This is a genomic window from Flammeovirga sp. SubArs3, from assembly GCF_947387565.1.
GTDB lineage: Bacteria > Bacteroidota > Bacteroidia > Cytophagales > Flammeovirgaceae > Flammeovirga > Flammeovirga agarivorans.
This window is the reverse complement of sequence record NZ_CANDOA010000016.1, coordinates 1-112,718: the sequence shown is the minus strand read 5'-3', so window position 1 is coordinate 112,718 and position 112,718 is coordinate 1. Positions and strand designations below refer to the sequence as shown.

At 33.0% G+C, this 112,718-nt stretch carries 84 protein-coding genes; 35 read left to right on the top strand and 49 right to left on the bottom strand.

What is annotated here, in order from left to right; all coding sequences use genetic code 11:
* Positions 1 to 201 (top strand): UDP binding domain-containing protein (locus QL232_RS26320; RefSeq protein WP_281616401.1); only part of this gene is annotated, 201 nt, incomplete at its 5' end.
* Between the two features lie 144 nt (positions 202 to 345).
* Here the strand turns inward: QL232_RS26320 and QL232_RS26315 are convergent.
* From QL232_RS26315 to QL232_RS26300, 4 genes are all read right to left on the bottom strand, one after another.
* Positions 346 to 768: a DUF4625 domain-containing protein gene (locus QL232_RS26315; protein ID WP_281616400.1), complete on the bottom strand. Its 423-nt coding sequence runs from the start codon at positions 766 to 768 to the stop codon at positions 346 to 348.
* Between the two features lie 13 nt (positions 769 to 781).
* Positions 782 to 1,183, bottom strand: coding sequence for a hypothetical protein (locus QL232_RS26310; protein WP_281616399.1), 402 nt, complete (start codon positions 1,181 to 1,183; stop codon positions 782 to 784).
* A 28-nt stretch (positions 1,184 to 1,211) separates the two neighbouring features.
* Entirely contained in the window at positions 1,212 to 2,780 is a 1,569-nt protein-coding gene (gntH, locus tag QL232_RS26305; protein ID WP_281616398.1) for a guanitoxin biosynthesis MBL fold metallo-hydrolase GntH, read from the bottom strand.
* Positions 2,781 to 3,104: 324 nt separating this feature from the next.
* Positions 3,105 to 6,899 (bottom strand): caspase family protein, encoded by a 3,795-nt coding sequence (locus QL232_RS26300; protein WP_281616397.1) that lies wholly within the window; start codon positions 6,897 to 6,899, stop codon positions 3,105 to 3,107.
* Between the two features lie 152 nt (positions 6,900 to 7,051).
* Between QL232_RS26300 and QL232_RS26295 the strand changes: the two genes are divergently transcribed.
* Positions 7,052 to 7,828 (top strand): hypothetical protein, encoded by a 777-nt coding sequence (locus QL232_RS26295; RefSeq protein ID WP_281616396.1) that lies wholly within the window; start codon positions 7,052 to 7,054, stop codon positions 7,826 to 7,828.
* 45 nt (positions 7,829 to 7,873) lie between these two features.
* On the opposite strand, the gene QL232_RS26290 is transcribed toward QL232_RS26295, so the two are convergent.
* From QL232_RS26290 to QL232_RS26270, 5 genes are all read right to left on the bottom strand, one after another.
* Entirely contained in the window at positions 7,874 to 8,266 is a 393-nt protein-coding gene (locus tag QL232_RS26290; protein ID WP_281616395.1) for a hypothetical protein, read from the bottom strand.
* Between the two features lie 430 nt (positions 8,267 to 8,696).
* Positions 8,697 to 9,077 carry a hypothetical protein gene (locus QL232_RS26285; RefSeq protein ID WP_281616394.1) on the bottom strand — a complete coding sequence of 127 codons (381 nt, stop codon included), beginning with the start codon at positions 9,075 to 9,077 and terminating at the stop codon, positions 8,697 to 8,699.
* A 141-nt stretch (positions 9,078 to 9,218) separates the two neighbouring features.
* Positions 9,219 to 10,202, bottom strand: coding sequence for a TQO small subunit DoxD (locus QL232_RS26280; protein ID WP_281616393.1), 984 nt, complete (start codon positions 10,200 to 10,202; stop codon positions 9,219 to 9,221).
* A gap of 94 nt (positions 10,203 to 10,296) precedes the next feature.
* Entirely contained in the window at positions 10,297 to 11,127 is an 831-nt protein-coding gene (locus QL232_RS26275) for an AraC family transcriptional regulator (RefSeq protein WP_168882842.1), read from the bottom strand.
* Between the two features lie 120 nt (positions 11,128 to 11,247).
* The gene (locus QL232_RS26270; protein WP_281616392.1) at positions 11,248 to 11,622 is read right to left on the bottom strand and encodes a hypothetical protein; all 375 of its coding nucleotides are present in this window, start codon (positions 11,620 to 11,622) and stop codon (positions 11,248 to 11,250) included.
* A 210-nt stretch (positions 11,623 to 11,832) separates the two neighbouring features.
* Here QL232_RS26270 and QL232_RS26265 point away from each other — a divergent pair, with 210 nt between their 5' ends.
* On the top strand, positions 11,833 to 12,351 hold the full coding sequence (locus QL232_RS26265) for a GNAT family N-acetyltransferase (protein ID WP_168882840.1): 519 nt from the start codon (positions 11,833 to 11,835) through the stop codon (positions 12,349 to 12,351).
* Positions 12,352 to 12,737: 386 nt separating this feature from the next.
* On the opposite strand, the gene QL232_RS26260 is transcribed toward QL232_RS26265, so the two are convergent.
* The 5 genes from QL232_RS26260 to QL232_RS26240 form a co-directional block, all read right to left on the bottom strand.
* A complete protein-coding gene (locus QL232_RS26260) occupies positions 12,738 to 14,465 on the bottom strand; it encodes a hypothetical protein (protein ID WP_281616391.1) in 1,728 nt (575 codons plus the stop codon).
* 129 nt (positions 14,466 to 14,594) lie between these two features.
* A complete protein-coding gene (locus tag QL232_RS26255) occupies positions 14,595 to 22,163 on the bottom strand; it encodes a S8 family serine peptidase (protein ID WP_281616390.1) in 7,569 nt (2,522 codons plus the stop codon).
* A gap of 11 nt (positions 22,164 to 22,174) precedes the next feature.
* Positions 22,175 to 23,605, bottom strand: coding sequence for an FISUMP domain-containing protein (locus QL232_RS26250; RefSeq protein WP_281616389.1), 1,431 nt, complete (start codon positions 23,603 to 23,605; stop codon positions 22,175 to 22,177).
* Positions 23,605 to 25,017 (bottom strand): RagB/SusD family nutrient uptake outer membrane protein, encoded by a 1,413-nt coding sequence (locus tag QL232_RS26245; RefSeq protein WP_281616388.1) that lies wholly within the window; start codon positions 25,015 to 25,017, stop codon positions 23,605 to 23,607. Before QL232_RS26245 ends, QL232_RS26250 begins: the two co-directional genes overlap by 1 nt.
* 10 nt (positions 25,018 to 25,027) lie before the next feature.
* Positions 25,028 to 28,117: a TonB-dependent receptor gene (locus QL232_RS26240; RefSeq protein ID WP_281616387.1), complete on the bottom strand. Its 3,090-nt coding sequence runs from the start codon at positions 28,115 to 28,117 to the stop codon at positions 25,028 to 25,030.
* A gap of 464 nt (positions 28,118 to 28,581) precedes the next feature.
* Here QL232_RS26240 and QL232_RS26235 point away from each other — a divergent pair, with 464 nt between their 5' ends.
* Positions 28,582 to 29,337: a DUF4262 domain-containing protein gene (locus QL232_RS26235; RefSeq protein WP_281616386.1), complete on the top strand. Its 756-nt coding sequence runs from the start codon at positions 28,582 to 28,584 to the stop codon at positions 29,335 to 29,337.
* Positions 29,338 to 29,414: 77 nt separating this feature from the next.
* Here the strand turns inward: QL232_RS26235 and QL232_RS26230 are convergent, their stop codons facing one another.
* Together QL232_RS26230 and QL232_RS26225 are read right to left on the bottom strand one after the other, a co-directional pair.
* Positions 29,415 to 29,639: a DUF2158 domain-containing protein gene (locus QL232_RS26230; RefSeq protein ID WP_168882833.1), complete on the bottom strand. Its 225-nt coding sequence runs from the start codon at positions 29,637 to 29,639 to the stop codon at positions 29,415 to 29,417.
* 87 nt (positions 29,640 to 29,726) lie between these two features.
* Positions 29,727 to 30,815 carry a LuxR C-terminal-related transcriptional regulator gene (locus QL232_RS26225; protein ID WP_281616385.1) on the bottom strand — a complete coding sequence of 363 codons (1,089 nt, stop codon included), beginning with the start codon at positions 30,813 to 30,815 and terminating at the stop codon, positions 29,727 to 29,729.
* A 277-nt stretch (positions 30,816 to 31,092) separates the two neighbouring features.
* Here QL232_RS26225 and QL232_RS26220 point away from each other — a divergent pair, with 277 nt between their 5' ends.
* Positions 31,093 to 31,515, top strand: a complete 423-nt coding sequence (locus QL232_RS26220; RefSeq protein WP_168882831.1) for a hypothetical protein — start codon at positions 31,093 to 31,095, stop codon at positions 31,513 to 31,515.
* Between the two features lie 83 nt (positions 31,516 to 31,598).
* Here the strand turns inward: QL232_RS26220 and QL232_RS26215 are convergent, their stop codons facing one another.
* Positions 31,599 to 32,468, bottom strand: a complete 870-nt coding sequence (locus tag QL232_RS26215) for a DUF302 domain-containing protein (protein WP_281616384.1) — start codon at positions 32,466 to 32,468, stop codon at positions 31,599 to 31,601.
* A 212-nt stretch (positions 32,469 to 32,680) separates the two neighbouring features.
* Here QL232_RS26215 and QL232_RS26210 point away from each other — a divergent pair, with 212 nt between their 5' ends.
* The 4 genes from QL232_RS26210 (at position 32,681) to QL232_RS26195 (ending at position 39,574) form a co-directional block, all read left to right on the top strand.
* Positions 32,681 to 34,966, top strand: a complete 2,286-nt coding sequence (locus QL232_RS26210) for a GH92 family glycosyl hydrolase (protein WP_281616383.1) — start codon at positions 32,681 to 32,683, stop codon at positions 34,964 to 34,966.
* A 322-nt stretch (positions 34,967 to 35,288) separates the two neighbouring features.
* Positions 35,289 to 37,388, top strand: a complete 2,100-nt coding sequence (locus QL232_RS26205; RefSeq protein ID WP_281616382.1) for a hypothetical protein — start codon at positions 35,289 to 35,291, stop codon at positions 37,386 to 37,388.
* A gap of 97 nt (positions 37,389 to 37,485) precedes the next feature.
* A complete protein-coding gene (locus QL232_RS26200; protein ID WP_281616381.1) occupies positions 37,486 to 39,039 on the top strand; it encodes a M43 family zinc metalloprotease in 1,554 nt (517 codons plus the stop codon).
* Between the two features lie 307 nt (positions 39,040 to 39,346).
* Complete coding sequence (locus QL232_RS26195) at positions 39,347 to 39,574, top strand: hypothetical protein (protein ID WP_168882826.1); 228 nt, start codon at positions 39,347 to 39,349, stop codon at positions 39,572 to 39,574.
* A gap of 38 nt (positions 39,575 to 39,612) precedes the next feature.
* Here QL232_RS26195 and QL232_RS26190 read toward each other — a convergent pair whose 3' ends face one another.
* Positions 39,613 to 40,200, bottom strand: coding sequence for a hypothetical protein (locus tag QL232_RS26190; protein WP_168882825.1), 588 nt, complete (start codon positions 40,198 to 40,200; stop codon positions 39,613 to 39,615).
* A gap of 324 nt (positions 40,201 to 40,524) precedes the next feature.
* Here QL232_RS26190 and QL232_RS26185 point away from each other — a divergent pair, with 324 nt between their 5' ends.
* The 5 genes from QL232_RS26185 to QL232_RS26165 all read left to right on the top strand — a co-directional run bounded on the left by QL232_RS26185 (position 40,525) and on the right by QL232_RS26165 (position 44,049).
* A complete protein-coding gene (locus QL232_RS26185) occupies positions 40,525 to 41,052 on the top strand; it encodes a hypothetical protein (RefSeq protein ID WP_281616380.1) in 528 nt (175 codons plus the stop codon).
* A gap of 428 nt (positions 41,053 to 41,480) precedes the next feature.
* Positions 41,481 to 42,146 (top strand): TerD family protein, encoded by a 666-nt coding sequence (locus QL232_RS26180; protein WP_281616379.1) that lies wholly within the window; start codon positions 41,481 to 41,483, stop codon positions 42,144 to 42,146.
* Positions 42,147 to 42,262: 116 nt separating this feature from the next.
* Positions 42,263 to 42,634 (top strand): TerB family tellurite resistance protein, encoded by a 372-nt coding sequence (locus QL232_RS26175; protein ID WP_168882822.1) that lies wholly within the window; start codon positions 42,263 to 42,265, stop codon positions 42,632 to 42,634.
* A 111-nt stretch (positions 42,635 to 42,745) separates the two neighbouring features.
* Entirely contained in the window at positions 42,746 to 43,078 is a 333-nt protein-coding gene (locus tag QL232_RS26170) for a hypothetical protein (protein ID WP_281616378.1), read from the top strand.
* Between the two features lie 122 nt (positions 43,079 to 43,200).
* Positions 43,201 to 44,049: an SDR family oxidoreductase gene (locus tag QL232_RS26165; protein ID WP_281616377.1), complete on the top strand. Its 849-nt coding sequence runs from the start codon at positions 43,201 to 43,203 to the stop codon at positions 44,047 to 44,049.
* A gap of 45 nt (positions 44,050 to 44,094) precedes the next feature.
* On the opposite strand, the gene QL232_RS26160 is transcribed toward QL232_RS26165, so the two are convergent.
* The 6 genes from QL232_RS26160 to QL232_RS26135 all read right to left on the bottom strand — a co-directional run bounded on the left by QL232_RS26160 (position 44,095) and on the right by QL232_RS26135 (position 50,880).
* On the bottom strand, positions 44,095 to 45,213 hold the full coding sequence (locus QL232_RS26160; RefSeq protein WP_281616376.1) for an AraC family transcriptional regulator: 1,119 nt from the start codon (positions 45,211 to 45,213) through the stop codon (positions 44,095 to 44,097).
* A 227-nt stretch (positions 45,214 to 45,440) separates the two neighbouring features.
* The gene (locus QL232_RS26155; RefSeq protein WP_168882818.1) at positions 45,441 to 45,587 is read right to left on the bottom strand and encodes a hypothetical protein; all 147 of its coding nucleotides are present in this window, start codon (positions 45,585 to 45,587) and stop codon (positions 45,441 to 45,443) included.
* A 197-nt stretch (positions 45,588 to 45,784) separates the two neighbouring features.
* On the bottom strand, positions 45,785 to 46,468 hold the full coding sequence (locus QL232_RS26150; protein ID WP_281616375.1) for an ATP-binding cassette domain-containing protein: 684 nt from the start codon (positions 46,466 to 46,468) through the stop codon (positions 45,785 to 45,787).
* Complete coding sequence (locus tag QL232_RS26145; protein ID WP_281616374.1) at positions 46,446 to 47,069, bottom strand: hypothetical protein; 624 nt, start codon at positions 47,067 to 47,069, stop codon at positions 46,446 to 46,448. The genes QL232_RS26150 and QL232_RS26145 overlap by 23 nt, the downstream gene beginning before the upstream one ends.
* Positions 47,070 to 47,494: 425 nt before the next feature.
* The gene (locus QL232_RS26140; protein WP_281616373.1) at positions 47,495 to 47,917 is read right to left on the bottom strand and encodes a hypothetical protein; all 423 of its coding nucleotides are present in this window, start codon (positions 47,915 to 47,917) and stop codon (positions 47,495 to 47,497) included.
* Positions 47,918 to 48,045: 128 nt separating this feature from the next.
* Positions 48,046 to 50,880, bottom strand: coding sequence for a starch-binding protein (locus tag QL232_RS26135; protein ID WP_281616372.1), 2,835 nt, complete (start codon positions 50,878 to 50,880; stop codon positions 48,046 to 48,048).
* Between the two features lie 357 nt (positions 50,881 to 51,237).
* Between QL232_RS26135 and QL232_RS26130 the strand changes: the two genes are divergently transcribed.
* The 7 genes from QL232_RS26130 to QL232_RS26100 all read left to right on the top strand — a co-directional run bounded on the left by QL232_RS26130 (position 51,238) and on the right by QL232_RS26100 (position 63,983).
* Entirely contained in the window at positions 51,238 to 52,113 is an 876-nt protein-coding gene (locus tag QL232_RS26130; protein ID WP_281616371.1) for a carbohydrate kinase, read from the top strand.
* Positions 52,114 to 52,312: 199 nt separating this feature from the next.
* Complete coding sequence (locus QL232_RS26125) at positions 52,313 to 54,211, top strand: T9SS type A sorting domain-containing protein (protein ID WP_281616370.1); 1,899 nt, start codon at positions 52,313 to 52,315, stop codon at positions 54,209 to 54,211.
* 903 nt (positions 54,212 to 55,114) lie between these two features.
* Complete coding sequence (locus QL232_RS26120; protein WP_281616369.1) at positions 55,115 to 56,914, top strand: mucoidy inhibitor MuiA family protein; 1,800 nt, start codon at positions 55,115 to 55,117, stop codon at positions 56,912 to 56,914.
* A 158-nt stretch (positions 56,915 to 57,072) separates the two neighbouring features.
* On the top strand, positions 57,073 to 58,008 hold the full coding sequence (locus tag QL232_RS26115) for a response regulator (protein ID WP_281616368.1): 936 nt from the start codon (positions 57,073 to 57,075) through the stop codon (positions 58,006 to 58,008).
* A 14-nt stretch (positions 58,009 to 58,022) separates the two neighbouring features.
* The gene (locus tag QL232_RS26110) at positions 58,023 to 61,376 is read left to right on the top strand and encodes a response regulator (RefSeq protein ID WP_281616367.1); all 3,354 of its coding nucleotides are present in this window, start codon (positions 58,023 to 58,025) and stop codon (positions 61,374 to 61,376) included.
* A gap of 210 nt (positions 61,377 to 61,586) precedes the next feature.
* Positions 61,587 to 62,522, top strand: coding sequence for a T9SS type A sorting domain-containing protein (locus tag QL232_RS26105; protein WP_281616366.1), 936 nt, complete (start codon positions 61,587 to 61,589; stop codon positions 62,520 to 62,522).
* A gap of 459 nt (positions 62,523 to 62,981) precedes the next feature.
* Positions 62,982 to 63,983: a hypothetical protein gene (locus QL232_RS26100; protein ID WP_281616365.1), complete on the top strand. Its 1,002-nt coding sequence runs from the start codon at positions 62,982 to 62,984 to the stop codon at positions 63,981 to 63,983.
* A gap of 67 nt (positions 63,984 to 64,050) precedes the next feature.
* Here the strand turns inward: QL232_RS26100 and QL232_RS26095 are convergent, their stop codons facing one another.
* From QL232_RS26095 to QL232_RS26085, 3 genes are all read right to left on the bottom strand, one after another.
* Positions 64,051 to 67,284, bottom strand: coding sequence for a S41 family peptidase (locus tag QL232_RS26095; protein ID WP_281616364.1), 3,234 nt, complete (start codon positions 67,282 to 67,284; stop codon positions 64,051 to 64,053).
* A gap of 113 nt (positions 67,285 to 67,397) precedes the next feature.
* Entirely contained in the window at positions 67,398 to 68,219 is an 822-nt protein-coding gene (locus QL232_RS26090; protein ID WP_281616363.1) for an alpha/beta fold hydrolase, read from the bottom strand.
* A gap of 427 nt (positions 68,220 to 68,646) precedes the next feature.
* Positions 68,647 to 69,153 (bottom strand): hypothetical protein, encoded by a 507-nt coding sequence (locus tag QL232_RS26085; RefSeq protein ID WP_281616362.1) that lies wholly within the window; start codon positions 69,151 to 69,153, stop codon positions 68,647 to 68,649.
* Between the two features lie 176 nt (positions 69,154 to 69,329).
* Between QL232_RS26085 and QL232_RS26080 the strand changes: the two genes are divergently transcribed.
* Genes QL232_RS26080 through QL232_RS26070 form a run of 3 tightly spaced genes read left to right on the top strand, consistent with a single transcriptional unit; the run spans position 69,330 to position 72,351 of the window.
* Complete coding sequence (locus QL232_RS26080; RefSeq protein ID WP_281616361.1) at positions 69,330 to 69,863, top strand: hypothetical protein; 534 nt, start codon at positions 69,330 to 69,332, stop codon at positions 69,861 to 69,863.
* A 6-nt stretch (positions 69,864 to 69,869) separates the two neighbouring features.
* Positions 69,870 to 71,615 (top strand): histidine kinase dimerization/phosphoacceptor domain -containing protein, encoded by a 1,746-nt coding sequence (locus tag QL232_RS26075; protein WP_281616360.1) that lies wholly within the window; start codon positions 69,870 to 69,872, stop codon positions 71,613 to 71,615.
* Positions 71,616 to 71,619: 4 nt separating this feature from the next.
* On the top strand, positions 71,620 to 72,351 hold the full coding sequence (locus QL232_RS26070; RefSeq protein WP_281616359.1) for a LytTR family transcriptional regulator DNA-binding domain-containing protein: 732 nt from the start codon (positions 71,620 to 71,622) through the stop codon (positions 72,349 to 72,351).
* A gap of 68 nt (positions 72,352 to 72,419) precedes the next feature.
* Here the strand turns inward: QL232_RS26070 and QL232_RS26065 are convergent, their stop codons facing one another.
* The 5 genes from QL232_RS26065 to QL232_RS26045 form a co-directional block, all read right to left on the bottom strand.
* Complete coding sequence (locus tag QL232_RS26065; RefSeq protein ID WP_281616358.1) at positions 72,420 to 74,075, bottom strand: AarF/UbiB family protein; 1,656 nt, start codon at positions 74,073 to 74,075, stop codon at positions 72,420 to 72,422.
* 108 nt (positions 74,076 to 74,183) lie between these two features.
* Positions 74,184 to 74,942 carry a LytTR family DNA-binding domain-containing protein gene (locus QL232_RS26060; RefSeq protein WP_281616357.1) on the bottom strand — a complete coding sequence of 253 codons (759 nt, stop codon included), beginning with the start codon at positions 74,940 to 74,942 and terminating at the stop codon, positions 74,184 to 74,186.
* 3 nt (positions 74,943 to 74,945) lie between these two features.
* Positions 74,946 to 76,064 carry a histidine kinase gene (locus QL232_RS26055; RefSeq protein ID WP_281616356.1) on the bottom strand — a complete coding sequence of 373 codons (1,119 nt, stop codon included), beginning with the start codon at positions 76,062 to 76,064 and terminating at the stop codon, positions 74,946 to 74,948.
* A gap of 3 nt (positions 76,065 to 76,067) precedes the next feature.
* On the bottom strand, positions 76,068 to 77,066 hold the full coding sequence (locus QL232_RS26050; RefSeq protein WP_281616355.1) for a histidine kinase: 999 nt from the start codon (positions 77,064 to 77,066) through the stop codon (positions 76,068 to 76,070).
* Positions 77,066 to 78,970, bottom strand: a complete 1,905-nt coding sequence (locus tag QL232_RS26045; RefSeq protein ID WP_281616354.1) for a hypothetical protein — start codon at positions 78,968 to 78,970, stop codon at positions 77,066 to 77,068. The genes QL232_RS26050 and QL232_RS26045 overlap by 1 nt, the downstream gene beginning before the upstream one ends.
* 303 nt (positions 78,971 to 79,273) lie before the next feature.
* On the opposite strand from QL232_RS26045, the gene aqpZ reads away from it, so the two are divergent.
* The 3 genes from aqpZ to QL232_RS26030 all read left to right on the top strand — a co-directional run bounded on the left by aqpZ (position 79,274) and on the right by QL232_RS26030 (position 81,127).
* Positions 79,274 to 79,960, top strand: coding sequence for an aquaporin Z (gene aqpZ, locus QL232_RS26040; protein ID WP_281616353.1), 687 nt, complete (start codon positions 79,274 to 79,276; stop codon positions 79,958 to 79,960).
* Between the two features lie 264 nt (positions 79,961 to 80,224).
* Positions 80,225 to 80,608: a hypothetical protein gene (locus tag QL232_RS26035; protein ID WP_281616352.1), complete on the top strand. Its 384-nt coding sequence runs from the start codon at positions 80,225 to 80,227 to the stop codon at positions 80,606 to 80,608.
* A 78-nt stretch (positions 80,609 to 80,686) separates the two neighbouring features.
* Entirely contained in the window at positions 80,687 to 81,127 is a 441-nt protein-coding gene (locus QL232_RS26030) for a hypothetical protein (RefSeq protein ID WP_168882793.1), read from the top strand.
* A 134-nt stretch (positions 81,128 to 81,261) separates the two neighbouring features.
* On the opposite strand, the gene QL232_RS26025 is transcribed toward QL232_RS26030, so the two are convergent.
* On the bottom strand, positions 81,262 to 81,909 hold the full coding sequence (locus QL232_RS26025) for a peroxiredoxin-like family protein (RefSeq protein WP_281616351.1): 648 nt from the start codon (positions 81,907 to 81,909) through the stop codon (positions 81,262 to 81,264).
* 239 nt (positions 81,910 to 82,148) lie between these two features.
* On the opposite strand from QL232_RS26025, the gene QL232_RS26020 reads away from it, so the two are divergent.
* Positions 82,149 to 83,243 carry an AI-2E family transporter gene (locus tag QL232_RS26020; protein ID WP_168882791.1) on the top strand — a complete coding sequence of 365 codons (1,095 nt, stop codon included), beginning with the start codon at positions 82,149 to 82,151 and terminating at the stop codon, positions 83,241 to 83,243.
* 328 nt (positions 83,244 to 83,571) lie between these two features.
* Here the strand turns inward: QL232_RS26020 and QL232_RS26015 are convergent, their stop codons facing one another.
* Together QL232_RS26015 and QL232_RS26010 are read right to left on the bottom strand one after the other, a co-directional pair.
* Entirely contained in the window at positions 83,572 to 84,432 is an 861-nt protein-coding gene (locus QL232_RS26015) for a helix-turn-helix domain-containing protein (protein ID WP_281616350.1), read from the bottom strand.
* 11 nt (positions 84,433 to 84,443) lie between these two features.
* Entirely contained in the window at positions 84,444 to 84,962 is a 519-nt protein-coding gene (locus tag QL232_RS26010; RefSeq protein ID WP_281616349.1) for an SRPBCC family protein, read from the bottom strand.
* A 183-nt stretch (positions 84,963 to 85,145) separates the two neighbouring features.
* Here QL232_RS26010 and QL232_RS26005 point away from each other — a divergent pair, with 183 nt between their 5' ends.
* Complete coding sequence (locus QL232_RS26005; protein WP_281616348.1) at positions 85,146 to 86,207, top strand: arginine deiminase family protein; 1,062 nt, start codon at positions 85,146 to 85,148, stop codon at positions 86,205 to 86,207.
* 45 nt (positions 86,208 to 86,252) lie between these two features.
* Here the strand turns inward: QL232_RS26005 and QL232_RS26000 are convergent, their stop codons facing one another.
* The 3 genes from QL232_RS26000 to QL232_RS25990 form a co-directional block, all read right to left on the bottom strand.
* On the bottom strand, positions 86,253 to 86,810 hold the full coding sequence (locus QL232_RS26000) for a mechanosensitive ion channel domain-containing protein (protein WP_281616347.1): 558 nt from the start codon (positions 86,808 to 86,810) through the stop codon (positions 86,253 to 86,255).
* An 84-nt stretch (positions 86,811 to 86,894) separates the two neighbouring features.
* Positions 86,895 to 88,520, bottom strand: a complete 1,626-nt coding sequence (locus QL232_RS25995; RefSeq protein WP_281616346.1) for a sulfatase — start codon at positions 88,518 to 88,520, stop codon at positions 86,895 to 86,897.
* A gap of 44 nt (positions 88,521 to 88,564) precedes the next feature.
* A complete protein-coding gene (locus QL232_RS25990; protein ID WP_281616345.1) occupies positions 88,565 to 90,505 on the bottom strand; it encodes a beta-L-arabinofuranosidase domain-containing protein in 1,941 nt (646 codons plus the stop codon).
* Positions 90,506 to 90,640: 135 nt separating this feature from the next.
* Between QL232_RS25990 and QL232_RS25985 the strand changes: the two genes are divergently transcribed.
* Both QL232_RS25985 and QL232_RS25980 read left to right on the top strand, forming a co-directional pair.
* Positions 90,641 to 91,468 carry an AraC family transcriptional regulator gene (locus tag QL232_RS25985; protein ID WP_281616344.1) on the top strand — a complete coding sequence of 276 codons (828 nt, stop codon included), beginning with the start codon at positions 90,641 to 90,643 and terminating at the stop codon, positions 91,466 to 91,468.
* Between the two features lie 118 nt (positions 91,469 to 91,586).
* Positions 91,587 to 92,504 carry a cation transporter gene (locus tag QL232_RS25980; protein WP_281616343.1) on the top strand — a complete coding sequence of 306 codons (918 nt, stop codon included), beginning with the start codon at positions 91,587 to 91,589 and terminating at the stop codon, positions 92,502 to 92,504.
* On the opposite strand, the gene QL232_RS25975 is transcribed toward QL232_RS25980, so the two are convergent.
* From QL232_RS25975 to QL232_RS25965, 3 genes are read right to left on the bottom strand one after another with little or no spacing between them, the layout of a single operon-like run.
* Positions 92,505 to 93,140 carry a class I SAM-dependent methyltransferase gene (locus QL232_RS25975; protein ID WP_281616342.1) on the bottom strand — a complete coding sequence of 212 codons (636 nt, stop codon included), beginning with the start codon at positions 93,138 to 93,140 and terminating at the stop codon, positions 92,505 to 92,507.
* A gap of 25 nt (positions 93,141 to 93,165) precedes the next feature.
* The gene (locus QL232_RS25970; RefSeq protein WP_281616341.1) at positions 93,166 to 95,466 is read right to left on the bottom strand and encodes a serine/threonine-protein kinase; all 2,301 of its coding nucleotides are present in this window, start codon (positions 95,464 to 95,466) and stop codon (positions 93,166 to 93,168) included.
* A gap of 15 nt (positions 95,467 to 95,481) precedes the next feature.
* Positions 95,482 to 96,039, bottom strand: coding sequence for a sigma-70 family RNA polymerase sigma factor (locus QL232_RS25965; protein ID WP_281616340.1), 558 nt, complete (start codon positions 96,037 to 96,039; stop codon positions 95,482 to 95,484).
* 115 nt (positions 96,040 to 96,154) lie between these two features.
* On the opposite strand from QL232_RS25965, the gene QL232_RS25960 reads away from it, so the two are divergent.
* Together QL232_RS25960 and QL232_RS25955 are read left to right on the top strand one after the other, a co-directional pair.
* Positions 96,155 to 96,832, top strand: coding sequence for a protein phosphatase 2C domain-containing protein (locus QL232_RS25960; protein WP_281616339.1), 678 nt, complete (start codon positions 96,155 to 96,157; stop codon positions 96,830 to 96,832).
* A gap of 264 nt (positions 96,833 to 97,096) precedes the next feature.
* Positions 97,097 to 97,273, top strand: coding sequence for a hypothetical protein (locus QL232_RS25955; protein WP_281616338.1), 177 nt, complete (start codon positions 97,097 to 97,099; stop codon positions 97,271 to 97,273).
* A gap of 123 nt (positions 97,274 to 97,396) precedes the next feature.
* Here QL232_RS25955 and QL232_RS25950 read toward each other — a convergent pair whose 3' ends face one another.
* From QL232_RS25950 to QL232_RS25930, 5 genes are all read right to left on the bottom strand, one after another.
* Complete coding sequence (locus QL232_RS25950; protein ID WP_281616337.1) at positions 97,397 to 98,359, bottom strand: hypothetical protein; 963 nt, start codon at positions 98,357 to 98,359, stop codon at positions 97,397 to 97,399.
* A gap of 300 nt (positions 98,360 to 98,659) precedes the next feature.
* On the bottom strand, positions 98,660 to 99,622 hold the full coding sequence (locus tag QL232_RS25945; RefSeq protein WP_168882776.1) for a hypothetical protein: 963 nt from the start codon (positions 99,620 to 99,622) through the stop codon (positions 98,660 to 98,662).
* A 285-nt stretch (positions 99,623 to 99,907) separates the two neighbouring features.
* Positions 99,908 to 100,870, bottom strand: a complete 963-nt coding sequence (locus QL232_RS25940) for a hypothetical protein (protein WP_281616336.1) — start codon at positions 100,868 to 100,870, stop codon at positions 99,908 to 99,910.
* Between the two features lie 267 nt (positions 100,871 to 101,137).
* Complete coding sequence (locus tag QL232_RS25935; protein WP_281616335.1) at positions 101,138 to 102,106, bottom strand: hypothetical protein; 969 nt, start codon at positions 102,104 to 102,106, stop codon at positions 101,138 to 101,140.
* A 248-nt stretch (positions 102,107 to 102,354) separates the two neighbouring features.
* Positions 102,355 to 102,675, bottom strand: a complete 321-nt coding sequence (locus QL232_RS25930; RefSeq protein WP_281616334.1) for a hypothetical protein — start codon at positions 102,673 to 102,675, stop codon at positions 102,355 to 102,357.
* Between the two features lie 517 nt (positions 102,676 to 103,192).
* On the opposite strand from QL232_RS25930, the gene QL232_RS25925 reads away from it, so the two are divergent.
* Positions 103,193 to 107,893, top strand: a complete 4,701-nt coding sequence (locus QL232_RS25925; protein WP_281616333.1) for an FG-GAP-like repeat-containing protein — start codon at positions 103,193 to 103,195, stop codon at positions 107,891 to 107,893.
* 73 nt (positions 107,894 to 107,966) lie between these two features.
* Entirely contained in the window at positions 107,967 to 109,013 is a 1,047-nt protein-coding gene (locus tag QL232_RS25920; protein ID WP_281616332.1) for a TIGR03032 family protein, read from the top strand.
* 21 nt (positions 109,014 to 109,034) lie between these two features.
* On the opposite strand, the gene QL232_RS25915 is transcribed toward QL232_RS25920, so the two are convergent.
* From QL232_RS25915 to QL232_RS25905, 3 genes are all read right to left on the bottom strand, one after another.
* A complete protein-coding gene (locus tag QL232_RS25915; protein ID WP_168882770.1) occupies positions 109,035 to 109,706 on the bottom strand; it encodes a D-alanyl-D-alanine carboxypeptidase family protein in 672 nt (223 codons plus the stop codon).
* 106 nt (positions 109,707 to 109,812) lie between these two features.
* Positions 109,813 to 110,814 (bottom strand): type I glyceraldehyde-3-phosphate dehydrogenase, encoded by a 1,002-nt coding sequence (gap, locus tag QL232_RS25910; RefSeq protein ID WP_281616402.1) that lies wholly within the window; start codon positions 110,812 to 110,814, stop codon positions 109,813 to 109,815.
* Between the two features lie 355 nt (positions 110,815 to 111,169).
* The gene (locus QL232_RS25905) at positions 111,170 to 111,802 is read right to left on the bottom strand and encodes a sigma-70 family RNA polymerase sigma factor (protein ID WP_168882768.1); all 633 of its coding nucleotides are present in this window, start codon (positions 111,800 to 111,802) and stop codon (positions 111,170 to 111,172) included.
* Between the last annotated feature and the right edge of the window lie 916 nt (positions 111,803 to 112,718).

The following is a 112,718-nucleotide window of genomic DNA, read 5'->3' as shown; positions in this document are numbered from 1 at the left end:
GTAGTCAATGATCCATACGAAGCAGCTCAAGATGCACATGCTATTGCTATCTTAACAGAATGGGATGAATTTAAAACTTATGATTGGGAAAAAATCCATTCTACAGTATTAAAGCCAGGAAATATTTTTGATGGTAGAAATATCTTAGATAAAGAAGCATTAAAAGAGATTGGATTCAATGTTTATAACATTGGAAAATAATCTTTGTGAAAATATATATTAGATACATTTAATTTGTATCAAAAAAAAGCTAGGACATTATTTCTTTTGATTAAAGAAAATGTCCTAGTTTTTTCATTTAAGATTAGCGATTCTGATCTTTTATACTACCTAACTAAACTAATTTTATATCTCAATTTCTTCATTTTCGAAGATTTCAAATCCGTTTAAATCTACCGCACTTATTGTGATATGATATTCACCATTAACATAATCGGGTACCTCAATTGAATCTTCAATTTTAACCTTCAGTCCTGAGTTCATATCATTAGTATTAATAAACTCATCGTATATAATAATTTCACTCCATACTTCATCGTGAAAACTATGTTCGTGTCCGTATGCAGGGTGTATATCTACTTTTATAAATGACAAACCTACTTCTGCATCAACATTGAAATTATAATTTATTTGCTTCATACTAGAAGTTTCACTAGCAGTTGTACTTATATCATAAATTTGCATACTAGGGTTGATCACCTCATCATTGGTGCATGATGTTACTAAGAATAAGACAATTGTTACGAATGATATTAATTGATATTTCATGATTTCTATAATTTTATAATGAGAATGATTCTTTTGCTAATTCAATGTTATTGGCATCTGTTATGGATACTACTATTTCTGTTGGACTGGCGTTTAAAATCAATTCAAGTCCTCCTTTACATTCAATGATATTTCTATAGCTATAACCTTCAGAAAATATTGCATTGAAGTAAGGGTTATAGACATGGTCAGACATTTGTAAATACAATGCTTCCGCAAGTTCTAAGGCTAAATATTCAAAATTTTGTATGTTGTTGATTTCTCCGGTATGGTCTCTAAATGTCACCATATGTTCATCAATCTCTACTTTTGTATGTTCTTCAGCCCTAAGAGCGATCATTGCTTGTTCTTTAGTCTGAGCAAATGAGATACTTGAAAGTATGGTCAACAGGAAAAAGCTTATATAGTATTTCATCTTTATTTTCTTTAGATAGTTTCAGTATTTATTTTGAAGATTCAACGTTGTCGAGTTTATAATCTCTACTTTTAATAAAGTTTCCATTTTCATCAAAATCTGTTCTTCTTCTTTTCATTGAACTTGGAATCTTTTCATTTGGGACGAAAATAGGCTTATCAGATGGCCACTTATAAGATAATTGAGGTTGGTATCCTTCAGGATAATACTCTTCCGGTTGATATTGCATGTCTCTGATATATTGGTTCTGCATGTCTTCTCTCTTTTTTCTTGGAACTGGAACGATAAGTCCACCATTTTCTGCAACTTGAGAGCCTGCTTGCGGAGGTGTTGCATTTGGATAATCAGGCAATTGCCCGTCTCTTACCCAGATTTTATCTTTTGTGACATTCACAACTACACCATCAAAACCAAAGTGGAACGGTCCGTCATAATGCTCTCTTACTTCTGCTACCATTTCATTGTTTGCATATAGATCATCAAAGGTGTGAGTCGCCATTGCTAAACGAGGATTAGCATCTTTGTATAACTTTCCTGCTGCATAAGCAGGGTTATGGTGAGTATCAATTGTATATCTAGAAAGCACTGCTGGAACACCATAGACTTGTGATGAAATGGAAACAACTTCTACTTGCATTTCAGTGATTAGAACATCAGCATCTTTGCCATATTTTGCGGTTAATTTATTAGGTCTACCGTCGCCTGAAAAGACAACTGACATTCCTTTATACTCAACTCTATAAGCCGAAGCTCCATCTTTACAATGTGCTTGTTGCCAGTGAATGACTTTTATATCATCCTGATTGTAAACAACACCACCATCATCTGTAAAGTCAAATTCATTTACTTCAATTTCCCATCCTCTGCCTATTGGAAAGACATCAAATGCATCTCTATGCCATTCGGTCATTGATTTCATTCCTTCAACCATATGTGCAGTGCCGTATTTTTCTTCAGATCCCGATGGACCAGTAATTCTTAATGGCTCATTCCATCTACCATTCCAAGCACCGAACATATATACATAAGGCAATGCTCCATAGTGATCCACATGTAGGTGGGTTAGGAAAATATCGTTGATCTCATTCAACGCGATACCCGCACCAACAAAATTGGCTACTGATCCTTCACCAATATCAAAAATTAAGTTTTTTCCGTTCCCAAACTGTATTAGAATTGAGGTGTTCGCTTGTCCAGGTCGAATCATAGGAGAGGATCCCATAAATATGATTCGTATTTCTTCTTCTAATAAATCTTCAGTATTTGGATACCAATTTGCCGCAGAAACCATATGATCCATTGGGGCTATACCTTCAAACATTAACCCTTCATTCCATCTTCCCATAGGAATACCTGCAGTCAATGTGGTTTTTAATTGTGTTGTATCTGTCTGAAAGATACCTTCCATATTTTTAAACTCGTTAATATCAGTAGTTGATATATTGCTTTGATCGTTAACATAACCTGCAGCATTTTTATTTGTTCCTTGATAATTTCCAGTGTAATTGTTTGGACCTTGATCGTCCTGAGCCTTGCTAACATTTATCGTTAGGCAGTAGGTTAATATTAATGTTAGAGATAGAATAACTTTTTTCATGATAGATGTTTTTATTGATATTTTATTTAACCAAATGGTTAATTAAGTAGTAAAATTTTTTGATCACAAGGATCAAGTTTTTATAAGGCTTGAGTTTTAAATGATTAATATCAAACTTTATAATTAACCAAACGGTTAAATTGATTTATGGTTACGTTATAAATCAATTATTAGCATTTGTTTACTGTAATCAATGATTTAAAGTTATTTTGATAGTTATATCTCAAGATTAAGAAAAGAAGTGACTCTTATATTTTAAAAAGAGTAAAGTATAATCTAATACAAATAAAAAAGAGCCGATTGTTTAAAATCGACTCTTTTCTATTAATCACAAGAAACGCATTGTCCACTACCGTCATAAAAATCAGCAGATCGATCACTGTCACTTAATGAATACCTACAACATGCAGTTGGTTTTCCTGACCAACGGCCATTAGTGATCTTTTCATATTTAATAGGGACCCTTAATTGTCCGGTTTTTCTATCTAAGCAACCAAATAGGTTTCCTTCTTGTACCTTAATTAAACCACACTCCATAAACTCAATAGAATCGAATTTCTTACCACCGATGATTTTACCATCAGGAGAATTCAATTGCATTTGTCCATCAGAGAAAGTTAATAAGGAATATCCATTTTGTTTTAATTGGATATTGGAATATTCTATAGGAACAACAAGTCTACCAGCATAATCTATAACGCCTTCATTTCCATTTTTAGATACTAAATAAAAACCATTTTTAGGTTGAATTTTATCATAACCATATAGTTTCTTGATACCATTTGTAGGACTTCTCATGACGTATGCATAATTGTATTGTGGAGCAATTCTTAATGCTGTGGCTATATATGAAGAAGCTTTACCATTTTGTTTTTTTCCTTTAAAGAATAATCCATATTTATAATCGAACCAAGGAGTATCTGGCAACATATCTTTTCCCATTAGGTATAACTCATGCAGTTTATCTTCTTTACCTAGTTCAACATAAGTGTTCCATAATAATTTGTAATTTTCTAAACGGTATGGATTCTTTAATAATGAAACTTTACTATGTCTTTCTATTGCTTTTAAGTCTTGTCTAGAATAAGCAACATATGCCAGAAATATATCAAGATCTGAAAATTGACCTCTTTTACTTGTGTATTTATCAGTACTTTCTTTAGCTTTTGGATAGTTGTTTTCTACTTGAACGGCAAATTGTGCTTTATACCTTAGAGCAACAGCATTGTAAGGATCTAGAATTAATGCTTGATCTATAAGGTCATAAACCTTTTTCGGTGATTTTTTATAGAATGAGGCATAAGAAGTATAAAGTTTTCCTAAAATAGCTTTTAAATCAGCTGATGTTGGAAATTCTTCAATACCTGAAAGAAGTACTTTTTCTGCATCAAGAAGATATTTTGAATTGCTGTCTTGTCTATCATATATCTTCCTCATAATATTAGCATAAGTGATATAAGAATCTTCTACTTTTTGTGATTGATTCATCATACCTTGAGCAACATCATAAGCCTGTTTTAATTGTCCAAGTTCTAAAAGAACAGCAGCTTTTATATCTGTAAATGCTGGATTTGAAGGATCAATAGTCTCCATTTTTTTAACTAGTGACCAAGCTTTCTGATAATACCCCATCTCTAAATAAATAGTTGCTTTACCTAGATATCCTTTTACATTATTCGGGATGATGGCAATGATCTCTTCATTTTTCTTTAATGCTTCCTCATAGTTTTCTTCTACCACATATGTCTTCACCATAGTATTTTTAGGCGCAGTCCATTTTGGTTTTAATTCTTCAGCAATTTTTACACTCTCTTTTGTTTTATCTAGCTTCATCAACTTTTTATTGATAATAGCGATGCCATTATGAGGGTAAGCTGCAGTTGGTGTAACTTCTAATATCTTTTCGAAGTAGGATATTGCTTTTGGGAAATCCTTCACATTATTTTCAATGATGATAAGATAGCCTTGTAAAAACCAGCGTCTGATATTAATCATTTCCAATATTTCAGGCTCATTTTTATATAACCTAGTCGCATAGTTTAATTCATGAATTCCTTCTTTCACCTCAACAATTGATGGAGTAACACTTTTGCCTAAGATAAAAGGAGTAATTATTTTTTGAGCTTTGTCTTGTAGAGCAACAGCTAGCAAACTCTTTAAATCTTCCTTCTGTGTTTCATCATAGAGTGGGGAATTGTATATTTTTTCAAACCATTCCGTAGCATAAGGAGTAGGAACAGTTACAGAAGCAAGCTTTAGTGTTGTTGTACTAATAGAAGCCATTAATTCGCTATCACTATCCCATTTGAAGTTTTGTCCCAAAGGGTGGGTACTTACTTTCTGTGCTTTACCTGACTTTGCATTGACAATAAACAAGTTGGAGTTTTCTCCTAGTACTAAGAAAAATTTATCATTAAGGGGTGAAATTTTACGAGGCTTTTCTCTAGCTGGTAAACCTATATCCCTAATTGTTTTCCCACTTTTTGTATCAGTAAATTTGATTGTCGCATAATTAATAGTGACGATGATGTCTCCATTTCTAGCAAAGAACATCTCTCTTTCAGATTTTGGAGAGATTTTTTCTTCTGCAATAGGGTTGAGTGTTTTTCCATCTAGAATAACTAAACTACCTTTTGCATCAGAAACGGCTATAAATTTTTCATCATCTGATACAGCGATAGAAGAGACTTGGTTTTTTACTTTATGTACTTTTTTAGGAGGGGTGTCTTCTTTATCCATAAGAAAGACATTTCCTTTTTCATCTCCAGAATATACTGTGCCATTTTTTGAAATAGTTAATGCAGTAACCGGACTTTTATGATAGCTCGCTGTTTTAAATTGAAATGTTTTATGGTATAAATAAGTCGTTTGATCTTTGGCATAATACGCCCAATAATCTCCATTTGCAGCTATTTTTGAAGGGTAACTCATAGCTTGTACAATCTCTTTTTCGTTGGTTTCGAAGTTGAAAATCTCAATTGTTTTTGCTTTTGAAAACACCCAAGCTTTATTCCCTGATACTTTTACAGATTTTATATTACCTATTTGAATATCATTAGTAAATTCAATATCAAGGACTTCATTTTCATGTAGATATTTGGGTTCAATAATGCGTTGTGATGCAATGGCATCGTAGAATGATCTAGTTTCAAAAGTATCTTTATACTTTAAAAGACCATTATTAGGAGATACGCCTCGACTAGCTACAGAAGTTTTATTAAAATTGTTCTGATTCTGTAATGCAAGATCTTTTAGCTTATCATCAACAACCATAACAATTTCTTTTGCAATTCCTTTATATTGTGGATTTTGATCATAATCAGTTTCTGCAGGAACTTTAGATGTTATGTAACTATTAAGTTCTCCATGGTATATTTTATTATCTCCATTTGAATCAGCAAGACCCATTAAGCCTTGTAGTAGGTGGAATGTAAATGCTCCATGACCATTTCCCCATTGTAATCCCTCTTTTGATAATTCATTGGGTCCACAAGACACATATTTATGAGTATTATTCCAGTCATTGTAGAATTGTGAAAATTCAGAATCCGTTCCATCCGAACTTAATAACTCTCCTGACCTACAAGCATCGGTAACCATAAGAACTTTAAACCCTTTTTTGCTAGATAGACTGTTGACGTATTTTTTCAATTGACTTAATTGAAGTGAACCACCAATACCCATCATATAACCTTCTTCGTCCTTTGCTAATGCATCGTTAGCTAATAGGTAGGCATCACCGACCATATCTACATCACCATGACCAGCAAAGTAGATAATAATTTCTTCGCCTTCCTGCCCTTGCATTAAGGTTTTAATGATCTGAGTCTGTACATTTGCTTGTGTCGCCTCTTTATTAACGAGTAATTTAATGTCTTCTGGAGCAACAGCTTTGTGTTCTATTAAAAAGTTGGCAAAAGCGGTAGCATCATCATCTGCAAATTGTAATTGTGCTTCTTGTGGAAAATTAGAATATTCCGAAACACCAACAATAACAGCTTTAATCTTTTTTTGTGATGTTGATTGAGGCTCATTCAATACCAACCCTCTATCATTTTGGCTAAATATCGAAAGGGTACTAAGAGTAAATACAAATAGGGTAATTAGAAGTCTTTTCACAGCTTAAAAAAATGAATGTATTGAAGCTTTAAAATTTCTTAAAGATATCTAATCTTACTATAAAAACTAAAACAATAGAAAACATTATCTGATACGAATTAATATTTAATACTTTTTCAGTACATTAGATAACCAAACAATACACTCTTCCAATGAAAAACATTACTTACATCACCTTTCTAATCATCACATTATTTTCTTGTGATAATCAAAATAAGAATTCAGATCAAACATCGAGTCAATACACACAAACGGCTAACTTAAAGAAGCAAGGCCTTATTAAAAGCTATTATGATGTCGATCAGAAAAAAATCAAAGCAGAGGTAAATTATAGTTCAAAAGGTGTAAAAGATGGTTGGGCCAAAACGTATTACGATAATGGTCAGTTGTGGAAATCAATTTTTTATATTAATGGTAAGAAAGATGGTATAGTCAAAGAGTTCTATAAAAATGGAACCCTGTATAAGGAAGTATTATATGAAAATGATATTCTAACGGAAAGGAAGTTTTTTTATAGCGATGGAAAAGTGAAAGCTATTATTCCTTACATGGGAGGGAAGTTAACTTTTGGAACGGAAGAGTATTCTAAATCAGGGAAAAAGTTATCTAAATATCCGAAGGTCTTCGTAAAGAAAACTTATCCTTCATCTTCCCATGATGAGGTAGTACTAAAGTTGACGTTATCTGAAAAAAGGAAAAACCTGAAATTTTATGTCTGTTACCAAAAGGAAGATGTACAGTGTTTAGACTTTAAAAAGCATCAACTGATAAAAGCAGAGATGAAGGATCGTGAAGGTAGGGTGTTATTGAAATTACCAAAAGGAGCGAACATTCAACATAACGTACAAGTGATTGCTGAATACGTCACTTACTCTGGGAACAAGAAACTTGAAAAAATCAATTACAATCTAAATGTAAGTAGTACATAAAAAGAAAGTCTCAAACCTTGTTAGATGGTTTGAGACTTTTTGATTTTAGAGTATTTCACCCCTAGTAAAAGCAATGGATTTTCTGTTCCCTTGAATATCTCTATAGAAGACTTTTACTAGTTTTTCCGTTAGTTCTAATTCTGCGGGAAATTGTTGCCTCTGTTCTTTAAATGAAAGTATTTTATTGTTGTTACCTTCATCAACATTGATAGTAAAGATCAATTGTTTTTTTCGATTATAGGCGGAAAGTTTATACTCATCGGATTTTACATGAGTTTTGAAAATCGTTACACCTTCATGTACATTTCGAACCAATACATTGCCTGGTTCAGAGAGTTCATCAACGGTAACGGGGACATTAAATTTACTTGTTTTTTTGTTTTGTGCAGTACAGATTATACTAGTTAGAATAATCATTAAGGTCAAAATAGACTTCATAAAAAGTTGTTGTTAATTATTATTCATTTATGATGGAAAATACCTTACCAATTTTCATAATTACAATGCTGTATTGAATAAAAAATTAGTAAGTCTTTCTCTAAGAGAGTATTTATTTTATTAGTAATTAATATTTATCAAGCATTTATTAGACCCTATAAATTTATATAATTATTCAATGTCAAAAAAGGATTGATGATAGTATAATAAGTGTATCGGTTACAGTATTATATCCCTTACTTTTACATATATGTTAGTATGAACAGTGTAAATGAAATACATTACTCTTATTCGTTAATCAGAAGTGATGTATTCACAAGCTGAAATCTAAATAAACTTTAGAGCAATTTAATAAGTAGAAATCGACAAACATCCTTCTTCAGAATTGAGGAAGGATGTTTTTATATATTCTTTTGAGATTGTGTTTCAATTAATCACAATGAATAGTAAACCCTTCATATTTTACAGGATTTAAAATCATTGAACGGGTATATTCTCCCTCTAATGAATCAGTACAGTTGAACATCATTCCACTAAAAGTATAATTAATAATGCCATTGTCTTCCACTTGACTTAAACTATCTCCAGAGATGATTTCTGTAGAAATGATATTTGAATTGAAATCTATGATTTGAGAACGATACTCGTACCCACCGCCACTGTAAAAGGCTAATTCTTTTGTCAGAATTTCTTGACGGTTATTGTCTTGATTTACCGTTTGATAAAAAACATCTAGAGGGGTAGGCTCATTACCACCTGATCCACATGAAAAGAGGAGTAAACTAACGATATATATTAATATTTTTTTCATTATATCACAATCTTTAATTGGTATCGCAAAGTTCTGAAAATTAATACTCATTCGTTAGATACATGGTAATTATTCACCAACATTCACAAAGCTTTTCATAGGCAGGTGATCCTTCAAATAGATAATGAATAAATATCAAATTTAGTGAATTGTAAATTCTCGACCACTGATATCGACAAGCATGACTCCATGTGTATCTTTGGTGGCAAATATTGAAACATTGGCTTTTGCTCCTAATGGGAATACTATACTTTGGGAATTAAAGTTGGCTTTATTGATATAATAGTTGTGTAGACTTATATCCTCTTTATTTTTACTCGATAAGTCAATTTCCTTGATTTTGTTTTCTTCAGAATCTAATAAAATCACTTTTGTGATAAAAGCTCCATAGGTTTCAGGGCCTTTGTCCCTTAAAGCATCAAACGAGACAATATTTCCTTCTTTATGAAAATTGTCAAGAACAAAATCTGGTTTCGTTGAGTAGTTATGTAAATTTCCCAAAACACCTCCATGTAATAACTGATTCGTACCCATTACATACAATACAGCTACGGTTGAAAAAGATAAGATAATGGTCTTATAATATTTACTATTTAGTAATAGATTGGGGGCAGTTGTATAGAACCAATACTTGTTTTTTGGGAGTGAGGGATACTTGGTATTGAAATAATTATCTAGAGAATAACTTCCACTTCCAAAGAGTAGCATAACACCGCCTACAGTAGTTAATAAAGAGGCAATTTGCCATTCATCTAAACAAGTGGGGCCCAACCAACCCGCAGTATGCATTAGTCCAATTCCTAAAGATGCTAATAATAACCCTGTAAATCTAGATGCAAAACCCACAAGAAGTAGAATACCAACAATTAATTCCGAATAGGTAAATACATATGTAAACCAATTCATTTGTATTGGATTCTCTACCAAATAACCAAGCATAGCTTTAAAAGGGCCATTAGCATGTGGGAAAAAGGTGTTGATTTTATGACCAATCCACATTGGACTGTCGAAATCATGTTTTGCAGGGGCAAGGATAAGTCTTCTTAGTACAGCGGATAGAAATAGCCATGAGGTAACTAGTCTTAAGGGTAGGATTATACCGCCTACTATTGATTTGGATTTCATAAATTAATAAAGTTTGAGTTTTTAAAATTAGGTGATACAAAACTCAAACTTTTAAACTTATAAATTGGTGACAGGATTTCCTTTCTGATGCACACTATTTCCCATATTTCTGTTTAAAGGCAGAAGGAGTCATTTCTTTATGTCTTTTAAAGAACCTATTAAAGGTTTGAATATCAGAGAACCCTAAATCGAAAGCAACTTCTGAAATTGTACAACTTGAGTATTGTAATAATCGTCTGGCTTCTAGTATGCGTCTTTCTTGAATAATTTGAAGTGGTGCTTTGTATCCATTCTTAGAAAATACATTCGATAATGTTTTCGGACTTTTGTGTAATAAATCAGCATAATCTGCTACTGTGAAAAGTTCTTTGAAGTTCTTCTCAACCAGGAAAGTAAACTGTCTAATAATATCCATATGCCCTTTTTCTATTTCATGGATATTGTTTTGACTTTTATAATTTCGCGTACAAACAATAAGTACTTGTTTCATTAATGATTGAAGCATTGGCATATGCAAGTACTTTTTTGAAGACATTTCGACAAGCATCATTTCCCATATATATTTTAATGCATTTTTGTCATCGTCATCTAACGAAAATTCGGGTAAGTGTTTAGCACCAAAGAAAAGTATTCCTTTACAATCCACATCACTATCATGTTCAACAATACAGTAGAATGATCTATTGAATTGAAACATTTTTGCTTCACCCATTTCCACTACTTCTATTTTATATAATTCTGTAAAAGTAATGACCTGATCTTTCTTAAAGTGATAAGGAACACTATCAATATTTAGCCTTGTGTTATCGTCTTGGAACCAAAGAACCGTTTTTTCTGTATCAAATTTTTCTTGTAGTATATGATGATTGTCTTTTGTGATCAGTTCAATTCTTAAGAACTCATCTAATCTTCCTTCAACTTGCATTGTATTATTCTAGGATAGGTTTTGATTGATGAATTTAGTATAAAATTTAGAAACAAAAAAAGCCTGGCATTGAACTGTCAGGCTTTTTTAATACAAGTGTCACACTGTTTGATAGTAATATTATTTTGACTCGATATGCTTCCAGAATTCTTGGTTAATCTTATTGATTTGTTTCCAATCTTTTCCCGTAAGCTCAGAGATTTCTTTATTAATTTTCTTTGAGTGATTTTGAATTTTAGCTTTTGATTCTTGTTGTGTTAGATCACCATCTTTTGCTAACTTTTTGTAGTGTGCAACATGTGTCATTACATCCAACCTTAAATCATACAACTCAGTTTTTTGACTCTCAGACAGACCCCACTTTTCACCAACAAAGGCAATATACTCTGAAGTGTTCTCTCTCTGCCAATCTGTAGGGGCAGGGACATCTTGTGCAAAAGTGCTGAAAGAAAGTACTGTTAATAATAAGCCTAGTAAAGTTGTTTTCAAATTCATTTCAATGAGTATTTTAAATTATACTTTAATAAAAATCTATGATTGTTTCTTGAGTGTAAATATGACTATTAAAAATTTTTTAAGCTATTTATTTCTATTTAGTGGTAAAATATAGCTTAGTTTAAGTCAAAATATGGCTAGTGTGGATTTTTGTGGTGAACAATTTATCAATTTGATTACTTTTGCAGCAAACTAAATTAATAAACAGAAATGACTTCCAAGGTAATCATTGCACTAGCGAATAAATCAGAATTTAAGGAGCTCGGAGAATTAGTAATTAATGTCTATTCAAAATTAGAGGGCTTCCCTCAGCCCGATGTCTATCCTGATTATTACTCTACTTTGGCCAATTTCGGAGAATTAGTAATTGATCCATCAGTAAAAGTTTTTAAAGCGGTATATAACCAAGAAATTCTAGGTATGGTAATCTATTTTGATAATATGGAATTTTATGGTTCAGGTGGAACTGCACCAGAAGAAAAAAATGCTGGCGGTTTTAGGTTATTAGCTGTAAAAGAATCTGCTAAAGGTAAGGGAGTAGGTCGTTTATTAATAGAACATTGTATATCCCTAGCCAAGGATAGTCAACATCAAAATTTAATTATACATTCTACTGAAGCCATGAAAACAGCAAGGAAAATTTACGATAAATACGGTTTCCAACGGGCAGTAGATTTAGATTTTTTACATGATGGGTTAGATGTTTTTGGTTATCGACTTTCTTTGTAGTACATAATTGTTTACATCTATTTGCATTAACTTTATTTGTACAACTTTTAACGATATTTTAAAGAGATTTTACGTACTACATAATACACATTAGCTTATTATCTCATCAAAAACATCATTAGAAGTGGAAATTCTTATCTCAATAATATTATTTCTGTTTGTTGCATTAATAGGTGTTTTCTCTATTGCAACTCAATCGAAACATACCATTAGTGCTTTAGGCATAGTAGGGGGTATCATTGTTGTATCAATGGTTATTACTAAAATTTGTATGTGGTGCATATAAAAAAGGAACGATAACCAATGGTTATCGCCCCTCTGTTTGCAAGTAAATTAGCAATTAAGATAAAATTGCTAGCTTAATCCTATTTATTTTTCGACTATAATTATTCACATGAAGTGATGGTAGAGTTATCTACAGTTGTGAAGTCAGATACACCTTCAACTCTTTCGTTGAAAATGATATCTCCATACATCTGTAAACCTTCTTCCTTATTGGTGATTACATCATTAAACGAACACCAGTTTGTATAAGCTTCTGCTGGAGTTTCGATGTATACTTTTAATCCACCCCAACCTAGGTAGTCGATCATATGAAGACCAACAAACTCATCTTGGATTCTTAATGGTGAATATTGACCACCAAATTCACCTGTACCAGATAGCTGTGTAAGCATACCAAATACTTCAAACTTATCTAGTTTTACTGTAATATAATCTATAGCTACATTCACTACGCTTTCAACATTATTAAATGCATCCATACTCAGTGTTGCATCCGCATCATCAAAGTTTTCAACAGCAAAGAAATTGATGTTATATGCCTCAGTTAATGCATTGAAGGCTGTGAAAGTTGTCAATTTTGGATGAGATTCGATATAGATAGTACTATAACTTCCAACACTTTCTAATTTATTGAAAGCATCAATTGCAGTTAAAGATTGGTTGCTAGCGATAGTTACACCGCCGCCAACTTCAACAAGTTCTTCGAAAGTAGTTAAGTATTCAATACCAGTAGATTCACCACCAAAACCAATACCAACACCGCCTCCGCCACTGTTGTTGTTAAACTGTAACTCATTACCAATAGTCATTAACTTTGGAACTTCAAAAGTTGCAAGCTTTGCATTGTTGTTTACATAGAAATTACCATCTACAGATAATAATTCTGGGCAAGCAAGAGTTGCTGTTTCAGAAAGACCTGTTAATTCTAAATCACCATGTACCTCAGTTAATGCATCCAAAGTAATTGTAGCATCACCAACAGCGTTTAATACCATATCATTATTTACGGCAACTAATCCAGTTAAATCGAAAGATGTGATATAGGCTTTTTCAAAATATCCACCTTCATCTTCTCCAGAAATAAAGCTGTCCACATGTAATTTATCATTTACATATGCTAAAGCAGGAACTTCTAATGTAGCTAGCTTACTGTTGTTTACTACTGTAAATTCTCCACCAATAGACTTTAGCTTGTCCATAGTAATACTAGAAAGTTCTACTTGGTCAACTACCAATAACGAACCACCGATATTCTCAACATTCCAGTCTAAAGTTTCAATATTTGATACTTCAACATTACCACCAACAAATACAACATCACTTAGAGTTGATAATACATTGGTACTGTTTAAATACACATCACCAGAGATGATTTTATAGTTACCTTCAGCAAACATAGATACATCATCAGCTGTAGCGATATTACCCCACCATACTTGAGCTTCACCACTTACTAAGTCTTCAACGGCATCAATCATATCGCTGTTACCATCTACTTTATCTTGTAAGGCTTCAAGTTGAGCTAAAACATCTGCGATATCTTCTTCGTCAGCGTTAGTTTCTTGAAGTGTTTCTAACAATAATTCAAGTGCTTCAATATCTGCGATTAAACCTGATAAGTCAGAGTTGGCATCGGAAAGTGTCGTTAGTTGTAGGTAGATGTCTGCAAGTGTCTCTTCTAAAGAAGCTGCTTGTTCTTCGCCAATACCATCTAATCTGTTTTCAATGCTTTCAACTCTTTCAGTTAAACTATCTAAATCTGCAGTTTCAGAAGTACAAGCAGTGAACATAGAAGCCGCTAGAACGGACATAAGAATTTGCTTTCTCATAGTAATAAAAAATTTTCGATAAAATGTAAAGTAGTATACACCTTTGTGGTAGGCGGTGTTGATACCTATATATTTAAAAAGTTAAAGAGGTGAGGAGTGGGGTAGAAAACCCCATCTCCTGAGTACTCCTTATTTTTTCAAGACTTTCAAGATCTCTTGATCTTCTCCGTTCATCAACATCTTATAGAGGTACATACCACTATTTTGATCTTGTAAATTAGAAGGGATAAGATGAGGACCTGCTGGAAGTCGTTTATTCAAGATTTGTTTGATTCTCTGACCTTGAATATTGAATAGTTGAATATCCACCTGTGTAGATTCTTCAAGTTGTAATTCAATATTTGTGATATCTGAAGTAGGGTTAGGATATACTTTAACAGAGAACTCTGTTTCACCATCTATATTAGTGATAGAACCTTCAACTATCACATAGATAAATTGGTAACTAAATCCTCCATTAAAGTCATCTGCACCATAAGCCAATACTGCGACACCTTCTTCTTTCGGGATAATGATCACTTCATCATCACCGTAGGCTACTTCAACAAATTCTGGATGGAAGTTTTGAACGAAGTATCCTAATTGGTCGTTATCTGGATCCGTAACATTGGTTGGTAGAGAAATCATTTCCAAGTCACCAAATGTTGCATTCATAAATAACTCTGGAATTACTGCAACAACAGGAGGTCTGTTTGTATTCTCTACTAGAAGCTTCAATTGATGTACCTGTTTAGCTCCTAAATCATCCATGACAGATACTTCAAATTCATATTCTCCGGCATCTTCAAAGCCAGGAGTAAGCACAATCTGAGCAATACTATCATTGATCATTTCCATCTTACCAAAATGTAAGGCTGTATCAATATCGAAAGTAAGTACTCCACCTTCAGGGTCAGAAGCCATAAGGTTAAATGTGGCTTTCTCATTTTCTTTAGCATATAAGTACTCTTCAATTTGATCTGGAGTGTACTTAAAGATGGGCTTCTTATTGCCATCAATAAAGAAGTTTACATCTTCATTTCCACTAAATGGATCGTTAGATGAGATTCTTGTTACTGCTAAATAGTTACCATCTGAAATTTTAGATAAGTCAATAGTACTTTCTAATACTTGTTTAGAGTTTGGTGCTACAGTGCCAGATACTTCATCAATACTAAACCAACCATCAGGGGCAGTTAAAGTCAATGCTCTAGTTTTCCAGATTCTCTGTTGGTAAGTATCATAACCCCATGAATCACCGCCATCGAAACTTACAAGGTGATCGTTAAAGTCATAATCATCTGTATAGTCTAAATCAAAACCAGCGTTAAAGTATCCTGGAGGATGGTGAACTACTACCCAATACTCATCGTTCGATTCAAGGAAAATAGGTTCTTCTAATGCCAGTAACATCCATTTCGCACCTGAAGTAATGTCAAGAGTAAAGTTTTCTAAACCAACCACTTCACCTTCTTCTGGAGAATCGCCACCTTTTATTACCTCTACTCTTACGGTGTAAACTCCATTGTTGATATAATCAACATTAGAACGAATATGAGTAATTAAGAATCCACTTTCTGAGGCAGTATATCTTGTTGCTACCGATGTAGGTTGACCACCCAATGACGCCCAATATCCTTGTGCATTTTGATCATTATTATGTTCGTATGTTAATGAATCTGCAAAAACAGGAGATTCATCATTTCTATCATAATCCTGACCTTGAGTAAGTTTATAGATAATTTCAGCATTAAATTCTAATGAAGAATTACCCCTATTTTCAACTACTATCTGATGAGTTTCACTTTCTTGTCCTTCAGCTTTGATTCTTACATCTTCAGTATCAACTACTAAAACTGGAGGGTCAACTAATTGGCCCGAAATCTTCGTGTTGAATGTTTCTCCATTGGCTACCCAAGTGATATTATCTGATAGAGTTGTCAATTCATTAGGAGAATAAACTAAGACTAATGTATCAGTAGACATTGGAGCAACATCAATAGGTGTATACAAGCTTCCTGAACTACTTGTAACCAATCGGCTACCATTCATCAAAACAAACTCGTAGTCTAAACCTTTGTTGTAGTGCAATTCAGTTACTTCAAAAGGTTTTGTGCCATTGTTTTTGATCATCATCGTATCGTAATACGTAATATCTTCTTGGTAATAACGATTACCCATTGCAATAGCATTATCTACTTCTGGAGAAGCTTCACCAATAACGTTGATTTCTACAGGAATCTCTACTAATGAGTCAGCAAAGCTACTGTTAGAAAGTAATTTTAAGGTATCAAAATACTGTCCATCAAATAAGCCTGATGCACTGAAACTAACATCAAAAGTTTGTGAATCTCTATTGTCTAATCTTCCTTTTGCTGGAGGTGTGAATGTAATGATTCTGTGATCGTCAAATGGTACCTCATAAATAGATTCCCATTCAACTCCGTCTCGGCCTAAATCGATAACATATTTTTCATCGCCACTCTCTAAGCCAAAGTTGAATTCACCATCGTAAGTATCAACATCTTCGTATACAAATTGGATACGACCGTCTTCATGTAAGATCGCTTGGAAGTTGGCAGAACCACCAACACTTTCTCCCCATGAGTGGATCATCATGTGCCATTCGAAGACTACTTTATCATCATATTTCTTGATATAAAGACCACTGTTTTCTACTACTTTGTTGACTGTAAATAGAGCCCAATGTGGAGCAATTAATCCACTTTGAGAGTCTTCATTTGTGAAAATAGGATGGGTGTTGTTAGTTCCTACTTGTGGTTCTTCAATAGCAACAAAACCATTTTCATTCATCCATGCTTTCAAGTATTCTTTACCGAAGTAAGAGAACTCAAATGGAAGATCAATTTCATAGTAAGCATCTGCTTGTACGGTTACATGGTTTTCTTCAGCCACAATACTAGTGTACTGATATTGCACATATCCGTATTCATCTTCTTGTGTATCTACAATACCATATTCAAAAGCATTGGTATCTGCTGCAGCCACTGTAGAATAATCTAATTCTTCAAAGCTAAAGCCTCCTCTTGCTAATAATGTATACCATAGGTCCTGATCATCCGACTCATTCGAAATCTCAAAAGATTCTGTTGTCATTTCACCAGATTTTATATTGATTTCAATGCTAGCTACATCAGCAGTAAGGTTAGGGCTTTCTAAAGAAATACCTTCTAAAGTAATTTCAGTTTCCTCACCGTTAGAGAATACCATCTTAGTGGTCTCGCTATCATTTCCTTTTGATAAAGGATTGTAATTTACCAGAATCTTATTCTCTGATTGAGGAGCTACCCAATAAGGTAGTTCCAAATCATGACTAAATGGATCATTAAGATTAAATGAAGTGATCTCAACACCTTTACTACCATCATTTGTGATGATAATTTCTTCTTGGTAGCTAGCATTTTCAGTCACAGAACCAAAATCTACATCCTCATTATCAAAGTTGATATCTTCTTCTCCATTCACTGTTAAGTCTATATCTAACTCAGTGTAAGGATCGATACCATTATTGAAAACAAATAATTTATTTCTGTGGACACCATCAAAAAGGTTGAACTCTTTGTGATTTATGATTACCTCTAACTCGACTTCTTCACCAGATAATAAAGTACCTTCCGAAGGTGTGACAGATTTAACAAATGGTTTATTCTCATGTCTGTTAAAACGGATCACTAAGTTATCCTTAATCGGAGATACATAGTCATGTTCTTTCTTGTTCTGCGTACGATCTTGAATTGTAATACCATAGTCTTCTTCCATATTTTGGAAACCAACTAAACCTTGTTTGTAGGTTTCAAGACCTTCAACATCTTTGTAGCGGTATTCAAAATCACCATTATCAAATAATACAATTTGTAAGGTCATTTCACCATCATCAGCACCATGGTCTCTTACTTTATGGTATTGAACAATAAAGCGATCACCTTTACTTTCATAATAGATTTCTCCACCACTAATGCCAGTTTTAAAATCTACCATCGGATCAAAGTTGAACCACATAATTGCCATACCACCTTGAGCAGAATTGGTATATGGGAAGCTGAAATCACGGGTTAAACTAGTCCATAGTTTACCGAAACCTACTACACCATCTGCATTGATATTGATATGATTATAAGTACCATCAAAATATGGGAAATCCATATCCATAGGGATATCTAATGCATTATTATAACCTTGTGTGATATGTGAAATAGGAGTACCTGTACGAGAGATATCTTCGAAAGCACCTTCCATAGGGCCATCAGCTTCGTCAGAGGTAATGTAAGTATACATTGAAGAAACTCTTCTAGGATCATCTACATCACTAGCAGGATAATTACCATCATTGAACATTTCTCTGATATCATATTCATTACCAGAATACTTTTCATACAAGTCAGCAGGAATATGGTAAGTCAAAGGATAATCTCCAGTATTAGATAATTTTACTGTTACAGTCGTTTCATCCTCTTCTTCATAATCAACTGTTTCCGTTAAGTTGGTAGATGATAAAGTTGCAATAGAAGGAGATGCACAGTTTGCAGTAACTAATAGCTCTACGTCACCAATGTTTGTTTCAAGCGTGATTGTTCCTTGTTGCATACCCACAGACTGAGGCGTATAGCTAAACGCTAATTTTCCTTCGTTTTGTGCTGTGATAAATGTAGTATCATCCAAGATCAATTCTACACCGCTAATTGTTGATGTACCATCATAGATTTCGAGATTACCATAACCAGAGTTTTCAATCTCAATTTCATGATACTTCTTAACACCAACAAAGCAGTTTTCAAGTGCATTAATTTTTTCAAATTCTAAATCTGCCGTTTGACCTTTTACCATTAAATCCACATAAATACTTGCCGCAGGATAGTTAGGATCATTAGTGTAAAAACCAATTGCACTTTTGTGTAAACCATTCACAAGTGTACTAGGATCTAACTTCAACAAAGGATTACTTGTCGAATTCGGTTTTACAACTCCTTCATGAGGATCTAGATATACCCATGCACCATCATTACCAGTACTTAATGCTCGAACTTTTAAGTAGTAATATACCCAAACAGCTGTATTTTGTGCATTTTCAAAAGTTCTACCTGAATTTCTAGATACCCAGAATGTTTCTCCTGGCCAAGTTCCAGATAAGTTACAAGTGATAGGATATTGATCACCGATAGGGTGATGCATCACAATCCAGAACATTTCACCATCTTCGAATCTGAAATTTCTTGTTAGAGGGACTTCAATCCAACCTAAAGTTGAATCTTGAACCATGTATTCTTGCGTATGAATAGTTTCCGCCTCTGTTGGTTTTGTTCCTCCTTTTCTAATCTCGATGATAATTGGATCATCAGTATTAGTAGCATAAACAAAGGCCGCAACATGAGTTAAGTTGAATGTATATCCTCTTGTTACTTCAAAAACAGTAGCATGAGAAAAACCAACTGTAGTAGGAGATTCAACACCTAATACATTATCAGGCCATTGATCCCAATCATAATGTAATCCAGATCGGTAAATACCAATTTGTTTTAAAGTATCAAACTGTTGATCTCTTGTTAAAGCTTTACTAACGATATTGGTAGTGATACCTTCATTGTTAGGGGAAGCATAACCTATTTGAGACTTTTCTTCTGCTTTGTATAAAGTAATATGAGGTAACCCTTTCTCATCAAAAGAAATTTTATTCTTTGTATCGACAACGAAGTTCACCTTTGCCAGATACTCATCTAAGCTTTCTTCAGGGATATAACCATAGTTCTTAGCATAAGAAGTCCATTCTAAAGTACCATTCTTAATATTTTTGATGATCACTGGCTCTTCTAAATAAGCCTCTTTAGTTACATCTATTTCTAGAATGATAGAATCTTGCTCTAATACTAGGCGAGGAGCATCTGCAGTTGTAACTTTTAGAATATTTGAACGCTCTGATAGATTTCCCCATTTATCCATTGCTTTAACAATGAAGTAAAAATCTTTCTTCTCTCTAGTGTTTCCGATACTTAAAGTAAATTCTTCTCCCGCATTTAAAGCGTTTTCAAATACGTAAGGAGTGATATTTTCATAAGTATCTTCAGTTAGTTCAACATCACTAAACCAAACTTGGAAGTGTGATGGTTTCTCATCATCCTCATCAGTTGGTACTTTCCATGAAACATCAAATGAATCATGAGAAATGTTTTCTGCATATAATTGAGGAGCATTTGGACGTTTATCAGCATTAACTGATAATGAGTTAACAGCATTGAGTACACCTCTACCCACTAAGCCGTTCCAATACTCATGCATATCACTTTCAAACGGATCTGAGAAGTCTACAATTCTCTGTTTTAAATCCTCTGGAGTGAAGTCATCACCACCAAATTGAGAAAGAACTAATGCTGCGACACCCGAAACATGTGGACAAGCCATTGATGTACCTTGCATAAAAGCATACTTGTTACCTGGTACAGTACTTAATACACCTTCAATTTGTGTTTCGAATAATGAACCACCTGGAGCCATAATATCTACCCAAGTACCATGTGTTGTATATCCTGTAGGATGATTTGATGCTTGAGAAGCTGCTACAGCAACAACATTATCATATCTAGAAGGCCAAATCTCATGATTTTCTCCAGTATTACCTGCAGAGAAGAAAACGATACCGCCTTTCATTGGAGAACCTTCATATTGTCCGGCCTCTGCAATAAAGTAATCAATTGCATCCAAAACTTCTTGCTCATAATATCCAGTTGATGTATAAGACCATGAGTTTTGAGCAATCACAGCACCATTATCTGCTGCATAAACAAATGCATTAGGAACACCAGTAGAAGAACCTGTTTGAAGGAAAATTTGACAAGACATCAAGCGAGCACCCGACTCTTTTGAACCATCACCACCTGCTACACCACCGACACCAATGCCGTTATTGTTTCTTGCAGCTACTGTACCTCCAACGTGAGTACCATGATCTGTTGCTGAAGCATTACCTCCAGAAACGAAATTATAACCATTGATATCATCTACATAACCGTTTTGGTCATCGTCAACACCTGGTTCACCGTTTGCCTCTGCTTCATTAACCCACATCGCATCAACTAGGTCGTCGTGAGTAACGTCAATACCACCATCAATAATGGCAACAATAACATCATTTGTACCCGTAGTTGTTTCCCATGCTTTGAACAAATCGATATCGCTATCTGCTGTACCGATAATATCACCATAGTTTTCATAATGCCATTGCTCATGAAGAAAGGGATCATCAAAAGGCATGGTATTTTGTACTCTTTGGCTAGAAGAAGCGGTATGAGGTACTAAATTGTTAGGCTCAACATAATCTTTCGAATAAACTGGTTTTACAATTTCTGCAACTCCAAGAGCCTCATATTGATTAATCATTGCATCAGTAGAGATGTTTTGATCAAAACGGACTTCATACCATTGATGAAGCTCATATTCTCTATGTTTTGCTTCATGCTTTGGAGAAAATGGGAATAAACGTTTGAATGTTTTTATTCCTAAATTACTATTGAAATTGTCAATTTGAGTAACACCAGTCTGATCAATCTGTTGATTCATTCCTGACGTTTCTATCGTCTTAAATTGACGTATTGTTTCTTGCGTAAACTTAATTCTAATTTTTCCTTTTTCAACAGCAGGTTGCTGTGAGAAAGAGGGGTGTATTAAACACATTAGAGTACCCAGAAGTAATAAAAATCTATTTAACATAGTGATTAGGTTTAGCGTTGGATGTCTCTAATATATCTTACTGATAATGCGTAGTAAGGGATAAAAATCGCGATACCTACTAATGGACCATCATTGATTTGGAATGCCTGAGGGTATTCATCATCTATAGTGGCACCGTCACTTAGTCTTACCCAGTAACGTCCCATTTGTTCTAACTGACCAAATTCTGGGCTGTTTCTGTATTCCGGCATTTCGAAGTAACCTGCTAACTCTAAGTCAACACCACTTTCGCCACCTTTTCTTAATGCATCGCCAGCATAACTTTGTCCGTTAAAACGTTCTACTAATGACCACCATTCATCGTAAGATGGGATTCTCCATCCTTCAGGAGCAGACAATGCTGCGGCATTATAACTATAAAGTTTACCGTATTTCCTTCTGTCTTCATCCGATGAAACTATATGACCTGTTTCGTTGATAGCTTCCGCTGCCTGGCCATAATACCAAGCAGCTTCACCTACATAAGCATCGAAGTCATAGTTTTCAGCCATCCATTCAACATTACCAATTTTGATGGTTTTGTATGTTTTATTATCTCGTGCATCTGTCCAAGAACTGTGGATACCGCCAAATGCGATGATCACAGTATCTTTGTCAGAATAATCACCATGTGATACGCTCCATTCTAAGTGATATTCTTCATTTTGATTACCAGTGAATAAAGAATTAGGAAGTTCTGGTGTGATGACATTTCCTCCTTCACCTTCGATAATTCTCCACATTCCTGCTGCACCTTCTTGGTGATTGGCTTGCAAAGTGAAAAAATAAGGAGCTTCTTTTGTGATGATACTTAAATTATCTTCACCAGCATCCGCCTGTAAACTATCGAATGTAACAGTTACTTCATCACTTACTTCTTTAGACCCATAAGTATGAGTATAAGCTATTGTATAGGTATGGTTGGGAAGACCTACAAATTCGGCATTTGGGTCATTGACATCACTAAATGAACCTGTAGAATCTTCTCCAATCATATGCCAAGTTCCAATAGCACCATACTTTGCGGAATCCGCTTCTAAACGAAGAGTAAAAGAATTAGATATTGTATCTGGTAGGATAGTATAAATTTCGTTTTTCATGGGTAGGAACCCGATATCAACCCAATCAGTTGCGTAAACACTTCCTTCTCTAAGTTCCCACTCTAAAGTATACAATTCACCAGGCTCTCCTCGGAAAATAGTGCTAGGAGAGGCGGCAGAATCCAAACTGCCACCTACACCTCTGACTACTTTCCAAGAACCAGTTTGTCCTTCAAACAACTCGGTTGTTGCGATTTGAGCCTGATAGCCTTCATTTACCAATTCAAGTTGATCACTCCCAGCATTAGGAAAAAGCGAAGGCAAAGCCTCTTCCTTACTGCAGTGCGTCATCAGTAGGATGGCAAGCAAACCACTGACAGTATATTTATTTAGTAATTTCATTAATAACCTTGGTTTTGGTTTTCCTCATTGATTTCAGTATTCGAATCGATTTCGCCTTGTGGAATTGGGAAAGTTAATCTGTAGTAATCATTGTCTTCAGGTCCAAAGTTCCATTTTGCCCAATGTTGACCTTCTCTAACAAATGCTTGATTACGTCTCTTGATATCAAACCATCTGAACCCTTCACCGAAGAGTTCTCTACGTCTTTCCTCAAGGATTACATTAACCAATTCTTCTCCAGAGGCAGTAGGTTTAACGGCGCCTCCGTTGGCTCTTTTCATTACTTCATAAACTGCTTCGATAGCGGCTTCATCGTTACCTAATTCAGCTTCTGCTTCAGCTTTAATTAAGTACATTTCAGAAGCTCTAATTTTAATCATGTGTGCATTTCCCAATGCTTCATTATGACCAAATTTTAATATGAGGTAGTTATCAGCATCAATCGGTTCATAGAAGGTGAAGAACCCTTTTCTGATATCCGCATCATCGAACTTGTCTAAGAATACTTCATCTGCTCTAATTGAAGAATAACCATATTCAGGCCAGTAGAAAGAAGGTAATGAAAGGTAGATATTGTTATCTGTTCTTGTGTAATCCAGATAAAAAATGGCTTCTGGATTATTGTCAAATAACATAAATCCACCCCACATTTCTTCTACTGTCATCAATGATAGTCCTGTATAGGCTTGTTCTGCATACTCACTGGCTTTTTCCCAGTTTTCTGTAAGGAGGTATGTTCTTGCTAATAAAGCTTGAGCACCTCTTTGATCTAAGAATCCTTTATAATCAGATTCTGTCATATTTTCTACTGCATAAGATAAATCTTCGATGATTTGATCGTAAACTTCTTGTGTAGAAGCTCTACCAAAATCTTCATCTTCAGCAGCCGCTGGAATTGTTCTTAAAATAACACCATCACCTTCCGGAGCTTTATGGTAACTGTCTGCATACATTTGAATTAAATGAAGGTAACAGTAAGCTCTTAAAGCTTTTGCTTGTGCAATTAATTCTGCTTTCTCAGACTCAGTTGCTTTTGGAATATTTGGTGTATTATGGATGATCATATTGGCGTCATAAATCACTTTATAGCCTACAGCCCAAGGGTTGGTTACCCATTGGTAGTTAGCCAACATTTCCATTTGATATACTGAAACGAACCACCCCCAGTTGTTATCAGAGTTTATCATCAAGTCTTCACCCATCACATCATTCATGATTGGTACATAAAGACCATCAAAATAAGGAGAACTCAATTGATCGTATGCTCCAACTAAAGTAGCTTTTGCATTATCTAATGATTCAAAAGCGACATCTGGAGAAACTTCTGTAGAGGGTTGGTATTCTAAAAATTCGGAACATGATGTAGCACCTAACATCATAACCGCTATGAAAATTTGTTTGATATATTTCATGATATGATGATTAAATGCCAAAGTTGAATCCTATAGAATAAGTAGCAACACCTGGTACATTATCGTTCGTAGTACCGGATAATGCTTGTTCTGGATCGAATCCATTGAATTTAGATAATGTCCATAAGTTCTCACCAGAGAAGTACACTCTTAAGCTTGAAATATGAATCTTTTCGCAGGCATGTTGAGGTAAATTGTAACCGAAATTCACATTCTTAAGACGCAAGTAATTACCATTTTCAAGGAATCTTGTAGATGATAAATGTCCATTGTCTTCATTGTTTACAATATATCTTGGTACATCTGTATACTTATTATCAGGCGTCCATGCATTGGCTGCATCTTGTGCTAAGTTATAGCCAGGGTTTGCACCATCATGCATATTTTTAGCATAATCAGAATTGTAAATTTGACCACCAACACTGAAATATAATAAGAATGAGAAGTCAAAGTTTTTATACTTGAAAGTGTTGGTTAAACCGCCATACATAGTTGGTAAGGCAGAACCATTGACTACTCTATAAGCATCCTCATACTCACTTGTTACCTGTCTTCCTGAACCATTCGGGTCTTCAAATGCTGACTCTGGAGCTTCGGCATTTTCATCATGAGTATTTTCCACGTTTACATACCACATTGGCTGACCTGTTTCAGGGTTTACACCGGCCCACTCTCTTAAGTAGAAACTATACCAGCTAATTCCTTCTTTTAATAAGTAATTACCACTTACTAATTGATCTGCGCCTATGTTCTTAATTTCTGACTTGATATTCGTAAGGTTGAAATCAGTTGTCCATGCAAAATCACGTTTTAAGATATTTTCTGTATGAAGTGTGAATTCAAAACCTTTGTTTTCCATATGACCGATATTGGTTAATACCGATCCAAAACCTTTAGAGTAGGAGATAGGTTGAGCATATAATAATCCATCAGAATCTTTGATGAAATATTCTCCTGAAACACTTATTCTTGAGAAGATAGAGAAGTCTAGACCGATGTTCGTTAATGTCATTTTCTCCCATTGTAAGTTAGGGTTTTCTAACTGTACTGGAGTCATACCTGGTGCATCACCGTAGTTACTACCTAAAGTATATAGTGCTAGATAGTTGCCATCGCCAATCTTATCATTACCAGTTAAACCATAACTACCTCTTAGTTTCAATTCATCTAGCCAATCAACAGTATTTAAAAACTCTTCTTGACCAAGTCTCCATGATGCACCAACCGAAGGGAAAACACCAAACTTATTATTTTCACCGAAACGAGAACTACCATCTGTACGAACGGAAGCATTAAGGTAATACTTAGAGCCAAAATCGTAAGATGTCTGTGCAAAGAATGATAACAAACTTCTGTTACTAGTATATGAAACCGCTGCTTCTGGTTTGGCACCAATACCTAAATGTGGATTACCACCAATACCAAAGTCTGTAGATTCTGCATAAAGACCATCACTATTTACAGAGTAAGTTTCTTGACCACCCATTACTGTAAAGTGATGTCTTCCATAACGATTTTCCCATGTTAAAACATTAGACCAGTTTAAGGCCATACTTTGATCATGAGATTTAGAACCACGGCCATTCACACCCGATCCATTACCATGTTCTGGATTGTAATAAACTACACCATTTGAAGAGTTGTAGTTAATTGAACCTGTAGTTTTGAAGTTTAAGTTTTTAGTAAAATCAAATTGTAAATAAAGACTCGACGATATGTTGTTTCCTTTTGTGTTATAGATATCTTTTTCAATTAAACCAATAGGGTTAAAATCTAATACCGCTGTGTTGTACCAATTGTATTCCCCATTTGGTAAATAAATAGGAGTGGTAGCATTAATAATTTCTACTGCTCTTACAGGGTTTGCACCTGCTGTGCCATTTGGCTGTGAATTTTGAGTATAAAAACTAATTGTATTGTTCGTTCCTACTTTAATAAAAGGAGTGATCTGATGATCTAAATTGATACGTCCTGATACTCTATTAAAATCCGTTCCTTTTACATGACCTAACTGATCAAAGTATCCTAAAGAAAGGAAGTAATTCGATTTTTCCGTAGAGTGACTAAATCCAATATTATAGTTTTGAATTTGTCCTGTTTGATACAATGCATCTCTCCAGTCAGTGTCTTGTACAATCTTAGCCCCAGACAAAAGGTTACCATTATAATCAAATGGGTTTTCCATATCATATGGATTCCATCCTGATATAGCTTCTACATTCTCTTGAGCATATTGTGCTGACTCTTGTTGTGTTTTACCATTCAAATAGAATTGGTTATTAAATAAACCATTCCATGTTTGTTGGTAATAATCCGCTGAGTTCATTAGTGGAGTTCCTTCCGACATTAATTGAGTAACACCTACTTGTGCATCAACAGTTAGTCTAGAGTGATCTTCTTTCTTACCAGCTTTAGTTGTAACGATAATTACACCATTTGCAGCTCTAGAACCATATAATGAAGCTGAAACAGCATCTTTTAATACAGTCATAGATTCAATGTCATTGGGGTTTAATGTACCAATACCATCGTAAGGTACACCATCAATTACATATAAAGGTGATGAGCTTGCACTCATTGAACCTACACCTCTAATACGTACTGTTGGACTTGAACCAGGTTGACCTGAACCTGAATTCACTTGTACGCCTGAAGTAGATCCTTGCAGTGAACTTGCAGCTGAAGCTACGGGTCTAGCTTGTAAAGACTCTCCAGAGATTGTTTCTGCGGCACCTGTAAAGGCCTTTTTGTCAGATGTACCGTAAGCAACTACTAACACTTCTTCAAGTTGTTTAGAGTCACCTTCGAGAGTTACTTCGAAATAAGATTTTGTTCCTACTTCGATAATTTTGTCTTGCATTCCAATAAATGAAAAATGAAGCTTATCAGTTGCTTTATTTACCATTAATGAAAATTCCCCATCAATATTGGATGTAGTTCCGTTGGTTGTACCTTCTATCCAAATACTCACCCCTGGAAGAGGTTCGTTGGTTGCTGCTTCCATAACAACCCCTTTAATTTGGGCTTGCTGTGCATGCACATCAACATAAAGACAGACGATAAATAACAGGAACATCCAAAATAGTTTTCGTTTGTTCATGTGTCAGATTGATCGATTAAAACTTAAAATTGAATTGGTGTCTGATCTCAATACTTCAATAGTGATTGATGCTTGCAATTAATGTATTGATTCTGGATTATTTGTAAATGATTGAAAAGATTAGCAAGTCATATGTAGAATTTGATGTCTCATATGATTTGAGACGCGTATCAAATCGTACAATACATTGATCTATAAACTCTTATGATGTTTTATAGCGCTTTGGGAAATACGGATATTTAAATGGATTCTAACGATTTGATGAGTTGTTATTTATGAAAAAATCACTTTTTGAGCGTCAAGTTTATGTTATTTTTGAATGAGGATATATGATTTCAATGTGATCAATTTTACAAAAAGAAAGGTATTGAAATATTAAAGAGGAGATAACTTGGATATACTAAAACAAGTTACTTCTTTTGTGGCCCTAAATTAATAAAGTTATAAATTAAGAAGAAGTAAAAATGGATCTTAATAATCAATTTGATGCAGAGCTTGGTGATGATATTTTAGAGAATATAAAAGAGAATGGTTATCATATCGGAGTGATTGAGGGAGATGATTATTTACCAGCTTTTGCTTTTTCGATAGGACTGTATAAATCATATCAGCATCCTGAAATTATAGTATTTGGTTTACCGATGGAAATGATGAAGGTAACCATTAATACTTTATGTGATGCAGTAAAAAAGGGAACTAAATACAAGTCTAATACAGAGTATAATGATATACTCAATAAATTTCCTGTAAAATTTTTAGAAGTCAATAAAGCTTATTATTCTGATTACTTAAGATACAATTCTTGGGTTTATGATCACTCTAATAATTTTCCTGCAATTCAGTTAGTATGGACGGATAATAAAGGAAACTTCCCTTGGGATACTGGATTTAGTAGTAAATGGAAATTCAATCAACCTTTATTAGATAGAAATATAGATTTTAAATTCTATGAAGATAAAGATTTAGAAGTTTACACTACGAAATATACCTTCAAAGGTAATCCGATTCGATGGGTATATCATACAAAAGATGGAGGTTGGGAGTTTCATAGTGAAGAACACCCTGATTTTGAAGACGCTCAATCAATTCATCTCTCTGAGTTGGTAAAAATGGATCCTACTTTAAATCAACTTTTCGAATTAAACTATGGAAAGTTTGCTACTAGAAAGGATTTAAACTCACCTTGGGAAATTTATGACCATAATGAGGAAGACGAGTAGAGAATCAACTGATAATATTTATATAAATAAAGAGACTGCCTTATTCAATAAAGCAGTCTCTTTATGATTAAGAAAGTCTAGACTTTCTTCAATGTCTTTTCTTTAAAACGCTTGGTTTGTTGAGTACCCGCATCATCAAAGTAAGTCAATTCTACTTCTTGATCTCCTTCGATAATTCCCGTTTCAACTTCTTGAGGAGTTTCGATATAGCTGTTTACAGTCATTGATGGTCCTCCAGAATTTAGCTGTACAACATCTCCGGTAGAAAATGATCTACCCTTTTTCTTTTCTAATTTAGCCATAGTTTGCTTTATTTAATTTAAATGAAAAATTTTAGTTTCTATGGGGATGTTCAGCAAAGTTTATACCATATAATCAGATTCTTAGTATTAAAGTCCTTGGATATATTGATCAAGTTCTAACTCATCTTCAATTTCCATTTTCTTTCTAATTCTATGTTTCGTTACTCGAATTGAGTTCGGTGTCGTATTTCTAATTTCAGATATTTCTTTATTTGAAAGGTTAAGTTTGATATAAGAACAAATTTCCCTTTCTGTTTTACTTAAATTAGGACAAAGCTGCTCAAGACGGTCACTAAACTGACTATTTACACTTTCAATTTTTCCTTGGAGTAGCTCAATCTTTTCCTGTGACTTTACTTGCCTTTTCAGTTCATTTATTAAGCTATTAAGGTCTTTCTTTAAGTCCTTTGATTTTGCGATCTGACTTAAATCTTTGATGAGTTTATTCTGTAATTGCAGCTTCATAATGTTGTTTGCATTGAGCAACTCTATATCCTTTTTCTTAAATTCTAATTCAAGATCATGTTGCATTTTTTGTTGCTGTAGAATTTCTTCCGTTTGTTCTTCAATCTGTAAGTTTTTAAATCCTAACTCTGAATTGATATGTTTTAACTCTTTGACATAGCTTTTCATATTTAGATCAAAATGAAGAACAATTAAAAAGGATACAAAGAAGACAGTGGATACATTATGTAAGTATAACGCTTTATGAAAAGAGTCTTCGTAAGTGAAATATGGGGTCCAGTAATCATTATTCACCTCGATATAGGTATAAAGTGAGATGAGGGTTATAAAACAGATTACAGCATGGATTCTTTTCTCAAAAATAGTATTCAGAACAGCAGCAATTGGTATTAATAAAAGTTCTGTACCCACATCGGGAGTAACAACAGCACCCAACGTAATTGTAGTTGTTAAGAATCCAACTAACATGTATCCTGAAGCGATGTAATGCTTGTGTTTTATAAAAAAGAAAATGGCACCAACTAAAAGTGCTGTGACAAACTGTATTGTACCAAAAATATAATTGCCAGCAATAAAATAGAAGGGAATATAAATTAGAGTTGTAGCCAGTGCGAGATGAGTTAACCTTCTTAAGATTAATTCATTTCTTGGTAAATCAATTCCATCATCTAAAAGTAGTAGCTTTCTTACAATAGGGTGTTGTAATAACATATGAACAAGTAGAATTCCTTAAAAATTATAGACGTAAAAAAATAGCATCATTGAAGTAATGATAAAGATAAACCTTATTTATCAATGAAAAAAGAAAGGTCGAAAGTTAAATTTCTACTATCATTTATTAAATGATGATGAAGGATTTATAATATCTGGTCTTATGTACGATGTTATGTGAATATTCTTTAATGTATTGATTTTCCATGTTTTACTACCATTAATCTTCTTAATTTTGTTCTACTAATTTTTAACAATCATTTTCGAACTTACCCATATGAAAAAGTTAACTTTAACCCTGTTTTCATTTTTTAGCTTTGTTGTTTTACAGTCTTTTGTTATCAAACCAACTAATATCTCTGACCAGTCATTAGCTGCTATAGTTGGCCTTAATTTTAAAGGTGATGCAGCGAAAGATTTAATTAATGACTATCTACAAGTAATTAATGAAGATAACGTTGATTACATCTTTAATCCTCAGAACAAAGAGTTGGTTCTTTATTTAAAGAATGGATTGAACAATGTTGAAGTAAAAGATTTTACGATTACTTCACATATCACCAACATCAATTTCGAAGTCAATAATTCGATTCTTCTACATGTTAGTTATTATAACAACAGTGATGAAATATTATTGATTAGAGCAAAACAGTACGATGAATTCTTTGGAGAGGAAGTAAGAGTAATCACAGAGATTTAATAAAGAAACACCCCGAACTTAAAAAACTCGGGGTGTTTGTACAATACTAAACTAATCTATATTATTATTCTATCAATCCATATTTACTCAGCAATAGCTTTAGTAAAAGTATTCACCAATCGACCATTGATTACTTTATGAGGTAATGCACTTTTACCGTAATGTAGTAATGAAAAAGCCTCTATATCATTGAAGGCAATATTTGTATTTCCTTGGTCATCAACATAAACCAAGACCTTCTGACAAAATGCATCCAAGCCTAGTTTTGGGAACTGCCCCATCGCTTTCCCTCCAGGAGCAGGACCACCAAAAAGAAGCAGTTTACTTTCCGTTAATGAAATTCCTCGTTCTTGAGCGTCCTTCTGAAAATCGATTTCAGAAAACCATTGAGTATCACCTTGGGCTAATACCGCTTCTTTTAGTTTATTGATGGTCTCTTCATAGCTGTATTTTGAGTTAATTTTTATGATTCCATAATGCTTATTGACAGCATCTGTATTTACTTTCGATATTATATCCTTTGAAATATGTTTTGTTACTTTTTCAAGGTCTTTATCATATTCTTTCAGCGATTTACTTTCTATTTCATATCTTTTTTTAATGAATTCGGCATCTGCATAAGCTACATTTGGAGCATCTTGAGAGGGCTCTGCATAACTTAATACTTTGTAGGGCAGATCTAAGCCAACTAAAATATCCTCTTGCAATAGTGCTGTATTTACCTTTGGATTTGAGAAAATATTGACGATTGATGGAGTCATCTCTACACCTGCTTTTTGAGCCAATCTTGAATGATCAATAACCACGACCTGTTTAAAATCAGAAGCACCTTCGCTTACCTGTATGGCAATTTGATCTACTTGATTTTGGATAGCGTCATCTATTTTTGAAGCACTAAAGAACAGAGCAGCACTCATTGTAATGGCGGCAGAAATTTTTATCGTAGTATTCATCTTATTAGATTTTGATTGAATCATTGTTCGAATTACAACTACAATAACGGTAGGAATTTTGGTTCTGTTTCAAGATTAAAAATTTCTTATCATAGGGTAAAATAAAGGAGAGTTTTATATTAAAATTACTGAAAACTGAAACCTATTTTTGATGACATGGACGATTAATTAGTCTCTTTGGTTATTATTGTGTCATAATAACAACTGATTCAATGAAAAACTTCAAAATCCTATCAATTATCCTTCTTCATGTATACGGTCTTGCTTATGCACAGGAGAAGGCAAAATCTAACTACGATTACGTAAATCCATTTATTGGAACTGAGAAAATGGGGCATACTTACCCAGGAGCGTCAACACCTTTTGGAATGGTTCAGCTGAGTCCTGAAACCAATCAAGTACCTATGTTTAAAGAAAATGGGCAATACAATGCCAAAACCTATGAGTATTGTGCGGGGTACCAGTATGGAGACTCAACTATTTTTGGTTTTAGTCATACGCACATGAGTGGAACTGGACATTCAGATCTTGGTGATTTTCTTATTATGCCAACAACAGGTAAGTTGAATTTGGAACCGGGAACGGCTGATAAACCTCATTCTGGATACCATAGTCAATATAAACATTCGTCGGAGAAAGCTCAACCAGGTTATTATAAAGTTCATCTGGAAGATTATAATATCAAAGCAGAGTTATCAGCATCGGATAGAGTGGGGTATCATAAATATACTTTCCCGGAAACGGATAGTGCACATATTATCTTAGATTTAATATCAAACATTTATAACTATGATGATAAAAATGTTTGGACATTTGTTCGCGTTGAAAATGATTCAACAGTCACAGGATATCGTCAAACTCAAGGATGGGGGAAAACACGCTATGTTTATTTTGCAATGAAATTCTCAAAACCATTCAGTAGTTATGGTCACAAAAGATATGAAGATGTTTCCTACAATGGTTTTTACAGAAAATTTGATCAAGAGCACAATTTCCCCGAAATGGCAGGTAAAAAGATCAGAGCGTACTTTAACTTTGACACCAAAAAGGGGGAAGCCATCGAAATAAAGTTTGCTCTTTCATCTGTTTCTACGGAAGGGGCATTATTAAACTTAGCTACAGAAATGCCTGAGTGGAACTTTAAGCAAGTAAGAAGAGAAGCGAAAGCGAAATGGGAAAAAGAGTTGAATAAGATCAACATCTCGACTATCAATGAAGATCAGAAAGAAATTTTCTTCACTGCTTTCTATCATACTATGCTTAGTCCAGTCTTATACGAAGATGTTGATGGTAAATATAGAGGACTAGATCAGAATATTCATACTTCAGAAGGTTTTACAAATTATACTATCTTTTCATTATGGGATACCTACAGAGCATTGCACCCTTTATTTAACCTGATGCATCCACAGAGAAATAATGATATGGTGAAGTCGATGTTGGCACATTATGAACAAAGTGTACATGGGATGTTGCCAATATGGAGCCACTATGCCAATGAAAATTGGTGTATGATTGGTTACCATGCAGTAAGTGTTTTGGCAGATACATACATAAAAGGAAATACTGATGTGGAATTAGACCAATTAATCAAAGCTTCTACTTCAACATCAAAAGTAAAATATTTTGATGGTCTCGGAGAGTATATGGAAAAAGGCTATGTCCCAGAGGATAAAAGTGGAGCATCTGTTTCAAAAACTTTAGAGTACGCATATAATGATTGGTGTATAGCTCAATTAGCTAATGTAGCAGGAGAGAAGGAATTGGAGAAAGAGTATTTACAGAGGGCTAAATACTATCAGAATGTATTCGATAAGGAAAGTAATTACATGAGACCAAAGTTATCATCTGGCGAATGGAGAAAAGAGTTTGATCCATTAGATACTCATGGGCAGGGATTTATCGAAGGAAATGCTTGGAATTATGGCCTTTATGTTCCACACAATATTCCAAAGATGATTGAAATGATGGGCGGTAAGGAAGCTTTTTCTGATCATCTTGATAAAATATTCGAAACACCGATTGAAGATAAATATATTGAAAAGAATGAAGATATAACAAGAGACGGTATTATTGGAAATTATGTACATGGGAATGAACCTGGGCACCATATTCCATATTTATACAACTGGACAAATCATCCTGAAAAGACACAGGAGAGAGTAAGAATGATTTGTGAAACAATGTATACTACAGATAGAGATGGTTTGTGTGGTAATGATGATGCTGGGCAGATGAGTGCTTGGTATGTATTTAGTAGTCTAGGTTTTTACCCTGTTTTACCAGGTTCAACAGATTATTCTTTGGGCAGTCCTTTAGTAAAAGAGGCAGAAATTACCTTTGAAAATGGAAAAACGCTAAAGATTGTTGCCAAAAAACAATCAGAAAAACGAGTACATGTTAAGAAAGTAACACTTAATGGAATTGATATTAAAGGACATTCAATATCACATTTTGATCTAATAAATGGTGGAGAACTAATATTTGAAATGAAATAATTCAATGAGGAGTCAATAATTAAAAAAATTGACTCCTTTTTAATAAAAAAATGAAATTATACTAAGATGACTTTTCCTTACATTGTAAGATGTAAAAAGTACACTTTCTCATTATTGTTATATTTTACCACGAATAAATTGTAACTAATTGATATCGATAAGCATAATAGTACAAATTCATTGTATTTATTTTGTCCAATATTGAATTTTCTTGATTATGTGATTAAATTTGTAATCATCTGATTAAATATACACTTATATATCCTGTGGTTTTCTTTACTATTTTCAGTCTAAACTACTGATATCGTTATTTACATTACATATGAAAACAATTACTACTCTTTTACTCTGCTTGTATACTATCGTTGCTTTTGGACAGAAAGAATCTGAGGTGCTCATCTATGATTTTAAGAAGAGATCTGATTTTAAGGAAGCCAAGGTAACTGGTAATGCTACCCTAAAAAAGAATGTAGGTGGTCTAAATGTAAAGGCTCCTGCAAACGAAGAAGTGACAATCAAACTTTCACACAATTTCGATTTTCATGATTGGATATATATTTCCTTCGTCATGAAAAACGAATCGAAACATCGTCAGAAATTCGAAACAATTATTGAAGGTAAATTGACACATGCTCACGGAGCCAAACCACATCCTATTAAAGGTATTGGTTGGATGGAACCGAATGAGGTAAGGACATTTGATTGTCTTTTAATGCCTGATCATTCCACAAGAGAAAGAAACTACCCAGATTTGAGTAGAGACTTTAAAGATATGCCAGGTTTCCCTCAAGGAGTATCATTTACAAATTCATTTGATTTAAAACATACAAAATCAATAACTTTTGTAATTCCTAAAACACCAGAAGGAGCAAATATTACTTTTGGTAGTGTTTATCTTAAAAGAGATGCTATTCCTTTAGCTTACACAAAAGATCAACACGATTTTTTCCCTTTTATTGATGTTTATGGTCAATATAAATACTCGGAGTGGGATGGGAAGATTAAAAAGGATAACCAATTCGCAAAAGACATTGAAAAAGAAAATATTGATTTAGAAGCACATAAAGGCTCTGAAGAATGGGGCAAGTATGGTAGCTACACAGAATCTAAATCATTTAAAGCTACGGGCCATTTCAGAACTGAAAAAGTGAATGAAACTTGGTGGATTATTGATCCAGAAGGAAAAGTATTTTGGTCTTCAGGTGTAAACGGAGCAGGTCATTTAGAAGCGACAACCAAAATAGAAGGTCGTAATCAATATTTCGAGTATGTACCTGATCATGATGATCCTGATTTCGGTGAATTTTGGAACGAAGACGGTACTTATAATTTTGGTCAAGCCAACCTAAAAAGAAAATATGGTAAGTTTGATGCAGATACTTACTCTAAACGTTCGATCCAAAGAATGAAAAGTTGGGGCTTGAATACAATGGGTGCTAATTCTAAAGAAGAATGGGACCATATTGAAGAAGCATTCCGATTACCATATACTATTTCTGTTTCCACATTTAATGGAGCAGAAATGTTAACGAACTTTCCAGATGTATTCCATCCTAATTGGGATAACTATGTAATGGATGAGTTTGAGAAGAAAGCTGCAAAAGCTAAATCAGATGCATATTTTATGGGTTGGTTCGTTGATGAAAACTTAACGATGTATACACCAGTTGAATTCGCTGATTTAGTAATTATGAATGGAGCATCTTCTTTCGCTAAGGCTGAATACCTTAAAATGTTAGAAGCCAAAGGTGAAACATTACATTCTTTCAATAAGAAAACCCATTCTCATTTTAAAAAATGGAAAGAAGTAATGAGTTCTACTAAAGAAATTGACCTTTCTGCATTTAAAGCGGAAAATGCAGAGTTTTATGATAGAGCTTTAGAATTGTACTTCTCTACAATCAGAAATACTATTGATAAAGTTTCACCAAATAAAATGTACTTGGGATGTCGTTTCAATGACGATGAGCACACTAACAAGCACACTGTTGAAGTGGCTGCAAAGTATGTAGATATCATTTCATTTAATCACTACGATGATGATGTAGATTCTGAAGACTTTATGAAAATCATCAATGATATTGATAAACCATATCTAATTTCAGAGTTTAATTTTGGAACTTTAGATAAAGGTAAATTATATACGGGTGTTTGTACTGCTTCTGACCAAAGAAACAGAGGTGAGAAATACGAACATTATGTAAATTCAGCCTTGCATGCAAAAAAATGTGTAGGTGTACATTGGAATTTATGGGGTGATGCAACAACTGTTGGTACAATTGAGCAAACCTTTAAAGCAAATTCAGGATTCCTTACAGAAACAGATCAACCTTATTATGAATTGATCGAATATGTAAGAAAAGTGAATTACGAAATGTACAGTAACAGATACAAAAGGCTAGGTGATAAACAATTGAAATAATTTGTTTTTATCTAGAAAAAATAAAGCTCTATACGTTAAAATATAGAGCTTTATTTTTTTTTCACTATCTTAATTCGAACATCAAATCTTTTATTTAATGAAATACCTTTTAGGCCTAATTTTTACTCTTTTAGTTACTAATTCAGTCTATTCTCAAAATACTCCATCTAGAAGTAATTGTTTGACAACTATTCATAATCATCAATTTAATGGCGGAGCATTACCTGGATCTCAATCTTTTGAAGATCAGATCTCTAGGTTAATAACTAGAAAAAGTAGCCAACGATTATTGGATGATACGCTAACTGTGTACTATATCCCAGTGATTGTACACGTTATTCACAATGGTGAAGAAGTTGGTGATGGTGCTAATATTGATAGTACACAGGTGTACTCTCAACTGAGAGTGCTTAATGAAGATTTTAGAAGATTAGAAAACACACCAGGCTTTAATGATAGTGAAATTGGTGCAGATGTTAAAATTGAATTCGTTCCTGCACTGAGAGATGAGGATGAAAATATTTTAGATGAACCTGGTATACATAGACACAATGCAGAAACTAGTGAGTTTGTAGTTGATGACATTGAAGATGATATAAAACCTGCTACAATATGGGATCCGGAAAGCTACCTGAACATGTGGACAGTCAATTTTGATCCTGAATTAGGTTTACTTGGATATGCTCAGTTCCCGAATATTCCTAATGGTTTGGAAGGGGTTGATGGACTTCCTAATTTTAATGGAGGAGCTACAACTGATGGTGTTGTGATGGGATATCAATTTTTTGGTGATACTTTAAATGTACAGGCTCCTTATGACAAAGGTAGAACAACTACACATGAAATTGGCCACTGGTTGGGTCTTATCCATATTTGGGGAGATGGTGATTGTGATGTAGACGATTACTGTGAAGATACTCCAAACCAAGATGGTTATAACGAAGTTTGTGTTTCTGTGAATTCTTGTGGTGCTGGAGAAGAGGGAGATCTACCTGATATGATAGAAAATTACATGGATTATACTCCTGATGATTGCATGAATATCTTTACTCTTGACCAGATGTCTAGAATGAGGATAATCATGGAAAACTCTCCTAGAAGAAAAGAGTTACTTACATCTAATAAACACTTGGTATTAGAACCTCCAGTTGCAGGTTTTAGTGTAGACTCTTCTGAATTTCAGATCAACACCTTTGTAACATTTACAGACAGCTCAACCAATAGACCTACATCTTGGTCTTGGACATTTGAAGGCGGAAGTCCAACATCTTCATCGGATCAGAATCCAAGAGTACAATATTTAGATGCAGGTACTTTTGATGTTACGTTAATCACCGAAAATAATGCAGGAGCAGATACGGTGGTTATGGCTGATCTAATAACAGTTTTAGGACCAACTGCTGTGATAGATGATTTGTCTACTTTATCAGTTTATCCAATTCCTGTAAAGAATAATTTATACCTTAAAACAGATGGTCGATCTGTTCAAGAAATTAAGCTATTTGATATTACAGGTAAAGAGGTGTATTCTAATAATAATTTATTTAATAGCGGTACCCTTATCAATATGCAAGGATATGAGAAAAATGTCTACATATTGAAAGTTGTCTCTGATAATCAGGTGAAATCAATTAAGATTATTAAGGAATAAGCACATTCAATAATTCACTAAAATAAAAAACGACAAAAGTGAAAGAATGACCTTTCAAATCTGCCGTTTCTGAATGTACAATTGCAATTCAAATTTATAGAATTGAATGTTCTTATCAAACTTTGAATCGTTTATCATTTGATTAATTTGTTAAAGTGATGACAATGCGATCATTTAATTTCAAAGAGTTGTGGTTTGCTTATTAAAGGAATTAAATTTTTCGAAGAAAATTCTTAATAAGGAGAAAAAAACTAGACTTTATTCCTATTGTTTCCGTATATAATTATATAACTAAACAATTAGGGTAATGTCTATACAATCAAAATCACTTCAAATAGTAAAGGCTGTTCCACCAGGAAAGCAGATTTCTATAGAAAATTTGGTACTTCGTCTAGGTATTGAGACTAATGCAAATGAAATAAGTAGTATTGCTCACACATTAGAACGTAACGGTTTAGTACTCGTCGATTTTCAAAAAGAAAAAACACTAATTTCTTTAACTGAAGAAGGTAAAGAAGTTATCCCATATATATAAAAAGGCAACAAATAGTATTTTGTTGCCTTTTTATTTTTTTAAACTATTGATTCTTTATCTTTTTTCGGGAAAAGTTTCTGAACCTCTACATGAGGATAAACGGTGTGTCTTTTACCTTCATAGTCTTCCGTATCAAAGAAATAGATTTTTCCATTCAAACGTTGTTTGATACGTTTTGCCTTCCCGCTCTTAAATGATAAAACATCACCTTTAGAATTGATCGCTAAAAATGGTAATCGCTCAATAGGTAAATACAGTCTGTTGTTTAATACAAACTTCTTGGGTGCATAATAATATTCTTGTTTTCCCTTTAAAGGTACCCACTTTAAATTTTCAACTCTATTATCATAAATGTCCCTGTTAATGTGCCATACTTTATGGCTCCTCATTTGCATGTGAGGTAAGAATGTTTTTCCGACAAGTGTGTGAACATATGCAGTACTTTTCTTCAATTCTCCATCCTTCATTTTCTTTAATGTAACTTTTAGTTTGCCTGTAACATTACACTTATAGGATTTTAAAAAGTTTAGGTTTCCTTCCTCATAATCCTTTTTTTGCAATATTAGGCCATCCATATTTATTACATAGTTTTCGAAAAATGGAATCGTCTCAAATCGTCTAATCATGTTGCTAGTCTTTTATAAGTAATCGTTAATAATATATAGAATGCTTAAATAAAGATTTATGTTATAAACTCTAGTAAAAATCAATCGATAATTTAATTTATAAAACTGATATTAATAGTTGGGATAATTCTAATAATGGCTCTATAAATCGAGTAATAATAATTTGTTGAACGTAAACCTTAAAATAAATTCATGATACATTATCTTTCAGATACAAATATATTATTTATTGGATATGACAAATGTTAAATAAATATTAAAATTTGTACATAGTGTTATCTGTAGTGAAAAAATCGAATAGATCACATAAAAACTTTTCAATTAATGAGTAACCAAATGATGTCAACTAATATAGAAATTGCAAAAGCTGATTTATCTTCTAAGGCAAAACGAGATGAATTTATTCAATTAATATTGAAAAATAATTTACAAGAAGAGTTATACCATGAAATTAAAAAACACGATTCTCCTCAAGGTAATCGATTAGCTTGGTCATTGACAGTATTGTCTGAAATTGATAATCAATGGATTATTCCCTTAATAGATGACATGATTACTTGGATTCCAGCGATCAAAACACAAGGTATTCATCGATCCTTACTAAGGACAGTTGCAGAGCTACCGCTCTCTAAGAAAAAAGATGGGGAATGGGTAGATTTTTGTTTTTCATTACTAGAAAATAACAAAACGGATGTGGCTGTAGAAGTCCATGCAATGACAATTTTATATAAATACTGTGCTGTCTACCCAGAGCTTGCTAACGAATTGATTGTAATATTAGAAGATAAATTGCCATTTTATTCAGCTGCAGGAAAGGCTAGAGCTAGAAAAATCCTTTCAAAATTAAAGTAAAGTTGAATTTTCAAATTTGGTTTTGAAGAGTTTTATCATTTTATAATTCGTACCTAAAACGATTTTGGAAAATTTCCCTATTTCGTAAAAAACTGCATTTTTGATACCAAAATGATATATTTTACTGTATCCTCTTAAATTTTATGATAGAAAAATTCTCTCAAAAAGAAATTAAAAAATAGTTTAATTTTCTACTTATATGACAAAATCTATGAACCTGTATTTGATTATTAACACTTTTTTGTATAATTTGTATAATAATATAAGATGAACTCTTGTGTATTTATTCTTCATAATTTTTTTGGTTTAATTTAATATGTTGATCAGGTAGAACTTTTAAGTTAATCACTTCAATTATATAACCAATCAATTATAGTTTTATTCTGTATCAGCCACTTAAAGCCAATACCAATTTTAAATTAAACAAAATGTCTATAGAGCTTTCAAAAGGACAACGTATCAACCTAGAAAATAAGTCGGGTGGTTCACTTCTCAATTTTTGCGTAGGTGTGAATTGGGGAGCTATTGTTGAAAAAAAGCTTTTTGGTCTTTACACTAACAAACTTAACGTTGACTTAGACTTAAGTGTCTTAATGTTGAACAAACCGGGCGAACTTATTGATTATATCTATTCACCTAAGTATGATGATCTTGTAGTTAATGGAAAGGAATTTCCAAAAGGTAAGCTAATGTCAGAAGACGGAGCATTACGTCATAGTGGGGACGACACAATAGGTGATCAATACGGGGATGATGGCTTAGATAATGAAGTAATCATTATCGATTTAGCTAGAGTTCAACCAGAAGTTACTCAGATTTATTTCTTCTTGAATATTGTCGGTGAAGAAGACTTTTCTAAGATACCATTTGCAAAAATTAGAATGTATGATGGTACACCCTACACAATAAAAACTACTTATGCATCTTATGATGTTGCTACTGAAAAAAAATATGCATCCTTCAATGCATTAATCATGGGGAAATTGTTTAAGCAGTCCAATGATTGGAAATTTCTTGCTATTGGAGAACCAACTGAAGATCAAAATGTTGGGGAGACAATTGGACGAATTTTAGAAAGCTTTCAACTTACTTAAGCAATATAAATAGGATTATTTAAAGTTTATGTTTTTAAATTCAGCGAGATTTTTAGAAAGATTTCGTTAATGGATTTTTACACCCTAATTTTACTAAAACACATATAATCAATCGAATGTATTTACTAACGAAAAAGAAAAATCTTCTTGATAAGATCGGATATACTGAAGATGAAAAATTAAGTATTCTTAGAATTGTAAATATGATTGCAGCCTCAGATGGAAAAGCTGATAAAGGTGAAATCACATTTATGGTACAACTTATCGAAGATTTACATATGCCCATTTCTGCACCCATTGACGCAAATAATATCACTTTTGATGAAGCCGCAATGGTTGTCAAACTCATGAATATCGAGAAAAAAACTCAAGCGTTTAAAATTTTCCAAGATACCATTGAATCAGACGGAGAAATTCACAAAAGAGAATTAGCAATGTTTAAACGTTTACGAAATATTGCAGATAAAAATAATTTGATCCGATATTAGAAACATTTATGTACCGTTAGAAAATCTAGCGGTATTTTTTTGTTACCCATAAATGTTGCAACTTAAACAAGTGTTTCACGTATATCACATTGAACTAAATATTTATGTTTGATGAAGTATATACTATTATTCTTAACAGTTTTTGGTTTTCTATCTAGTACAATAGCTAGTGATAAGAAATTAGAAAAAGCCAATAAATTTGCCGAAATCGCTCAAAAAGAATTTAACCTAAAAGATAATGTCAAGGAACAAATTTTGAGTGAACATCTCACATTTCTGAATGAAATTGAAAAAATTGATGAAGCTGTAAAAAATGGGGAAATAGGTAAAGAGAAAGCAGAACAGAAGAAAAAAGAACTTGAAAAGCAGTTCGATAAAAAAATGCAAGATATTAAAGGAGTTTCACCTGCACTCTATAAAGTATTTAAACGGAAAGCATCATAATTATAAAAGCTACTTAGATAAGTAGCTTTTTTATTTATCATTAGATATTTTCTAATTTCATTTATAAATTATAAGAGACTTTCTGTCAATCAAATAGAATACTAATTTTAATAATCATATCTATGAAAATTGCTGTAACTTCTGCAAGTGGTCAATTAGGTGCTGCTATTACAAAAGCCCTCATAAATGAAATTGGAAAAGAAAATGTAATTGCCATCGCCCGAACTCCACATAAAGCAGAACACCTGGGTGTTGAGGTAAGAAAAGGAGATTATAATAATACTGATGAATTAACGATGGCCTTAAAAGGTGTAGATAAAGTATTGTTAGTCTCAGGTATGGATGAACCTAGCAAACGTATACAACAGCATAGAAATGTAATAGAAGCAGCCAAGCAGAATGGTGTTGAGAAGTTGGTCTATACAAGTATTGTTGGAGATGAGAATGGTACAGGGTTTAACCCAGTTGTGAAGAGCAATCGCCAAACAGAAGAAGATATTCGTCATTCGGGATTAGATTATGTTATTGGAAGAAATGGGATTTATATAGAGCCTGATTTAGAATATATTGATACTTATGTTAGTGAAGGTGAAATTAGAAATTGTGGGGGTGAAGGTAAAGTGGGGTATACCAGTAGACCTGAGCTAGGTTTTGCATATGCAAAGATGCTCATAGAAGACAAACACAATGGAGCAACTTATAATTTAATAGGGAACTTGATCTCACAACAGGAATTAACTAATTATATTAATTCTGTTTTTGGTACAAGTTTAGTATTTAATTCGGTATCTGTTGAAGATTATAAAAATGAAAGGATAAAGATATTAGGGGAGTTCTTAGGAACTGTTATTGGAGGCATTTATGAAGGTATTAGAAATGGAGCAAATGAAGTAGAATCTCACTATGAAAAGGCGGCAGGTAGACCTCATCAATCTCCAGAGGAAATGATGTTATCCTACAAGAATAGATAATCAAAAAAGGCTAGTTCATATACCGTTTGAACTAGCCTTTTACTATTATAATGCCTTTTTATTACTCTCTCGATATTGACTAGGGGTTAACCCAGTTTTTTCTTTAAACGCTCTATTGAAAGTAGATTTGGAATTAAATCCAGATTCTTTTGCTAAAAATTCAAGTTTAAGATTAGTCCCTTCATCAGAACGTAAAAGCTTTTTTGCCTCCTTAATTCTGTAATGAGAGATAAACTCATTAAAATTCATATTCAACCCTTCATTGATCACAAAAGATACTCTTGAACGATGCATTTTTACTTCTTTCGCAAGTGTAATTAGACTAAAATCATTTTTTAGATACGCTTTTTCATCTTCGATATAATCAATGATGATTTCTAAATCATTATTTAGCTGGAGCTCAACTTCTCTTTTCTTTTCAACAGCATCTTTCTTTGTAGTAGGTAAAAGAACGTATACTTTTTGTGAAATTACCCAATGAAAAATAACATATAAAAAGATAACGAAAGTAATGTAGTAAATAGGAAAGGCCATATCAGATAATGGTAAACCATAAACATTTGATATGACACCATATACACCAAAAGTATGTACACCTAAATATAAATATGCTAAAATAAAGAAGAGACCTTTAGTACTTTTGTCGTCATCATCAGAAAGCATATTCCTAGAATGAGCATTTTTATACTGATAGAGAAATGCACCTAAATACATATATCCCATCACAATATTAGATATATCTTGTGCTCTGTTAATAAAATCCGCATACATTTCATTTTCAATAAATATTGAGGTAACTCTATAGTATGCATCCCAATAAACAATAGGGACTGATAATATTAAAAAAGAGAAAGGTATCACAAAATGGATTCTATCTACCTTGTCAAAGGTATCTTTTCCGGTGTAAGCATATTTTAAATATAAATAGAGTAAAGGGTATAACAATGTTGTTGCAGACGAACCTATAGATCTTAGAATCATATAATTCGCAAAAGGATTGATCTGCATTAAAGAATACATTAACGCCACATATGACCATATCATAGTGGAATAAACAAGGAGTTTACCTTGAAGAGATAATTTTCTATGAAATCTTAAGTAAGTAGAAAGAAACAGCCCGTTGGCCGATCCAATCAACGTTAAGATAGACAGTATTTGTTTCATATCATTCAAAAGTAACGTTGTTGCGAAAATAGATATTTTTAGCTCTCCCATTTTGAATGATTAAGTATTATTATGAAGATAGAAGTCATAGGATCCATCGATTAAATTAAAAAATGATCCTATTGAAATAAGAGAACAGACAAACAAAAATAACAGAGTTTGAGCATAAAAAAAGGCTAAATAAAAATTATTTAGCCTAATCTATTTATTTAAGGACAAATTCTGATTTAGTTACCATTATAGACATGTGTTTGTGGTACGTCTTGAAGGATGTTATGAGACGGTCCTACACCGAAATGTACTCCAGCTAGGATAACTCCTAATGTTCCTAATACAACAATTCCACTTTTTACGATGTCTAATAAATCTTTCATGATAACTCTGATATTTGATGTAATTTTTTAAAAGACTAATTTATCTTTTATGGTTTTTTTAACGCGATTAATCAGTCTACGTTGAGCATATTTTTTTTCATTAACATTTTAATGAAACTCTTTTTCTAAATGGAAGATTTAATTGACAAAGGTCACCAAAAACAACTAATTTTAATGAAGAATAATGATGTATATTATCAAAAGAGCTTATTAATAATTTGACTATTCTCTTTTTCAATTCTCTGATGAATTGCCTTTTGGAATCCCTCAAATTCATCTTTTGATTTACTGACAAGAATCTTTTTATTATCTAATTGATGAATATAATCACATAAGCTGGTTAAAGATTCTAGGATATGTGAAGTGATAATAATGGTTTTACCTTGCTCTTTTAATTTCAATAGGATCATCCTAATAATTCTGGAAGACTCTAAATCAAGTCCATTAAAAGGTTCATCAAGAATAATTATTGGTTTATCCTGATGGAGAATTCCTGATATCGCTAACTTCTTCTTCATTCCTGTTGAATAACCATCAATTAATTCATTCAGCGGAAGTTGAAATAGTTCATTCCATAAGTTGATTTCCTTTATATCTTCTTGAAATAAACCTAGGTATTCATTACCTGTTATGTTATTGTAGAAATAATTTTCAGTAGGTAAATATGCGATGTCTTTTTTTGTGAGTTTTTTTTCATTATAACAAAGCACACCTTGATCAGCTTTATGCAACCCAAAAAGTGTTTTAATGAAAGTGGTTTTCCCAGAACCATTTAACCCCACTAATCCATGAATTTTTTTAAGAGGTAAATCTATAGATAAATCATCTAATATCTTTTTATCTTCAGAGTAGGAAACACTAAGTTGTTGTATCGAAATCATTTAAGTAGAAGTTTAGGTTGTCAATAGCTTTAAAATAAAATCGGATAATGAGAATAAATAAAGCAGGAATTAAGAAAGGTATAAATATACTTAATACCCCTAAAGATGATAAGGTTTGTGATGCTGCTGACTTTTCATTGGGTTGATAAAATGCATATTTTAAGATAACGATATAGATATTCAAAACCATTAGAATAGATAGTTCGACTATAGGGAGGAACCATTCATTATAATGAAATATATAATAGACAAAGATTAAAGGAAGCGCTAATTGATTGTACATCATTACCTGCCTTTTTACTTTTAAGAATAAAAATTCTTTTGGAGGTAGTTCTAATGCAATAAGAAATGAGGCAGGTTCATTGATCTCAAAAAAACTGAAAATAACTAACCATAAAATAACAAGGCCAATTGGAACTACAGCAAATTGAAAGCTACCAAATAATATTCCCAACCATAATAATAAGAAAGGATAGAAGTATTTCCGGACACCACTCTTCCATTCATAAAAATCATAAGGGATGAGCTGAATGATCTTGTTATTAATCGCTTTTGATGATCTTTTCCATTTGATCAAAGGCACAAGGAGTATAGCAAGCAAAATTATGGATAAGGACTCCCAATGAAAGTGAACAATTAGTAGTACAATTAAAGGAATACTTAATATCAGATACTCTAACAGAAATAATATAAATGTTGATGAGGAATAAGTATTTAGAAATTCCTTGTCATTCCTAACAAAATGTAGAAATATTAATAGCGAACTAGATACAAGAGAGGAAATGAGACTAAAATCAGAACTTTCTGTTTTTAAAAAGAGAACATAATAGCTTCCTACACTAATAGATAGAAAGAGGAGAGACCTCCACCAACCTAAAGATTGAATTTCTCTTTGAGTTTGTTTGAAACGTATGAATATGAGTTGTTTTAACATATAGACAGTACTTGAAATGTTATAAATTAGTGAAGTACTGCAGAGAAGACAAATTTTATAGCAATAAAAAAGAGGAGTAGAAACTCCTCAATTTAGACTAACTCTTTTTCGAGTTCATTGGCCCATGTCTTCATGTAGACAGCTGCATGCTCTTTATTACCTTTTTCTAAATATCTAAATCCACCCGGAAGTGCCTTTAGAATATTTTTATTAGAAAGATATTCTAAGTGATTGATATCTTCAAGTTCAAACCCATGTTCCATAAGGGTATCAATAATGTTGTCGACAGGAACACCGCTTGCTGGACAGTAATCATTTGCGAATTCTGACCATTCATCCAATTTATGTCTCTGTGCTGACTCATAAATATCTTTAGAGTTCATTGGGGTGATTGCTTGTACTAAGTGGCCACAATTACAACGGCCAACATGTCCCCAACTATAGTCGGCGCTAGCTTCTATGTTAGAAGCAGCCTCTCTTAGTTTTGTAATAAGGTATCTATTGGGTTTTGCCATAGTAAAAAAGTTTTATTTACGGTGATAACTATAATATAAAACATTTGCTTGACATTAAGGTTTTTACTTTTCGATAAAAAATAAAAAAAGAGGAACCATAAGCTCCTCTTTTTCTTCCGTATAGATCATTATCGTACAATGATTTTTCTAATATATATTTGATCCCCAGCTTGTACTTTCACAATGTATAAGCCTTGGGATAAATCAAGGGTATTCACTTTAAGTTGATGTGAGCCTAATGTTAATGCTTTATGTATTGGAGAAAGAACTTCTTGACCATTCAAATCAAATGTTTGAAGATGTAGAACAGCATTTTCTCTAAGTTGAATATCAATAGTAAATCCGTTTGTGACTTCAGTAGGGTACAGTTGCAACTCTTTTTCTAAGTCTAGGGATTGACTAACAGTCCTGCTACTTGATGACTCAGGATTTGAACTATACCATTGCCCATCTTTATACCATCCTTCGCCAGTTCTGTTTAAGTCTGATGTTTGAGCACCACTTCCGTTATGGAATAATAGATTTGAAGAAGTGGCCCCTTCAATAGTATAACGATACCAACCATTACCTTCAGAGATCATTGATTCACCTGGCCAATTACTGCTTGCTCCATTGGAAGCCGCCCAATAATGAATTTTGGTACTATTTCCCCAACTCGATTTGAAATGTACTGTTAAACCATCGGCTGGTTCTGGAGTTATAGGTTCACTATCATACCATTGTCCATCTTTGTACCATCCATCAGAAGATCTAGTGAAATCATCAGTTTGGTTTCCATTGCCATCATGGAACAATAAATTAGAAGAGGTTACATTGGATGGGAATTCATAGACATACCAACCATTTTCAAGATTCATTGTAGCTCCAGGCCACACTGTATTACTAACGCTACCTGTAGGAGAAGCTCCCCAATGGTGAATCAAATTGTAACCTTGAACATGAACTTTAAAACCACCATTAGGTTCTGGTAATGGGTTCACTACAAAGTTCGAGCTTTCAGTAGATGTTTGGTTCCCTGTAGCATCAATAGCATAATAATTTACCGTAGCACTTTCTGTTAATGTAAATGTTACAGATGAAGTTGCTTGTATTGACGGAGTAGAACCATCTGTAGAGTAAAATATCGAAGGAGAATTATCTCGGTCATCTGTAGCTGTTAAAGTAATAGAAACTTCGCCATTATGTGTTCCTCCATTTGGAGAAATTGTGATAGATGGAGCGCTTGTATCTGGTGTATCAGGTACAGGTTCAGCTACCCAACCGTTGTCATACCATACATCCCCACACACATTCATTTCATCGCCTGTGATTTTAGTACTTCCACAAAGTAGTATTAGGTTACTACAAGAACCTTCAATAGTAAACTCATAAAATCCATCGTATTTAGCTGAAGGTTGCATATTTTCCCCAGGCCATGTTGTAGTTTGATCACCATCTACAACTCCCCAGAAATAAATACTAGGGTTGGAACAGTTGGGCTTAAAATAAACTGTCATACTAGCAGCTTCATTAAAAGTATACACACCTTCTACTAAATCTGATGACCCATTTTCATTGATTGCAATAGCTTTCACAGTTTTTGTTTCTCCAACTTGACCACATACTTCTATAGCACTAGTATACACTAAACTATTACTATTTGGAGTACTACCATCTGTTGTGTAGTAGATAGTACCTTCTGAAGCTGTTAGAGAAACTGTCGCACACCCATCTGAATGATTCCCGCTAGGAGAATTTAATGTTAATGTTGGTAGAGTAACAACAGGCCCTTTGTCCCAAATGGCATATCCTGGACCTGATGTTTTTAAGTTCCAACCATTTCCTGGTGACCAATTTCCACCACCAATTTTCATGGCTACTTTATTATCAATAATAGCTGCGTAATATGAATTGTCATTTCCTCCTTCAACTTGAACATAACTTGTGTTTGTAATTCCATTATCTTTTCTGATCTGAATCATTTCAGTTAAAGCATCTTTAATACCATAGTCAAAGAAGTGTGAGTAGAAAACTACTGGGATACCTGGGTGAGTTAGGATATAAGCATAACCTTGAAGTAAGGTTGAGTTATCTGAAGGATTGTTTGGAAAAGAGTTATCACCGTATTCTGATCTTACAGGTTCAGTATCATGATTTTCCAAGAATGTTACTGCTTGTGATCCTCTAGTTCCTAATAAACTTGGTAATCCGTTTAGGTAATTATAATTACCTCTAACAGCATCATGTAAAGTATACTTTAATGGAAAGTCAAAAGCTGAAGATGTATTTTGAGCACCATCCAACCATGCAGTAATTTCATTGTAAGGTTTCCATTGTTCACCAATTGAAATATATGGACTCGTTGCATTATTGTATTCAGCAAAATAGTATGCATTAAAACCATGTACAAAGTCATAACGCCATCCATCAAAACCGACATCATTTTTTAGCCAGTTCATCCATTTTTTAATCTCATCCCTAACAGTGAATGAGTTATGATTTAAATCTCTTGCAGCCTCATATTGTGTACCTGAGTCATTATCACCACAAGCGGCACCTTGCTCAGTAGAATATTCGCTCCAGTTGACTTCGTCATCGGCACAGATAGAAGAACATCCACCTAATGATGGTTCTGTAAAATCAGCCCATCCAGTAGATCCAACACGGTGGTTAATAACAATATCAGCGATGGCTTGTACATTGTTGTTACCTAAATTTTGGACTAAGCTTCTTAGTTCCGCTTCAGTACCATAGTTCGAATTCAGGTCATACCATTTTCTTGGTAAGTATCCTGCTCTATCAGCTGCATCTGATGGAGGTGGTAACCAAATGGCATCAAACCCTGCGTTTGATATTTCACCCACCTTACTATCTAGATTTTGCCACCAATCCTTTTTGGCTGGGTCAGCAGCTTCCCAGTGGAATCCTTGCAATAGAACATCACTACGGCCTCCTTGTTGAGCACTCGCTGTATGATAGTTCATTAGACAAATGATCCAAAAAATAACAGAGGATCTCATTAGTAGAGTTGTCTTCATTTTCATTTCAAAAAATAAGTATTGTAATAATTAAGTATGTCAGATGATATGTCGCTGGTTGATCCATCTGAGTTAGTTTTACAATGTTATGAAATGAATAAGTGTAAATCGTACCATATTATAAAACTTGGTACAAATGACTTTTTGGGGCGTACCGATTCATGTAAAGGAACGTTGTAAGTGATACTTATACAGGTGTTTATGTGTTTGTTTTTTACCCGTTAAGGATGTTTTTATCTTTTCTATAAAACTTTATTTTATTAAAGATTAGATTGAAGTAAAATAGATAACTATCTTAACTCTATGAAAAAAGGACTAAACATCTTTGGAATAGGAGAGGCATTATATGATATCTTTCCAGAAGGGAAACAATTAGGTGGTGCTCCCATCAATTTTGCTTACCATGCAAAACAGCTTGAGGCTAACGGGCAAATTATTACATCAATAGGAGATGATCAGATAGGAAAAGACTTAGTAAATGAAATTAATAATCTGGGTATCCGAAATTTTATTTCATATTCAGAATTTCCAACAGGAACTGTAGCGGTTACCGTAGATGATAAAGGTGTACCTTCTTATGAGATATGTGAACCTGTAGCTTGGGATGAAATAAAAATAAATAAAGAAACTGAGGAAGCATTAGTAAATGCTGACGCTTTGTGCTTTGGAACACTTGCCCAGCGGAATGATGTTTCTAGAAAAGCTATTGAACAAGTATTAAATACAGTTCCGAAAGAATGTATAAAGGTTTTTGATATAAACTTAAGACAACATTATTATAATAAGGATTGCATCGAGTCCTCTTTAAACCAATGCAATGTTCTTAAAATCAATGAAGAAGAGGTGTTGGTAGTTGCTGAACTCCTAGATGTTAACCTTTTGGATGAAGAGCAATTTTGTCATCACCTAATCGAAAGATTTTCTATTGACATGGTGGCTTTAACAAAAGGCGAAGAAGGAAGTTATTTGGTAACAAAAAATGAGACATCCTATTTAAGTACACCAAAGGTAAACGTTGTGGATACAGTCGGGGCAGGAGATTCTTTTACTGCTCGATTAGTAATAGGGATATTAAATAATGAACCGATCATAGAGACACATCAAAAAGCAGTGGAACTATCAGCTTATGTGTGTACCCAAAAAGGAGCTACTCCAAAAATTGATAAGATATTTCAATAGATGTTTTAAACTAAATTATTTAGAACAAGTTAGGTAAGGTCAGGTTTTTTATTGAATCTGACCTTTTTCTATTGTAGTTAGAAGAGTTTGATAAACAATGTTAAAGTGAATTGACCTTCACTCACATTAACACTGCTAATTAAGCATCAGGATGAAATAAGATGTAACTATGTTACAACACTATTAATATCTAGAGATTATGCTAAACGGTTATCAATCAAAACTTCATTTTATACTTCTATTCCTATTTATATCAATTACCATTAATGCACAAGATACATTTGTGATTGATAGTGATTTGCAATTTAACAGCTCAAATGACTGGGATGTTTATTGGACTAATAATGGTAATATACCACAATCAGGAGATATATTTTTCCTTGATAAAGGAGCTGAGTTAAGTATCGATTTTGACCTTTCACAAAAAGGTAATTTTTTATTTTATGGATCAAAGCTTAATTCTAAAACTGCAAGTATTAACTTTTTAGAAGATGGTAAAGGATCAATCGGTTTCAGGACAGATTCTTACAATCAAATAGAAGTAAAAGTTAAAGGTGATGTAACCATTTTTGACGGTGTGACGAATCAAGATCTTACATTTACTGTAGAGGGTGATGGGCAAATCTATTCAACAGGTCAAGTCTATTCATCAAATCAATTTGTGACAATTTACCAAAAAGATAATGGTGTTTTTGAAATAAATGGAGATTTGATAAGCACTAGTGGTTTAAATATCACTATGGAAGATAATAGTAAGTTAGAAGTGTTAGGTAATTTAGATAATAGAAATTCGGCATCAACAATTAAGCAATCTGGTTTATCAGAATTAACTATTACTGGAACCTACTCATCTACAGGTTATTCAGGTGGTGATTTAATTGAATTAAAAGGAAGTTCATATATTTTTATTGGTAATGATATTACGGTAAATAACAATATGGAAATAAAGGTAGGTGAAGAAAATGATGTGAATGCAAATGCCGAAGCTTACTTTGAAGGGAATATTACTACGACTCAAGCTTGTACCATTAGAAGTTATGAAGGCAGTTCTATTGATCTAAAAGGTAATTATACAACAGTAAAAGGTTTTAGTAACGGAGACGTAATTGACATACAAGGATATATGAACCTTGGGAAGAAGGTACAAATTACCGGTACATCAACTGCTATTATAAAAGTTGGAGACAATGGTCGCCTAGATGTAGGGGAATTATTTTCAGCAGATAATTCATGGAGTATTAAGTTAGTAATCTGTGGAGTTCTTTATATTAAAGGTGACTTGAACTTAGGACCTGCAATTGAAATTGATATGTGTGGTTCTGATGTTAATTGTAAATATGTAGATCATGTTTCTGATCCGGATTTTGACCATAATAATCTTGATGGAGGAAAAATTTTAGTAGAGGGCGATTTAAATTTTGATTGTCATTATGATGATAATATCTATAACTGTGGCTATATAGGTGTAATGGGAGATTGTGGTTGTACAACAAACACCCCAAGTGATGTTTGTAATGGTGTAGACGATGGTGTTCCAGATTTACCTGTTGAATTAATTTACTTTAAAGGCCAAAATACAGACACAGGGCATTTGTTATTATGGTCTACAGCTTCTGAATTAAATGCATCTCATTTTGATGTAGAAGCTTCAAACAATAGAAGAGATTGGCAAAAGATAGGTAGAGTGGAAGCAGCCGGCAATAGCAATACTCAGTTGAAATACGAATTCTTGGATGAAGGAAAATCTGGTACTTATTATAGACTAGCTCAATATGATTTTGATGATAAAGTAGAATATTTTGGTATAGTTTCTTTTGTAGCCGATCAGTTTGGTTTCTCATGTCATGTTTATCCTACAGTATCAACTAATGGAGATGAATTAAAAGTAGTAATTCAAGAGGCAAATACAGAATATCCTGTTGTTGGTGTTTTTTATGATCAACAAGGGAGAGTGATTTCTCATGAAATAATTATAGAGAATACTGAACTTAATAATATTGGAGTATATAAAGTTCCTGAGGTTTCAACAAGTGGGGTTTATCTTCTAAGAGTTTCTAATGGTATTAATACCCATACAGAAAAGATTGTTGTAAATTAAATCAATAAATTGAACTAAATAATCCTAATTTTTAGAGTTATTTATCACTACTCATAACTTAGTGTACAATGTTTTATTTTGTTGGTAATCAGTGTACTTAAAAATATTTTAAAAAATTAAATTACTGATTTCTAATGCTTTGGGTGAGATGTTATAAAATAAACGGCTTTTCGTTTGTTCAATCTTTATCAAATGTTTAAAATTACATCAGAATAAATGAGAATTATTAAATAAAAGAATGTGACTATTGAAATATTTGTAACGTTTTTTATATGTGACAAATATCTCGATAACCTGAAAATATTGCTATCTATATACTCTTTTGAAGTAGATGTCTTCTATTTCAATTAATTCCCATTTTTATAAAGAGAAATTTATAATAGTATTATTTAATACTGGATTTAATAATGTAACTGGTGACTATCAGCGATTAGAGTAATCTTCAATAAAAACGATATTTGTTCATGCCTTCTTTACCATTTGCATAAAGTGAACTCATATTATGAAGATTGCTCTTTTTTTATGATAGATAATATATATAGTACCCTCTTATACATTAGATATCTATAAGAGGGTATTCTTATCTCCTTAAATTAGAAAATCGTTTTTCTCTCCCTTAGACATCTTTTTGTAAACTCTATTATTTGAAAATCTTGTTCGAGTGAAGTTGATTAAATCTGGAACCAAACAAGGGTAATAACTTTATTTGTGATTGATAATGTTCAAAGTTGAATTTCAAATACAAAACTTTTTATGCCTTTACATGAAGTGAGCCTAAATTAAGTTAAGATGAAATAAAAGTTAAAATATCTTATCTAGTACGGCTATTGTAGATAATAGGATGTCTTACTAAAAAACATGTTATCATTCATCAGATAATTTCATACGATTAACTATTTGTTTATGAAAAAAATAACCGTACTATTATCCATAGCTTTAGTATTTGTATTTCAAAATATTTTTGCTCAATCCAAATCATCAACTATTAACCAAGTCACAGTTTTCACAAATGGTGCACAAATTGATCGATCTATAAAGATCAATTATGAAAAAGGACGTCACGATTTGTTATTAAATGGATTGTCTTCTCATATTAATTCTGAAAGTATTAGAGTAACGGGTAATTCTGATTTTGTGATTTTGAATGTCCAATTTGAAAAAGATTATGTATCTCAAGTAGAAACCAATGATCAAATTGAATCAATTCAACAGAAAATTGATGGATTAAAAAGTCAATTAGAAGAAGAGCGTGTGAAATTAAAAATCACAGAGGATAAATTAGACTTTTTGAAATCTAATAAAGAAATATCTAGTAAGGACATCACATCTACGACTTTTCAGAACTATAATGCATATTATGGTCAACAATTGGAAACGTTATCTCTTCAACAATTAAAACAAAAGAGATCAATTAATAAGAAAAATGAAGAGTTAGGAAAACTTCAACGTCAACTAAGAGATATTTCAAACAATAATGAGGTTTCAGGGGTAATCAAGGTAAGTTATGAAGCCAAGCAAAGTGGTAATATGGACCTTAAGTTTTCTTACAGAGTAAAGCGAGCTAGTTGGTATCCTTCTTACGATTTAAGATATAATGGAGCGGATAAACCAATGAGTATTACATACAAAGCGATTATCACTCAGACGACAGATGTAGATTGGAAAGATGTACATTTGGTCTTGTCAACGGCAAAGCAACATGTATCTGGTACTATGCCATATTTGGACCCTTTTTATGTGAATTATACTCCAAAATATGAAGAAAAAGGAGATTGGGGATATGCTGATGGTTGGGGTGGTTCCGCCGATGATATGGCGACTGAAGAACTAACAATGGCAGCAGCACCTGAATTAAAAAAGAGTATTAGAATCAGAGGAACAAATTCAACAAGTGCTCAGGAACCAATGTATATCGTTGATGGAGAAGTTAAAAATGACATTGACTATCTTGATAAAAATTCAATAGAATCATTAGAGGTATTAAAAGACGCATCATCTACTGCAATATATGGTTCTAGAGGAGCTAACGGTGTAGTCATTGTCAATACGAAAGGAAATGGGAATGGAGCATACAGAACTATCTCTGCCCAGAATGAGACAGCATCTGAGTTTGTATTGGCTAATAAACACACAATACAATCAGATTACCGTTCAAAAACATTGATGTATAAACAAAAGGAAGTTCCAGCATCATTTACCTACCAAGCAGTACCGAAGTTATCAGAACATGTATATCTAGTTGGGCAATTAACAGATTGGTCTAAATACAATTTAATTTCTGGGCAAGCTAGTATTTATATGGACAATGCTTATGTAGGCAAGACAAGGATTAAAACAGATAACCTGACGGATACACTAGATATTTCTTTTGGTGTGGACAATAATATTTCCATAAAAAGAGAAAAGCTAAGTGAGTATGAAGAATCGAAAGCTATAGGATCCAATAAGAGAGAGACTATTGCCTACAAGATTACAGTTAGGAATAATAAAAATTATGAAATAGAAGCGTCTATTTTTGATCAAATACCTGTTTCTCAAAAGAAGGAAATTCAAGTTGAATTGATCGACATATCTAATGCAGTTCAGGAAACAGATACAGGTAAACTCAGTTGGAAAATTAAATTGAAGCCTAATGAGGTGAAAGAAATAATAGTTCGATATGCAGTGAAATATCCAAAATCGAATAATGTTATTTTAGAATAATCGAAAAGCCTTTCAAGAAAACCTTGGAAGGCTTTTTTGCTTTCATTGAAAATGACAAGTAATACTACATTAGGATATATTTTTAGGATATAAATTTTCAAATAATTACAAATACTGTTACTTTTAAAATCACGACACACAGATTTTTTTCAAAAACTATGACAGACAAAAAAAATTGTATCCTAATTGTAGATGACGCCCCTGAAAATATTGATATTCTAAGAGGACTTCTAGGTGATGAATATAAAATTAAAGTAGCCTTAAATGGTAAAAGAGCTTTAGATTTAGCAAAGTCCTCACCACAACCAGATCTTATTTTATTAGATATTGTAATGCCGGAAATGGATGGCTATGAAGTGCTTGAACAATTAAAGGCTGATCCAGAATTATCACATATCAGTGTTATTTTCTTAACATCAAAAGTAGACCCAGAAGATGAGAAGAAAGGTTTCTCATTGGGTGCCTCAGATTATATCACAAAACCATTTGATCCAGATATTGTCAAATCTCGCATCAAGCCTAGAATAGAGATGTCTGTTCATCAAAAGCAATTAAAAGAACAAATCGCTCAATTAACACTAAATGGCGGCGAAGATGAAGAAGGTTCAAAGGAACAAGAACTTTTAGATTTAATTGCCAAAGGAGAGAGTGAAAATATAGAATTTAAGTCTACTTTAAGATTTAACTTATATACTAAAAAGCATGAGCCTCGAATTGAAAATCAATGTTTAAAAAGTATTGCAGCCTTCTTAAATGGTCATGGCGGAACACTATTTATTGGTGTAAATGATGATGGAGAACCAATAGGGCTTAAGCCAGATGCTTTTAAAAATGAGGATAAATTAATGTTGCATTGGCATAATTTAGTTAAGCAATACGTTGGGGCTGACCTAGCACAGTTTATCCACACCTCTGTTGTGATGCTAAAAGGAGAGCAGGTGATGGTTGTTAAGTGTGACCCATCTGCCAGACCTGTATTTATGACAAGAGATGGTGATGAAGCTTTTTATGTAAGAATGGGTAACTCTAGCCAATCTTTAAAACCAAGTGAAATGTTAGCCTACGTAGATAGCCGTTATGGTGATGCACGCTAATTTTTAATAATAACATGGAAGACAAAAAATTAATTAACGGGAGAGAAACAAGGTTTTTTCTTTTAGCATCCGCCTTAACTGTAATTGCTTTTTCATTTTTTGGATGGGAGCTTTATAAAGCTTATAGAGATTCTCAGAAAGAAAGTAATATCATTTGGGAGGTATCAAAACTTCAGAAGGATATTATCTTTTGTGATGAAGTATTGACGACATCAACAAAAATTGCAGCCCTAACTGCTGATAAAAAATGGGAGAAGAAATACCGTAAATATGAAGCTATTTTGAATAATGCTTTAGTAAAGGCACTCAGAATGGATAAAAATGGTGAGTTTGAACAACTTCTGAAACAAACAGAACAAGCTAACCAAAAGCTGATAAATATAGAAGCGAAGGTATTCCAGTTAGTAAATGAAGGAAGGAAAGAAGAGGCGATGTCGTTATTGTCTTCCAAAGAGTATTTAGAAAGCAAAGTAGTATACGCCGATGCAATGGAGGACTTCTCCATTAAATTAGGTGATAGAATTAATGATATCTTTGATAAGAAAGCAAGACGTATTTACATCGACTTAGCAGGTGTTGCTATATCCATTATCGCCGCATTAATAGGTTGGTATTTGGTTTTTATTAATAACAGACGATTACACAAACGACTTTCAGCTAAGAATATCACACTCAATGAGAAACTCAATGAAGTTGAAGAACTCAATGCGAACTTAGATAAGAAAGTAGAAGATAGAACAAGAGAACTTGGTATTTTCAGAAGATTTGCGGATTCCTCATCGAATGGATTAGGAATGGCTGATATGCGAGACCAAAGTATTGTTTATGTCAATGAAGCACTTCAGAAACTATTAGATGAAGATGAATTGGATGCTGTTTATAAGAAAACAGTCCAAGGGTATTATACTCCAGAATCACAAAAGAGGCTTGATGAGGAGATGCTTCCATCTGTTTTTGAAACAGGTGCTTGGTCAGGTGAACTGGAGATGTTGACAGCAAAGAATCGTCGCTTATCTACATATGAGAATTATTTCCTTGTAAAAAATGATAAAGGTGAGCCTGTATATTTGGCAGATATTATCATTGATATTTCAGAACGAAGAAGAGCAGAGGAACAATTAAGGTCAGCTAAAGAGATTGCAGAAGAAGCGGCTTCGGCAAAATCAATGTTCTTAGCTAATATGTCACATGAAATTCGAACACCAATGAATGCCATCATGGGTCTTACGAATTTAGTATTAGATACACAATTGGATGAACGTCAAAAAGGGTTTTTAAAGAAAATTCAATTGTCTTCTCAATCATTATTGGGTATCGTAAACGATGTATTGGACTTCTCAAAAATTGAAGCTGGCAAAGTAGAAATTGAAGATATTTACTTCAATTTAAAAGATGATGTTTTAGAGAATATCTATAATGTGGTCAGCTTTAGAGCCAATGATAAAAACATCACTTTAAAGCTGGATGTTGCTTCTAATATTCCAAAATTATTAAAAGGTGACCCTTTACGTTTAAGTCAGATTATTCTTAATTTGATGAACAATGCCGTGAAATTCACTAATGAGGGAAGTGTAACGCTCAAAATTGGTTTAGATGAAACTCATGGGGATACCAGGTTAATGGTTGAAGTAATTGATACTGGTATCGGGCTTACAGAAGAACAACAAGGAAGGTTATTTAAAGAATTCAACCAAGCTGATGCTTCTACAACAAGAAAATTTGGTGGTACAGGTTTAGGGCTTGCAATCTCAAAGAAACTAACTTCTTTAATGGGTGGTGAGATTGGAGTCAAATCAGAAGTGAATATTGGTTCTACTTTTTGGTTTACAGTAATAGTAGAAGCGGTAGATGAAAATTCTATAGCTGGAAAACAACCTTATAAAGTAAGAAGTTTAATTGGATCTACCGTACTTGTTGTAGATGACAATGATGAGTCTTGTTTAATTCTCAATAAGTACCTGCTCAACTTTGGTTGTAAGGTAAATATAGTTAAGAGTGGAGAAGAGGCTTTGGAACTTATCCAAAACTCTGAAACTACTTTTGATTTCATTCTTATGGACTGGAAAATGCCTGGAATGGATGGAATTGAGACGACGAGAAGAATTCGTGAATTGTCGAAAATTCATGCTACTACTGATATTTTAATGGTGACCGCACATGATAAGCAAGAGTTGATTGATCAAATCGATGAAGAAAGCATATCAGGTATTGTAGTTAAACCTATTGCTGAGCAAGAGCTGCTAGATACCTTATTATCTAGATTTGGCTTTGCGGCTAATTCAGAATATAATAAGTCTCAGGTATTTCCAGATCATGTGAAAGGAGCAAAAATTTTGTTGGTAGAAGACAATGAAATTAACCAACTCATCGCAGCTGAAACTCTGGCTAAGCATGACGTATTTATTGATATAGTAAACAACGGACAAGAAGGTATTGATAAATTAACAGAAGCCTTTAATGAAGGTCATCCTTATGAAGGTGTTCTTATGGATATACAAATGCCTGTGATGGATGGTTATACTGCTACTGAAAAGCTAAGAGAAATCGATGATTTCAAAAACTTGCCGATTATTGCTATGACAGCAAATGCCATGTCGCAAGATAAAGATAGAGCAAGGGAAGCAGGAATGTCTGACCACATCTCAAAACCAATAGATAATAGACAATTGTATTCTACACTAGGCAAATGGATTACAGCTGAAGGTAACTACGCCCCTGAACAAAATGTATTTGTTAAACGTCTTAAAGGTGTTGAGGAAACAGAAAATGAAACATCAGGAATTAAAATTGAAGGTATAGATACTGAAATGGCCATAAAACGATGTGGAGGAAACGAATCATTATTTTTAGAAGTCCTTCATAAGTTCTATGTCAAACAGTCCGATTCTATTGTACACTTGATGGAACTTTCCGCAGATAAGAATTTAGATGAACTCCAAAAAGAAGCACATACGATTAAAGGTGTTGCTGCTAATTTAGGAATCGTCGAACTTGCTAAGGCTGCAGAAATATTAGAAAGTAGTCTCAAATACTATAATAATTTAGATGAAGAGGGGCTGAATACTGTATTAATTGAACTATCGAAAATATTAGAAACTATTCGAAATTTTGAGTTAGGAAGAAATCAAAAGCCAGAACCATCAGTAAAAGATGTAGTATCTGCAGAGAATGTTTCTTTAGAAAATCATTTAGATAAGGTAGAAAATTTAAAGCAGCTTTTGATCGAAGGAGATCCCGATGCAAGTGAAGTAATTAATGGATTATTAGAAATCATTAATGATACAACAGACAAAGAAAAGTTGACCAAAGCGAGGGAAAGCGTTATGGAATATGATTTTGAAACTGCATTATCCTACATCAACGAATAGTCAATAATTAATATAATTAAGAGAGCCAAGAAGTTTAAATCTTGGCTCTTTTTGTTTTTTATTTTCTATATTAGTTTAATGTAAAACTATATTTATAACATCTTTTATATAATGAAATTATTTATTCTTTTATAATAGTTAATACAACGATGTGACTATATTTTAACTACGTTTAAATAGTAGGATTTTAATAACTATATATTCTACTAGATGAAAAAGCTACTAACATTTTTAGTATTCCTTGCAATACTTTCAGGTTGTGCGACCAACCAACAAGAATCAGAAGTATCAAATTTTAGAGCTAAAGTTCAAGACGATTTTTCTATAGTTGTAGACAAGGATACTACCATTACAGGTTCTATGATTAGTGAAAGAATTTTGGTCACTAATAATAGTGTCTTAAATATTGCAGGGATTACTATGCAATGGTGTTATATCGAAATACATGCAGGCAGTAGTATTTCGTTTTCAGGTACCTCCAATTTACATGATGTAGAAATTATCACACATGGAGATGATGCACTTTGTATAGCATCTGATGGCCTAAACATTATTATCAATGGTAAAAGTTATATGAGTCCTCCAGTAGGTTGTTATTCTGATGATGACCTTCCAGTTGAACTAATTTCTTTTACTGGAACAAAACAAGGTGAAAATGTTGTCTTGGAGTGGGCAACGGCATCAGAACAGAACTCAAGTCACTTTGATATTCAACGCTCTACTGATAATAGAAATTGGGATATGATAGGTAGTGTAGAAGCAGCTGGAAATTCTAATACTACGTTAAAGTATTCATTCTTAGATGAAAATGTCCCATCTGTTCAAGGTGTAGTATACTATAGATTAAATCAGATAGACCTGGATCAACAGTCTGAAATATTTGGTCCTGTAGGTATTAAAATGAGTGAAACCACTTCTGAAGTAACTGTTTATCCAAATCCAGTTGCCTACAAAGAAGATCTAAATATTGTGACTAATTATGATGAATTTGAGGTTAGTATTTATGATGCTGCTGGTAAAACTTATTTCCATAAATTTATCTCTTCCAATTTTACAAGTATACCCATGAATTATGGTACAGGGATGTTAATTGTAGAAGTTAAAGGAGGAAGAGAAACAACCACTGAGAAAATAATTGTAGAATAAAAAAAAGGCCTGTTCAAAAAAAGAACAGGCCGAACGGGTAAAGTTTGTATCAAAAATATCAAACTTCTATGTATGATCTTTAATAGTTGTTCTTTCTGCTTTAAGTACGCATATATGTAACAGTCCTTGATTGAAAATAATTCTTCAATTAAAGGTTGTTATAAATTATAAAAAGGTAGATAGGATTGTATAGAAGTAGACGTATAGTAGAAACTTGGCAGTTTCTTTCTTTGTAGTATTCGATTACAAATAAAATCTTAAATAAAATAGTATTATACTAATAGACTCTAACTGATGTTAATGAATCATTATCTAACATCAGTTTCATAGTTTTTACATATTTGGTTATCATAGGTTTATATGTTTGATGATAAACAATAATATGTTTCTTGGTTTGTTACTTGTTTAATATAGAACTAATATTGACTTACTATTAGTTTATTATTATCAACATTCCTGATGAAACACCTTTTATCGTCTTTTATTTTACTATTTTTTCTCAATACTACATTAGCACAAGAAATTACTGAAACAGAAAATGAGAAGAAAAAATACCCGTATATATTCCCAATTTTTGGACAACAGGTCCAGGATATGGGAATAGATTTCCCTTATTCTGCAGGGGTAAATGTATCTTATGTATATAACGAAATGTACCTCGGAATTTCAGAATTCGGAATGGGTATTAACGGAACAGATCTATCAAAATACCTAAATGAAAAGACTTTAGGTTTTGATAAAGTAAAAGCCACATCTAACTCATTAAACCTACGAGCAGACTTATTTGCATTACCTTTTTTGAATGTCTATGGAATGTTTTCCCAAGTAAAAGGGAGTACTGAAGTAGGTTTACAACCTGATTTTGGTGATGGTAAATTCCCTTATTTCGGATCAACTGTAGTTTTTGATGCAATTGCTTATGGGGCAGGGGCAACCTTTAATTATGGATATAAAGACTACTTTATTTCTATTGATGGTAATTACAATGCTACACGGACAGATTTATTAAAAGAAGATATTGGTATTTATGTTACCTCTTTCCGCTTTGGTAAAAAGTTTAACCTTAAGAAAGATCGTTTTGTAACTTTTTACGCTGGGATCATGGGACGAAATTTTACAAATCACAATGGTAATGCAGGTAGTATAACAATAAATGATGCTTTACCGGGAGTTGATCAGCAACTAAAAGATTGGTACGATGGATTAAGTTCTGGCCAGCAAATAGTAGTTCAAGGAATTGCTAAGGTGATTAATGATGAGTTAGGGACTGAAGTAGGTAGTGGAGCTGTATTAAATAGTACAGTAGATTATCATATTAAAAAAGACCTATTAAAGAAATGGACTTTTCAATTTGGAGGGCAGTTTCAGTTAAATAAAAGAATTTGGATTCGTGGAGAATACGGTGTCTCAGATTATAGCAAATTTCTAATGACCGGAGTTGTTTATCGCTTTGGTGTATAAAAAATGAAAACAAGAAGCCTGGAATATTTTCCTAGGCTTCTTGTTTTCATTTTAGATTGAGATTTAATTATTTATTCTGTAAAACCTCAACTGCTTTTCTTAATTGCTGATCAACACCTTCAACAACTATATCTTTATCTTGTTGTACCTTAAAATCAGGCTCTATTTGTTGATTCTCAAGATACTTTCCATTCATATCTTGAACACCAACTTGTGGAATACCAAAAACTAAAGAAGGATCTTGTAAACGTTCCCACCAAACTGCAGTCATAGTACCCGGAACAGGCATACCAATCAACTTACCTATTTTCAATGTCTTGTAGGCATAGGGGAAGGCATGAGCATCAGAGTAATTTCCTTCAGAACATAATACCGCTGATGGTTTCGACCATTTATTCATTGGTTCTGTACCAAACTTCTGACCTCTTGGAGCGAAAGTACAATACACATTTCCACTTAAGAAAGTAGCTAAATCATCATGTAACCAACCACCACCGTTGAATCTGGTATCAACAATAAGAGATTCTTTAGTGTAATTCTTTCCTAAAGCTTCAGAGTAAACTGTTCTAAAACTATGACTGTCCATTCCTCTCACATGAACATAGCCAATCTTACCATTAGATGCTTCAGAAGTTTCTTTTTCTCTAGCTTTTACCCATCGTTTGTATAACAAATCGTTTTCCGCCCATTTTGAAATTGGTTTCATTACAACCGTTTTGCTTTTACTTTCTGACGGATCGTAGATTACTAATTTAGTATTTTTTCCTGCTTTATGATTTAATAGACTATAGTAGTCGTCTCCTGCAACAATTTTTTGACCATCAATGGATTGTATGATCATGCCTTCTCGTATCTCATCTTCAATAAGTGTTAGAGGAGATTGTTCAATAATTTCTGTAACTTTTAAACCATCTTCTGAATATTCAGGGTCATAGAAAGCTCCTAACGTGGCTGTATGATCTGCATTTTTAGAACTAGAATAATATCTACAACCTGTATGTGATGCATTTAATTCACCAAGCATCTCACTTAACATCTCTGAAAAAGCATAATTATTTGTGATATAGGGTAAAAACTTCGAGTATTCAGTTTTATAGAAGTCCCAATCTACACCATGTAATTCAGGGTCATAAAATTTCTTTTCTACTTGTCTCCATACATGTTCAAAAAGATATTCTCTCTCTGCAGCTTTATCTAAATAATATTCAGCTTTATATGATATGTTTTTCTTTGTATCAGAGGTGATATCCATTTTCGCAAACTGACCGCCTGTTTCAAAGAAGATGTTTTTTTGTTCTTCATCAAACTGAAGGTTTCCACCTCCACCATTAAGCTTGAGTATTAATTTTGTTTCTTGCTTTCGGATATCTTTCATCCAAAGATCAAATCCACCTTCAAAACGACTCATATAGTATAGTTTACCTCCATCTTTGGTAATCAAATAGTCAGATAGGAAAGAAGAATTGATGGTTAAACGTAGCATGCGATCGTTTAGATTTTCAAAATCAATTGAAAGGGTTTCTTCTTTTTCTGTATCTGAGTCTTTTTTCTTTTTCTTTGATTTTTTATCCTCTTTTTCTTCTTGCTCTTTCTTTTCTTTTTCTTCCTTAGCCTCCGTCATCAAAGTATATTCTTCTTCTGAAAGTTGAAACTCATCATAAGCATCTTTAGTTAAGAAAAGAGCATATACATCATCTTCAGATCCCCAGCTTCCATGTGATCTAAAACCATATTTATCATTTGCAAAAAGAATAACTTTACCTTCCATTGCAAATCTTGGGTTTGCAGAATTGTACCCGCTTTGTGTTAAGTTGATGACCTCTTTCTCTCCTGTAGCATCTACTAATCCAATATCTGTAGATGTCCAAACATTAGGGGAGTATTGGACGGCAATCCATTTTCCATCAGGTGACCAGTCAAAAGATTGATCGCCATCAGAATAAGAGTAATTGAATTTCCCATCTAGAACTGTTCTACTAGCTTTCGATTCAATATTAATTACTTTCACCGTTGTTCGTTCCTCTAGGTATGCTACTTCATCACCCTTTGGAGACCATTTGGGTTGAAATTCTTCTTGAGGTTGATTTGTTAATACTTCTTCCTTGATAGCAGTGGCATTGATAAAGTAATTTTCTTCTTCGTTCGAAAGTTTTGCAGTGTATAAGTTCCAACTTCCCTCTCTCTCACCTGCATAAACTAAAGATCTTCCATCAGGAGAGAAGCTCACACTCCTTTCTTGTTCCGGAGTATTAGTGATTTGAACTGTGGTAGAATAATCTGTGGAAGTAACAAAAACATCTCCTCTTAAGATAAATGCGATTTCTTTTCCATTAGGTGAGACTGAAATACCATGTCCACCACTAGATTTCTGTTCAAATGAAACATTATTCTGTCTTTGGTCATTTATAATAGAGATATCAACTTTTCTTGGTGTGCCATCTTTAATCATTGTATAAATTTCGCCATCCCAACCAAAACAGAATGTATCATTATTTGAAGCGGTCAAGAACCGTACAGGGTGTTTTTCAAAAGTAGTAAGTTGTTTTTTCTCAGTACCATCGACACTCATAGACCAAACATTGAGTGTGCCTGTTTCTTCACTGACATAAGCGATACTTTTATCTTGATTATAGAAGACAGGATATTGATCTTCTCCTTCAAAAGATGATACTTGCTTATGCTTTTTTGAGGTGGTATCATAAATCCAAATATCTCTTGTTACAGCACTAGTATGATGTTTTCTCCAATTATCCTCATACCCTTTGATATCTTGATATAAAAGTATAGACTGTTCTTGGTTATATGCAGCGTGAACAGCAGAAACAGTTAGTACTTGTTTTGGTCTGCCCCCATTAATACTAACACTATATAATTCAGGAAGTCGAGCATAAGGGAACTGTGCACTTTCCTTTTTATCAAGAATTTGGGCAGAAAAGAGAATATTTTTCCCATCAGGAGTAAAAGAGGAAGGTATTTCTTTTTCCGAGTTATATGTTAACCTTTTAGCTGGGCCACCTTGTGCACTGGTGATAAATAAATCAAAATTACCATGTCTGTCAGAAGCAAAGGCAATTTGTTTACTATCAGGACTCCAAATTGGTGAAGTTTCTTGAGCAACATGAGAGGTAATGGGTTGGGCTGTTCCTCCATCGGTTGGTACTACATAGATATCACCTTGGTATTGAAAGGCGATCTTTGTTCCATCAGGAGAGATGGAAGGGTAGCGTAACCATAATGGGTTTTGAGAAAAAGCCGTCAATGTAATAAAAAATACATTGATGGCTAATACTAATTTCTTCATGGTAATAGTGTATGTGTTTATTTAATTTATAGTTTGATTTATCAATCATAAAACTATACTTAATTCACGAAAAACACTATTATTTATTGTATGGAAAGAAGAAGCTTTATCGATTAATTTTTGTCGAAGTCTAGAAAATCGATGACTTGTTGTAATACAGTTTCTGTCCTTAGAATTCTAAAGTGGCCAGTTCCTTCAATCTTAATTAATTGGCAGTTTCTACCCCATGCTTTTGCCACCGATTCCGATTGACTTAAACGTACGATTTTATCATTTATATCCTGGAAGATCATCCCTTCCTTAATATTCGTTTTCTGAATAAAATCAGATACATTTTGTTCATTGGCAGCAACATTAAATTCAGTTTCAAGACGATTTAAAAGCCTATGTTTCACCTTATTTGTCATGCCTACCATTTCTGCAACGTCATCAATTCTTTCCATAAATCGATCAGGTGTGGTCATCATCACATATTTATCCATTTTAAAAGGATAATTCGCAAGACAATGAGTCGTACCAACACTACCAAAAGAGTGGCTAATAACTTTCTTGATGTCGTATGTTTCTAACATATATTTCACAAGGTCACTGAACTCAAACATGGTTGTTGGACCTTGAGAACTGTAGCCGTGAGATGGAGCATCAAAAGAATAAATGGTGACATCATAGTCTTTTAGCATCTGAATTAAATCAGAGAAATTACCGGCTTGACCTTCCCAGCCATGTACCATTAGTAATTTATCTTTTCCAGAACCCCATTTATAAGTTTTTACTTCAAAGCCTTTATAAGTGATACTTTTTTCTTCTGCTTGTTGAATAATTTCTACCTCATGTGGTCTAAGTTTGAAAACTTGAGGTTTTAATATTTTCTTATACGCAATATTCACAACAACATTAGGTGCTGCAGCTGAAAGTAATTTGATGAGTGGTTTCATAATTATGGCATAAATTGAACACAAATTTACAAATAAATTATTATTGTAGAAATATTCATTCACTTATTGAAAATACAAAAGGCCATTCCAAATTGGAATGACCTTACTATACCTTATACTATCATAAGATGTTAATTGAGCTAGTAATTTAAACCGTAATAAGTAAATATTGTGTGGGTTATCTGATCTAGGGTTAATAAAAATTTGTCTGTTAATGATAATATGTCGCGTTAAATAAATTGTATAAGTAGAATTAAAATATCTTGTTTGCTTTGTTACATTTATTATACAAACGTATTTAACATTACCCTACCGGATGATTAAAAAAAATAAAAAAAAAGAACCCATCAGTTGAAGGGTTCTTTTTAGTTAGTAAATCGGGATCGATTTTGTATTAAAAGTTTGCTATTAAGTATTAGTTAAAATTTTAGTTAACAATTAATTCGGGGTAATGAATAGAATCAGTCATAAAGTTGGCAGTCCAAAAGCACCTAATATTTTGAGATTTCTTTTTATACGAGCGTAGGTGGAACCACAATTGAGAGAGGGGTAAATCTTTATATACTCCCTCAATATGTGCACAACCTACCTGGTTTATAATTCCCTTGGGAAATGCTTTAAGTACGAGGTCAGGGATAGTTTCTCCTGATTGATAAATTATTGGCAAATACGGGTAAAAGTGATCGTCTCTTTTATAACCCAAGTGCTTTATATCTTCTTGTCTTTTTAATTTGTCAATTAAAGCATCTGTAACACTCATGTTAGTATTGGATAATAACCAAATTTCTAATCCTTGAGGAACAGTTGTGTATTTGAACTCACTTTCTATACAATTACCACTAATAATAACATCACCTGCATTAGAAGTAATAGGTTGGTCTAGATTTGGAAGAGAGTCATTAAAGAAAGCGTTTATATTTATTCTATTACACATTGCTTTGCGTTTTGTTGCGAAGGCAAGTAAGTAACAAATTTCTTACACCGAAATCCGAATTGAGTGAATGGTATTATTTTTTTAGTAAATGGATAAAAGATTGTTTTTCAGCTAAAAAATGGACAGATTTAACTCTAAATTTTTTTAAAACCTTTAAAAACTGACATCTAATTCCTATGTCTGAAAAAACTAGTTTAGAAAATGGATCTCTAGTAGCTAAAGAGATCAAATTGTCGTTACATGTTAAGAATATTAATGAGTATTTGACAGACATGTATAAGCAGCCAGGAACTCCTGTTGAACCTATTGTAATTGATCAGTTTGTAAAAACAGATCTATCTGGAATCTTCGAGATCCAATCGGGTGAAACTTTTACCGTAGAATTTGACAAAAAAGCAAAAACGAAACTAAAAGCGGAGTTATTGTTTTTACAAATTCAAAACATGACTAAAAGAAAAGCAGACATCTTTGACGAAATCGCTTGGGCAAAGTATTTCAACAAAGCTAATGATCATGTTGTAGCACCAAATGGATGTTATTATGTGAAATCGGACAATGATGGTAAAGTAACAGCATCAACAATGAAGCTTGCACCTACTGATAAGCCTTTATTGTTCTCTTATTATGCGGTCTTTTCTATCAAAGTGGATAACAAAAAGTATTACTGTATTATTGATCCATTTGGAAAAATCACATCAGGAACTAGTTAGTAGAATATGACAAAAGATTTATTACTATGTTTCTTACTATCATTCGTATTTATTGGTCCCTTATATTCTTTAAGTACGAATGATAGTTTAGAGTATAGCAAGATTCAAAAAAGAGCAGTTGAACTGAATAATAGAAAGGGGGTACAACTTTTGGATTCATTGATTGAAAATATTGATGATATCAATTGGAAACTGTCTTTACTACAGGAAAAAGCAAGTATTTTAAGGGTTTTAGGAGAGTTTGATGAAGCAATTCAACAAAACTTTGAGATTCTTTCAATTGCTAATCAACAGAAAAACGAATCATTGATAAATATGATTTATGGTGAATTGGGAACGAGTTATGCCATTAATCAAGAATACGATGAGTCGATTAAATATATAAAAAAAACGAAGCCATATTTTTTGAAAGAAGAAGAATGGCTTTTACTTATTAAGACGGATTTAAATTTAGGGGAGGTTTATCGATTAAATAATCAGTTAGATAGTGCTCAGAAGTATTTTCAATTGGCAAAAGACGAACACAAAAAATACAAAAACGAAATAACTAACAAAACAGAATACGATTTAATAGAAGGTTATATTATTGGTAACCTGGGTATGGTTCAGAAATCACAATTTCAATATAAAGACGCCAAGGTGAACCTTACTAAAGCTATAGATCTACTGACACCTTTTAATGATGCGTATTCCATTTGCTTTTACCTTACCGACCTTGCTGTAATTGAAGCAAAATCAGGTAAAAAAGAGTATGCAGAGAAACTTTTAAAAAATGCTTATAAATCTGCGACGGAACAACAATTAAAAGAACAAATTAGAGATATAACAGAAGCTCTTTCCATATTTTATGAGGAAGAGGGTGACTACAAAAAAGCATTACTTTATGAGAAGGAGTTTGTCACATACAAAGACAGCTTATTAAACAAGGAATCAATACAGAAAATAGAACGAGCGAAGCATAATTATGAAATGGATAAAGTAGCTCTTGAGATGGAGCTATTAGATCAAAAAGCAACGTTTAGAACTTATTTTTCCATTTTCTCTTTTAGTTTAGCACTTCTATTTTTCATTCTAGTGATTATCATCTACATCACTGCACAGAAAAGAAAGAAAACAAACGTTCTACTACTACATCAAAAAGAACAGATTGCTCTAAGAGAAGAAGAGAAGGCACTTTTACTTAAAGAATTAAACCATAGAGTGAAAAATAACCTTCAGATGATCTCCAGCCTTCTTAACCTTCAGAGTAGTCAGTTAGGTGATCACCCTGCTGTTAAGGCCATTGATTCAGGAAGATTTAGGGTAGAGGCAATGTCTCTTATTCATCAAAAACTATATCAAAAAGATGTTCATACTGAGATTGAAATTGATTCTTACATTAAAGAATTAGTCTTGAATTTGATGTATAGCTTTAATAATGAGGTAGAGACAAAATTTGAGATAGGTAGAATCGCAATTCATATTGATAGAGCAATTCCACTTGGGTTGGTGATCAATGAATTAGTAACAAATGCCATGAAGTACGCATTTGATGGGATAGAAAATCCAAGACTTTTGATTTCTCTTCAAGAGGAGGAAGATCAACTAGTCTTAAAAGTTATAGATAATGGTGTAGGTATGGAAAACACTACATCAACAAGTACATCTTTTGGGTTAAACTTAGTCAACTCTTTAGTAAAACAACTAGATGGTACATTAACATATCAAACAGATAACGGGACAACATGTATTTTGTTAGTTCCTCTTACTTAATAACATGCATCAGATAAATATTTTAATTGTAGAAGATGAGATTTTACTAGCTCAAGACCTACAAATTAGACTACAGAAATCAGGGAAATACAAAACCCACACTGCTGATAGTTTCGATGAAGCTATCAAGGTTCTACTTACTACTAAAATCGACTTTTTAATTATTGACATTACCTTAAAAGGAGATAAATCTGGAATAGATTTAGCCAAAAAGGTCAATGAAAAATTAAAGTTGCCTTTCTTGTTCTTAACCTCACATGCCGATCAAGTGACTTTTGAACAAGCCAAAGTTGTGTGTCCTAGTGCGTATCTATTAAAACCATTCAATGATAGAGAAATTAGCATGTCGATTGATCTTGCACTATCAAATTTTAATCAACAGACTTTAGAGGAAGATAGTGAGCCGAATGAAGAGGCTGTTCAGGAATACTTATTTCTGAAAAAAGACAATGCGTTTCAAAAGGTTATGGTGGAAGATATTATTTATCTAGAAGCACAGAGTAACTATACTTATTTTCATACAAAAACGGAGAAGTTTATGTATGCAATTGTATTGAAAAAGATAATAGAGAAGTTACCACAAGATCAATTTATAAGGGTTCACAGGAGTTTTGTAGTAAACAAAAAATGTATCACAGGTTTTTCAAATAATGCTGTGACATTGGATGACCATTATGAAGTACCGGTTAGTAAGCAAAACAAAGAAATGGTATTTAAACTTTTCAATACTGTTTAGTATCCAATATTAAAATAATTACAAAAAAGCCTAGGAGGAGTAACCTAGGCTTTTTTGATGTAAAAATTTTACTTACTATCTCTTTTAAAAAGATCTCTTAAAATATCTATAGCTAAGATAAGACCTAAGCCACCAGCCAAGAGATACCCAAACAAGGCAAACTTCTGAATCAATGAGTTTCCATCTCCTGAGGCGATCGTAGAGGATGCAATCAGTATACAACCGATGATAATACCGATAGTCAATTTGTTTATTCCATTTCTGATAGTATTGAGAAGTGGAACAGCATCATCTAAACTGATATTGATATCTATTTTCCCCTTTTTGGCCATCTTGAGTAAATCCTTAATATCTTTTGGAATCGTTTTGATGTCTCTCAACCAAAAGAAAAAATCCATTAATAGCTTTTTCTGATTTTCTAAAGAGAAGAAATTGAGTTGATATTTGATGATGTAGGGTTTGATTTCATCAAGTAGATTCATTTTAGGGTTAATCTCCAAAGCAGTACCTAATGTCAAAGCCAAAGACTTACCAAGAGTGACAAAATAATTGGGTAATGTGATCTTATAAGTAAATAGCAACTTCGTTAACTTATCGACAACTTCTATCCAAGGAATATCATCAACTCCTTGATCCATGTAGGTAAAGATCTCGTTGATTTGATACTCTAAATTTTTTCTATTTTCCCTTGTTATCTCGTTGGATATAGAAATTCTCTGAATAGCATTGATTACCCTTTCTGTTTCCTGTGCGAGGAAGGCTTCAAGGAAATCTCCTATTAAAACAGTATCCTTTTTTAGTAGTCTTCCTACAGCACCAAAGTCTATAAATGAAAGTCTGAGGTCATCTGTAACAAATAGATTTCCGGCATGAGCATCTGCATGAAAGAAACCAAACTCAATGATTTGTTGAAAGTAAGATGAAACAAGGTTTTTACTTACCTTAATCCTATCCTTTTCGGAAGCATTTTTGAGAAAATCATTGAATTTTACTCCCTCAGAAAATTCCATACAGAGGATTTTAGAAGTAGAATACTCCTCAAGAATTCTAGGAGCAGTAGTGGTATCAGATTTTTTGAAATATTTCAGAAATAAAAGTTGATTACGCTTTTCTATGGAATAGTTCAACTCATTTTTCAAAGATAGTTCAAACTCATCGAATAAGCGGACAGGTTCAAATTGCGCCACCTGTTTAATGGACCTACTAAGAATTTGAATCAGGTTTCGAATGATTTTGAGGTCTTCATTAACCGTTCTATCAGCAGAAGGTTTTCGGACTTTAATAACATAGTATTTCTCGCCTTTTTTTACTCTATATGTCTGTGCAATTGATGCGATTCCAAGAGGTTTCTCATCGATTTCATCAAAGATTTCGTTTGCTGGTTGATGGAATTCGTCTTCAAGAAGTTGATGTAAATCTAACTGTTCCTCCTCATGTACTTCATCTTGAAGTTTTTTTAATTCAGTAATGTATTGTGTGGGGAGTAAGTCAGCTCTGCTACTTAACATCTGCCCTAATTTGATAAATGTAGGACCAAGTTCTTCCAACGCCATCCTAAGTCGAACCTCAGGTGGAGAAGTATTGATTTCTGAATTCTTATCTATGATTTTATTTGATACTAAATAACTTAAGTGAGAGTTAGTGAACCAAGCTTGGAAACCATACTTTATAAACACTTGAGCTATCTCAATATATCTATTGGATTGAGTCTTCTTATTTTTCATGAAGGGGTTATACCGTCTGTAATACACAAAAAGCATGTATGGTATGTATACATGCTTTTTATAAATTACTAAAAGTAATACCGTTCACCAACCTTTTAGCTAGTGTTGTTAATTATCAAACCAGTTTTTAAAATCTTTAACCTTTTCCCTACCTACAATGACTTCTTTAGGAAGTTCAAGGACTAAATGAAGCAATAAGCGACTATTTGTATATTTTTCAACTGTTTTGATGTGTACTTTCTGTACAATAAAACTTCTATTGGTTCGGAAAAATTTTTCTGGGTCTAAGATATCTGTCAATTCTTCCATTTTAAAGTCGACAACATATCTTCTGTTATCTTGAGTATAAATAAATGTATGTCTTCCATCTGCTACAAAAGCGATGATTTGGTCAACTGTTATACTTTTTATGGCATCACCTACACGAACCATAAAGCGTTCTTTATATTTCTGATTATAACTTTCTAATAAATTATCCAATTGAGATTTAGTCTCAGAAATATTTTGCATTTGAAGTACCTCAAGTTTTTGAATCGCTTTTGTCAATGCCTCAAAATCTACGGGCTTTAGTAAATAGTCGATACTATTGGCCTTGAACGCATCTAATGCATACTCATCATAGGCTGTAGTAAAAATGATGGGTTTCACCACTTGTACTTCTTTAAGAATGTCAAATGCTATACCATCAGTCAGGTGGATATCCATAAAAATTAAATCAATATCGCTTTGATGTTGAGATAGCCATTTTACAGAAGAACTTACATTATCAATATATTTTACTACTTCGATATCATAAGGAGTTTTGTTGAGTTGCCTTAGTAGTTTTCCTTGTGCAGGTTTTTCGTCTTCAATAATTAATGCTTTCATAGATTAGATGGATTTAAAAAGAGATTGGTCACCAGGTTGAACACTTGCATTGGGGTCACTTTTCCAGCTTTCATGATCCGCTTCAAATGCAGGAAGTTTAATTAAATATTGGTTACCCTTTTTTATTCTTTGAATTGGAGTTTTAGTATAAATTCTTAGTGTTTCTTCTAACGATTTAATGACTTCAGTTAAACTATCAGGATTTTCAATCTTTTCATTACAACTATGTGCAACCACTACGAGAGCATCATTTTCAACATAGAAATTTAATTCTAACGGTTGGATGGGAGTGGCGATATAATCTGTTGCGATACTCACAAGTAATCGAGGAAGAATAATAGGAGGGAAAAGAAGTTCTGCTTCTTTATCGTTTAAAGAAAAAGATGTCTTCATACCGCCTGACCTCGATTGCTGTAATAATTTGCCTACTTCTTCTGTAATAGAAAAGGCTTCTTTTAGAGAGATAAATTCCTCTTTTCTACTTTGTATCGTATTACGATAAACTTTTGCAAGTCTTTCAGCATAAAGCTCTGCCTCATCTGGATCTTTATAGGCTAATCCAATAATTGTTTCTAAGGTTTCATAGAGTAAGGGAAGATTTGCATCTTCTGCAAATAAGCGCATCTCCTTAGAGATAAATTCAGTACGTTGAATCTCTTGCTTGCTAAACTCTTCGTTTCTTAACTCTATTAATCGGTTTCCCCACCAAGTACATTCATACAATATAGTTTGGAAAAGAAATAACCCTTGAAAGACATACATTTCAGTACTAAAACTACTAAAGTTTGAATAATCAATCAGATAGTAAAAATAGGCTGAAATTATAATGGCCAAAACTAAACTACTACCTAAGATTACACCTAAAACGTGGTAAAATATCTGCTCAGATATATTTGATAGTATCCTGATTTCTTTACCGATATATTTAGATAAAAGCACCACAGATGTATTCCACAAATAGGCAAAAAAGATACAGATAATCCATTCAGCTTTAAAGATACTTTCAGAAAGCTCATTGACTCTATTAAATGCCATAAGCAATAATAGATAAGTAATACTTCCTCCAATAATTGGATAAAAGATACTGTAAAGAGTAGATTTATTTTTCCATAGATAGTTCATATTCTAGGCAGTTAATAGAGGAAGTCGAACATTAAAATAATCAGCTGTTTTCTTAATTTCAATTTTCTTGTTACTCATAAGAGCATACCTCTCATGGATATTTTCAATACCCACCTTTGTGGAAGCACCTCTTTTATTCGGAGATCTTGTTATATTATTTTGAATAATCAATGAGTCATCCTTTTTGTCTAATGTGATACTAATTTCTACTGGATGATCATCAGAAAGAACATTATGTTTTACCGCATTTTCAACCAGCATTTGAATAGACAAAGGAGGAACAAACCCTTTATGATTCATCAGTTGTGGATCAATGTTAATCTTAATTCCTTGACCATGTCGAGTATGTAATTGGAAAGCGAAGGCATGAACTACCTCAAGTTCATCGTGAAGTGAAATAAGTTGTTCATGAGCATAACGCATTACATACTGATATGTTTGGGCAATACTACGAATATATTTGTCCGCTTGTGCTGCATTATCAATAACTAAATAAGCCACTGTATTAAGACTATTGAATAGGTAATGAGGGCTCAACTGATTTTTCAATGCCTCTAACCTTAATTCTGCAGCTTTCCTTTTCCCTTTAATCACTTTAACTTTCTGTTCTGAAAAGTCCTGGTAAGCCAGAGTGACATATTCCATGATTAATATTGCCACAGAATAGGTAGTCAATAAGATACCTGTTTTGATGGTAAGGTCAAATACAAATTCACTTTCTAATTCTGTCTTCAATAGATAATTCCAAAAGAGAGTATATGGGATAGCCACAATAAATAACCCTATCCCTCTAAAGGCTGTTTGCCTAGAGATACTTTTCTTCTTCATCCAAAATTCAAAACTCCAACTATTAAGTACCATTGCTAAAATGCAAGTGATAAATAATATGATATTCCTAGGAGCATATACAAATTCAGTAACTTCAGGAAGAGGTGCATAAAAGAAGTAAAGGTAAAGACTGCTTCCGAGTAATAGATAGATTAGTTCTTTAAGGTAATTCATTATTCAAAAAGTGCCCCCAACACTGCATTACGTTCAGATGTGCTAGATATTTTCTTAGCTACTTCAATGTATTTATTTTTATAATCTTCATTTTTTGAAGCAACCACTAATGGAGCCGCTTCTTCTAAAGTTGATGATAAATCATATGAGGATGTAATTTTTTTTGCTGCTTCTAAAAAGAAAGGAAGTTGATCATAGCTGAAACGATCTTGTGAAATTGCTTCTTCAAGAACAGACCTTAAATCATAACTACTGCTTATCTTTTGAGCGGTTTCATAATACAGTTGAGCATCTGTGATACTAACATATTGGGCTGCTTCTTCTAAAACACTTCTTAAATCATAAGAAGAGGAGATATGTTGAGAAGCTAAAAGTAGAGGAGATATATGATCTGTAATAAAGCCATCACTATCTAATGAAACCGTTAATGTAGATCTTAGATCATAACTACTAGAAATCTTTGTTGCACATAAATAAAACGCTTTAATTACTTCATCATCTCTAAGTGCAGCTTCATCAATTGTAGCTTCCAATACCTTTCTTAAATCGTAACTTGAACTAACTGTGGCAGCCGACTTAAAAAATGAAAGCTTATTTTCTCTAGATAAATCATTCCAATAGTCCACAATATCCAATAAAGTTCCAGATTTGTCGCTACTACTGCTCATATATCTTACCTCAGAGATAATAGCATCTCTTTGGGAATCCGTTAGCCTATGATTTAGAGATTCAAATGCTGCCTGAATCGTCTGTCTTTTATCGTAACTACTGCTAATGCTATGTAATAATGAAGTATATCTGTCTGCTGATATTTCAGACTCTGAATTCTCAAACATATAAATAATCGTCTTACTCTTATCGTAACCACTTGATATGTCTTTTACAACATCACAAAATAAGTCCCACTCTTTATTTGAAAATTGTTTTGATACTTCTTTCTGATCAATAATATCTTTTAAACACTTGCTCTTATCGTAAGAAGACGAAATACTTTTTATCCCATCAAAGTAATAATCCAGTCCTTTTTTATTGTAATATGTGATGAGAGATGAAGAATAATAATCTGCAAGATTATAACTACTGCTTACATTTTTTGAAAGATGTGTTGTAATCTCATCCAATTTGGCTTGGTTGACTTTTTTATTATTTACAAGAAGCTTGTAAAATACAACTTTTGTATGATCACTTGATAAGTCACCAATATATTTTAAAGCTTGTGATATACCACCTTCTTTAAGTTGTCTATTCAGACGATCTTCTGCTGCAATACTGCTACTGTTAATTACCTCAGGTAGAATGTCTTTTAGCCAATTTTTACCATCAGGATCAAAAGGAATTAATTGATTCCCTTCATAGTACTTATAAGATAATGAACCGTCTTGGTTAGGAATAATTACCAATTTTCGAGTATTTCCAAACGTTCTCTTTTTTACAACAAACTTACCGCCTTCAGAAATAGAAATGATATTGTCTTCTTCTTCATTTAGTTTGATCTCACCTTCATGTGAGACAGAGAAATTGGTAATAATAGTAGACTCTTGGTATTTTCTTTCTTTATGAACTTCACTGAGTGCTCTTCGTATTTCTGCTTCTTGCATTCTTACTTGTGCTTCAGCTTCTCTAATAGAACGTTCAATTTCTTCTTGATCAATTTCAATATTTAAATCTTCTAAAGACTCAAAGTCAAAATCTCCAGAGAAATTCTTGAAGATCAATTCCATTTCTTCTTTTTGTTGCTCAGCAGCAATTCTTGCCGCCTTTTCAGCAACTCTTCTCGCTTCCTCTTGAATTTCAGTGATATTAATAACAATTACAGAATCCGAATTGGGAACCTTAATCTGTTTCACTTGAGCAAAAGAAAAAGTAGATAATAATAATAATGATATTTGAAGTATAGATTTCATAAAAAATTAATTTGACACTAGCTCTTTGTTATTTTGATATTACAATGCTACAGTGAAAAATCTTGTATATAAAATGGAATGTAGTGAAATGTAGATTTGATGTAGTGAAATGTAATTTCAACATAATTAGTGTATAAATAGTATCAAATAATACCTTCAAAGAAGCTTTTGCTGAAAGTTAAAAGAATAACAGTTATATTAAGAAATATAAAAACCCTTGATTAAATGTTTGACATTAAACTTATGTTTAATTGATTTGCATAATTCTTTTTACCAAAAACTAATTTATTAAATACTACAACTATGCAAAATAAATTAATTGCTGAATTTATTGGCACTTCTTGGCTTGTTATTGGAGGATGTGGTGCAGCTATATTTGCTGCAGGTATTCCCAATGTTGGCATTGGCTTTTTAGGTGTTGCACTTGCTTTCGGATTAACGGTTCTGACGATGGCCTATGCTATTGGTCATGTTTCAGGTTGTCATTTAAACCCTGCAGTAACTCTTGGTTTGTGGGCAGGGGGACGTTTTTCTGCCAAAGAGATTCTACCTTATATAGTAGCTCAATGCTTGGGAGCAATATTTGGAGCAGCAGTCCTTTATTTTATTTATACAGGAAATAATTCTGACATAGGAGGTTTCGCTGCAAATGGGTATGGTGCTCATTCTCCCCAAGGTTATAGTATGATTTCAGCATTTATCACAGAGTTTGTGATGACATTTATGTTCTTGATCATAATCATGGGAGCGACACACTCAAAAGCTCCAAAATATCTTGGAGGTCTTGCCATTGGATTGAGCTTAACACTTATCCATCTTATAAGTATCCCTATAACTAATACATCTGTAAACCCTGCAAGAAGTTTATCACAAGCTGTATTTGTTGGTGATTGGGCTATTGCTCAACTATGGCTTTTTTGGGTAGCACCAATATTAGGAGCAATCGTAGCAGGATTTGTATATAAAATGTTATCTCCTGAAGACGATTAGAAATTCGATTTACTCTCGGGACTAAATTTCCAGTATTAACCCCAATAATTGATTTTAAAAGATCAGTTCTTAGGGTTTTATTGTATTACATTGTGTCAAGTGGATCCTGTTTTTATCCAATTTTTGATAAAGTGATTTTAGTGCGTCTCTATTGTTTTATTTCAAAGTGGAATCATTTTTGTTTTTTCTAAAGAAAGTACTGCACTAAATAGAGAAACCTAAGTCTCAGACGAGACAATTTTTTACATATTAATATTACGATAAATGTTACGATCACTATTATCACTTTCAATGATGTTGTTTGTATTTGCAACAGCCATTGGTAATGATGCAATGCATCGAATCGACACTACTAATACCACTTTATTGAGTAATGACAATGGAGTGATTAATCTAAAGAATGAGAAAGGGGAATTAAGATGGGAAACACTTCCTGAATCCTCAATTTCGGTTTTTGTTCTACAAGCAGCTAACACTGTGACGGAATGGGAAAACGTAGAAGAAGTAGAGGCATATCCTTTGTCTAACTTCAAACACAAGTATTCTGTAGATCTTCCAGAACAGCATGGTACTTATCGTTTAAAGATGGTCAATACGAATGGAGAAGTGTCTTACACAACACCAATCAGTATGTTATCAGCTAGATAAGAATAACAATCAAAACATGTTTGTCTACTATTGTAGCCTTCCCCAATAACATGTTTCCAACTACTTTATTATCATATTATGTTACGATCATTAATAATTGTACTGCTATTATTATGTTCATCGTCACTGTATGCCCAAATTAATTTTAAAGGATACGTTATTGGACAAGCTCTACCGTCTAATAAGGTTTCTGATACAAATTTATCATTTGGAGGGCAATACGGCCACCTGATTTCAGGTAAAAATGATGAGGGTGTAATTTATAGTTTATCATTTGTACCTGAAAAATCCGGGACACCTAAACTTCTCACTAAATCTGAAGTACAGAAATTTGTCACTTCTTTGAAACATTACTTTCATGTGAAATTAAGTAGAGAAGCTAGAGGGGAAGATGGAACTTTTACAGGAGTGAATAATGGGTGTAAATTCATTGTTAATTATAAGCATCAACAATTTAATCATGGCTCTTTTTATCACATAGATTTGGTGATATATAATCCAAAGCTAGGAGCCATCTAAAAAAGGAATACCCTAGAAGTAAGGCCTCTAGGGTATTCAACTCTCAAAATGTAATTTTTATCAATGTTTTTGTCCCGAATTGATAACTAATGAGAGTATTACAACTGACTAATACTTAACTGATAAATTTTTTACTATTGAGCCTGTAGTGTAGAAAGAATATCTTTTACACTCATTCGCTCAGTATAGTTAGGGTCATAATGCCTCTTGATAATGGTTCCGTCTTGTGCAATAATATATGTAGCAGGCACTGGTAGTGATGCCCTTTTAATACTATTGGTAACGGTTAAATCATTTTCATATTTTTTTAGCATATCTTGATATCCTTGATTTACATCAAAAGTGACTTTAAAGCCATTCATGATGTCTAGTTTACTGTCTTCAACCATTTCAAAGGTTAACCCTTTCTTTTCTACTAGTTTTGCAAATCGTTCCTGATTTTCAGGAGTTACAGCAACAAAAGTAGCACCTGCAGCTTCAATCATTCCTAAAGAATCTTGTACATTCATTAGATGCTTTGTGCAGTATGGACACCAACTACCTCTAAAGAAGTTAACGACTACTGGTCCTTTCTTTAATGCATCTTTTAGTTGGTAAGTCTTACCGTCTTGATCCTTTCCTTTAAATAAAAAAGCTTGATCACCTTCCGATAAACCTGGTTGAAGTGTTTCTACAGTTACACCATACTTCTCATAAATCTTTGCCTCTTGAGCAAAAGAACTTACAGATAGTAGGAAAAAAGATAAGATGGATAATAAAGTTAAAATACGTTTGTTGATCATGAGTAATTAAGTTAAAGTCTAATATTTGACTGATAGGTCAAAAATAAAATAATTTTTTTTTATATCCTAATTCAAGATTTAAGAAATTCTATAAAACTTAAAATAGTACATCAATCAGAAGCGATATGTATAATCGAAAAGACAGATACTGAAAGAATTAAAAGAAGAAAAGTCGTTTCTTAAAAGAACAATTATCAAATGATATTTTTTCGTAGCTCTTAATTTTTATTTAGTACAATATGGAAAATTCCTTTAATTATAAAGATATATCCAAAGGCTTATTAGATGCTTTAAAAAAATTGGTATTTATTGGAATAGGGCTTTATATGGTCTATTTGTTACAATCAGTACTTATCTATGTATTCACATCAGCAGTAATCGCATTGATTGCTCACCCAGTAAAATCATTTTTTAAGAAAAAACTGAACATGTCTAATACGTTAGCGATGTTCGCAACAATCACTTTATTCTTAATATTAATTTTAGGCTTTCTAAGCTCATTTATTCCATTAATAACTCAAGAAGCAAGAAATTTGAAATTGGTGGAATTAGATAGTTTTGAACAAAATATCATGTCTACATTCAACCAAATTAATGTGGCATTAAAAGAATATGGTATTGACTTATCAGGTTTACATCTTGGTGAGGAAATTATGAAAAAGCTTAAAAACTCTCCTCAAATATTTAATGGAATCTTACAAGGAGTTGGTTCTTTTAGTATGGGATTATTCTCAACTATATTTATAAGTTTCTTCTTAATTAAAGAAAGTGATAGCATTATTACCTTTTTTACTTCTTTCGTCCCACAAGATTCGAGAACTGGTTTTAAAAGTTCATTGATGAAAATTAAAACGCTTCTTTCAAGGTATTTTATTGGTTTAGCTATTCAGTGCTTCTTATTATTTGTAATGTATATGGTTACATTATTAATTATAGGTGTGAAGAATGCCGCAGTAATTGCATTTATCTGTGCTGTATTAAATATTATTCCTTATGTAGGTCCTGCAATCAGTATTATCATTATGGCAATATTAGCCATGTCAGAACACTTAGATATGGAATTTAAGACAGGCATTCTACCGGAATTAGTGAAAGTATTTATTGGATATTTCGGTGTTCAATTTATAGATAATAACTTCTCACAACCGATTATTTTCTCAAAAAGTGTCAACTCACATCCATTAGAAATTTTCTTAGTGATTATGGTCTTTGGTATTCTTTTCGGAGTTGTTGGTTTAATTGCAGCTATCCCAGTATATACTGTGATTAAAGTAATCTTAAAGGAATTTTACCCTGAGAACAAATTTGTAAAAGCACTTACAGAGGGAATGTAATTGAAATGTATTAAAGTATATTCATAACCATAAAAACAACATGATAGGGCTGTTTTCGAAAGGAAATAGTCCTATTTTTATTTATGTAGGTTTACTCAAAAAAAATTCTTGTGATGAAAAATTGATTTAATATCTTTAAATAATAATATAATTAAAGTATTGTAATTCATATATTTATATCATCAATCGATGAATTACAGAAAAAGCTATTAATATGTAGAGGATCTTCACCTTTCATATTGGTAGCTTTTAATTTTTATAAAGCAAAAAAACATCTTTCTCAGAAGCTGTGAAAGATGTATATAATTACTACTCGTTGTTTTTTATCTTAATTGAATGCTGCTTGTACTTCAGTTTTCCTATAAAAACTGGGACTGCAATTAAAATGCGAATTGAATGTCTTTGAAAAGTATCCTACATCGTTAAAACCGCAATCATAAGCGATGTCAGAGATTCTGTCTTCAGTATTTAGCAGAAGCTGTTTTGCTTTTTCTAGCCTCCTGTTATTAATATATTTTTTTGGACTTATCTTATATATCATTTGAAAACGCCTTTTAAAGGTAGATAAGCTCATGCCAGCAATGTCTGCATAATCTTGAATGCTTAAATCTTCAAAAAGATGTGTATCTATTAATTCTTTAAATTTGTACTCATTTGGGGTGAAAAGATTACTGAAGATCCCTTCTAGGTTGTCAGAATAGTGAGAATTTACTAATAGAAGAAGCAATTCTTTTACCTTAATTTCTACAAGTTCCTCTGTCACTATAGAAGGTTGATTAAAATAAAAGAGCAGACTTTCTATGTAATTCTCAATCATAATAGAAATCTTTATCTTTTCTGCTGAAGAGTGTTTTACACCTTCCTTACCCTTTAGAAAAGAAGGGAGCTGCTGATCAAATATTTTATCTAATATTTCAGGATAAATGTGTACTAACAATGCTTCATTGACTTGATCTTCCTTTTTTTCTTGCCAAGCATTCATATAAGTACTGCATTTTAAAAATAGACTATCAGAGTCATTTAAATCTATGTGTCTTTCGGGAAGAAATAATTTTGAGGTTCCTTTGATAATATGAAGAAAACAAGCTTCATTTACCATATCTGTACTGATTTTGAAAGGGGGACGAAATGCCACTTTTTCTAAGATAACCTTTCCTCCAATATCAAAATGTTCTCTATTGACGATCATAATTGTATAGTTTAAGCGCTAAGTTTATTTTTCTCAAGTTGGACTAACTTTCTAGGATGAGGAGTGTCATTTTCAACAAAATATTGGAAGTCATCCAATAGTTCATCAAACGATTTTGATATTCCAATTTTAACTAATGGCGAAATTAATTTCCCTAAAAACTTTAAAGTAATATCACTATCCCATGTTAGTCGAGAAGTATTCAAGTCAATAATATCAATTTTTACCTTCACATGATTTTTTACTACGGGCAACGCACTTGGAGTATTATTGAATGTAACTTCAAACTCAAAATGATAGTTATTGGCATTGTAATAGGTGATTTTTTCTATAGCCTGAGGTCCATTAGGCTTAGAAGTAATGTCACAAATTCTTCCACTTACAGGTGCATCTGTTATTGCTTGATGCTCTAACGCTTTTGAGGCTGAAATCTGAGTAAGCCAATTGCTTACATTATGAAAGTCATCTGCGAAAATGGACCAAACTTTATCAGCATTAGCATGTATTGTTATTTCTTTATGGATCTTCATAGTGTTAGAAAGAGTAATGTCTTTAGTAAATCTTACAATACAAATGTCGGCCTCATTTCGGTTAAGCGTTGGGAATATCAGCTCAATGATTAGAAAGATTAGTCCAAAAAAATATTCAGATGGAATAGGGGTTTTCACTTTAATTTTCCCTTCTACTAATGAACATCAAAAGATCTAAGTATTATGAAGAAAATGACTAAGTATATCTATGCGTTCTTATTCTTTGCTGTTGGATTAATGGCATTTAATATTTTAGCTGAAGAATTAAAAGACAGATCCTTTAAGTCAAATACCATTCAAAACAACTATGAGTGGGGAGAATTAAAAGAAGTTGTAATAGGTAGATGGGTACCAGGAACGTTACAATTACCTGCTATTGATATTTCACTAAGAAATCATTTTCCATATATATCTGATAGTGCTTTTCAGTACATGAAAAAGTTTGAGAATAAAAATATCGAAGATGTTTACCCAAAAGATGATCAGGAATATTTCGATGAACAAGAAAAGTTTGTGGAACTAGTAAAATCATTAGGTGTAAAAGTGAGACGTCCTGAGGTTATTGAATTTGAAACAATGACGACCACTCAAAATTACTCTAGAGATCCAATCATTACTATAGGTGATAAAATGATTGTTGCCAATATGAATACGGAATCAAGAAGACAAGAAACAGGCAACTATAGAAGAATTCTTCTAGATCTTGCCAAAAAATATGAAGGTACTATAGTAAATATGCCACCTTTAAAAGCAGGATACCATAAGGATAACGCTTATTTAGAAGGTGGGGATGTGTTTGTCAATGGAAGAGAAGTATATGTAGGTATTTCAGGGAATGCTTCCAATGAGAAAGGTATCGAATGGCTTAGAAAGGAACTAGGACGTGATTACACAGTACATGCGATAAAGTTGAAAAAACATGTACTACACTTAGACTGTGCTATGATGTTGATCAACGATCACCAAGGAATTATCTGTTATGATGATTTTGAAAATATTGATTCTTTACCTGAATCACTTAAGTCGTATAAATGGGTAGAAGTTTCCCCTCAGCAAGCTCAAAGAATGGCTACTAATGGTATGGTAGTAGACCCACATACTGTTATTCTGTCAGATGCTTTCCCAGAGGTTAGCAATAGAGTACGAAAGTTGGGGATTAAGGTGTATGAAACTTCGTTTAGAAAAGCCAATTATTTCGGCGGAGGTCTACGTTGTAGTTATCAACCGATTTATCGTAATAATTAGTTGATAAAAAAACCGGTAAGTGTTGGCTTACCGGTTTGCTATATTTTAAATAGACTCTTCGTTAGTCTTATTCTCTTCTGTGGGTATAACAGCTTTCTTTTTTGAAGGTTTTTTCATTTTCTTTATCGGCTTTTGAATGGCCAAGTTATTAGGGTAGGATGTATATACATTATCGGCATCTTTAATACGGATATTGAATAATGTGATATTGACAATCTCACCTTCGATAGAGTTTTCACCCCCATCTTGAATTCTAATATAATCTCCAATTTTGAATGGATAGGCAAAAAACAAGACCAATGATGCTGTAATATTACTTAGCATCGACCATTGAGCAACAAACGCAACAGCAAAGATTGTAAATATAGAGGTGACAAATACAGATAACCCTTTTAAGGATACATCCCAGATAAATAGCATTAGAATAAATCCAAGGATAAAATACAATAACCCGAAGAAGTTTGTTACATATATTTTTCGATGTTCTGAGAAGCCTTTTGTTTCCGTAATTTTCTTTAGGTATTTCGAGGTAATACTTTGAATAATCAAACCAGAAACAATTGTGAAAGCCGAAAGGAGTAATTTTATTTCTAACTGATCCATTATTATTTTAGATAAATGCAATACAAATCTAGAACAATTGATCAAATAAAAACCCTACTATTCTAAAAACAGTAGGGATTATAATTATTTTTTTTCTTCAAGTTTTCTAAGCCTTTCTAAATCGGCTTTCAGCATTTGTTGAGTAAGAGCATCTGAATCTAAATATTCTTCTCTTAACTGATCTAACTTTTTATGTAATGACATCTTAACCGAAGCATACTTAGGACTATTATACACATTGTTCATTTCATTAGGATCTTGATCTAGGTCATACAGTTCCCAGTCATCAACATCATAATAGAAATGAATAAGTTTGTAACGCTTGGTTTTTATACCATAATGTCTTTTTACACCATGAATACCTGGATATTCATAATAATGGTAATACAAAGCATCTCTCCATTTATCTGTTTTATCTTCAAATAAAGGAAGTAATGATTCTCCTTGCATTTCTTCTGGAATATCAACCCCTGCAGCTTCTAGAAAAGTAGGTGCATAGTCAATATTTTGAACTAATTCCTTATTTACAGCACCCGCATGTATGTGTTCTGGCCATCTAATCATAAGAGGAGTTCTAAAAGATTGTTCATACATAAATCTTTTATCAAACCAACCATGTTCTCCTAAGTAGAAGCCTTGATCTGAAGTATAAACTACAATAGTATTCTCTGATAACCCTGTCTCATCTAAATAGTCTAAAAGACGTCCGATATTATCATCTACACTAAGAAGGGTACCAAGGTAATCTTGCATATAGCGTTGATATTTCCATCTCGTCAGGTTCTTGCCTTTGGGATTTATCTTTTGGAAGTTTTTATTAATCGGCCCATAGACTTCTTCCCATTTTTCTTTCTCCTCATCGGTCATACGATCGATGTTTTTATTATAAGCCCAATCGTACCATCCCATAAAAGGAGAGTGGTTCGTTTTGTCTCTTACGTCTGGAGAGATTTTATTGTCATTGGTAAGTCCCATATGATCAGAAATGCGCATTTCTGCTTCTTTTGCAGCTGTTCCTCTTCCTTCATAAGTATCAAAAAGAGTGGTAGGCTCTTTGATTTTTTCACCATGAAATGCATCTAAATGTTCCATTGCAGCCATCCATTCTCTATGAGGGGCTTTGTGGTGAACCATTAACATAAAGGGTTCGTCTTTTCCTTTTTTCTCTTCAAGGTAATCGATGGCTTTGTCTGTGATGATATCAGTAACATAGCCTTCTTCTTGGATCATACCTTTAGGTGTTCTAAAATCAGGTTGGTAGTAATCTCCTTGGTCGGGTAATACCTCCCAATGATCAAAACCTTGAGGAGTAGATTTTAAATGCCATTTTCCTATAATTGCAGTCTCGTAACCCGCCTTCTTTAAATACATAGGTAAAGTAACCTGTGTGGTATCAAAAATGTCGAGATTATCTTTAACCGAGTTAAGATGACTCATTTTACCAGTCAATGTTACAGCTCTACTTGGAGAACAAATCGAATTTGTAACATAAGCTTGATCAAACCGCATACCTTCATTAGCAATTCTATCAATGTTAGGAGTATGGATTAATGTAGAGTCATAGGCACTGATGGCTTGATAGGCATGGTCATCAGACATGATGTAAATAATATTTGGAGGCTGTACATCTTCCATCCCTTTCTTAGGGTTGCCACATGAAAATAGTACACTACCTAATAAGACACTGCTTATTACTTTTTTTAGTTGCATAATGTGCGAGTTCAGTTGATGATAATGATTATGGTTGGGGAAAATTAAAAAACAGATTTTCTTAAGACAGTTGCTCCTAGTGGCAACATGAATTCGTTAACAGTATTTCCGTTTTTATCAGTGAAATTTACTTTTAGTTGAATGCTTTTAAAAGGATCTTCCTCATTCTCTTTTTTGATTACATCAATTTTAGAATTTTTTACCAATTCAAGAGTTGTTTTAGCATCATCAGTATAGGCAACCTTTTCATCAATGAATTTATCTGTAGTCCAAGTTTTCACTACTTCAGCTTTACCTTCAAACGGTAAGGCAAATAATAATGGACCGTAGGAAACATAATTTCCTTGTTGTTTATCATTTGAAATCTCCGCTTCAAAGCCCATTGAAATCTCATAAACCTGATCACCAGCGTCTTTTTGGATATTGACATAACCACTTTCATCGGCTTTTTGTGATTGACCATTAATAGTAAAATGTTTTGCCCATGTAGGTACTCTTAATGAAAGAGTAAAATCAGAACTTCCATTCACATGTAGATGAATTTTATCACTGGCAGGGTATTCAGTAATTTGTTTTATGACAACATCTTCTTTATTTACTTGAGTTGTGAACTGACTTGGACCATATAAATCAACCGCAAGAACATTACCTTGGGTGGAATACATATTTTGGATATAGTAAGGATAGATTCTACCAGCATTTGGGGCACAACATACCGCAATGTCTTTATGAACTGGTGAATACTTATATCTATTTTCTTTAGAGTGTTGATCTTCCTTCGCATTAATGTGTCCACACATAGAATAGGAGTTGTCACTTTTACAATAAGCAATAGACGAATGCTCCGGATGTCTAGCTCCTTGAGCAGCATTAAATAATAACCACTCCATTTTATCTCCCCAGCGACTATTATGATCATATGCTTTAATTAAGGCATAGCTGTCTAGAAGTTCTTGGAGAGAGCAGTATTCATAACCAGTACTGTCTGCATTGGCATGTCTACCAAAAACCCATTCGTCTCCAATTGGACCACCACTAATCGAGGTTACCGTCGCTAACTTTTCTAAATATTGCTGATATCCTTGTTTATACTTTTCTTCCTGAGTCGTAAAAGCCAGTAGAGCTAAACTTCTCAAATGTTCGTAGGTATGTACACCATGCCCTGCGAATTGATAATTTTTATCACTCAAGTTTTTGAGTAGAATGTCTTCCTCAGCCATTTGATGTAGATTATAATCATCGAATAAAAACTTTGCAAAATCGATATACTTTTGATCTCCTGTGATATCAAATAATTGAACACAGATATCTGTAAAAGTTAAACCATGGCCTACACCTGCAAAAGGTTTATCTGTTTTAAATGGCGTAGAATTACCAATGGGGTACGCTTTCATAGTTACATCTACGGCCTTGATAATAGCATCCAAAACTTTTTGATCATCTGTTGCTTCATAATAAGCTAATAAACCTCTAAATAAAGAGGCTTGTGCCCATAATTCACCATTTTCAGTGGTATGGTCATAACGTAGGTCATCAGCATATACACCGATATATCCATCAGGATCTTGTGTGGCTAGCTTACCTTCAACATAGTTGACAACCCTGTTAATTGATTTTTTATCATTAGTGAGTAAGGCATGTCTGATAAAACCATCCCACCAATTAGATTGAGTTTCTGAATTCCACCATAGAAACTGCACATTCCATTCACCTTCACTATTTACAGCACCTACATCTTTAGATTTTACTTTTTTTGTCAGTCGGTCTTTACCATAGATATCATCTTCGATAATAAGATCGGGAACCATTTCATCTAAATGCCCCACAAAACCATCCGTTAAATCATGGTGCATTTGCTCGTATATCCAACCTTTTGGTTGTGCATCACCAAATTGTACTTTATTGAAATTGTTTTTTGTTTCTTCCATCTCACTACATGCATTTAAACCTAAGATTATGGCAATAGGTGCTATTACTTTTTTCATATCAGACTTTATTTATTTAGTACTTCAAAAGTACTTTAGGTAGAGGATGAATGCTATGTAGTAATTTTCAATAACTATGCATATATTATCATTAAATAATTTATTTTTGGATTATAATTGATAATATTGTCTGATATGAGAGCAAAAAGAGAGTACTTACAACAAAATGATGCTTCAATTGGGGTATATCATATTCAACAGGATTCTTTTGTACCCTATTGGCATTATCATCCAGAAATAGAATTGACCTTAATTAAAAAAGGGCAGGGTTTACGATTTATAGGAGATGCTGTAACGACTTTTGAAGAAGGTGATGTGGTTTTGATTGAACCCAACGTGCCTCATCAATGGGTTTCTTCTAAGGAGGTTAATGAAGTAGAAGCCATTGTAGTCCATTTTAATCAAGAACATTTTAAGAGCATACCAGAACTCAATCAACTATTAACTTCATTTATTTCAAAGGGAAGTGGTATTTCCTTTCTGAATATTTACCAGAGTATCTCTCCACTTTTCTCCCAGTTGTTGGCTAAGAAAGAAAGTTATCTTTGGTTTACTGATCTTGTGCTTATCTTACATCATTTAAAGTCTGTTGAAAGTGATGTTATTCCTTATATGTTAAGTAGAGACATCAATCTACAAGGGAATGATCGATTGGATAAAATTCATCAATATATATTTCAAAAGTATTCATCAACGATTAGAATCGATGAAATAGCTTCAATCGTTAATATGACGAAAACCTCTTTTTGTCGTTGGTTTAAACATGTCAAGGGAATAAGTTTTATTCACTATCTACATCAATTTAGAATAGAACAAGCCTGTCACCTAATTAAACATTCTGATTTATCGATAAGTGAGGTCTGTTATGAAGTTGGTTTTGAAAGTGTGAGCCAATTTAATCGGACTTTTAAACAAATAAAGGAATGTTCTCCGTCAACATTTAGAAAATTTATTCATAAATAATAGATGAGAAACTAATGAAATAACTATTTCAATTAAATGATTGCGACATCTGTATATATTTATGTTTGAAATAGGGAATCTGAAGTATAATTTCCCTTCTCAAAGAAATAACTAAACAATGAATTCATTCCAACAAAATCAATCTGTAGAAGTTAAAACTCTTAGAATAGGAGCAATTGTTAATTTATTAATGGCCATTGGTGGATGGATTGCATATAGCATTACTTCTTCTGAAGCCTTGTTGTTGGATGGAAACTTTTCCTTTATTGCTTGTTTGGTGACAGTCCTTGCAGAGTTTATTTCAAAAGCAAAACATAGAAAAACAGCAACTTTCCCATTTGGGAGTTATGCTTATGAAGCCTTTTTTATTCTATTTAAGGGCATACTTATTTTGGGGATTATAGTCTCTGCCTTGTTTCAGAATTCAATAAAGATTATCGATTACTTGAAAGGGGCATCGATTGATATTATCGATACTTCTTCAATCCTTATCTATATTTTATCAATGACAACTCTTTCTGTAGGGATGATGCTTTTTATTTATCTCCAGAATAAAAAAGTGAATGGGAGTAGTGATATTCTAAATGTTGAGTTGCAATCATTGAAAATTGATGCCATGCTATCTGTTTTTTCTGGTTTAGCACTTATTGTATTTTCAATGATTGCTACTGATAGTCCATTTAGCTTTTTACTATATATCGGAGATTCAATTATTGTCTTACTTATGTGTTTATCAATGATAAATACGCCTTTTCAAATTATCAGAGATGCAGCTATTGAATTAGGCGGAGGAGTAATTCAACATAAGGAGTATCGAGAAAAAATTGAAACAATTATCTCGGACTCTTTACCGGATTTATATCAAGACCATGATCTATTTATTACAAAATTGGGGACTAACTTTTTTGTAGTAGCCTATGTGCAATTAGATCAGGAGATGGTCTTTCTTGATCAAATGAGACAAGTAAAAGATGATGTTCATAAAGAACTTAACCAACATTTTGAATCGGCTAATTTTGAACTTGTTTTTCAGTAATTAAGAAGTAGGGGTTTTTATAAAAACAAATGAAACTAATCGAGGAATTTCATTCTCAGTTTCTCCATCGAACCACTCTTTTAATTCTACCATTTTAAATCCATTGCTTTCTGCGTTAGTAATAAACTCAGAAATATGATGGATGTAAACTTCTAATTCTTGTATACCTTCTTCTGTTTCATACCTAGCTTTAGTACCTACGTATTGTTTGAAAGGGTGTAGTTCACTAATAAAAAAGTAACCATTGTCGCTCAGCTTCTTACTTGCTTGATGGAAAATATGGTCTAAATTTTTGATGTGTTCAAGCGTAAGGCTAGAGGTGATCAGGTCAACAGCGTTGTTATCAATTTCCCAGTCATTATTTAAATCAGCTTGTTGAAAGCTAACATGGTCAGATTGTACCTTGCTTTTTGCAACTTTCAACATCTCCTCTGAAAAATCAAAACCAACAATGGAATCTGCTTTTTTGATTAGCCATGCTGTATTCTTACCTGTACCACATCCCAATTCTAATACATTGGAGAAGGGGAATCTTGATAAGGTTTCAATGGTTGATTTTTGATCTAAATCTCGCGTTCTATTTTTGTTGGTATCATATTGTTTGGCCCAAACATTATATGCTTTGTCAATACTCATGGGTTATAATAGTTATTTTGATTGATTAATAAACATCATATTTTTTCCACCATTTTTCGGCTTCTTCTTTATGCCAAGGGTAGTTAATTGCTAATTCCTCAAGAATGTCAATCATTTCTTCAACAGACTGAATCCTTTTCTCGGGATCAAAACGAATACACGATAAAAGGAGTTCCTTTAGTTGTTCTGGTACATCCGTTCGGTCAATTAACTTATCTCTAAAATTTCCTTGAATCGTATCTTCTCCAGACATGACTTTCTGAGAAATAAGTTCTACTAAAAACTTGCCACTAAGCATATACAAGCCTAAAGCACCAAGAGAATAAATATCAACCCTTGTGTCATTATTATAGGGATCTCTTAACCTTTCTGGTGCCATATACATGGGTGTTCCCCCAATTTTATGCAATTGTGTTTGTTCTTCCTTCTCTAAATCCTTAACAAGTCCAAAATCTAATAATTTTACCTGATCTACAGCTCCTCCTTGTTGTGTAAGAAGGATATTCATCGGTTTTATGTCCCTATGCACAAGGTGATGCTGATGTGCTTCTCTAAGACTATAGCAAACTTCTTTTAAGACATATATTAAGCGAGAAATTGGGAATGGTTGATGAATTTCTAAGGCTTTTGTTAAAGTAATACCATCAATAAACTCCATAACATAATAGAAGTTTCCTTCTGGAGATGTACCAAAATCATAGACCTTAATTGTGTTTGGATGTTTTAATGAAGAGGTGATTTTTACTTCCTTTTCAAAACGTTGTATAGCTTCTTCGGTAGCTAATTCTTTTTTAAGGACTTTTATTGCAACAGGCATCTTTAATAGTTGATGTTCTGCTTTGTAGACTTCTCCGAAACCACCTTCGCCAATTTTATCAATAATATGATATTGCCCTAGCTTACCCAATTCTATAATCTTCTTATTGTATTTAATTATAGTGATATTCGAGTGATATAGGAGAAATAAGAGAATGATAATAATAGCATAAAGTACCCCAAAGAGTAGATCTATCTTAGAAAGAAACTCCATAGCATCCTTTTCATCAATTTCTGAAATAAGACCTATTTCTAAATCATCTAACCACATATATGCTCCTATTACTTCTACACCTCGATAATCTTTGTATACATAATCAATCTGACCTGTAGAAGGCTGTGATTTATTTTCCAAGTAATCACTTATTGCTAGAAGAGGGGCAGTAAAATTCCAATTATTCTTATTGTCTTTTGGAACTTCACCTTGCATAAGATTTACTCCTGGGTTTTGTACATATACATAATAGATACTAGTAATTGTCTCTAAGGTATCTAAGGATAACACTTGGCTAATTTCTTTTGTAAACCTACTTTCTGAAATCATTCTACCTTTTTCATCTATAGCATAAAGCTGTGATGAAGACCCATATTGACTTGGTTTAAATAGATTAGAAAATTCATTTTGCGCCCAAGTAGCATAGTATAAAAAGGAAATGATTTCGCCATTGTTATCATAAATTGGTGCCACTACACCACAATCTGAATATTGGTAGATGGACTCACCATTGTATAAAATATTCTCATTATGAATGGGCTTAAAAAATATCGTTTCACCCTTTTTTAACCTTAAATGATAATCATAAAACTCTTTGGTAAGTTGAGTCTTATTGATAAATGACAATGAAGAGTCTGTTGAACTGAATGTATTTAATATGATTTTAGGGGTGTTCTTATCAATTATCCCGAAGTCTTCAACCTTGAGAACCCTTGCAATTTCTTTTAGTCTAACAGATAACGGAAGAAGTAATTTGTCTTTTTGTTTTTCTGGGATATTTAAATGTCCAATACTATCCAACCGAAGTGCAACTTCTCTAATCGCTTTGGATGAGGCGTACAAATCAATTTTCTCTTTTTCATTATTTATCCAGTCATATAATATTGTTGCATTGGCATTTAATAAAGCTGTTCTATCTTCTAAAACATTGGAGAAAATGCTATTATAGACCCCTTTTCGGATAAAAACACCTAAAATTGAAAGTGCTATTAAAACAGTGATAATTAATAATAAGCGACCACTTTTTTTGGATAATGCAAAGTTGCTCACTCGTGTTAAAATCTCTGTTTTTTCTAATAAAGATTTTACTGGTACAACAACCCTTGGTTGACTTTTTTTATTTTCCTTTTTTTGGTGAGGAATAACCGTGAATTCCTGATATAGAGAAAGTACTTCCTGCTCTAATAAAGTATTTCCTTTACATTGTTCTGTAATCAATTGTAAAGCTTCTTCTTTAGGAAGATCAATTACTTTTGCTAGAATGTCAGAAGCTTGTTCATGTAAATTTTTATCCATTAATAAGTATTCAAATCAAATATCACTCTTCATAAACTTCTTTAGCCAAGCCTTAGCAATTTTCCAATCGACTTCAACCGTTTTAATAGAAACGCCTAATTCATTTGCAATTTCTTGCATTTTAAAACCACCAAAGAATTTAAGTTCTACCACTTGTGCTTGTCGGGCATGTACTTTTTCTAGTTGTTCTAAACCTTCATGAATGTCAAGGATCATTCCCTCTTTTTCAGGCGTAAAAGCAATTCCTTCTTCTAGTTCTAAAGCATGAGCACCACCGCCTCTTTTTATTGCATTTTTTGTTCTAGCGTGTTGTGCTAAAATTCTACGGATAGCTTGAGCACCTACAGCAAAAAAGTGTGATTTTCCTTGCCAATTGATATGATCTTGATCGACAAGATTCATGTAAGCTTCATTTACTAATAATGTAGGTTGTAATGTGTGATCACTTCTTTCTCTTCTAAATAGCTTTTCAGCAATATCATGCAGATTATTATAAACCAATGGATAAAGTTGGTCTTTGGCTTGGTGTAAATCAAGCTGATTAAGTAGTTGAGAGATTTCTTGTTTATTCATTTTAATATCCATTTCGTTTTAATTAAATCTAGTGTAATAAAATCAATTTTAAAATATTCTTTCATTACTAATAGGGGAAAAAGGAATAAAAAACCCTTATATAAATAAAAATAATATGAAGGTTTATTATAAAAAAGGAACATCACATGCTAACCATAACGAAGACGCCTATTTCTATAAGCACCTTAATGAAGATATTGTTTTGTTAGCTGTTATGGATGGATGTTCTTCAGGAAAAGAAGCTTACTTCGCATCCACCTTATTTTCCAAGATCTTAAAGAAGATATCTTTGGGTATCCCTAACCAAACAGATTTATTGGGAGTTGATTTATTAGATAGTTATTCCCTTTCTTCATTAGGGTTACATATCACGCATTCCTTTTTTATTCAATTAAAGAGAATACAACAATCTTTATTATTAGAATATAGTGAATTGGCAAGCACTCTATTATTGATGTTAGTAGATAAAAAACAAAAAAAAGTATGGGTTTTGGTGGCAGGGGATGGTTATGTAATGATTGATCATCAACTTCAGTACTATGATTATAATAATAGACCTGATTATATCTGTTACCATTTATCTAACTCATATAAAGAATGGTTGCATGAACATACAGAAATATATGAAGCAACTTACCAGAATATTGTAGGCTTAAGTACAGATGGAGTCAAAGAAAAACTATCATTCCCTAATAAAATAAATAGAAGTGAAATAGAGACCTTATTGGAAGATAAGGAAGTCCAATTTAAAGATGATGTAACTTTTTTAATTTTTTCTGACGAACAAAGGTGACATTTTATAACATTAGATATAAGTGAGTAGGATAATAAACAAGGTAGTAATTAATATAATATTTAAAAGAAAGGAGGCATTGCTTCCTTTTTTTGTTGATACTAATCACCTATAAATGGTAATACAGGTACTTAAAATAATTTTAATACTCTTCAGTTATTGCAAGAGTAAATTATTTATCTGAATAAAAAGCATCCTTACTTCATAAGAAATGTATATTCAGAGTGTGTGTATATCTAAATGAACGAACTTAACTAACACAAAATGAGTGAGAATGAAAAAATGTTTGGAGTGGTCATCGCTTCAATCGTAGGATTATTAATGATCATTATTTTATTAGTCCCATTTAAAAGTGATGAAATAAAACAAACAAAGATTGTTGAAGAAAATCATTTAAATATAGAGGAGAATACTCATGTATTTCTCAGTAAAAGCCACTAACCATAAAAAAGAAAGCCATTCCAAATATTTATGGAATGGCTTCTATGTTCAATGAAAAATAGCGACTCAAAACTCTTTCATTATAATTTGTCACTACTCTTCAACTAATATCAAGTTTATTACTTAGTCTAACTCAACAACTTCATCGTCGATTACTAACTGAACGAATTGGAATTCCGAAGAAACGTCAGTGAAAGTAGGAGTGAAGTCACGGCTGATGTCGATAGCGATACCTTTAGAAATACCGTTTTCTAATTTGTAAGTATCATCTACAGCACCATCTAAGATCCATTTTTTGTCTTGAGGACCGAATACTCTTTCTCCTTGAGAGTTGTACTCGTTCGCTTCGATTTTAATGTGAACGTAAGCACCAGTTACAGCTTGTGTATCAGTGAAATCAAAACCGATAGAGTACTCATTGTTAGGTGAGTGTTGCTCAACAGGGATACCGTCCACTTTTGCGATTTGCTTACCATTTTTATCAAACACAGTAAGTTCAGCAGCCAATCTCCAGTAAGAAGAAGGAGCATCAAAGCTGATACCGATAGCCATTCTACCGTTTTGAGGCATCATTACGAATGGCTCTAATACTGCAGCAGAGTTAATGTCTTGTGATTGTGTAGTAGATTCAAAGCTAACTACAGGCTCTCTTAATTCTCTCATATAATCAAGAACAGCATGTGCATTATCTTCTTTTAATTGAGAATTGTGGATAGCTGTACCTGTAGCGATTTGATGACCAGCAGGGATAACCGCTGCATAGCTAGCAGAGAAATCAACGAAACCATAAGGTACAGACTTAATTGCTTTTTCTTGGAAGCTATAAGTACATCCTTCTACTACAGTACCGTCTTGAACAGCCTTAACAACAATATTAGATTCATCTATAGTAACGTCATCAGTTTCAATACCAGTTCTAGCATTAGAACCTGAAAAGATAAAGTCAGCAGGTAATGATTCTAATCTTGGAGCAACAGCTACATTTTCTTGATTAGATGAAGTGGATAATGTTTCTTGAGGGTTACATGAAGATACCCCGAATGCGAATGAAGCAGCTCCTAATACTGCTAAAAGTTGATTTCTCATTATTGTACTATTTTCTATTGAATTTTGTTATTTTTATATCTTTTATTTTCTTGATACATGATTATTTAACGGGGTATATTCTATTTATATGTGTAAAAAATAGTTGTCAATATTCAAAAAATATCTTTCTTATATTTACTAGATATTTTATGAAAAAATTTACTTATATTTTCTATCTAAATAAAAAAAGCCAACCTATATAATAGGCTGGCTTAGGAGTTCAATAAAAAATAGCGACTAAACATACTCGGGTTTAGTCGCCTATTTATAAAGAAATTCTTTTTTATAATAAGGACTAACTTAGTCTAACTCAACAACTTCATCGTCGATTACTAACTGAACGAATTGGAATTCCGAAGAAACGTCAGTGAAAGTAGGAGTGAAGTCACGGCTGATGTCGATAGCGATACCTTTAGAAATACCGTTTTCTAATTTGTAAGTATCATCTACAGCACCATCTAAGATCCATTTCTTGTCTTGAGGACCGAATACTCTTTCTCCTTGAGAGTTGTACTCGTTCGCTTCGATTTTAATGTGAACGTAAGCACCAGTTACAGCTTGTGTATCAGTGAAATCAAAACCGATAGAGTACTCATTGTTAGGTGAGTGCTGCTCTACAGGTATACCGTCCACTTTTGCAATTTGCTTACCATTTTTATCAAACACAGTAAGTTCAGCAGCCAATCTCCAGTAAGAAGAAGGAGCATCAAAGCTGATACCGATAGCCATTCTACCGTTTTGAGGCATCATTACGAATGGCTCTAATACTGCAGCAGAGTTAATGTCTTGTGATTGTGTAGCAGATTCAAAGTTAACTACAGGCTCTCTTAATTCTCTCATATAATCAAGAACAGCATGTGCATTATCTTCTTTTAATTGAGAATTGTGGATAGCTGTACCTGTAGCGATTTGGTGACCAGCAGGGATAACCGCTGCATAGCTAGCAGAGAAATCAACGAAACCATAAGGTACAGACTTAATTGCTTTTTCTTGGAAGCTATAAGTACATCCTTCTACTACAGTACCGTCTTGAACAGCCTTAACAACAATATTAGATTCATCTATAGTAACGTCATCAGTTTCAATACCAGTTCTAGCATTAGAACCTGAAAAGATAAAGTCAGCAGGTAATGATTCTAATCTTGGAGCAACAGCCACATTTTCTTGATTAGATGAAGTGGATAATGTTTCTTGAGGGTTACATGATGTTGCACCGAAAGCTAATGATGCTGCACCTAAAACAACTAGTAAATGATTTTTCATAATTTGTATTTTTTGTATATTACTTTAAGTAGTGTCAGAAATTATAATATCTGTTTCCTGACTTCATTATACCTTAACGGAGTATTTTAGAAGCGAATGTGTATCATATAGCTATCGATATATATATAATAACTTTCTTATATTTATTAAACTATTTTTATACTACTTACTGATAATGAGGATTCTTTTTCTTGAATTAGATAATCAATCCAAAAAGATTTTGAGTATAAAAAAAGAGCCAGCATATTATATATACTGACTCTGTGATGTGTGTTTCTTAATGATCTAGTTTAACTCAACTACTTCATCTTCGATAACTAACTGAATGAACTGGAACTGAGTTGCAACGTTAGTGATTGTTGGAGTGAAGTCACGGCTGATGTCGATAGCAAGACCTTTAGAAAGACCATTTTCTAATTGTAATCTTTCATCAACTTTACCATCTAAAATCCACTTCTTATCCTCTGGACCAAATACTCTTTCACCTTGAGAGTTGTACTCATTTGCCTCAATTTTAATGTGAATATAAGCACCTGTTTCTGCTTGAAGGTCAGTAAAGTCGAAACCAATAGAATACTCGTTGTTTGGAGAGTGTTGTTCTACAGGAAGACCATCTACTTTAGCAATTTGAACACCGTTTTTATTGAAAACAACGATTTCAGCTGCTAATTTCCAGTAAGATGAAGGAGCATCAAAGCTGATACCTACTGCCATTCTACCATTGTGTGGCATTAATACAAATGGATCTAAGATAGTAGATGAGTTAACATCATGAGATTGTGTTTCTGATTCAAATTGAACCACTGGCTCTCTTAGTTCTCTCATATAATCAAGAACTGCATGAGCATTATCTTCTTTTAGTTCTGAGTTATGAATTACTTTTCCGTAAGCGATCTCGTGGTCTGCAGGGATTACTGCATCATATTGTGCATAGAAATCAACTAAACCGTAAGGTACATTATTAATAACGCTTGCTTCAGGATCGAATGCAGCACCTTTAACAGCTGTACCGCCTTGAGAAATCACTACTTCAATATTACTATTATTGATAGTTACATCGTCAGTTTCTTGTCCGTTAGTTCTTAAATTACTTTCTGAGAAAATTACTTCTGCAGGTAATTCACTAACGCGAGGTGTGACGGCTACTTCTTCTGAGGTATTTGTTGATAAATTTTCTTGTGGGTTACAAGATGTAGCAGCGATTGCTAAAGAAGCAACGCCTAGTGATACTAGAATTTGTTTTTTCATAATAAATTTGTTTGCCCTATTTAGTAGGTCAATATTGATGATTAAATTAATTCTACGGCGTAACTATTTGCCGTAAAACTTCAATCATAAACGATAGTAATTGTGTTTAATTTATATGAAAAATGTCTACAGATTTTAGAATTATGATTTTGAAATTATATCTCAATTCTAATATGATTCTTATGTTATTTTAAATTATTGATATATAGTATTTTATGATTTAAATGAAAAGGGTGTATAAATTGAATGATACACCCTCTAAATTTTTTAGTCAAGATTTACTTCTTCATCGTCAATGACTAATTGTACAAATTGAAACTCTGCACTTAAGTCAGTAATAGTTGGAGTAAATTTCTCATCAATATTAATAGCGTAGCCTTTTGCTATACCATTAGCAACTGAATAAGCTCCATCAATTGATCCATCTAGAATCCATTGTTTATCATTAGGGCCGTTTACTCTTTCCCCATTAGAATTTAATTCAATCACTTTAATTTTTAAGTAAGTATATGCACCAGAAACTGCTTGTAAGTCAGTATAATCAAAACCTAGATTGTATCTATCTTCACCACCTACTTCATCTTCTGGAATGCCTTCTACTTTACCAATTTGTTCACCGTTTTTATTGTAAACAACAAACTCAGCATCAAGTCTCCAGAATTCTGAAGGTGCGTCAAGGTGAATACCAAAAGAAATTCTTCCGTTTTGCGGCATCATGACAAATGGATCTAACTGAGTTGTACTGTTAACATCTTGAGTCTGTGTTGCTGACAAAAAGTTAACTATTGGCTCTCTAGAATCACGAACATAATCTAATGCGGCTTGAGCAGTATTTTCCGAAAGAATATGAGAATCAATTCCCATACCTAGTTCAGGCGTATGATCTGCAGGAATAACAGCATCATAATCAGCATAAAATTGATCTATACCATAAGGAACATTCATTAAAGTTTGAGCATTGGCATCATAATAATAACCTGAAGGAATCACACCATTTTGAGATGCATATACATTAATATTACTATTATCGATAGTAACATCATCAGTACGAGTATCACCAACTGTTCTTTGATTACTTTTCTCGAATGTGAATTCTGCTTGAATACCTGAGGTGGATGGAACTGTATTATTTTGTTCTGAGGTTGTTGAAGTGGATAAATTTTCCTGAGGGTTACATGAAACAGCACCCATTGCTAAAGAAACTACGCTTAATCCGATAAGTAAATTATTTTTCATTGTGTTTATTATTTTTTGTAACAGCTTCGTTGCTGAGTACAGGATTAATAAACGCCAATCGCGAGGGGGAGCTCTTTAAAAAAAAGTTTGAAGTTTTTTAAAAAAACAGCTTATAAAAAAAGGGTAATCTCTGTATGAGAAAACCCCTTAGTTTTTTTACTGTACTTCATTGAGTATATAATTACTTCAATTGATACAGTATTGACTGATTATGAACTATGATTGAATATATAAATAGGAATTGATAATTAATCTATTTCGGATGTTGGTTGTTTATCATAAGAAACAATATATCCTTCAAACATCTCGGCTGTTTCTTCCATAAAGTCTTTACGTATATCTTTGAAACAAAAATGTTCAATCTTTTTGATGGCAACTTCTATATAATTAACCGTTAGTACGGATTCGAATTGAGCATAGATATCTCTATGGTCAACATGAATATCCTGTGATAGTTCTTGCGTGAACTCCTCATTATGAAATTCAGTTGAACAAGAAATACAAAATACTGAAAGCACTAAAATAGCAATTGTAATAAATAACTTATTGTACATGGTAATTATGGTCATAGTAGGCCTGTATAATCAACAGGTTGTTTCAAAAAATATAGACTTCTAAAATTCTAAATGACAAGCATTTTATATTTTATCTGAGTTATTTAAGAAAACGATTTATTCTATGACTATACCTTTTATAATTTGGTTACTTGATTTCATATTTCAACTATTTGAATGAATATTCATCTTTAATTGCTCATTATAATCAAATACTGTAGTTCTATGTTTGTACAAATAACTCTCAACATTATATAGAATAAGTACAAGAACGATCATCATGTTATAAAACTACTTCTCTTTTTATCATTCAAATAAAACTACTAACAGAAATCCATGTCAATATTTCACTTGGGGGTTGGTTCCTTATAGGAATCATTCATTTTTATATTGTTATCTCATATTTTCATCTATTCTATTAATAGAATGTAATGCTTCTATTTCACTTTTGTAATGCTTTGTAACGCCTTTTGCAATAAGAATATTTGAGATTTTCTACTAGTTGCAGTCACTTTTTACAAAATCTGTAACTATGAAATATTCTATTACTCATTCGCGACTTTTAAGGAAGATCAGGAGAAAGAAAGAACAATTGTCTCATCTACTTCATTCAACAAGATATCGTTTTCAAAAGATCAAATCTTTACAAGATGAATTAAATCAGTTGACTAGGCAAGGCCAAAAGAAATTAAAATATACATTGGGTATATTGAGTATATCTGCATTTATGGGACAATATTCTTTAGCTCAAAATATTGAAAAGACTATGTTTCATAAGCCAGTTCCTTTTCATGAGTGGCAAGGTTTTCCGGCGATAGCTATTGGGAGTTCTACATTTTTAAAACCTGATTTAGTGGATATTGATGGGGATGGAGATTTTGATTTATTTTTAGGAAATCATAAGGGATTATTATTTTATGAGAACAAAGGAGACCGAAGTAATCCAATTTTTATAAAAGAGGATGCTCAATGGGAGCCTTTTAATTTTCAAAAGCCATTTGATAATCCAGCATTGGAGACATCTTTTGTTGATCTAGACGATGATGGAGATTACGACTTGCTATGTTCAGTATATGAATATGGAGATGTGTATTATTATGAAAATGTTGGTGATAAATATACACCAGAGTTTAAGGAACCAGTACAGAATCCTTTTGGATTTGAAAACCCAGCAGAAGACCCTTTTGAATATTCTACTAATTCGACTGATATTGTCGATTTAGACAATGATGGAGATTTTGATATTATTTCTGTAGACTATTATGGTGACTTCTTTTATTATGAAAATGTAGGAGACAATAAAACACCGTCTTTTGATAGCCCAAGAAAAAATGACTTAGGGTTAACAGTAGAAGAAGGTTACACTCAAGATTCTAATTGGGAGGGATCTGTAACTTTTAATGATATAGATAGAGATGGTGATTTAGATATTTTTGTGGGTACTTGGTTCCGAAATACTGTTTTCTTTGAAAACTACGGTACTGTTTGTTCTCCTAAATTTGGAGAAGGAGTTATAGATCCCTTTGGTTTATCATATCTGAAAGAATTAAGAAGAGAAGCACTCGCTTTTGCTGATTTGGATGGTGATGGTCAAGACGAAGTTCTAATAACAGGCACAGGAAATAATGAGATCTATTACTACGATATTGATCATGTACAACCAAAAATGAGCAGTTTGGTAGGCTGTGAAATTGATACTTTAATTTCTGTCACAACTTGCAATGAGTATGATTTCAATGGACAGATTATTTCAGAATCAGGATTGTATAGAGATACTCTAAAAACGATTGCTGGAGCGGATAGTATCATTGGTTTACAGCTTCATGTTTCATCATTACTTTCTGAAATTAGAAAAGAAGATGAGTTTCTAATTGCAACTACAGAGGGAGCAAGTTATCAATGGTATAGATCATTAAATAACGGTTTTTTAAAACTTCATGGAGAAACCAATCCGTATTTTATTCCACATGAAAAAGGAAATTATTTTGTAGAGGTTTCTAATAATGTTTGTGAGGCCTTCTCTTCTGATAAAACTATTGAGGAAACAGTATTAAATGTTGAAGCATTCCCTCAAAGATATGCTGGTATAACAAATGGTAAAGGACACTTTGATCAAAAAGAACCCATTTTATCAAGTACTTATAAGCCGTCTCAATTTCCTTCAGATACAAGATTTTCTTATGAAATAATCTCAGATGGTGAGATGATGATAGTTAGTGAGCCATTGGATGATTTTGATTCAGCCTCTGTGAATTTAGTTGAAACTGGTTCTATCTCACTTTATACTAAGAATGATAATCAATGGGAATTCCAAGAAAAGATTTATGCACCGTATTATAAGAATGATGTAAACCAATTTGGTAGATCAATTGATATGGACGATGAGCATGTTATTGTAGGAGCTCCTTTTGTCTACTTCCCGTCAGACTCTGATTATTTTCATCACAGAGGAGCAGTGTTCATCTATTCTAAAAGTAATGAAGGTTCTTTAGTACTTGAACAATCTATCATATCACCAATCAATCAGTTATATAGTAATTTCTTTGGTATGTCAGTAAAGGTGAAAAATGATGTTGCCGTAATTGCTGGCGATAAATTTACCTTTATCTACAGGTATAATGTTGCAACTACTTCATGGGATCTTGAAGAAACATTAGAAATCAACAAAAGGGTAAATGAAATCGGTATAAGAGAGAATCAAGTTATTCTTCTTTCTGATGTGATATTAGTTTATAATAAACATGGAAATAATTGGAATCAAGATCAAGTTTTTAATGCTCCAGAAGGTAAAATAATCAGAGGAGAAATAGAGGGTGATCAAATGATTGTGTCCTCTTATAATCCAACAAAAGAGGGCGAAGATGAAGTGTATGTTTATACTGTAAATAATGAGAATGCATGGTCTAAAGAAACTCGTTTTATGTTGCCAGAAAACGATAGTAAACAATCACCGTACGGTACTTTTGTACAGATAAATGATCAATATGCATTAGTAGGCTCAAAAAATAGTGAACATACTTTGATGAATGGAAAAGTAACTAATTTCCCAGATGTTCATGTCTATTATAAATCGAATGACACCTGGAATTATCACCATGCATTAGTGTATGAGCATGATAGTACTTCATCGCCTGTGGCAAGTATTGAGCTATCAAATAATGAAATTTTTATTGGTGGTTACAACAAGGATATCATCAATTATTTCACATTAGATGATGTAGAAAGTTGGGAATACAGAAACCTAGATTGTGGAACAACGTACTGGGCTGATTCTTTAATTACTTATGCTCCACAAGATATTTTCAATGAAGAAACAACACATCATGTTGGTGTTCTTGGATTACCAAAAAACATTTATATTGTTAGAGTAGAAGCCATCAATGAGTATTTATTTGATGGGAAAATTCCTTTGACTGAAACTGGAAATTACACTTTTACATTAGAAAATGAATTGGGTTGTGATAGTATAGTGGCTCTTGATTTAATGATTTATGAAGAAGCTGATGCTGGATTAATTTGTGATAACGCAACAGAGATCAAAGAAGATAATTATTATAAAGTGCTAACTGATAATGAAAATTCATACTACAGTTATACAGCTTTCAAAAATGGTACACTTAAAGTCTCAACTTGTGGTATCTCTCAGGAAGATGTTGTAATGGAGCTTTTCAAGAATTGTGATCTGATGATTGAGAAATCTTATAATAGATGTTTTAATGGAGGTACATATGTAGAAGTTCCATTATCAGAAGGTGATAATATCATCATTAATATGAACAATGAAGATGTTGGAGAAGACTACTTTTTTGAGGTGACTTTTGAAGAACAATGCTTTACCCAAACTGCCTTAATTCATGATTTCCAATCTTCAGATTGTGCAATTCCAATGGATGTAATGAGTGGTGTGTATAAAGTTACTGCTGACTTTGGTAGTGGTTGGTATAGATACCATGCCTTTGAAAGTGGTGATTTAAGAATTTCTACAGTAGGGATGACGTATCTTGATACAAAAATCGAATTATATTCAGATTGTCAGACGATGATTTCTAGCAATGATGATTTCTCACACCTACAAAGTGAAATTGTACATTCAATGAACGAAGGTGAGGAGGTACTTATTCATATGTCAGATCAATACATCCAGAGCGATTATATCTTCTCATTATCATTCCAAGAAGAAACTTGTTATTCAGCATATCCATTGAGTCCAAATACACAATTAGCAATGCAAAATAGAACGGATTTAGTGCAATTAACGGCAGATAATGATGGACAAATGATTATTGAGGCCTCTGAAGAAAATGGAGATTTTACAGTGTATAGTGATCTTTGTAAAAGCTCTATACTTGCAACTACTTGTGATGAAAATGAAAAATTAATCATATTCAATGTAAATAATGGCGATACATTCTATGTTGAATCAATTAATGAAGTGGCATACTCACTGTCTTATAGAATAGAAGAAATTGAAACACCATGTCTACCAAAAATCCACTCTTTATATATCAATGCTTGTGATTTCTATATCTATGAAAATGATACGCTAACGGAGACAGGAGATTACCAATATATTGAAAAAGGTGAGGGAGAATGTGACGATGTTATCACAATTCTTAATCTTACAATCAATAAAGATTGTGAAGAGAAATGTGAGTCATTTATTGAAGAATCAATTACTGACTGCCATCCTTTTAAATGGCATAATCAATGGATTTCTGAATCAGGAATTTATTTTGATACGCTAAGAAACGATTGCAATACTGTATATCAACTGACTGTAAATATCAATTCGGAAGTTAAGGTTGATTCGATTCAGATTGAAAAATGTGAAATGTTTGTGATTGGTGATATTGAAATTATAGAATCAGGCATCTACTATGACACACTTACTTATGAAACAGGCTGTGACAGTGTGATTAATGTCTATGACGTAAGTATTCTTAATGAAGAAGAATGCCAGGAGAAAATCACAAGACTTGAAAATCCGGAGGATGTAAAAATCAATGTATTCCCGATTCCATCAAACGAAAAAATAAATGTTCACTTACCAAAAACCGTTTCTAAACTAATTATTGATGTATACACTATTAATGGGCAACAACGCAGCCATTCCGTTTTTAACAATACCGACAGAGGAGATGTTATTTTACCTGGAGAGCGTGGTATATATTTATTGTGCTTGTATTGTGATAATCAAAAGTATCCAATTGTACAAAAAGTCATCAAAAACTAAATTGAAATAAGGACCGATATATTATTCCCTATCATAATATTTTATGGTAGGGGATCATTTTAATCTATACAATATGAAACCTTTTGCATGTCATTACTCTCCACAAGTACCCGAGTTACTTCATAAGTTGGGTTGTACAATTGCCCTCTCAACGTATCAAGCAGGCAAACTAATCTATCTTTCTTCAGAAGATGGAACGGTAATACATCAACTACCGCGTACATTTGATAAGCCGATGGGTATTGGTTTAAATCATGATGCATCAAAAATTGCTCTGGCATGTAAAGATGAAGTGATGATTTTTTCTAATTCGAAAGAATTGGCAAAACATTATCCGAAGAAAACAAATCAGTATGATGCTATGTATCTGCCACGGGTATCATACAAAACCAACTTTTTGGACATCCATGATATTGAATTTGGTGATGATGGTATTTATGGAATTAATACTTTATTCTCTTGTATAATGAAACTTTCAGAAGAATTTAGTTTTGAGGAATATTGGAAGCCCAAGTTTATAACTGAATTAGTGTCAGAAGATAGATGCCACCTTAATGGAATGGCATTAGAAAATGGGAAACCAAAATATGTTACATGTTTTAATAATGGAAATACTTTTCAGAGTTGGAGAGATCAACTTATCAATCATGGGAGTATTTTAGATGTTGATACAAATGAGGTGGTTAACAATACCCTTTCAATGCCTCATTCCCCGAGGTTGATTAAGAATCAAATGATTGTATTAGAAAGTGCGAAAGGATATCTATCTCATATCGACTTAAGTAATGGTAAGAAACAGGTTTTATTAGAATTAGGAGGTTATGTGAGAGGTATGGATCATATAGGCGATTATTTATTTGTAGGATTATCTAGGTTAAGAGAAAATTCATCATCATTTAAAAAACTTATTCCTTATTTAAGTAGAAACCGTTCAGGGGTTATCATCATTCACTTACCTACCTTATCAGTTCAAGGTGAAATCATTTACCAAAACTCCGTTGATGAAATTTATGATTTGAAAATTTTGAGAGGAATAATAAGGCCTAATATTCTTAGCGATAAAAATGAAGAAAGTAAAAAGGCTGTCACCACTCAAAGTGCATCTTATTGGGCAAAGTAGCTTAAGTGAAATTTGGGTAAGCTATATGTGTCCAAAGACGGCTTGTAACCTATTGATTTCAGATTGGTATTGGTAGTTCCAAGTACACCTAAACCAGTAAGCGGCATCAGCTCCAACGTATCTCCAATGCCATGATTCTTTTCTTATGTATGATCCTGTACGGAAAAAGTAAGTAGGAATCCATCCATAATCAGCACCATACTTCAACATCCATAAGAACAATTTAGTATTTTCTCCACAATAATGAATATCCATTGTAGTAAGCAAATGGTGTTCAGAATATCCTGGATTTTCTGCAACCTTTGGCCCATGTTTATGAAAAACATATTCCTGTGTACTCTTATTTCTATAGGAAGAACGAATATTTATATTAATACCATCTCGAAGTGCTTTAGAACGCATCTCCTGATATGAATGGAAGGCAGGTTCTAATAGTTTGTTTTTATCGATGTCAACATATTTATATCCTTTAATATTGATGTAATCTAAGTAGTTAAAAGGAACACCAATAGGAAGGTCCATGAAATCGTAGTATATGTATTTCGGGTTAATATCTACACCTTCTTTTATTGCTATAAATGTACTAAGATTAACTCTGTAGTTCCAGTGTTTCTTCTTGATTTGATCATCACATTCTTGTGCGAATGAATGAGTAGAGACAAAAAATAAGAGTAAGTGAAAAAAGTATCTCATAGGTCATTAAAAAATTGAAACACAAGTTTGGAGAATATTTTTGATAAAAAAAAGGGGAAACCCGAAGATTTCCCCTTTAATATTAAGACTTGTGTCTCTCTACAAATTAAGCATTGTAGATGTGAGCAACAAGGTCAAGAACTTTGTTAGAGTATCCGATTTCGTTGTCATACCAAGATACAACTTTAACGAAAGTATCAGTAAGAGCGATACCAGCGTTAGCATCAAATACTGAAGTTTGAGTTTCACCGATGAAGTCGTTAGAAACAACCATATCCTCAGTGTAACCAAGAACACCTGCTAATTCACCTTCTGATGCTTCTTTCATAGCAGCACAGATTTCTTCGTAAGTAGCAGCTTTTTCTAAGTTTACTGTTAAGTCAACTACAGAAACGTCTGGAGTTGGAACACGGAATGCCATACCAGTAAGTTTTCCGTTTAATTCAGGAATAACTTTACCTACTGCTTTAGCTGCACCAGTAGAAGAAGGGATGATGTTTTGACCAGCACCACGTCCACCTCTCCAGTCTTTCATTGAAGGACCGTCAACTGTCTTTTGAGTAGCAGTTGTAGCGTGAACTGTAGTCATTAAACCATCTTTGATACCCCACTTGTCGTTAAGAACTTTAGCGATAGGAGCTAAACAGTTAGTAGTACAAGAAGCGTTAGAAACGATATCTTGACCAGCATATTCTTTGTTGTTTACACCCATAACGAACATTGGAGTTGCGTCTTTAGAAGGAGCAGACATAACAACTTTCTTAGCACCTGCAGTGATGTGCTTACGAGCAGTTTCGTCAGTTAAGAATAAACCAGTTGATTCAACTACAACCTCAGCGCCTACTGCGTCCCACTTTAAATCTTCTGGGTTACGCTCAGCAGTAACACGTACAGTTTTACCGTTAACAACTAAGTTACCGTCAACGATTTCAACAGTACCGTTAAAACGTCCGTGAGTTGAATCATATTTTAACATGTAAGCCATGTACTCAACATCAATAAGGTCGTTAATACCTACTACTTCAATATCTTCTCTTTCTACAGAAGCACGAAATACGAAACGTCCGATACGGCCAAACCCGTTGATACCTACTTTAATTGCCATAATTTTATTATAAAATATTAAATTAATAAATAATTCTTCTAAAAAATCGGAGTGTAGATGTGTGAGAGTCTTATGTTCTAAGTCGTTCTAAAAATCTACATTGCAAACCTACATTAGATGTTGATTTTAAGGAATGATATTTATCATTATTTGACGGCAATTTTGAGCAAATTCATAAAAAATAAAAGTGTACTAAATACCTTTAAGTCAGTATATTATTCAGAAAAAAAAGAGGATTACATAATAATAATTCTGTAATCCTCTAATATTGAATATAATGTCTAAATTTATTGATATGTTAATAAGTTTTATGCGATGAAAAAGTGTTGTAGTTACCGTTTTTCCTCGCTTATACTTATTAACGATATTTTTTTCCTTTTTTTATCGATTCCGACTTTTTATTGCCAAAAATGAAGTCAACTAGGCTTCCAACCTCACCATCTTTATTGGCTTGTTGGAATTTTTTGAAAAGTTGAAAATGCTTTTCTGGGTCGACATTGAACTTATCCTTTCCTTCTTCTAGTTTCAGTTTTGATCGATGAAATAATTGTCTACAATGATCGGCTTTCTTTTTAGCGATTTCAGTGATCTCATTATAGTTTAAATTAAATGCTTCCTTAAGAAGGTATACTCCTAATTCAGCATCATTTAATTTCTTCATCATATTCTTAAGTCCTTCTGATAATTCTGTAGCTTTATCATTAGACCAATTTTCTATAGGATCGAAGTGAAAGTTATTAGTAATGTTAGACCAATTGTCAACTAGGTGTTCCTTTTTTCTTTTCAGTGCTTCTAAATGATTTAAACAAGTATTTGTAATTGTTCTGATCAGATAGTTCTTAATATCTTCAATCTTTGAGAGATCAACTCTCATGATTTTTAAGAAGGTTTCTTGCACCATGTCTTCGGCATCGCTGGCAACACCGAGGATTCTGTACGCTACAGCATATAATAATGGTCTGTATTCTGTGATAGCTTGTTCAGCTGACATAAGGTTACAAGTGATAGTTTAAAAATTAAGTAATCGAATTAAATAATTACTTGGCATATCTTATTTAGCCGCAATTTAGTAAAAACTTTACGGGAAAAGGCAATTAAAAAAGGAATAAATACAATTTCTAATGTTTTTTTCATCTCCCCTTAACATGCTGATAATCAAAATCATTAAGTGAATAAATATTCACTTAAAATGTATAAGACAAAAAAAGAGTCAGAAGAAACTTCCAACTCTTTTATCATAACCCAAAAACTAACTATTACTCTTTTCTTTTATATTTTTAAATCAGTTTTAACTGATTGATTTTGTCTATCTTATATACATATTAACGTTGTGAAATTACCTTAGTTTCAGTGAGTAAGTTAATAGAGTTTAATAAGTGAATTATTATTCACATATCATTTTGGCTATAAAAAAAGAGCCTCTGGAAACCAGAAGCTCTTTTTCATAACCCAAAAACTAACTATTACTCTTTCTTTCTATATTTTGAAATCAGTGTAAAAACTGATTGTAATTTCTTAATTGTTATATCTTAAAAAACGCAAATGATATTGTTAAGGTTTAGGTGTTTTGGTTAATGGAATTTAATGTTTTTTTAGGGTGTAAAGTAGGCTATAAAAAAAGAGCCTCTGGAAACCAGAAGCTCTTTTTCATAACCCAAAAACTAACTATTACTCTTTCTTTCTATATTTTGAAATCAGTGTAAAACTGATTGTAATTTCTTAATTGATATATCTTAAAAAAACGCAAATGAAGTTGTTAAGGTTTAGGAGTTTTGGTTAATGGAATTTAATGTTTTTTGGGGTGTAAAGTAGGGTATAAAAAAAGAGCTCCTGGAAACCAGAAGCTCTTTTTCATAACCCAAAAACTAACTATTACTCTTTCTTTCTATATTTTGAAATCAGTGTAA

Coding starts and splice junctions, on each gene's coding strand:
- QL232_RS25940 (WP_281616336.1), bottom strand. CDS start 100,870: ATGAAAAAACAAATTCTAGTATCACTAGGCGTTGCTTCTTTAGCAATC.
- QL232_RS25925 (WP_281616333.1), top strand. CDS start 103,193: ATGAAATATTCTATTACTCATTCGCGACTTTTAAGGAAGATCAGGAGA.
- QL232_RS26160 (WP_281616376.1), bottom strand. CDS start 45,213: ATGAAACAAATACTGTCTATCTTAACGTTGATTGGATCGGCCAACGGG.
- QL232_RS26030 (WP_168882793.1), top strand. CDS start 80,687: ATGTTACGATCATTAATAATTGTACTGCTATTATTATGTTCATCGTCA.
- QL232_RS26010 (WP_281616349.1), bottom strand. CDS start 84,962: ATGAAGATCCATAAAGAAATAACAATACATGCTAATGCTGATAAAGTT.
- QL232_RS26255 (WP_281616390.1), bottom strand. CDS start 22,163: ATGTTAAATAGATTTTTATTACTTCTGGGTACTCTAATGTGTTTAATA.
- QL232_RS26220 (WP_168882831.1), top strand. CDS start 31,093: ATGAAAAAGTTAACTTTAACCCTGTTTTCATTTTTTAGCTTTGTTGTT.
- QL232_RS26035 (WP_281616352.1), top strand. CDS start 80,225: ATGTTACGATCACTATTATCACTTTCAATGATGTTGTTTGTATTTGCA.
- QL232_RS26075 (WP_281616360.1), top strand. CDS start 69,870: ATGACAAAAGATTTATTACTATGTTTCTTACTATCATTCGTATTTATT.
- QL232_RS25980 (WP_281616343.1), top strand. CDS start 91,587: ATGAATTCATTCCAACAAAATCAATCTGTAGAAGTTAAAACTCTTAGA.
- QL232_RS26175 (WP_168882822.1), top strand. CDS start 42,263: ATGTATTTACTAACGAAAAAGAAAAATCTTCTTGATAAGATCGGATAT.
- aqpZ (WP_281616353.1), top strand. CDS start 79,274: ATGCAAAATAAATTAATTGCTGAATTTATTGGCACTTCTTGGCTTGTT.
- QL232_RS26315 (WP_281616400.1), bottom strand. CDS start 768: ATGAAATATCAATTAATATCATTCGTAACAATTGTCTTATTCTTAGTA.
- QL232_RS26270 (WP_281616392.1), bottom strand. CDS start 11,622: ATGAATTTGAAAACAACTTTACTAGGCTTATTATTAACAGTACTTTCT.
- QL232_RS26120 (WP_281616369.1), top strand. CDS start 55,115: ATGAAAAAAATAACCGTACTATTATCCATAGCTTTAGTATTTGTATTT.
- QL232_RS26180 (WP_281616379.1), top strand. CDS start 41,481: ATGTCTATAGAGCTTTCAAAAGGACAACGTATCAACCTAGAAAATAAG.
- QL232_RS26260 (WP_281616391.1), bottom strand. CDS start 14,465: ATGAGAAAGCAAATTCTTATGTCCGTTCTAGCGGCTTCTATGTTCACT.
- QL232_RS26100 (WP_281616365.1), top strand. CDS start 62,982: ATGAAACACCTTTTATCGTCTTTTATTTTACTATTTTTTCTCAATACT.
- QL232_RS26125 (WP_281616370.1), top strand. CDS start 52,313: ATGCTAAACGGTTATCAATCAAAACTTCATTTTATACTTCTATTCCTA.
- QL232_RS26240 (WP_281616387.1), bottom strand. CDS start 28,117: ATGAACAAACGAAAACTATTTTGGATGTTCCTGTTATTTATCGTCTGT.
- QL232_RS26225 (WP_281616385.1), bottom strand. CDS start 30,815: ATGTTATTACAACACCCTATTGTAAGAAAGCTACTACTTTTAGATGAT.
- QL232_RS26215 (WP_281616384.1), bottom strand. CDS start 32,468: ATGAATACTACGATAAAAATTTCTGCCGCCATTACAATGAGTGCTGCT.
- QL232_RS26005 (WP_281616348.1), top strand. CDS start 85,146: ATGAAGAAAATGACTAAGTATATCTATGCGTTCTTATTCTTTGCTGTT.
- QL232_RS26155 (WP_168882818.1), bottom strand. CDS start 45,587: ATGAAAGATTTATTAGACATCGTAAAAAGTGGAATTGTTGTATTAGGA.
- QL232_RS26265 (WP_168882840.1), top strand. CDS start 11,833: ATGACTTCCAAGGTAATCATTGCACTAGCGAATAAATCAGAATTTAAG.
- QL232_RS26085 (WP_281616362.1), bottom strand. CDS start 69,153: ATGTGTAATAGAATAAATATAAACGCTTTCTTTAATGACTCTCTTCCA.
- QL232_RS26165 (WP_281616377.1), top strand. CDS start 43,201: ATGAAAATTGCTGTAACTTCTGCAAGTGGTCAATTAGGTGCTGCTATT.
- QL232_RS26195 (WP_168882826.1), top strand. CDS start 39,347: ATGTCTATACAATCAAAATCACTTCAAATAGTAAAGGCTGTTCCACCA.
- QL232_RS25945 (WP_168882776.1), bottom strand. CDS start 99,622: ATGAAAAATCATTTACTAGTTGTTTTAGGTGCAGCATCATTAGCTTTC.
- QL232_RS26115 (WP_281616368.1), top strand. CDS start 57,073: ATGACAGACAAAAAAAATTGTATCCTAATTGTAGATGACGCCCCTGAA.
- QL232_RS25930 (WP_281616334.1), bottom strand. CDS start 102,675: ATGACCATAATTACCATGTACAATAAGTTATTTATTACAATTGCTATT.
- QL232_RS25965 (WP_281616340.1), bottom strand. CDS start 96,039: ATGAATAAACAAGAAATCTCTCAACTACTTAATCAGCTTGATTTACAC.
- QL232_RS26090 (WP_281616363.1), bottom strand. CDS start 68,219: ATGAAACCACTCATCAAATTACTTTCAGCTGCAGCACCTAATGTTGTT.
- QL232_RS26250 (WP_281616389.1), bottom strand. CDS start 23,605: ATGAAATTACTAAATAAATATACTGTCAGTGGTTTGCTTGCCATCCTA.
- QL232_RS26245 (WP_281616388.1), bottom strand. CDS start 25,017: ATGAAATATATCAAACAAATTTTCATAGCGGTTATGATGTTAGGTGCT.
- QL232_RS26130 (WP_281616371.1), top strand. CDS start 51,238: ATGAAAAAAGGACTAAACATCTTTGGAATAGGAGAGGCATTATATGAT.
- QL232_RS26050 (WP_281616355.1), bottom strand. CDS start 77,066: ATGAATTACCTTAAAGAACTAATCTATCTATTACTCGGAAGCAGTCTT.
- QL232_RS26025 (WP_281616351.1), bottom strand. CDS start 81,909: ATGATCAACAAACGTATTTTAACTTTATTATCCATCTTATCTTTTTTC.
- QL232_RS26105 (WP_281616366.1), top strand. CDS start 61,587: ATGAAAAAGCTACTAACATTTTTAGTATTCCTTGCAATACTTTCAGGT.
- QL232_RS26000 (WP_281616347.1), bottom strand. CDS start 86,810: ATGGATCAGTTAGAAATAAAATTACTCCTTTCGGCTTTCACAATTGTT.
- QL232_RS25990 (WP_281616345.1), bottom strand. CDS start 90,505: ATGAAAAAAGTAATAGCACCTATTGCCATAATCTTAGGTTTAAATGCA.
- QL232_RS26065 (WP_281616358.1), bottom strand. CDS start 74,075: ATGAAAAATAAGAAGACTCAATCCAATAGATATATTGAGATAGCTCAA.
- QL232_RS25960 (WP_281616339.1), top strand. CDS start 96,155: ATGAAGGTTTATTATAAAAAAGGAACATCACATGCTAACCATAACGAA.
- QL232_RS26135 (WP_281616372.1), bottom strand. CDS start 50,880: ATGAACTATCATACAGCGAGTGCTCAACAAGGAGGCCGTAGTGATGTT.
- gntH (WP_281616398.1), bottom strand. CDS start 2,780: ATGAAAAAAGTTATTCTATCTCTAACATTAATATTAACCTACTGCCTA.
- QL232_RS26185 (WP_281616380.1), top strand. CDS start 40,525: ATGAGTAACCAAATGATGTCAACTAATATAGAAATTGCAAAAGCTGAT.
- QL232_RS26235 (WP_281616386.1), top strand. CDS start 28,582: ATGGATCTTAATAATCAATTTGATGCAGAGCTTGGTGATGATATTTTA.
- QL232_RS26280 (WP_281616393.1), bottom strand. CDS start 10,202: ATGAAATCCAAATCAATAGTAGGCGGTATAATCCTACCCTTAAGACTA.
- QL232_RS26210 (WP_281616383.1), top strand. CDS start 32,681: ATGAAAAACTTCAAAATCCTATCAATTATCCTTCTTCATGTATACGGT.
- QL232_RS25935 (WP_281616335.1), bottom strand. CDS start 102,106: ATGAAAAATAATTTACTTATCGGATTAAGCGTAGTTTCTTTAGCAATG.
- QL232_RS25995 (WP_281616346.1), bottom strand. CDS start 88,520: ATGCAACTAAAAAAAGTAATAAGCAGTGTCTTATTAGGTAGTGTACTA.
- QL232_RS26205 (WP_281616382.1), top strand. CDS start 35,289: ATGAAAACAATTACTACTCTTTTACTCTGCTTGTATACTATCGTTGCT.
- QL232_RS26190 (WP_168882825.1), bottom strand. CDS start 40,200: ATGATTAGACGATTTGAGACGATTCCATTTTTCGAAAACTATGTAATA.
- QL232_RS26200 (WP_281616381.1), top strand. CDS start 37,486: ATGAAATACCTTTTAGGCCTAATTTTTACTCTTTTAGTTACTAATTCA.
- QL232_RS25920 (WP_281616332.1), top strand. CDS start 107,967: ATGAAACCTTTTGCATGTCATTACTCTCCACAAGTACCCGAGTTACTT.
- QL232_RS26110 (WP_281616367.1), top strand. CDS start 58,023: ATGGAAGACAAAAAATTAATTAACGGGAGAGAAACAAGGTTTTTTCTT.
- QL232_RS26080 (WP_281616361.1), top strand. CDS start 69,330: ATGTCTGAAAAAACTAGTTTAGAAAATGGATCTCTAGTAGCTAAAGAG.
- QL232_RS26150 (WP_281616375.1), bottom strand. CDS start 46,468: ATGATTTCGATACAACAACTTAGTGTTTCCTACTCTGAAGATAAAAAG.
- QL232_RS26020 (WP_168882791.1), top strand. CDS start 82,149: ATGGAAAATTCCTTTAATTATAAAGATATATCCAAAGGCTTATTAGAT.
- QL232_RS25915 (WP_168882770.1), bottom strand. CDS start 109,706: ATGAGATACTTTTTTCACTTACTCTTATTTTTTGTCTCTACTCATTCA.
- QL232_RS25970 (WP_281616341.1), bottom strand. CDS start 95,466: ATGGATAAAAATTTACATGAACAAGCTTCTGACATTCTAGCAAAAGTA.
- QL232_RS26230 (WP_168882833.1), bottom strand. CDS start 29,639: ATGGCTAAATTAGAAAAGAAAAAGGGTAGATCATTTTCTACCGGAGAT.
- QL232_RS26140 (WP_281616373.1), bottom strand. CDS start 47,917: ATGGCAAAACCCAATAGATACCTTATTACAAAACTAAGAGAGGCTGCT.
- QL232_RS26070 (WP_281616359.1), top strand. CDS start 71,620: ATGCATCAGATAAATATTTTAATTGTAGAAGATGAGATTTTACTAGCT.
- QL232_RS26285 (WP_281616394.1), bottom strand. CDS start 9,077: ATGAAAAAAATATTAATATATATCGTTAGTTTACTCCTCTTTTCATGT.
- QL232_RS26275 (WP_168882842.1), bottom strand. CDS start 11,127: ATGCAAGTTGAAGGAAGATTAGATGAGTTCTTAAGAATTGAACTGATC.
- QL232_RS25950 (WP_281616337.1), bottom strand. CDS start 98,359: ATGAGAAATCAACTTTTAGCAGTATTAGGAGCTGCTTCATTCGCATTC.
- QL232_RS26290 (WP_281616395.1), bottom strand. CDS start 8,266: ATGAAGTCTATTTTGACCTTAATGATTATTCTAACTAGTATAATCTGT.
- QL232_RS26060 (WP_281616357.1), bottom strand. CDS start 74,942: ATGAAAGCATTAATTATTGAAGACGAAAAACCTGCACAAGGAAAACTA.
- QL232_RS26045 (WP_281616354.1), bottom strand. CDS start 78,970: ATGAAATCTATACTTCAAATATCATTATTATTATTATCTACTTTTTCT.
- QL232_RS26295 (WP_281616396.1), top strand. CDS start 7,052: ATGAAAAACATTACTTACATCACCTTTCTAATCATCACATTATTTTCT.
- QL232_RS26055 (WP_281616356.1), bottom strand. CDS start 76,064: ATGAACTATCTATGGAAAAATAAATCTACTCTTTACAGTATCTTTTAT.
- QL232_RS25905 (WP_168882768.1), bottom strand. CDS start 111,802: ATGTCAGCTGAACAAGCTATCACAGAATACAGACCATTATTATATGCT.
- QL232_RS26170 (WP_281616378.1), top strand. CDS start 42,746: ATGAAGTATATACTATTATTCTTAACAGTTTTTGGTTTTCTATCTAGT.
- QL232_RS26015 (WP_281616350.1), bottom strand. CDS start 84,432: ATGATCGTCAATAGAGAACATTTTGATATTGGAGGAAAGGTTATCTTA.
- QL232_RS25955 (WP_281616338.1), top strand. CDS start 97,097: ATGAGTGAGAATGAAAAAATGTTTGGAGTGGTCATCGCTTCAATCGTA.
- QL232_RS26095 (WP_281616364.1), bottom strand. CDS start 67,284: ATGAAGAAATTAGTATTAGCCATCAATGTATTTTTTATTACATTGACG.
- QL232_RS25975 (WP_281616342.1), bottom strand. CDS start 93,140: ATGAGTATTGACAAAGCATATAATGTTTGGGCCAAACAATATGATACC.
- QL232_RS25985 (WP_281616344.1), top strand. CDS start 90,641: ATGAGAGCAAAAAGAGAGTACTTACAACAAAATGATGCTTCAATTGGG.
- QL232_RS26310 (WP_281616399.1), bottom strand. CDS start 1,183: ATGAAATACTATATAAGCTTTTTCCTGTTGACCATACTTTCAAGTATC.